A 115,343-nucleotide genomic window follows, 5' to 3' on the forward strand; every position below is an offset into this window, starting at 1 on the left:
GGCCGTAGCCGTTATGATGATGACGAAGATGATGATCGCGGTGGCCGTTCAGGTGGTCGAGGCCGTGGTCGCAGCCGCGATGACGACGATGAAGATGATGATCGTGGTCGTTCAGGTGGCCGAGGCCGTGGCCGCAGTCGTTATGATGATGACGAAGATGATGATCGTGGCCGTTCAGGTGGCCGAGGACGTGGTCGCAGCCGTGATGACGACGAAGATGATGATCGCGGTCGTTCAAGTAGTCGAGGCCGTAGTCGCTATGATGACGATGATGATCGCCGTGGTCGTTCAGATGGCCGTGGACAAAACTCTCGTAATCAAAAACGCGATGCCTCTGGACGTTTTACGTCTTAAGCAGACAGTTTTTGAGAATAAAGGAGGCATTATGCCTCCTTTATTTTATAATTTTTATAAACTTATGAATGAGTAAGAGGGTGTAGGCCTTTTACAATATCTGTAAATTCTGAGCCATTTAACCAAAAAGATTTCTTTAAAAATAGTGTCGTCATAATACTTTCGGCTGCTTCACTTTCCGGATTTTCACAGAAAATTCCGTAGCTTTCACCTAATACCGCATCATTTTCAATAAGACGGATAAAGTAAGCATGTTGCTCATTTGCATAACCTAAAACTGCATCACGTTGATTTTTCATTTCGCATGTCTCCATACCAAAAACTGAATCTAACTCATATTTAAGTGTCCAGAATTTCATTTGATAAAAATCAAAACAGTCAGTAACAAGGACTATTTCACAATAGGTTTTGATTTTCTTCAAATTGCCATTTTCGTTTTAGCATCCCTGTTAAAAGCAAAATGGATTAAAATCTGATCATGAGATTTATTGTTATGCAAAAAAAATATTTCGTCAACTTGAAAGTGTAACTTTTTCAAGTTACATTGTTTGTGTAGGATTTGAACGGTGAGATGGAGGCGGTATGCCAAAGAAAAAAGAATTCGAGCATGGCGGTGCACGGGAAAATGCTGGTCGTAAAGCACAGTTTAATGAACCCACCAAAGTGATTCGTGTTCCTGAATCTCAAGTCAACTTTATCAAAAATTGGTTACTGAATAATGTCAAAACCGATAACCAGACAGATTTTAGTTCAAAACTAAAAATACAACAGGTTCATCCAAACAACGATAAAATTTATCAGATTCCTTTGGCAACAGAGCGTGTTGCTGCAGGTTTTCCTTCGCCTGCGCAAGATGATATTGAGCAAGCGCTCGATTTAAATGAATATTTAATTAGAAATGAAAATGCTACCTTTATTGTTAAAGCCAATTCTTTATCCATGCTAGACGCTGGAATTGATATTAATGATCCGCTTATTGTGGACCGTAGTATTCCCGCTAAATCGGGTGATATTGTGATTGCACTCATCGACAATGATTTCACTGTGAAGCGCTTAATGATTGATAGTCAATTTAAGCCGCCTAAAGTTTGGCTAAAAGCAGAAAACCCTGATTATCAGAATATTTATATTGAAGAGGGGCAGGAACTGGTTATTTGGGGAGTGGTGACTTATAACCTCAAACGAATGAGATAAATTTTTCTTATATTTTACTATTCAAGTTACTGACCCGAAAAGTGAGTCAGTAACTTTTGCTAAATGACTTTTAAATTTGCCCGATCAATAAGCACGTTGCGATAACGACCATCAAACCACCTGAAAAACGGCCGACTAACTGTGCTGCTTGTGGTCTGGTTTTCAAAATAGCCTCTGAACCATAACCCACCATTAAGTAAATTATTGCGCAGCTAATCATGTGGACAACACCAAAGGCAAGAATTTGTGTTGTCACTGACCATGAAGCAGTAGTATCAATAAACTGAGGAAGCAGAGCTAAAAAGAGCAAAAAAACTTTCGGGTTTAACCCACTCACATAAACGCCTTTGGTTGCCCAGCTCAACCATGACTGAGCTTTTTCAGAACCTGACTCGTTCGGAGTAGGAGGGGTAAGTAATAAGTTTATTCCCATCCATAACAAATAAGCAGAACCTGCAATTGTTAGGATCATGAGTGCAGTTGGATTATTTGCTACAAGTAGACCGACACCAGCTGCTACCAATAAAATCGTAATAAAGTGCCCAAATAGCATACCTACAACAGCGGGTACGACGACTTTGCCTTTAATCCCTGCCGAAATGGCATAGGCCCAGTCTGCCCCTGGCGTAATAATAAAAAGCATGGAGACACTCCAAAATGCAATAAAAATGTTAAAAGCCATATGCTTATCTCGGCAAACTATTTTCCAAAGGTTTCGCTCGTGGTTTAGAAAAAATCCCTATTTATTCGAGCTTGTTGAAAATAATATGCTCATGTATTTAGAATGTGCTTTTAAATGTTTGCTCATATCACACTAATTTGGGGTAAATTTTTCTAAATGGATCGCACAGATAAAAAGATTCTTGCTGAATTGCAATTAAATGGCCGATTATCTATTACTGAATTGGCAGAAAAAGTTGGCTTGAGCATTTCTCCTTGTCATAGACGAGTGAAGGCTTTAGAAGAGTCGGGAGCAATCAAAGGCTATCGGGCAGAACTCGACCCAAATTTAGTGGGATTTGAATTTTCAGCGATTGTTTTTATTACGCTTAAAGAAGGAGATAAACAGGCCGTCGAGAAGTTTGAAAATGCAGTGATAGACATCCCGCAAATTATTCAGGCGCAGCGTTTGTTTGGTGAGCCAGATTATTTACTACATGTGGTGGCTAAAGATTTACCGGCTTTTCAGCGTTTATATGATGAAAAATTATCTGCTATTCCAAGTGTACAACGACTCATCTCAACCATTGTGATGAAAGATGTAGTACCTGAACGTTTATTTCCGATTGGCTAAGAATCATCAGATATAAAAAAGAAGCTTTAAAGCTTCTTTTTTAGTTTTAAGAATATTTAAGCATCGAGTGTTTTACACAAAGAACAGATCGTGCCGTTATGTTTGTGAGAGAACATAATATCTGGACGCTCATAACCTTGCTCACATACGCGGCAGTGGTAAACCGTTGCTACAGGTGTACCTTCAGCATCGTAACGTGGTTCTTTAATGCCGTCATCGTGTGACTTGATGTAGTATTTTCCTTTGGTTAATAAGCCCATGATTGGTGTTAATACAAAGGCAAGTACAAGTGCGATAAGCGGTGAGTAAGGCGCCAAGAAACTACCAAGCAAGCCGAAGAATGCTGCAATTGATAGGCCTGCTGATACAAGGAATGCAACCATACCGACAGGGTTTACGTTGTAGAGCATGTCACGGCGATATTCTGGTTCTTTCGGTGAAAGTTTTAAAACATATTTGTTGATTGAAATGTCTGTTGCAACAACTACAACCCAAGCAATCGCAAAGTTTGAATAAAACCCTAAGATCTTACCCAATACCGCAAACATATTGCCTTCCATTAAAGCAAGCGCAATTGCCAAGTTCACCATCACAAAGACAATACGACCCGGATAATGTTTGCTAATACGTGTGTAGGCACTTGTCCATGCAAGGGAACCAGAGTAAGCATTGGTCACATTAATTTTAATTTGAGAAATAACCACCAAAATCACTGCAAGTGTTAAAGCAGCCCAACCTGGAAGCATGTCATGAAACGCTGCATTAAACTGTTGAACAGGTTCAGTACTGTTTACGCCCGGTATTTTAGTAAGTAAATAGAAACCTAAAAATGCCCCAATAATTTGTTTGATTGCCCCTAAAATCACCCAACCCGGGCCCGCTGAAATAACGGCTGCCCACCATGCTTTGGTGTTTTCTTTTGTTTTAGCAGGCATGAAACGTAAGTAATCAATTTGCTCACCGATTTGCATGATTAGAGATAAACAAATACCAGCACCCAACATGATTGCTGCCATGTCTACGGTTGCAAAACCTTCTTTACCTGTAAAAGTAGCAAATTGGCTGACTAAAGTAGGTTCTTGATAAATCAGGTAGGCCACAGGACCAATCATCAGAATGAGCCAAAGTGGAGTGGTCCAAACTTGTAATTTACTCAAGGCTTTCATGCCGTAAATCACCAGTGGAATCACCATAATGGTTGAGATGAGATAGCCAGCCCAAAGCGGAATGCCTAAACCAAGCAATAACCCTTGCGCCATGATTGAACCTTCAAGGGCAAAGAAAATAAATGTGAAACTGGCGAAAATGATACTGGTCAGGACTGAGCCGATATAACCGAAACCTGCGCCGCGGGTAATCAAGTCAAGGTCAATGTTATAGCGCGCTGCGTAGTAGGCTAAAGGAATGCCAGTTAAGAAGATAATAATCGCTGCAAATAAAATGGAGAAAACAGCATTAGTTGTTCCGTAAGACATACCAATACTGGCACCAATAGAAAAGTCAGCAAGATAGGCAATACCACCAAGTGCAGTAATAGCGACAACTTTGGGACTCCAGCGCCGAAAGCTGTGTGGAGCATAACGTAAAGTATAATCTTCTAAGGTTTCATTCACTGCTTTTTGTGAATCTGTACCTTGCACAGTGTCCAGATTTGGATGTTCAGATACACTCATAACATCAATCTCCCAATCATTTTCGGTCAATCAACACAAATATTGATCATTGTTTTTTGATGGATTTGAGTGTGTGATTTTTGGGAAAAATTGAAAATACGTTATTTTGCGTATATGTGCGTATTTGAGAAAATCGCCATGATAAATGACTTTTGGCATAAGGATTGCTGGGTTTAATGCAGCCACATCCGAAATATGAGTGTTATGCCAGATTCTTCACGCCCCCAACAAGCGCCACAACGTGTGATCAAAACACGCCGTGAATATAATATTTGGGTGGCAGATGAAAGTATCGAAGATTATGCGCTCCGCTATGCACCCACCTCGGTACGAAAATGGTCACCTTGGACCGTTACCAATACCGCAATTTCAACCGTTAGTTTTCTGGCGATGGAAGCCATTGGGGCGACCATGCTTTGGCAGTATGGCTTTAGCAATGCAGTATGGGCAGCCATTGTTGTATGTACCATCATATTTTTAACCAGTTGGCCGATTAGTTACTACGCTGCAAAATATAATGTAGACGTCGATTTGCTTACTCGTGGTGCAGGTTTTGGCTACATTGGCTCGACCATTACATCTCTAATTTATGCCAGCTTTACCTTTATTTTACTTGCATTTGAAGCTGCCATTATGGCGATGGCACTTGAGCTTGCCTTAGGCATTCCGCAAGTTATTGGTTACTTAATTTCTGCCTTAGTGATTTTGCCTTTAGTGGTCAAAGGTATTGGTTTTATTAATAAAGTTCAGGCAATCACACAACCAATCTGGCTCTTATTGCTGTTATTACCGTGGTTTTTTGTACTTTGGAAACAACCACAAATTTTAAGTAGTAGTCTGCATTTTGTTGGGGCAGTTTCAAACTCGACCGATTTTAATCTGTATTACTTTGGTGCGGCGTGCACCCTTATTTTTTCATTTGTGATCCAAATTGGTGAGCAAGCCGACTATTTACGTTTCTTACCGCAAAAAGAACAAAACAGAACTGCATGGCGTTTTGCCGTTTTTTTAGGTGGTCCATCTTGGATAATTTTTGGATTTTTAAAAGTTTTGATGGGTATGCTGCTCATGGTGTTGGCTTTTCAACTGTTTATTCCTGTCTCTGAACTAGACAATCCGACTTATCTGTATTGGGTTGCCTATCAGCAATTTATTCCAAGCCCTCAGCTAGCGTTAATATTGACTCTAGCACTGGTTTGCTTGGCGCAAATTAAAATTAATATGACCAACGCCTACGCTGGATCATTGGCATGGTCAAACTTTTTTGCCCGTTTAACTCACAGCCATCCGGGGCGAATTGTCTGGCTTCTGTTTAACGTTTTTATTGCCATTGTTTTGATGGAAATGGGGATTAGCCATGCGGTTGAACGCATTTTGGGACTATATAGCAATATCGCTTTGGCATGGATTGGCGCCGTTGTTGCCGATTTAATTATCTGTAAACCTTTAGGCTTAAGCCCAAAGGGAATTGAATTCCGCCGTGCTTATTTATACGACATTAACCCCGTAGGTGTGGGTGCTTTACTGATTGCCTCAGTGTTATCGATGCTTAGCTATTTGGGCTTTTTTGGACTCATGGCAAAAGGATTGGCGAGTTTCATTGCTCTGGGGAGTGCGGTGTTATGTGTTCCTATTATTGCTTACTTAACCAAAGGCAAATATTACATCGCACGCCAGCCTGAAAAAATTCAGGCGACTTCGGTTGCTAACTGTGTAGTATGTGAAAGGGACTATGAACTTGCCGATATGGCGGGCTGTCCAGCCTATAACGGTATGATTTGCTCTCTATGCTGTTCACTTGAAGCACGCTGCCACGATTTATGTAAACCTGATGCACGTTGGTCAGTACAACTAAAAAAAGCCATTTGGCACTATTTACCTGAACGTTGGGCGAGTCGTTTAAATAGCAGGGTCAGTTTGTATCTATTGCTGACTCTAGGATTGTCTATTGTTTTGGCAGTGAGTTTGAGTCTGGTTTATATCCAAGAGAAAACCTACTTAGAAACAATTAATGCGGCAGCTGTTCCTCAGTTATTTACGCTGTTTGTCAAAATTTACACTATTTTATTTTTATTGATGAGTGTAGCTGCGTGGTGGCTCGTATTAAACGATGAAAGCCGTCGTAATGCCGAAATTGAAACACACCAACAAACAGCATTATTGATTGATGAAATTGCTGCCCATGAACTCACTTCAAAAGACCTGCAAGATGCCAGAATTTCAGCAGAGCGAGCAAATGATGCAAAAAGCCGTTATGTCATTGGCATTAGCCATGAACTAAGAACACCTCTAAATAGTATTTTGGGCTATAGCCAATTACTTCAAAAACAAGAGCAGCTCTCAGAACAAGGCAAAATGGCGCTCGGCGTGATTAGTCGTAGTGGGCAGCATTTAACTTCACTCATTGACGGCTTACTAGATTTAGCACGCATTGAAACAGGTAAAATTTCTTTAAATGTAGTAGATGTTCATTTCCCTAATTTTATAGAACAGATTATTCAAATGTTTCAGCCACAGTTTGAACAGAAGAATTTACAGTTTGTTTATGAAATTGGAGAGAACCTACCGCACTATGTGCGTACGGACAAAAAACGCTTAGAACAAGTGCTCATCAATTTACTGGGCAATGCTTTAAAATTTACGACGAGCGGCACAATTACTTTGAAAGTTGAGTATCGTTTTCAAACAGCTTATTTTGAAATTAGAGATACGGGCTGTGGTATTGCCGAGGCAGATTTAGAACGAATTTTTAACCCGTTTGAACGGGGCAGCAATGTTGTGCAAGGCGGATTTACTGGAACAGGGCTTGGGCTTCCAATTGTAAAATTATTGGTCGATTTACTCGGTGGACAGCTATCTGTGAGTAGTCAGCTCAATCAGGGTTCACAATTTAAGATTAAGTTTTATTTACCTTCAAAAGAAGTAGTTCATCCAATTTCTAATGTTTACTCCAACCAAATCACAGGCTATCAAGGCGAACGAAAACGAATTTTGGTTGTCGATAATGAAGCGGTGGACCGAGGCTTAGTTGCTAATTTTCTCAAACCTTTGGGATTTATGATTGAAGAAGCAGAGTCGGGCATTGACTGTTTAAGACGAGTACCTATTTTTCAACCTAACCTGATTTTGATGGATTTAAATATGCCTTTGATGGGCGGCTGGGAAACAGCACGATTATTGCGCCAGAATAATATTACCAATGTGCCGATCTTAATTATTTCGGCCAATGCAGGCGAGCGTGAAGTCAATCCACAAGATGCAGTCTTAAGTGAAGACTTTATGTTAAAACCAATCGATCTTAATTTGTTGCTGAGTAAAATTGGAGACAAGTTAGGTTTAGTTTGGATTGATTCCAAATCAGATGCAAACCTTGAAAATAATGAAGTTCAAGCATTGGATGTAAAAGTGTTTAAGCAAGAGCAAAGCGCTGTTCATACGCCAATCCAACGATCGGAAAATAATGATCTGTTTGATTTAACACAAAGCTTGCAGCAATTAAATGATTTAATTGGACAAGGCTACATTCGTGGAATTCAACAGACTTTAACGCAATGTCGTCAAAATTTTCCGGAGCATGATGAGTTATGGGAACAGCTTGAACAGGCTATTCAAAAGTTTGATTTAAAACACGCGCAACGATTGATTCAGGATAAGCAATGAGTACGCAACATGTTTCTTTTCAGCAAGCTTTGCCAAACGAGCAGGCTGTTATTCTGATTGTGGATGATGTGCCGGAAAATTTAGGCTTGTTACATGAAAGTCTAGATCAGGCAGGTTATCGCGTACTTGTCACAACTGATGGGTTGAGTGCAATTGAAATCGCCCACCGATGCTTACCAGATATGATTTTGCTCGATGGCAATATGCCACATATGAACGGTTTTGAAAGTTGTATACAGCTTAAAGCGAGTCCAATTACACAGTTTATTCCCGTTATTTTTATGACAGGTTTGTCTGAGACAGAGCATATTGTTCGTGGTTTTCAGGTTGGCGGGGTGGACTATGTAACCAAACCTTTGAATATTGAAGAAGTATTAGCAAGGGTAAAAACACATTTGGCACATGCCAAACTATTGCAACAGCAAAAACAGGTGATTGATGCAACGGAAACAGCCATTCTTGCGCTAGATGTTCAAGGTAAAATTGTTTGGAAAACTCAAAAAGCCAGTGATCTACTGAATCAATATTTACCTGAATTAGAAGGTTTTGAAGCAGGCTTAAAAGCTTGGTTTTCAGACTTGGAAAATGAAAAAGACTCTAAAAAATTAACCAGCTGTTCTTATTCAACTCCATCTCAGCAATTACAGCTTTTATTACTTACACCGTGGCAAACTGAACCAAGCGTGGCAAAAAATTATCTGATACAGATTAAGACTTCTACGCCGGCTTTGGAAATGGCTGATATTTTGAAATATTGCCCACAGTTGACTCAACGTGAGGCCGAAGTCATGCACTGGTTGTTGTTAGGCAAAACCAATAAAGATATTGCAGAAATTTTGGAGCTGAGCCCACGGACGGTGAACAAGCATTTAGAGCATGTTTTTGAAAAACTTTGCGTTGAAAACCGAACTGCTGCTGTGGCTCACATTAATAGTCTGGTACAAGAGTTTCATTAAAGTTAATTAAAAAGCTAGAGGCCCGTATTGAGCCTCTATCATCTGTATTACTTCAAGTTTTGTTTAAAGAAACTGGTTAATTTATTGAATGGAATGAGATCGACCCGATCATATAAATCAACATGTCCAGCGCCTTTAACGTAGTAAAGCTCTTTAGGTTGGCCTGCGAGTTTATAAGCTTCCTCACTAAACTCTTTTGAATGGGCCTGATCACCTGTAATAAATAGCATCGGACGTGGTGAAATCGTTTCAATGTCGTTAAATGGGTAGAAGTTTAAAAATTTGACATTACTGGTGAGAGTTGGGTGGGTTGTAAGCTCTCTCGATGAGCCTTTAGGCGTATATTCTCCGCGTGGAGTACGATAAAAGTCGTAAAATTCACGTTGAATAGGGTGTGTATCTGCTGTTAGCTCATGCGTAGTTCCGCTGGTATATTTGGTTTCACCACCTTTAAATTCAACGTAACGCTGTGCAGCGGCTTCTGCAATAATTTGCTTTCTCTGCTCTAGGGTTTGTGAGTGACGTAAGCCATTGCGGTTTGCTGCGCCCATATCATACATACTGACAGTTGCTATCGCTTTCATACGCGGATCAATTTTTGCTGCACTAATGACAAAACTCCCACTTCCACAAATACCCAGTACACCAATATTATTAGGATCAATGAAAGATTGTGTTCCCAAATAATCTACAGCGGCACTAAACGCTTCTGCATAAATGTCTGGTGCCACAACATTTCTTGGTTGGCCCGCGCTTTCACCCCAAAATGATTGATCAATTGCTAAGATCACAAAACCTTGTTCAGCCAGTTTTTGTGCATAAAGCATAGAGCTTTGCTCTTTTACAGCCCCCATAGGGTGACCAATTACAATTGCAGAGGCTTTAGTCTTTTTATTCAAATTTTTGGGAATAACCAGATTGCCGACAATATCCATGTTGTATTAATTTTTAAAAGTAACTTTTTGAATAGTCACTTGCTGACTTTGATAAAAGTTATTCGCACCATTAGACATATCGGCCGCCATAGCTGAATTTGAAGAAAATAGACCAATAGTTGCTGCACAAATTGCAGCCGCCGTATGGGTTTTAAGCTTTTTAAATAAGGGAGATGTACTCATAAATACCTCAATTTAAACAATGTGAATGGGTGAGTAGGTGCATGCTTATTTAATTTGTGAAATTGAAATTTTGATGGGTTGTTTTTGCTTGAATGCTTGGGGAATAGCATCTAGTTGTCCAAGAAAAATGAGGCCATTGGCATAACCAACATGAGAATCTTTATAGAAAAAAGCTAGATTACCCCAAGGAGCATAATAGGTAAGATCACCTGCTTTTCCGGCATATCCATGAGGCGCGTTTTGCGTAGTTAGCTTGGTGGGTAAATCAGCTATTTTTTCAGTGGAGTCATAATCTTTAAGTATTAATGTCAGTGGAAGCTGCTTGGCAAAATCTTCAACAGTAGGTGACATGGCTAATGTGGCAAATAGCGGTTGCTGTGTTCCATCAATATCAATACGGATTTTCATCATCGATCCCCTTTGTTGATTTTTACCTTGAGGCTTTATTGCATAAGAAGCGGAAGTCACTGAGAACAAAACACATAGGCTGACTAAGCCTTTAAAAAACTTATAACTAACCATATCAATTCACCTCGCTTCTTTAAGAAAAAGCACATAAAAGCAATGAAGCTATTTATTCTTTAACGTAAAGATATGAGTGGAATTTATTAATTTTTTACAATAATAAAATGACTCATAATAATCGCCTCAGTTTATTTAAATCTTCATATTTACTGCTTGAGATGGATTTTAACGAATCTTCTTTTTAATAATTAGTCTAAAAAACAAACATGGACTTATGAGTAATATTCATGAATAGTTTTATCCTTTATAATGAGGTTGACTCCCCAATAAGAGATAAAGCAGATGATAAATAAAGAAAACTATAATGATCTTTATGCTTTTTTAATGGTGGCAAGAGAGGGTAGTTTTACTAAAGCCGCAGGGAAAATGGGAATTTCACAATCTGCGCTAAGCCATACGATTCGGGGTTTAGAAGAACGTTTGGGAATGTTACTCCTGACCAGAACTACACGTAGTGTTTCACCTACAGCAGCAGGCGAAAGGTTGAAACAAACGATTAGTGCTAGTTTTGACCAAATCGATAATGAATTATCCCTTTTAACTTCATTTCGAGACCAACCCGCTGGTACGGTTCGGATTAATGCTAGTAGCCATGCGATACGGGAAGTGCTGATTCCAAAACTTAAAAAGATTGCGGGTGATTACCCAGATGTGCAAGTTGAACTAACTGCCAATAGTGGGATGGTCGATATTGTGGCAGAGCGCTTTGATGCAGGCGTTCGTTTCGGAAGCCGCGTAGCTGATGGCATGATTGCAGTACGTATTAGTCCAGATGTCAAAATGGCGGTAATAGCAACACCAGCATATTTTGAACAATATGGAATTCCTAATACTCCTAAAGATTTAATCAATCATCAATGTATTGGCTATCGTTTAACCACCCAAGGCAGCGTGTATGCGTGGGAATTTGTGAAAGATGGTCAAGAAACAAAAGTTAAAATTCAGGGGCAATGGATATTTAATGAAAGCTACGATATCGTCGAGGCGGTTAGAGCTGGATTTGGACTTGCTTATATTCCCGAAGATTTGATTCGAGAAGATTTAAAAGAGGGGAAGCTGATTCAAGTTTTGGAAGAGTACAGTATCCAGTTTCCTGGATACCATTTGTACTATCCACATCGAAGACAACTTTCACCTGCGTTACGGTTGGTTATTGATGTGCTACGTGAATAGCATTTCGCCATGTGAGAAATGCAGTAATTGCGCCTAATAGCAAAATAGTTGCGCTCATATAGAACGTGGCGCTATAGCCATGTGAGTCATATAATAATCCACCTATAGTTGCACCTAGAGTAATTGCAAATTGAATAATCGCAACCATCAAACCACCACCAATTTCGGCATCTTGATGTAGTGTTTGGGCAAGCCATGTATTCCATGCAACAGGTGCCGACGTTCCAATAAAGCCCCATAAACCCATCAATATGGCAACAAACCATAAATGCTCACCACCTAGCACAAAAGCTCCAGCAATCAATGCCATGATGAATGGAATAAGAATCAGATAACGATAAACATGTTGGTGGAGGATTAAACTAATTACAAATGTACCCACTAAACCTGCTAAACCCAATATTAATAATAAAATGGATAGCATTGTCGCATCGACATGAGTAACGGTTTCTAGAAATGGGCGTAGATAGGTAAATAGCGCAAATTGGCCCATAAAGAGTAATAAAATTCCGGTCATCCCATAAAGTACAATTGGGCGTTTTAGTAAACCAAATGGATTTTTAGATTTCTCAACTGACAATATTGCAGGAAGAGAAGGCATACTTTTAAATTGCCAAATAAGTGCAACAATCGCGATGGGGACAATACAGAAAAAAGCACCACGCCAGCCAATAATTGAACCCAAAAAACTTCCTAATGGTGCTGCAATTGTGGTGGCTAGAGCATTTCCGCCATTTAATAAACCGAGTGCTTTAGGTACTGAAAGCGGAGGAACGAGTCGCATGACAATTGATGTCGACATTGCCCAAAAACCACCAATAACTACGCCTAAGATTGCACGACCCAACATAAACAAAGCCGTAGAATGGGCAAATGTAATGACTATGCCAGAGACAATCATCAGTAGGGTGAGTAATAAAATGATATGACTTCGGTCCCATGCCTTAAATACACGGCTAATCGATAAGCTGGTCATCACAGCAAAAATACCAGAAATTGCGATTGCTTGGCCCACTTGGCCTTCACTCATATTTAAATCTATAGAGATGGGGGTGAGTAAACTTACGGGCATGAACTCAGATGCAATTAATACTGCGCAGCAGAGTGACATTACAAAGACGGCACCCCAGGCAGGTATTGAATGTTCATATGTGCTTTGCTCAATATGATGAAAAGAAGACATAAAAGTTCCAATCTCAAAACCATTGAATTTTCATAAATGAAATGAATAAAATCTGGTCGCAGAGCTTAACAACAATGATTTGAGAGGATTAGACGCTGAATTACGAATAGAATTATGAATTTTATGCATGAATTGTATTTAAAAAGCATACAGACTCGCTGCTAAAAACAGGCTATTTTTTTACACTTAGATTTGTTCTTATAGATAAAGATTATACAAAGTCATTTCTAAATAAATATGAGTCGTAATACGAGGAATTCATTGTGAATATTCAACAAAAAGATGATACAAAACACGGCAGCTTTAGCTTACTTGATGGTGAAACCGTTGCAGGCGAAATGACTTATACATGGGCAGGCGAAAGCATGCTAATTATTGATGCTACAGATGTGAATGAAAATTATCGTGGACAAGGCGTAGGTCGCCAATTACTTGATGCCTTGGTGGCTTTTGTTCGTGAAAAAGACGTAAAAGTAATTCCGCTTTGCCCATATGCTAAATCGGTTTTTGATAAAGACCCAAGCATTGGCGATGTACTTAGAAAGTAAGCAATAGATTAAAAATCATTTAATAAAAAATCGGGCATTGGTGTCCGATTTTTTATTGGCTATATCATTCATATTTATTTGAGTGAATATGTTTTGAGCGATTGTATTCAACTGATTCGAAGATTTTCGATTGCCAGATCGAATTTATCAAACTTATAGAAAAGCTTATCTAATAAAAATAGTTTTAGACCAATTGGGAAAAAAATAAACTCGTTGCACAAATATTTAATGGCTGATGAAAGCTAAATATTTATAACGTTTTAATATTATTTTTGGAATTTTCCTTGAACTGGCAGTATATCCATAGTGTGTTGCCGCAATTTTTCTCTGCAACTTTGACCACGCTGAAGATTTCAATTATCAGCATTATTTTGGCGATTATTGTAGGGCTAATTTGCAGCATTTTAATCACATATCGCGTGCGGGTGCTAAATAGAATTGCCCAGTTCTATATTGAGTTATCTCGAAATACCCCTTTATTAATTCAACTGTTCTTTTTGTATTACGGTTTGCCAAAGCTTGGCATCAAAATCGATGGTTTTGCTTGTGGTGTGATAGGACTGACCTTCTTAGGTGGAAGCTATATGGCTGAAGCCTTCCGAGCAGGTTTGCAGTCTGTTGCAAAAGGGCAGATTGACTCTGCAAAAAGTATTGGTCTACAACCGATTCAAATTTTTAGATATGTCATTTTCCCTCAAGCACTTGCTATTTCAATTCCAGCAATAGGGGCAAATTGTCTATTTCTAATTAAAGAAAGTTCTGTGGTCAGTGCAATTGCTGTCGTTGAATTGCTTTTTGTCACCAAAGACTTAATTGGCATGGACTATAAAACCACCGAAGCTTTGTTCTTACTCATCATGGCTTATCTCATTATTTTATTGCCCGTGTCTATTTTAACCAGCTATCTGGAGCACAGAAGTCGGAAGGTGAGCCATGGAACTTGATTATTTATTTCAAGCGAGTCACCTCGAACGTTTAATGTGGGGACTTTGGGCAACTGCAAAAATTGCATTTATTTCAGTGTTTTTCTCTGCAATTTTCGGCACAGTTTTCGGCGTCATTATGACCTCTAAAAATATAGTCGTTAAAGCGCTGTGCCGCCTGTACTTAGAAGCCATTCGAATCATTCCAATTTTAGTTTTGCTGTTTGTGTTTTATTTCGGCTTTGCGACATGGTTTAACTGGCAGTTTTCCGCAATGTGGGTGTGCGTTGTTGTGTTTGTTTTATGGGGTACGGCTGAAATGGGCGATTTGGTCCGTGCAGCCATTACTTCAATTGATCAGCATCAACGTGATTCGGCCTATGCGCTTGGACTAACTCATGTTCAAGCTTTGATCTATGTCATTTTTCCGCAAAGTCTAAAACGAGTAACACCAGGCGCGATTAATTTATTTACTCGAATGGTGAAAACCAGCTCTTTGGCAGTCCTGATTGGTGTGGTCGAGGTCATTAAAGTTGGCCAGCAAATTATTGAAAATTCGCTGTTGACCGTGCCGAGCGCGTCTCTTTGGATTTATGGCTTTATTTTTATTTTGTATTTTCTGATTTGCTATCCCTTATCTCGTTTGGCGGCACATTTAGAAAAGGTCTGGGAGTAATTATGCCTTTGTTATCGATACAACAATTACAGAAATCATTTGCACAAAGTCATATTTTACAGGGCATTGATCTGGATGTAGAACAAGGAGAGGTGGTTGTTATTTTAGGTCCATCGGGCTGTGGGAAAAGTACCTTATTGCGCTGTATTAACGGCTTAGAACCGATTCAGGGCGGTGAAATCCGTTTAACCGGTTCAGGTGTGCTTGGTAAAGATGTGGACTGGACTAATGCTCGTCAAAAAATTGGCATGGTTTTTCAAAACTATGAGCTGTTTGGGCATATGAACGTCATTGACAATATTTTGCTCGGACCACTCAAAGTACAAAAACGCCACCGCGATGAAGCTGAACAAGTCGCAGATGAGTTGTTAAAGCGAGTGGGTCTGTTTGAGCGAAAACTTGATTATCCACGCCAGCTTTCAGGTGGACAAAAACAGCGTATAGCCATTGTCCGTTCACTGGTCATGCAACCTAAAGTCATTTTACTTGATGAAATTACCGCTGCGCTTGATCCGGAAATGGTCAGAGAAGTGCTTGATGTGGTACTCAAGTTAGCGAATGAAGGAATGACCATGTTGATTGTGACACATGAGATGTCCTTTGCCCGTAAGGTTGCTGACCGCATTATTTTTATGGATAAGGGCAAGATTATTGAACAGGCTTCACCAGAAGAATTTTTTGAACAGCCAAAAACAGAACGAGCGAAAGCTTTCTTAAATATTTTGTCGTACTAAATTTTTATTATTTGAATCATGAGGAAGTGAATGTTTAAACGTAATTCAATAAAAATATTAAGCAGTCTTGCTGTTGCTGGGGTGTTGTTAACTGCATGTAATAAAACGCCAACAACTGAACAGGCAAGTAATGCTCAAGAAGACCATTCTTTAGAGCAAGTCAAAAAAAATGGAGTTCTACGAGTTGCTGTTTTTGCCGATGATCCGCCGTTTGGTTATGTAGATAGTGCGGGGAATAACCAGGGCTTTGATGTGGCTTTAGCAAAACGTGTGACTAAAGATTTGCTCGGTGATGAAAAGAAAGTTGAGTTTATTGTGACTGAAGCTTCAAATCGGGTGGAGTTTTTAAAATCGAATCGCGCCGATGTTGTATTTGCGACGTTTACGGTAACGCCTGAACGCAAGGAAGTTGTAGATTTTGCCGAGCCTTATTTAAAAGGTGCTTTTGGTATTGTCTCGCCTAAAGCCAAGCCGATTACTGACATTGCCCAATTAGAAGGTAAGACCTTAATTGTAAATAAAGGCACAAGTTCAGATACCTACTTTACCAAGCATTATCCAAAAGTAAATTTACTCAAGTTTGAAAGAAACTCGGATGCCTTTAAAGCCTTAACCGACGGTCGTGGTGACGCGATTTCACAAGATAGTACATATGCTTTGGCATGGGCCGCGAAGAACCCAAGTTATGTTGCTGGTATTCAGTCCATTGGTGATCAAGAGTTTATTGCACCAGCAGTTAAAAAGGGCAATACCCAATTATTGAATTGGTTCAATACTGAAATTAAGCAGCTCAGAACAAGTGGTGAAATTAATAAAATTTATGATGAAACCTTAAAACCAATTTACGGTGACTCGGTCAATCCGAATGTGTTTTTAGATGTAGGCCAATAATTTTCAATATCGCTAGAGCAGTGTCTGAAAGTAGGCGCTGTCTTTTTAAATAAGACTTTTACAAGAACGATAGGGTGAAATAATGACAACATTAACATTTCAAAACGTGAAGCATATTTTAGCTGCGTCTTTACTGAGTTTAGGTTTAGTTGCATGTGACAAAGGAACTCAGTCTACTGAAAAAACGGCAGATACCACACAAACTGTGTCGAGTATTGAACAGATTAAAAAGAATGGCGTGGTACGAATTGGCGTATTTAGTGATAAACCGCCGTTTGGATATTTAGATGCTCAAGGTAAAAATCAGGGCTTTGATGTAGAAATTGCCAAGCATGTCGCTAAAGATTTGCTGGGTGATGAAAACAAAGTGGAGTTTGTTTTAACTGAAGCGGCTAACCGTGTCGAATATTTGAAAGCCAATAAAGTGGATATTATTTTTGCCAACTTTACCGTTACACCAGAACGCAAAGAAGTGGTCGATTTTGCTAAACCTTATTTAAAAGTGGCACTAGGCGTGGTTTCTCCAAAAAGTCATCCGATTACCGATGTGGCTCAACTTAAAGATAAAACTTTATTGGTAAACAAAGGTACAACGGCTGATTCATTCTTCACCAAGACTCATCCTGAAATTAAATTACAAAAGTATGAGCAAAACACTGAAACTTTTGATGCTTTAAAAGATGGTCGTGGTGCTGCGCTAGCACATGATAACTTGCTGGTTCTAGCTTGGGCTAAAGAAAATCCAAATTATACTGTTGGCATTACCAATTTAGGTGAGCAGGACTTAATTGCACCAGCAGTGAAGAAGGGGGATAAAGAGTTATTAGACTGGTTGAACCAAGATTTAGAGAAACTGGCTAAGGAAGGCGTGATTCATCAGGCTTATGAAAAAACCTTAAAACCAGTCTATGGCGATACCATTAATCCAAAAGATCTATTGGTTGAATAGTCATACTCATAACTTCTAAAGATTAAGAACCTTCTAAATAGTATTTGCTCGAGCAAGGGTCATCTACAGCCTGTCCATAATTTATAAAGATAATGTTTTTGCAATATTTGTTATAGATGGAAACAGTGGTCAGGTTCTGTAGATGAGAAAGTTTCTCTTGCGTGACGTTGTCACTCATTTTTTAAAAAAAGTAACAGAATTAGCTGATTGCTTTAGAAGTTAAAAGTTAAGATTCCATCGTGCTAATTCCTTCACTTTATATTACTTTAACTTAAATAAAGTCGGCTCTGCTGCTAGTTTATCTGCCAAATATTGAATCAACACACTCAATTTAGGCGGAACATGTCGTGTCGGTGGGTAAAGTAACCACAGCCCACCACTGTAATAGGTTTTAAAATACCAATCTGGTAAAACCTGAACTAAGGTACCTTGTTGTAGAGCATGGCGTGCAACGAAGTATGGCAAGCTCGCAATACCTAAATGTTGTAATGCGGCACTCAAACGCACACCCGTATGGTTTGCTGCATAACGACCACGCACAGCCACACTGATCGATTTATTTCCTTGCTGAAATTTCCATTTTGAGTCACTGGCTTGTTCGCCCAAGTAAATACATTCATGCTGCTTTAAATCATGAGGGTGGTTCGGTGTGCCATGCTTTACCAAATATTCAGGTGTAGCACAAACCAAGTGATCAATATCAATCAGCTTTCGACCCATCAGCCCACCGGGTGGTTGCTCTGTAATCCGAAGCGCTAAATCGACTCCATCATCAATGAGATCTACATAACGATCTTCTAAAAGCATTTGAATATCAATTTTCGGGTAGCGTTCTAAAAAATCGGGTAAATGTGGGTGAATCATAAAATGTCCCACAGCTTTCGGAACACTCATGCGAATAACACCTTCGGGTTCGACATGAAATTGACCTGAACTTTCCATGACTGCTTGTGCAGCATTCACCATATCTAAACAACGTTGATAAACCTGTTGTCCGCTTTCACTTAAACGAAGTTTCCGTGTGGTCCGATAGAGTAAGCGGGTGCCTAAAGCACGTTCTAATCGAGCAATCGCGCGGCTGACAGCAGAAGGGGTTGTACCAAGCTGGCGGGCAGTTTCAGAAAAACTTTCCGACTCGACAACCTTAACGAAAGTCGCCATTTCATTTAACAGAACCAGACTTTGATTTGTGCTCATGAGGCAAAAGTTATTTGGATTTTGATTGGATTATCGCGTCTAAAAAATCGCAATACAATCTTTTAGGTGATTTTCAGGAAACTAAATTGTTATGTGGCAGTTGTATGGACATGAGTTTTTAACACTAGCGCTTATTCATTTTATGGCGGTGATTTTACCGGGACCAGATTTTGTGATTACGGTAAGACAAAGTGTACGTTATGGCTATTTGATTGGATGTCTAACTGCAATTGGTATTGGTGTCGGGATTTCAGTCCATGTGTTTTATACACTTGTTGGTATTGGCTTTTTGATTCAACAAAGTGAATGGCTGATGTCACTTATCAGAACAGCAGGGGCAGCTTACTTAGTGTATTTAGGGTGGCAGTGTTTACGTAGCCAGCCGAATACCAATATTGAGATTAATGGCCAAGCAGACAGTGATACACCGAGTTTATTTAAAGCTTTTACAATGGGTTTTCTTACCAATGCGTTAAACCCCAAAGCCACTATCTTTTTTCTGGCAATTTTTACGACAATTGTAAGTACAACCACACCAATGAAAGTTCAGGTTTTTTATGGGGTTTGGATGTGTATGGTTAATGCCATCTGGTTTATGGTGGTGAGTGTGCTGTTTGCTCAGCCTATTGTACGTAAACGGTTTCTGGAATTTGGGGTTTACTTTGAGCGGGTAATGGGAGTTTTATTAATTGGGATTGCATTGAGATTGATTTGGGGTTTGTTTAATTAAGTTGGTTTTATTTATAAGTGGATGGACTGTCGCGACGGAGTCTTACCGTTTATACATCAGAAGAACGTAGCTAATTCTGTTACTTTTTTTGGAAAAAGTAACCAAAAAACTTTGTCATCTACAGAACCTGTTCACTGTTTTCATCTATCATAAAATGTTACGAAAACATTATTTTTATAAATTATGGGCAGGCTGTAGATGACTCTTAGCTCGAGCCGAAGGTTAACCTAGAAATCGAATTTCAAATAACAAGACTCCGCTGTGATAACCACTAATAATTTTTAGCTCAACCTAAAGTCATCTTCGAACTATTGCATAGCACGACAGAGTATTATCGCTTAAAGTTTTAATTTCTTCAGTCGCCTTCGGCTGGACTTACTTTGGTTTCGCTCTGAGAAGCGTCTAAAGCTTCGTAAGAGCAAAAGCATTGTCATCTGCAAAACCTGTCGACTTATTTCATTTAACTAGTATTTCACAGAAACAGAATCTTTTTGATGCTACGCAGGTTGCAGACGACTTTTGCTCGAGTAAATGTAGTCCTAGGACTATTTGAGTTTTAATAGTTTCCTCATTGAAAAATTGAATTTTAATGATGGCAAATTAATTATAAAAAAAGACCGCTCAAAAGCAGTCTTTTTTAGTCTAGAAATAGATTTAATTGCTACGTCTATTATGCGTCAGTTGATGTAACACCGACACCAATAAATCAATTTCTTCAGTCGTATTATAAAAAGCCAAAGACGGACGCACGGTTTGTTCTACACCAAAACGGCGTAAAATTGGCTGTGCACAGTGGTGACCTGAACGTACGGCAATACCATGTTGATTTAAAGCTTTACCGACTTGTTCAGTTGAATAGCCTTGTAAGGTAAAGGACATAACACTGGCTTTGTGATGTGCCGTTCCGATCAAACGTAAACCTGACACACTACTCAGCGCATTTTGACCATATTCGAGTAGATCATGTTCATAGCGAGCAATGTTATGAATACCTAGACTTTCGACATATTCAAGTGCAGCACCTAAACCAACAGCATCGGCAATGTTTCCAGTTCCAGCTTCAAACTTGTTTGGGGCAGGTTGGTAAACTACTTGTTCGAAGGTAACATCCTGAATCATATTACCGCCACCTTCCCAAACAGGCATGCTTTCTAGCAACTCTGGTTTTGCATAGACCGCGCCAATGCCCGTTGGACCAAACACTTTATGTCCAGAAAACACAAAAAAGTCTGCATCGAGAGCTTGTACATTAGTAGGGATGTGCGAAACAGATTGCGCGCCATCAACTAAAACACGGACACCTTTAGCATGCGCAATTTTAATGACTTCAGCAACAGGTGTGACTGTACCTAAAGCATTCGAAACTTGAGTAATCGACAACAGTTTAGTACGTTCATTAATCAGTTTCGGTAACTCTTCTAAAATAATCTGGCCCGTGTCATCAACAGGAATGACTCGTAATTTTGCTCCAGTTTTTTTAGTGAGTTGATACCAAGGCACAATATTGGCATGGTGTTCTAAGTGAGAAACGATGATTTCATCGCCTTCACCAATATTTTGCTCACCCCATGTTTTTGCAATCAGGTTAATCCCTTCGGTGGTGCCTCGTACAAAGATAATCTCTTTGGAAGAGGGTGCACCAATAAATCGAGCAACCACATTTCGCGCATGTTCATAGGCATCGGTTGCACGAGCTGCTAACTCATGTGCAGCACGGTGAATATTTGAGTTTTCATGCTGATAAAAATAAGCAATCCGATCAATCACACGTTGCGGTTTTTGTGTAGTTGCGGCGTTATCAAACCAGACTAATGGACGGCCATTGACGCGTTCCTGTAAAATTGGAAAATCGCGACGTATGGCATGTACATCGAGTGGTTGAGCACTACTTGCTACAAAAGTGGGTTGCGACGGTTGATAGTGACTATAACTTTGTCCACTTTGAGGCAAGTCTAAAAAATAAAATCCAGAGCTTGTCGAACTTTGGGGAAGCGTGTTTGTTGCAAAACGATCTTCCGTCAGCAATGATTTCAGCTGGTCACCATGTGGCAATTGAAAAGACTGTGCAACCGAATAATTATCTTCAACACCTTTAACAGACGGTTCTGCTGTATTGGGAGCAGAAAAATCATTTAAAAAATAATAAGGTGATTCACCTGCACCAGTGGGTAAATTTGGTTCAATGCGTGGCACATTGGGTTCACTATGAGCAGCTTGTGGCAAATGTGGCTCAAATGGTGGGCGTGGCAAATTAGCTCCACCAACCACAGGCGCAGACGCTACAATTCGACGTTCAGGGTAGTCTGGCAAATTTGGAATATGCTCAGGAAATTCTGGATTGAGACTTTTCTGGAACGCGATATTGGGCGCACGACCACTGAGTGCAGAAAATGGTTCACCCGGTTGCGGTGGGTGAGGTGGTGCTCCGACAGGTAAGTCCAAGTTAAGGCCCGATGGAGAAGCTGAACTGCTTGAGCTTGGTAATGCTGAAAAAAACTCATTAGCAAGTCGAGCAATGGTGGACTCATCAGGGAAGTTGGCTGGTGGGTTAACACCAGTCACTTCAGGCCCCGTTGGACTACCTTGCAGATTACTTGTAGTTAACTGGGTAGTCATGATATTTGTCCACCTCCACATCATCTAACACTGCCAAAGCATCGTCTGTTAATACTGCAAGTGAGCAATATAACGAGATTAGATACGACGCAATCGCGTTACGGTTGATTCCCATAAAGCGTACTGAAAGCCCCGGTGACTGTTCACCCGCAAGACCCGGTTGGAACAAACCAACAATCCCTTGACGTTTTTCACCAACACGAAGCAACAATATTTTAGTTTTGCCATCTTCTACAGGGATTTTATTTGATGGAATAAGTGGAATTCCGCGCCATGTAATGAACTGTGAACCAAACAGACTAACCGTTGGAGGCGGTACACCACGGCGTGTACATTCACGGCCAAATGCTGCAATCGCATCAGGATGCGCTAAGAAAAACCCCGGTTCTTTCCAGACTTTACGTAATAAGTCATCAAGATCATCTGGAGTAGGTGGGCCATTTAAAGTCGAAATACGTTGGTCATCTGTCACACTTGCCAGTAAACCGTATTCAGGGTTATTGATAAGCTCACTTTCTTGACGTTCTTTAATGGTTTCAATGGTTAAGCGAAGCTGTTCTTTAATTTGGTCGTGTGGGCTGCTGTAAAGATCAGCAACACGCGTATGCACATCTAAAACAGTAGATACACCATTTAAAAAGTATTCGCGTGGCTCAGGGTCATAATCAACAAAAGTCTGAGGTAAAGTTGCTTCATCACGTTGTGTACAAGCCACCTGAATATCATCGGTATTATTGACACGGTTTAGGCGATAAATACCTGCTTCAACAGGAATCCACTGAAGTAAGTGAGTCAGCCAGCGGGGAGTAATTGTAGAAAGCTGGGGAGCTGTCTTGGTTGCATTGGCCAGTTGACGGGCCGCATGGTCCCCAAGTGCAAGTTGGGCTTTGTCAGTATTTTTCGCCATGAATCATTTTTCCTTATTACATTGGCTTTTTGAAAATAAAAATTCTAGGATGTATATAAACTAGAATTAGTTCTGGTTTTAAAATTAAAATAGCGTTGTATATTTTTTAAATTGAGGGCTTATTAATGAGTTATCTATTTTTTAAATAAAAATATATTTAAACTAGAAATAAGCATTTAATTAATACATAAGTTTTGTTTATTCATCTCCTTATCTATTTATTTCACATTTATAGTTTTTAACCGGCAATATGATTTTTTTGATAAGACTCATTCGGTGACTGTAAAATCTGGCTACCTGCAGCCACACTATGCGTAAGCCAGACATTTCCCCCAATAATGGAACCTCGACCAATGGTAATACGACCTAAAATAGTGGCGCCTGCATAGATCACCACGTCATCTTCAACAATTGGATGGCGTGTATAGTCTTTTTTCAAACCACCATCATCATTGGTTTCAAATCGTTTTGCCCCAAGGGTCACGGCCTGATAAATACGAACACGCTCCCCAATAACACTGGTTTCTCCAATCACTACACCCGTACCATGATCGATGAAAAAGCCTTTACCGATCTGCGCTCCCGGATGAATATCAATACCTGTTGCAGAATGCGCCAACTCAGAAATAATGCGAGACAATAAAGGCACTTGGGCATAGAGCTGATGCGCAATTCGATGATGAATAATCGCAAATATGCCTGGATAGCAAAGCAATACCTCATCTACACTATGCGCCGCCGGATCGCCTTCATAAGCGGCACGCACATCGCCGTCCAAAAGACGTCGTATAGAGGGCAGTGTATTGGCAAAATCCTGCACAATATTTTGAGCAAGTTTCTCGGGTTGTTGGACGGTGTTCGAATGACTCAAATGACGTTTCGCTTCATAATTTAAAGCCAGTTGTACTTGCGCATGTAAGGCGGTTAGCACCCGATTTAAAGTATAGGCAATATAAGAATCTTCAGTTTCTTGGCGTAAGTCGGCAGGGCCTAAACGCATTGGAAATAAAATCCCACATAGGTCATCTAAAATAGCCTTTAAAGCTTCTTTAGATGGAAGTTCACGGCCCCCAAATTCTTTGGTTCTGTGTTGCTGCTGACGCCAGTCATGCCTTACTTGTTGTAAACCTTGTACAACCGCATTAATGTTCCATTGAGTCACAAGCTTTCCTTGATTCACTGAAAATTGATTGAAGTATTAATCTTGTTGCCAAGGAAGTTGGTGGATGCGCCAGCCATTTTTCTGATTACGCTGTTGCTGATCATTTAGATCGCCTTCGAAGCCTTCAAGAACGTTATAAATGTGCTCAAAACCAGCATTAAATGCGGCCTCGGCTGCCTGTGCTGAGCGGTTGCCACTACGACATAACAAAAGAATGGTTTTGTCTTTACCAACTTTTGATTCAAGTTCTTTTAAAAAGCGTGGATTACGGTTAAACGATGTGCCTGTTGCCCAAGCGATATGAACACTTTCAGGGACATACCCTACAAATTTACGCTCTTCGTTGGTGCGTACATCAACTAAAACAGCTTCTCCTTGTTGTAAGAGTTGCCATGCATCAGTCGAAGATAAACTGCCACTAAAATTAAGTTCATGGTCTTGTGCGTATTGCTGTGCTTGAGAAAGAATTTCTTGGGCAGAAAAAGATGTATTTGAACCATTTGAGATAAAGCTTTGAGGGGCTTCTGTATTTAATTTAGCATTCATTGAATATATCCTTATCTTCGATTCAGATTGTTATTGTTCAATTTACGCGGTTTTAAATATAAGCAAAAATAAGGAATATCTATTTATATATATTATTTTGATAAATAAGAATGGGGGATATTCTTATAAAAAAGTATTAATTAAGCTTATATAGTTTTTTAATTAAAATTGATGGAATAATCATTTTAATAGTTAAGAAAACCGTATGAATTAAAAATAATCCACACGATTTAAAAATTAAGCAAATCCACCATTTACTCGAATGACTTGTGAATTTACCCAACGTCCATCTGGGCCAGCTAGCATGGTAACTACACTGGCAAATCCCGAAGATGTCAGTTTCTGCTTTATATCCGCAGCATCGGCAGCTCTCGCCACGCGTACGAGTTTTTGTCGCTTGGCTGAGTGAGTTATATACGAGTTATTTTGCTAACTTTGAATACCCGCAAAAATGAAATATCTTGCGGGTGAGTCAAAAACTGAATGATATTTTTAAGACTGATTCTGCAATTTATCTTGAGTCTTGGTCTCAAAATCACTCGCATCATGGCGTTCATGCAACTGCGTAGCTAAATCACCAAAAGTACGGTTGACCATACGGCCACGTTGAACTGCAGGGCGAGCTAAAATCGCATTTGCCCAGCGCTGAACATTTTTATATTGATCGACACCTAAAAACTCTGCGCCGTTATACACCCAGTTTTTAACAAGACCACCATACCAAGGGAATGCTGCAATATCGGCGATGCTATATTCAGATCCAGCTAAATATTCATGCTTTGCTAGATGTTGATCTAACACATCAAGTAAGCGCTTTGTTTCCAAGGCAAAGCGGTTAATTGCATATTCAACTTTAACGGGTGCATAAGCATAAAAATGTCCAAAACCGCCACCTAGGTAAGGTGCGCTGCCCATTTGCCAGAATAACCAATTAAGGCATTCAGTACGTGCAGCAATATCAGTTGGAATGAAAGCTTTAAACTTTTCAGCCAAGTAAAGCAAAATTGAGCCAGATTCAAATACTCTTAATGGCGGGTTTTGGCTATGGTCAACCAATGCTGGAATTTTAGAGTTGGGATTAATTTCTACAAAGCCACTGCCAAATTGCTGACCTTCACCAATTTTAATCAGCCATGCATCATATTCAGCATCTTGATGTCCTAATGCTAAAAGCTCTTCTAGCAAAATAGTGACTTTTTGACCATTAGGCGTTGCTAAAGAATAGAGCTGGAGCGGATGTTTCCCTACTGGAAGTGTATGCTCGTAACGCGCACCTGAGGTAGGTTGGTTTAAATCGGTTTTCTCTCCAGTCCATTGCCAAACTTGTGGAGGAATATAGTTTGAATCGCTCATTTTTTATCTCGTGTTTGGTGTAAATATAAGGATTTATTTATGTCGCAAGGCAAGCCATTTTTGTACGGTCGGACGTTGCCATTGCTGTAATGCATAGTTTTTTATACGTTCTGGTACAGCATCACCATTTTGAATAAGGCGTTGCAACATCAGGGCAAGTTCAGCATCCACAATGCTCCATGAACCAAAAAGATATTCAGCATGTGGCGCCAGAAGTTTTTCTGCAACAAAGAAAAGTTTCTCCGCAGCTTTTTTGCCTTCTTCTGAAAGTGGAGTGGACTTGGGCTGAATAAAAATAACATCGGTTGGTCGTTCAGTTCTTAATGCAACTAAGTCTGATCGGAGCCATGCCTGAATTTGTCTTGCTCTTGCACGTGCTTGAATATCTTTTGGATAAATAGATGTGTTTGGATAAAGCTCTTCTAAATATTCCAAAATGGCAGAAGATTCTGATAAGGCAAAATCGTTATGCTCAAGTACAGGCACTTTGGCAGTTAATGACTTTGCTACATAAGATTTTTCAAACTGGCCTTGCTGCCCTAAGTTGATGGTCGCTATTTCAAATGGAATTTGTTTTTCATGTAGCCCTACAAAAACTGTAAACGCATAGGGGCTTAGAAATTGTGAATCTGTGTATAGCTTAAAATGTTCATTATTCATTGTTATTGTCCATGTCATAAAACAATCGGATCTAGTCTAAGTGAGCTGATCCAAGATTGGGTAGCTTTTTTGTGGAAAAGCTTTATCGGTTTTTGAATTAAGCCATTTCAGTGTTCAACGTTAGGGCTTAATGTGCTGAAAATGCTGACGAACAATACTAAGCCATGCCTGTACCGCTGGTGAGACAGGAAGATTCTTTTTCCAAGCCATCACTAAGTGCCATTGAATATTTGGTTTTTCAAGCGGTACTGCTGCAAATAAACTAGGGTCAAGCATGTCAGTATAATATTGTGGTAAGAGAGCAATTCCCATGCGTTGTAACACCATATCTGCCAAAAGGTGCCATTGGCTGGTACGGCAAGCAATCGTTGGGTAGAAACCATGCTGCTTACAGGCATCGAGAATAATACTGTTTAAAGAGAAATTTTCTGGAAACATTAAAAATGATTGGTGTTGTAGCTCTTCTAGATTTATTTTTTTGCGTGTTGCCCAAGTGGCATCCCGACGTAAAAGAACCATTAAAGGGTAGTTACATAGCTCAATGCTATTGAAAATTTGCTCATCAAAAGGCTGCAATAAAACACCAACGTCTAACTCATTGTTAAGCAAGGCTTGTTCAATACCGCGTGAACCAACCTCCATAAAAGCCAATTCAATATCTGGCAATTGCTGATGATAATCAAACAGGGCAGTCGTTAAGAGCTGCGAGCCTAAAGGCGGAACGCCAAGTTTTAAAGTTCCTGTTTTTAATTGTTGATAATTTTCAATTTCAAGAAAGATGTTTTGTTCTGCCTGAACAAGCTCGATCGCATGTTGATAAATCCGCTCTCCAATTTCAGTTAATTCAATTTGTCTTTTACGGCCATGATCAGGTTTAACCAAAAGCTGTACCTGAAGCTGTTCTTCAAGCTGCTGTAATATTTTACTAATAGTGGGTTGAGTCAGATACAACTCTTCAGCAGTACGGGTAAAACTTTTAGTTTTGACCAGCGTAACGAAGCACTGTAGTGATTTTAGAGAAAGCATAATAAAGAATAAATTATTCAATTTTGGAATAATATTAACATGAATAATTCATATTTAGCAGCTTCAACCAAGATAGCATAATAGTGTAGTTAACCATTTAATTTCGCAAAATGAGTACTGAATCTGCTTCTGGCACACCCACACAACCTTCACTATTCGTGTTAGTTAAACAAATTTTGATTTTGGCTGGATTTTGGTGGGTCGGATATCTCTTACATCAAAAACTTGGCGTACCTGTCTCAGCAGGCATTTTAGGTATGTTTTTATTGCTTTTATGCCTGTTCTTTAAAATTATCAAAATGGATCAGGTAGCAATGGGAGCAACCGTTGTTTTAGGTGAGCTGTTACTGTTTTTTGTGCCCGTTGTAGTTGCCGTAGTTCAGTATAAAACCTTGTTTATGACCGAAGGATGGCAAATTGTCTTGAGCATTGCGGTTGGGACCATTTCGGTCATGCTCAGTACGTGCCTGACGATTCACTATTACAATCGTTTGAAAGCTTATTTACAGGCCCGAAAACGTCTTCAACATAAGCATATCTAAAGAGCAAACGACATGAATATTTGGTCAATTCTTTGTCTGATCTGGACTTTGGTCGCCTATGTTGTGGCAAAGAAAATCTATCAGAAAAATCCAAAACTTTGGTTATCGCCTGCGATTAGCGTGCCTGTACTCACCATTATTTTGATGACGATTTTTGGAATTTCATATCAAACTTATGCTGAAGATACGCAGTGGATTGTTAATTTATTAGGACCAGCAACGGTTGCTTTCGCTGTACCGATTTATCGTTATCGGGAAACGATTCGTAAAAACCTTGGGGTCCTTTCAATTGCGATTATTGTGGGGATGAGTGTAGGGGTGATGTCAGCCTATGAGATGGCACAGTGGTTCCATTTTAGCCCAGAAGTGACCAACAGTTTAATGGCACGTTCTATTTCAACTCCATTTGCTATGATTTTAGCGGAAGATATTCACGGTTCGGCAGCATTGGTTTCACTATTTACCGTTATTACTGGTTTGGTCGGTATGATTTGTGGCGATGCGATTTTAGCGATTACTAAAATCCGTTCTAATGTGGCAAATGGGGCAGCCTTTGGCAATGCAGCCCACGGTTTTGGTACAGTCAGAGCACAGCAACGCAATAGCGAAGAAGGTGTAATTGCCAGTTTAACTATGGTCATTGCTGGTATTTTAATGGTGCTGATTGGGCCATTTGCGATTCATCTATGGTTGTTATTGTAGGCTTTGTTTAAGTCGGCTTGTCATGTTGTTGAATAATTTTTGATAGTTTTTTGATGGCTTGTTTCATTAGTTCGGGTTCAAAATCGCTTAAGCCAACAATTAACCCCGGACGTTGTTGTTCTTTTGAAAATGTCGGTGAAATTGCTTTAATGGCAATGCCTGCATCGACTGCCGAGCTTGCAACGTCAATGTCATTAATATGATGAGCAAGCCATAACACCATATGCATGCCTTGATCGCCCGGTTGTAACCAAGCCAGTTCTTGAGGTATGTATTTTTCAATCAAGCCAATAATGAATTCACGGACTTCTGCATAGACATTTCGAGTCCGTCGAATATGTCGTTCTAAATAGCCTTCTTGAATAAAAGCAGCTAAAACATGCTGATCGGCAGCAGGTGGGTGTCGATCAATTAATACTCTGAGTCCACAAAAAGGTGCCACCAATTCTTTAGGCAATACTGCATAGCCTAGTCTAAGAGAGGGAAATAAGACCTTACTGAAAGTCCCAAGATAAATCACTTGGTCGGGCGCCATGCCTTGTAAAGATGGGAAGGGCTGACCGTTATAACGAAGTTCACTGTCATAGTCATCTTCAATGATCCATGCATTTTGCTGTTTTGCCCAAGCCAATAAAGCCGTACGTCTTGCTAGACTCATCGGCATGCCAAGTGGATATTGGTGAGATGGAGTCACAAAAGCAGCACGTGCATGTTTAGAAAGCTTAATTCCGGTTTCAACTTGAATACCTTCTTCATCGACAGGAACACGCACCATCCGAATGTTTTGTACAGCATGTTCAAAAATGGCTGTTGTACCGCGATAAGCTGGATCTTCAATCCAAACTTCATCTTTTGCTTCAAATAAAATCTGGCTACAAATATAAAGTGACTGTTGAATACCGGGTGTAATCACAATTTGGTCAGGTTCGCAGTGGACAGAGCGTGATCGGCGTACATAGTCTGCTATAGCAATTCTTAGTGATAGTACACCTTGAGGTTCACCATAACCTGAAGGAGCACCTGCACCTCTTGATCTAAATTTATTACCAAACTTACGCCAGATGTCGCTCGGTTGGGTGCGGGCAATGGGAACAGATACTGCAAAAGGGGCATGAGGAAGCGGTTTAAACTCTTTAAGCACTTGAGCATAGGAGAGTGCTGACTTCGTCAAAGGGATTGAGTTGGGTGGGGTCTCTTTTTGAGAATGTTGTGGTGTAGTTTTTTTAGCTAAAGCATGAGACACATAGGTGCCCGTTCGTGCTTGAGAGTCAAACACACCTTCGGCTAAAAGCTGATCGTAAGCTTCGATAATCGTTCCGCGAGCGACTCCGAGTGTTTGAGCTAGTTCTCGTGAAGAAGGCAACGGATCGCCAGGCTGTAAATCACCACTTTGTACAGCTTCACGCAAAGCTTGGGTTAGTTGAGCACTTATCTTTCCTTGGCTTTTATTAATCTTTGCAATCGACGGAAGTTCAACAACTTTTGCCATTCTTGCCATAATTCTGGTCTACTTAAAAAAATACAAAGTGGTTCTTTTTAATAAACCACAGAAACCAGAAAATTTACAACACAAAATATAAATAACCCTGATATTTACAGTGAGGTTTGAGCCATGTATGTCCCCGATGATTATGCAGAAAACCGTTTGGAGGTATTGCATTCTCTTATTACCGAATATCCGTTTGGTGTGCTTTTTACGCATGGAAGTAATGGCTTAGATGCAAATCATCTTCCATTCGAATTACAGGCAAGCGAAGGGGAATTGGGTGTACTACGTGCGCATGTGTCTAGAGTTAATCCAGTCTGGCAGGACATTAAAAATGGAGATGAGGTACTCATCGTGTTTCAAGCAGGCGATGCTTATATTTCACCAAACTGGTACCCATCCAAACATGAACAACACAGACAAGTACCGACATGGAACTATAGGGTTGTGCATGCTTATGGCAAAGTGACCATTCGAGATGATGAACGTTACGTCCGTGGTGTTGTGGCTCGTTTAACTCGTACCCACGAAGCATCTCAACCTGAACCATGGAAAATGTCGGATGCGCCAAAGGACTATCTTGAACCCATGTTAAAAGCCATTGTAGGTATTGAGATTGAAATTACTAAGTTGCAAGGCAAATCAAAACTTGGACAAAACAAAGAACAAAGTGACATTTTAGGCGCGGCAGATGGCCTATCGAAATCTGGTCATCAAACCTTAGCGGACGCTATGTATAGTGTGGCTGAGTTAAATAAATAATTTTGAAAATATAAAACTTTAGTATCAATTGAGGAGACAAAGATGTCTTTTACTACAGCTGTTGAGTTGGTAGGTGAGCACGTTATTTTAAAGCCATTAGACTTAACTCAAGCTGAGTCTTTGGCAGAGGCCGTTTGCGATGGGGAACTCTATAATCTTTGGTATACCCGTGTGCCAAGACCTGAACAAATGACTGCTGAAATTGAAAGACGTCTTGGTTTACAACATTCTGGGTCTATGTTGCCATTTTATATTGAAGACCGAAAAACAGGTCGGGCGCTGGGTATGACAACTCTCATGCATATTGAAGAAGCACATCGCCGTGTAGAAATTGGTTCGACGTGGTACAGAAAATCTGCACAGCGTTCACCTGTAAATACTGAGTGTAAAAAGCTATTGCTGGCCCACGCATTTGAGACTTTAAACTGTATTGCGGTTGAGTTACGCACATCTTCTTTAAATGTTCAAAGCCAAACTGCAATTCTTCGTTTGGGTGCAAAGTTGGACGGTGTACTCAGAAGTCATCAAATTGTAAAAGATGATATTTTGCGGGACACCCATGTTTATAGCATTTTGAAACATGAGTGGCCTGCGGTTCGCCAAAATCTGGAATGGATGTTGAACAAACCGCGTTAGGAATTAATGCATAAGTCTATATTCTTGCGGAGTATTACCCGTCCAGTTTTTAAATGCTCTGCTAAAAGAGTTGTGCTCTTGAAAGCCCAATAGAAATGAAATTTCACCCGTGCTCATTGATGATTTTTCTAAATAATGTTGGGCAAGAGATTGACGAGTCGCATCCAAAAGCGTTTTAAAATTAGTTTGCTCTTCTAAAAGTAGCCGTTGTAGCGTACGTTTGCTCATCGCGAGTCGTTGAGCAACATTTTCTATGGTACACAGCCCAGCAGGTAGGTTTTCTAAAAGTATTGCTTTAACTTTTTCACTAACTGTTGCATCTTCATCAAGCTGTATAAGACTACGTTGCAAGTTTGGCTCGAAAAAAGACCACATGGTCGGGTTGGCTGTTAAAAAAGGACGTTCAGCATCTTGGCGTGAAAAGACAATTGAAATGTGTTCACTTTTTTGTGGAAGTACGCCAAAAAATGTTTTGTACTCTGCCAGATGATTAGGTAAATCGGGCAGCGTAACTTTCAAAGGTATAACCTGATGTCTTGTACATATTCTTGCTAATTGAGCAAAAAAGACCAGTTCTGACATTGCAAGACTTTGCGGCGTTGGCGTAGATATATTATAAAATTTGAGTTCTAGCGTTGTTGTGTCGTTATCAATTGCTACTTGTAACTGCATTGGCCCAACGAGTCTTTTAAATTCAGATAGACGCTGTATCGCAATATTAAAGTTTGGACTACAAATACAGGCAAAAATCGCTGGGTCAAAAAGCTCAACTGTAATCATTTGACCAATTTTTAAAGGTAAGTCATTTATTCCAGCAAGTTGTTCAATTGCGTGCCAAAAATTGAAATATTGAACGGGCGTAAGACTTGCATCTTTACGGTTAAATAAATCAAGTGGCAGAGATGCCAAATGTAATGCATCTTCAACATTTATGCCAAGGTCATTCAGTAATAACTTCCAGTTGGTATTTAGGGCAAAATTTGAAGCATATTTCATTTGAGCATCTCAACATTAAGCTTGTGTTGGTCACTTCATTTATTTAATAACTGACATCACCATACGATCAAACACACGGTCGCCAAACCATTTACGTACAAATATCATCAGTTTGGCATATTTGCCACCCACATAACGTGTTTTTGGTGAGGATGCATGAACAGCTTTCATCAGCATATCAACGACAACTTGCACGTCTGAAAGCGCACCTTTTTCAACAGAGGTATGTGTTGCATTGGCAACTGCCGTCGCCATGTGGTTGTAGGCACTTTGCCCTGAACGTTCAAGCATAGGCTTGACCATTACATCTGCAAATTCAGTTGCGATAGCACCAGGTTCAATGACAACAACATCAATATTAAATGATTTTAACTCTAAACGTAGACAGTCAGACCAACCTTCAACTGCATGTTTGCTCGCATGATACCAACTACCAAGTGGGGTATAAATTTTCCCACCCATTGATGAAATATTGATAATTCGACCCTGCATTTTTTTACGCATACTAGGCAGAACCTTTTGGGTTAAATAGGCCATACCAAACAGATTCACTTCAAATTGATAGCGTGCATCGGCAAGTGTCGTATCCTCCATAGCACCATACATGCCGAAGCCTGCGCAGTTAACTAAAATATCAACACCATGGGTTTCTGTTTCAATAGTTTTCACAACTTGGTCGATATCATCCTGATTGGTAATATCCATTTTTAATGTATGCGCGCCGAGCACTGTTAGTTCTTGCATAGCATCAACGCGACGGGCAACGGCATAAACAGTTGCACCTTCTTTGAGTAATGCTTTGGTAAATGCTTTTCCCATACCAGATGATGCGCCTGTGATGAGAACGATTTTTTCTTTAACTGTGTTCATATTCTGTCTCTCAACTGAAGTTTTAAGGAACTTGCTTTTCGATAGAGACATCATAGAAATTTGAACGATATTTATCCAAATCGAATGGCGACAATGTTTAATCAAAGTGCGCCAAATTTTTAAAATATTATTTCCTCGAAATAAGAGCAGATACACAAAGTTAAATTAAAGCTTCTGGTCGTCTTTTGCTTAACCATAGTAATGAGCATGCTGCAATTACCAGCCACGGTATTAAAGCAATATTCATGGCTTCCCAACCAAATAAATCGAGTAAAGCACCTGCGCTAAAAGAACAAATTAAGCCGACAACAAAAACCGTCATGTCGTTAATGGCTTGGGCCTTGGCTTTTTCAGCCGCTGTATACGTTCCGGTAAGCAAAGACGTGCTACCAATAAATAAAAAGTTCCATCCCACACCTAATAAAATGAGTGAAATTGCAAAAGATGCGAACTGAATATCCGAGAGGGAAAAACCAATATAACTAGCAAATAATATAAGACCTACAAACATGATTTTAAGCACGCCAAATCGAGCGATTAAATGTCCAGTAAAGAATGAAGGTAGGAACATACCAAGCACATGAAGCTGAATGACAGTTGTAATCGTGCCTAGTTCATGGTGTGAATGTCGCATGGCAATGGGTGTTGCGGTCATACCTAAAATCATGATGCCGTAGCCTGTGACTGCACCAAACAGAGCAACTAGATAGGTAGGCTGAAAGACAATCTGTTGCCATGGGCGACCAGCAGTAAAGTCAGACTTTTGCTCAACTGTATTGGCAATATGTAGGCTAGATAAAATGCCCATTGCCACAAGTGAAATGATACTAATAATTAAAAATGAACCGATATATTCTAAATGTTGAAATAATGGGCCACCAAAGCGCGCCAAAGTCGGACCAATCAGTGCGGCAACAACTCCACCTGCCATAACCCAAGAAATGGCACGTGAACGAAACGCATCATCTGCTACTTCACTGGCAGCAAAACGATAAAACTGTGCAAAAGATTGATATGCCCCGACACATAATGTGCCTAAGGCTAAGAGAATAAGTGAACTATAAAAGATACCAATGGCGGCAATAATACCGCCAATTACACCTAAAAAAGCGCCGAAAAGAAAACCCTTACGCCGTCCCACATGTGCCATCAACATTGAGGCAGGGAACATCATTAAGGTTGTACCCAAAAACATAGATGCGATGGGTAAAGTTGCTAGTATCGGTGTATTCGAAATATTTGCCCCAGCCAAACCACCAATCGTCATTACTATGATCGATACGGTTTGGTAAAGTGACTGAGAACTCGCCAAAATAAGAACTTGGCGATGCATCGTATTTTGAAGCATGAGAGCCTTTAATTACATATGTTAATCGATGAGTCTGGGTGCTGCGTTTTTATATACGAAGAAAGTATCAACAGCTCAGCTTGAAAATGTTGAGGTGTTCTTGGTGGTAGTTATAACAATATTTCTTTGGCATAAACTATTTTTTATCAAGTAATTGCAGCTGAATAATCAGACTTAATATTCTATCATCTGATAATTTGATACAAAACAGTCGAAGCCCCAATTTTTCTAAATAAGTCTATTTATTTAAGACATTTAATATGTCTATTCTCTCAAATTCTTTTTCAGCCACCTTAAAATAAATCATTAACCTGAGGTTAATAACTATTGATGTAGGTTGATTGATCAAAATTCCATAAAGCGTTTTTATAGATACAGAACAAAACTGCGGTCTATATAGGTAAGCACATGGAAGGATCAGTTCAGAATAAAGAACGGCTATGGACAAAGCGGCGTCATGCCAAACAACTAAAACTAGAGATGGCAAACCAATATACCGAGGGTGTGGTGATTCCAACTCAAGACATTATTAAAGTTTTAGAAACCTTAATTACACCGGGTGACAAAGTTGTACTCGAAGGGAATAACCAAAAGCAGGCAGATTTCCTTTCGCGTTCTTTGGCACAAACCAATCCAGATGTTTTGCATGATTTACATATGATTATGCCAAGCGTTGGACGTTCGGAACATCTTGATCTGTTTGAAAAAGGCATTGCGCGTAAGCTCGATTTTTCTTTTGCTGGCCCACAAAGTTTGCGTATTAGTCAGTTAATTGAAGATGGTTTACTAGAGATTGGTGCGATTCATACCTATATCGAACTATATTCACGTTTGGTAGTCGACCTCATTCCAAATGTGGTGCTCTCAGCTGGTTTTATGGCCGACCGTCAAGGCAATATTTATACAGGCCCAAGTACCGAAGATTCTCCAGCACTTATTGAACCTGCCGCTTTTAGTGACGGTATTGTGATTGTTCAGGTGAATGAACTGGTTGATGACGTAACAGAGTTACCACGTGTCGATATTCCTGCTTCTTGGGTGGATTATGTAGTGGTTGCAGATCAGCCATTTTATATCGAACCCTTGTTTACCCGTGACCCGAAACATATCAAGCCTGTGCATATCCTCATGGCAATGATGGCAATTCGCGGAATTTATGAGAAGCATAATGTGCAATCGTTAAACCATGGGATTGGTTTTAACACTGCGGCAATTGAATTGATTTTACCGACCTATGGTGAATCTTTAGGTTTAAAAGGAAAAATCTGCCGAAACTGGACTCTGAATCCACATCCAACCTTAATTCCAGCGATTGAAACGGGATGGGTTGAAAGCGTGCATTGTTTTGGTACCGAACTCGGTATGGAAAAATATGTTGCAGCTCGTCCCGACGTGTTCTTTACAGGTCGTGATGGTGCTTTACGTTCCAACCGCATGATGTGTCAGCTTGCAGGTCAGTACGCTGTTGATCTATTTATTGGTGCAACTTTGCAAGTTGATGGCATGGGCCATTCTTCGACTGTTACCAAAGGCCGTTTAGCTGGTTTCGGTGGTGCACCAAACATGGGGCATGATCCGCGTGGCCGTCGTCACGATACGCCAGCATGGTTAGATATGCGTTTGCAAGGTGCCAATGAAACTGAAACCTATTTGGCACGTGGTAAAAAGCTAGTTGTACAAATGGTGGAAACCTTTCAAGAGGGTGGCAAGCCAACTTTTGTAGATCGTCTTGATGCGATTGATGTGGCTAAAACCGCAGGCTTACCTTTAGCGCCGATCATGATTTATGGAGATGACGTCACTCACTTACTGACCGAAGAAGGCATTGCTTATCTATATAAAGCAAGCAGCCAAGAAGAACGTCAAGCCATGATTGCTGCGGTGGCAGGTGTGACCAGTATTGGTTTAACTCAAGACCCTAAAACAACAGCACGTTTAAGAAGCGAAGGCTTGGTGGTATTCCCTGAAGATTTAGGTATTCGCCGCACCGATGCAACACGTGAGCTTTTAGCTGCAAAAAATATTGCCGACTTGGTGACATGGTCAGATGGTTTATATCAACCCCCTGCAAAATTTAGGAGTTGGTAATGATGGCACAATTTCAATATCAAACACTTAGCGATAGTCAGCTTTTAGCAGATATGGCGGTCGAGGCTTTAATTGATGAAGTTAATCTGACGCCTAAACCAGCCTTGGTAGATCGCCGTGGCAGTGGTGCACACAATGACCTGACTTTGGAATTAATGGAGCGTTCTGCGAAAAGTTTAGGACCCATGTTTGAAGCGATGGCCCAAGCTGCAAAGCATCATGGAAAAGTCTGTTTAGCCTTGCGTGAAGGTATTGGAGAAATTGGCCGCCAAGGTGAAAAGACCATGATGTTGGCAACAAATGGCGTAAATACACACCGCGGTGCAATTTGGGCCTTGGGTTTAATGGTTACGGCAGCAGCATTGTCGCGCACGAATCAACAGTACTTATCGGCTGTTGAGTTATGCCAGTTAGCGGGCCAGATTGCCCAGCTTGAAGATCGCTTTATTCCGAAGCAGGCTTTAAGCCATGGTCAACAAGTACAGAAAAAATTAGGCATCTTAGGTGCGAAAGAACAGGCACAACAAGGTTTTCCAACTATTGTGAATTTTGGTTTAAAGCAACTTTATCAAAGTCGTAGTAAACCTATGAAAGAAGAGTTCGCTCGCTTAGATACATTACTTGCCATGATGACTGACCTGACCGATACCTGCGTGCTTTATCGCTCGGGAACAAATGGCTTAAAGCGTATGCAACATGGTGCTCAGCAAGTACTCGATTTAGGTGGGAGTTCAAGCTTGGAAGGTCGACGTGCTTTACATCTTTTAGAGATTGATCTACTTCGGATGAAAGCTTCCGCTGGTGGTGCCGCAGATTTGTTGGCAGCAACACTATTTATAGATCGTGCTCAGCAGTCATCTTTAAAAAATAAAGAGGGATTTTGATTATGGAAACACTTCATTTTGAATTTGTGGCGACAGAGCCACCTGTAAAAAAAGCATTGGTAGGATGTGTTGGCTCGGGCGATTTAGAAATTTTGATGGAACCTGGTGAAACAGGAAAAACTTCTATTCAGGTAGTAACTTCGGTAGATGGCAGTGCAGCACGTTGGCACAATCTTTTTGAACGGATTTTTACCGCTCAAATACCACCAGCGGTCAATATTGATATTCATGACTTTGGTGCAACTCCCGGTGTCGTTCGCTTACGTCTGGAACAAGCATTGGAGGAGATTGCTCATGACTGATATCGAGAGCTTGTTAAATAAACAAGATTTTATTGAGCTGAGTGCAAGAGAGCGTGCTAAAGCATTATTAGATGAAGGGACTTTTCGAGAGTTACTCGACCCATTTGCCCGTGTTATGTCGCCTTGGCTCGTTAAACAGAATATTGTGCCGCAAGCAGATGATGGTGTAGTGATTGCAAAAGGATCTATTCAAGAACAGCCAGTAGTATTAATTTCTATTGAAGGTTTATTTCAAGGTGGCAGTTTAGGTGAGGTGGGTGGCGCCAAAATTGCGGGTGCCTTAGAACTTGCAGTTGAAGATAATCTGAAAGGTATTCCAACAGCGGCAATTTTACTATTAGAGACGGGCGGCGTTCGCTTACAAGAAGCAAATCTGGGTTTAGCTGCAATTGCTGAAATTCAGGCTGCAATTGTGAACTTACGTCAGTATCAACCCGTCATTGCTGTAGTTGCAGGCAGTGTAGGGTGCTTTGGCGGTATGTCAATTGCGGCTGGCCTATGTAGCTATATTGTAATGACACAAGAGGGACGTTTAGGCTTAAATGGCCCGCAAGTGATCGAACAAGAAGCTGGTGTGCAAGAATATAACTCCAAAGATCGTCCATTTATATGGAGTATTACTGGTGGTAATCAGCGTTTCGCTAGTGGTTTGGCAGATGCTTATGTTGACGATGATCGCCAGAAAATTCGTCAGCAAGTCATCGATTATTTAACTCAAGGGGTACCTCATCAGCATCGTAGTTCAAATTACACATTCTATTTAGAAAAGCTGCAACAAGTTGATACTGCTGAGCAGATTACCCCAGCACAGGTTCAAGCTTTGTATCAAGGAGAGCAAGCATGAATATCGCCGTTGATACATTAAAAGCATCTATTCGTGGTGCACATTGGTTTAAAGCACTCACGCAAGGCTTTAAGACAGTTGAAGGTTTTCCAGCTTCGGTTTGGGTAGCTGATGGTCAGATTGACCAGCAAGCGGTACGTGTGATTACAGTTGTGCAAGACAGCAATAATCTGTTCCCACGCGCGAGACAAGGTGAGGTTGGGCTACTGGAAGGCTGGAGTTTGGCAAAAGCAGTTGATGACGTGATTCAAGCCGATGCACAGGCTGAAACTAAACGCGCTATTTTGTGTTTGGTTGATGTTCCAAGTCAGGCCTATGGACGCCGTGAAGAATTATTAGGTATTCATCAAGCTTTAGCAGGTGCAGTAGATAGTTATGCCAGAGCCAGATTCGTAGGTCATCCTATTGTGAGTTTATTGGTTGGTAAGTCGATGTCAGGTGCTTTCTTAGCGCATGGATACCAAGCCAATCGTATTATTGCCTTAAAAGATTCAGGTGTTATGGTGCATGCAATGGGTAAGGAATCTGCTGCACGCGTTACCTTACGATCGGTTGATGAGTTAGAGCAATTGGCATCAACCATTCCTCCAATGGCCTATGACATTGAAAGTTATGCAACGCTGGGTTTGTTATCTGAACTGTTATCTGTTGAAAACCCTGAACAACCGACAAACGATGATCTTTTGTTAGCAAAACAGGCAATTGCTAAAGCGTTTAAAGAAATTAATGCTGATCAATCGAGAGGGTTGGAACAAAGACTTCACGGCCAAAACCGTCAAATGTCTAAAAAAGTCCGTGAATTATTGCGTGAGCAATGGTCATGAAACTTAAGCTTGAAGCCCATGATTTGTTGTGGGGCATGATGGTCGATTGCTTGGCCGATGATGCTCCACATTGGGTGAAAGAAGTATTGCAACGAGGTGATCCTGTTGTAGTTCGACGGGAAATTACTCCTGTAGATCAGGTGGCTGTGGGGGTAAGAGGGCAATTTCGTCATCAACGATATGCAGCTCAAATGCCACGATCAGCGATTAGCAGACAGCTCAAGCCAGAAGCGCTGACTCGCATAGATACGCAACAGTTTGAGCACTTGGCAGAACGTTTAAAGAGCATTTCTAGCATTATGAAAAACTTTTCAGGATGTTGGGGATATACAGGAAGTTTCGGGTTTGAACTGGCAACGGGCATTAAAACAGTAACCGAGCAAAGTGACATAGATTTATTGATTCGAACTGAACAACCTTTTCCCAAAAAGCAGGCGGTTGAGCTACTCGAATATTTTCAGCAAGCAGGACTTAATGTGGATGTACAGCTACAACTTTCACAAGGTGGGTTGGCTTTAAAAGAATGGGTCAGGAATAGCGGAAAAGTTCTATTGAAACGTCCTGACGGTGCTGTTTTAGTAGAAAACCCATGGAATTAGGGAAATAGATATCATGGCTTCAATTTGGGTATATCCGGGACAAGGTGTGCAACGAAGCAATATGCTGCACGACTTACCTCAAAACGCTCTAGTTAAAGAATACCTTGAGCGTGCATCGGATGCACTCAAAGAAGATGTCTTGATGCTAGATAGTCCGGCTGCATTGCAGTCGACACGTGCAGTACAGCTTTGTTTACTGATTTCAGGTGTGGTGAGTTCAGCTTTATTAACAGCGGAAAACTTAACACCTGATTATGTAGCGGGTCTATCAATTGGCGCATGGTCGGCTGCGGTTGTAGCAGGAGTTTTAGCCTTTGAGGATGCCGTTCGTTTGGTTGCCTATCGAGGTGAACTCATGCAAAACGCCTATCCAACAGGCTATGGCATGACGGCCCTAATTGGTACAGACCGTGCAGCTGTTGAAACATGGGTCAAACAAATTTATGAAATAACGCCAGAGGTGTTTGTCGCAAATATTAATGCACATAACCAGATCGTTATTTCAGGAGGCTTTGAAGCCATGAACCAAGTTGCTGTTTTGGCAAAGCAACAAGGCGTGGTGGCACAAAAATTAGATGTATCGGTACCATCGCACTGTGAATTATTAAGCCAGCAAGCAAAGCAACTTGCAGCATCTATGGAGGGAGTGACTTTAAAGCAGCCTAAAATACGTTATTTAAGTGGAACAACGGCTCGTACGCTTGGCAGGCCAGAACAAATTGGTGATGACTTGGCTTTTAATATGAGTCGAACTGTAGATTGGGAAAGCACCATCCAAGCTGCATGGGAGCGAGGTGTAAGGTTACAGATAGAAGCGTTGCCGGGAACGGTACTTACTACACTTGCACGTCGAACGTTTAAAGAAGGAACTGTATTGTCATTTCAGGGAACACGTTTAGACAGCATTCAATTGGCAATGCAAAACGAAAATAATGCTTCTTTGTAATTACAATGCAAATTAAAAATTGAGTAATAACCCAAGGATATGAGGGATTTACAATGATTATTTATGGAACAGCAATATTAGCAATCTGCCATTTATTAGGTGACTATCTTGGCAACACCTTAGGCATGGTATTAGGCGTTAAAGCCAATGTCGGTGGAGTGGCTATTTCGATGATTTTGTTAATCTTATCTAAAGAATTATTGGCAAAAAAAGGTTACTTACCTCAAGTCACACAATTTGGCGTCCTGTATTGGTCAGGTATGTATATTCCGATCGTAGTTGCGATGTCAGCAGGTCAAAATGTGGTTGCAGCATTATCGGGTGGCATGTTAGGGCTGATTGTCTCTATTGCATCGTTAATTGGCACGGTTTTAGTCATCCGTTATTTAAATAGAATTAGTGGTGACTACGAAACATATGAATGGACGATAGAACCCAAGGAAAAAATAGCCTAAGCAAACATAAACTACAAAAAAAGTTCAATCAAAAAGGATTTAAATGATGGACGCTATAATTGCTGTGTTATCAAAAAATGCATTAGTTACTGCTCTTGCAGTAACGGGTTTAATGATGTTCGTTTCCCATCTACTCTCAAAATATTTGACGAAGGGAAAATTACAAAGCTCTGCAATCGCGATTACTTTAGGTTTGGTCGTGGCTTACTTTGCAGGGGTTTATACGCAAGGAACCAAAGGTGTCTCTGACATCGCTATTTTTTCAGGTTTTGCGCTGTTGGGCGGAGCCATGATTCGTGATTTAGCGATTGCTTCAACTGCATTTGAAGTTGATGTGAAAGAAGTGAAGAAAGCAGGCAAAATTGGTCTAATTGCATTAATGCTTGGTTGTGTTGTGCCTTTTGCAATTGGGGTTATGGTTGCATGGGTTATGGGCTATCGAGATCCAATTTCGATGACAACAATCGGTGCAGGCGCAATGACTTATATTGTAGGTCCAATTACTGGCACTGCAATTGGCGCGAGTTCTGATGTCATCGCACTTTCTATTGCAATTGGTTTAATCAAGTCAGTTTTCTTTATGGTCGGTACGCCACTGCTTGCGAAATTTATGTATCTAAAAAGTCCACGCTCTGCCATGGTCTTTGGCGGTTTGGCAGGAACAACCAGTGGTACAGCTGCGGGATTGGCAGGTACAGATGTACGATTGGTACCTTATGGCGCTTTAGTTGCAACCTTCTATACAGGACTAGGGTGCTTACTTGGACCTTCTGTCTTTTTCCTAACGGTTAATGCGATTTTTGGATAATTTTTTGAAAATCCTATAACGGCAACTCATTATTCTTTAATAAGTTGCCGATATTTATCTTTTAAAATTAGTGGCGAACATACGACATTCAGCAATCAGAGCAAGTAAGTTTGGGTCGCGTTCTTTACTTTTTAAAAAGACCAGACCAATTTCTTGCTGCATATGATATTGCTGTTTTAGTGGAATAAGTTTTACTGAACTTTCATAAACTGCAGAAATACGGCCGGGTAGTAGAGCAAAACCGACACCTGAGCTGACCATACTAATTAAGGTAAAAATATCATTGACCTGTAAAGCAACTTTAGGTGAAAAACCAGCTTTTTTAAAAATGATGTCGCTGTCGTTATGAGTTGCAAAACCCTTAGTTAAAGTTAGAAAAGTTTCTTCTTTTAAAAGGCTTAAATCAATATCTTTAAAATCGGCATATTTTGAATCTTTATTGACTGCCAAAAAAATGTCGTCTGAAAACATCGGCAAAATTTCAAAGTCATCATCTTGAGTGGTTTCATTTAAAGCCACGATAATGGCATCCAGCTCAGTTGCTTTAAGCTTTTTCACCAAATCCTGATTCGAGCTCAGCAACAGCTGAATATCAAGCTCACTACGTCTGAGCTTAAGACCGCTAATCACATTTGGAATTGTGTTTACTGTCAAAGAATAAAGAGAACCTAAATGTAAAACCTTAGCTGCAAAACCAGCAGCTTCTCTAGTTTTATTTACGGTGATAAAGATGTCTTGTACGATTTTTTGCGCGCGTTCTTCAAAGACATAAGCACTTTTTAAAGGAATGAGGTTACGGCCTTCATTTTTAAAAAGAGGGCAACGCAAAGCGCTTTCTAAAGAGTGTAATGCTTTATGAACGCTGACATTACTCAGCTGCATTTCTGTGGCTGTTTTAGACAAATTTCCACAGCGCATAAAAGCTAAAAAAATCTGTATTTTTTTCAGGGTGAGTTCTTCATCAATTTCCATATTAAACCTTTGAACCTGTTTCCCTTAAAAATATAGATTTGAACTATCAAGTTACCACAAAATAAAGGCTATAAAATTGTGCTTAGGTCGAAGCATTTCTTTAGAAACTTGCTTCAACTCTTTGTTGAATGGTTTTGATAACCTGATCTAATGCACTTTGAATTTTAGTGTTCCATTCAAAAGAGCAATTGATTCGCAAATAATGCTGCTGTGCAGGTAAAACACTAAACAGTGGGCTTGGCGCAACGCCAATATCTTGCTGAATCAATTCTTCATAAACTTGCATACTGTCTAGCGTACTAGGAAGTTTGACCCATAGAAAATAGCCACTTGGGTAGTAATACACTTCGCAAGAGCTCGGTAAATGCTGCTTTAAATAGTGATAAAACTGCTTTTTATAACGCTCAAGTGAAAGTCTAAGTGTACGCAAGTGCTTTTCATAATGATGATGTGACAAAAATTCAACCAATGCATTTTGAATAAGTGCATTTACTGAAATGGTACTCATAAGCTGCAAGTGTTGAATATGGTCTGAAAATTTACCCGCATAGACCCAACCAACCCGAAAACCTGCACCTAATGTTTTAGAAAAAGACGAGCAGTGAAGCACCAGATTTTGTTGGTCAAAATACTTCATTGAAAGTGGTTTTTGGCCGCCATAAAAAAGCTCTTCATAGACATCATCTTCAATCAAATAAATTTGGTGTTCATGAAGCAATTTGGCAATTTTATATTTAATGTCATCACTAACAGTAAAACCAATCGGGTTCTGGGCATTCAGCATGAGCCAACATACCTTGATAGGATATGTTTGAATAACTTGTTCAAAAGCTTCTAGGTCAAAACCATGTTGAGGATGTTCAGGAATGGTAATGACTTTAAGTCCTAAGCGCTCTGCAGCTTGCCAAGCGCCGTAAAATACGGTTTGTTGCAATAGAATATAGTCGCCAGGTTGAGCAACAGCTTGTAGGGAAAGGTTCAGTGCATCTAAACCTCCTGATGTAATGACAATGTCATCTGGGTCAGTTTGTATCCCTTGCATACAATAGCGCTGAGCAATCAGTTTTCTTAAGGCTAAATTACCGGGAGGTAGACTTGCTGTTTGATCATAGCTTTGTCTTTGACGCGCAAGTTGCCCCATAATTTGAATGAGTTTGGGGGCAGCTAAAAGCTGACTATCTGGAAAAGCTGAACCAAAAGGTACAACAGATTCATGTTGAATCGATTTAAGATATTTAAAAACTAAGGAATTAATTTCAATTTTAGAATTGAGCGAAACGACCGAATATTGTTCCAGTGGTTTAAGTACAATTTGCTCCGCAACAAAATATCCCGATTTTTCTTTTGAATAGATTAAACCTTGTGATTCAAGTTCTTGGTAAGCATTCATGACCGTCATTAAGCTAAAACCAGAGCGTTGTACCTGATCTCTTAATGAAGGTAATTTTTCATGTGCATTTAAAGTACCGCTCTCAATGAGTTGGCGAATGCTATGGGCGAGTTGTTCTGATTTATACATGTATGAGCTGCACGAAATAAAAAAAGATGCACTGAATCAATAATAAATGCCGTTTGCAGAATCTACAAACGGCATTTGTTTAGAACGATAGATTTACTTTAAGTAAGGGGCTGCATAAATCAATATCACTTTAAACAATCCCGCAATTACAGCTAAGGCCAAGAAACCACCAAGCCATAACAGAATAAACCATTGGGTTTGATTAAGTTTAACGAATGACTTTTTCATAAAACCCTCCATACTTAATGATAGCCTTCATCACCTACACGGACTTTGTCTCTAAATACCCAATAAGACACAATGGTGTAAGCAATAATGATTGGAATCAAAATAAGCGCACCAACCAAAGCAAACATTTGGCTTGAATGTGGTGCTGCGGCCTGCCAGATGGTGACTGATGGCGGAATAATATAAGGCCATAAACTAATCACGAAACCAGTAAATGCAAGGAAAACGAGGGCCAATGTATATGCAAATGGTTTAAGGTCATGATTCTGCTTTTTACATGCTGATAAAATCAGGCCAACAAACAATAAGACCAAAATAGGTACAGGGCTAAAATAGAACAGATTTGGTAAGGAGAACCAGCGATCTGCAATTTCAGGATGAGTCAAAGGCGTATATAAACTTACGGCACCAAAAATAATGAGCAGTGCAATAATTAGCTTAGGCATAAGCTCATACATACGTTGCTGTAAGCCTTTTTCAGTTTTTAAGATGAGCCAGCCACAACCTAAAGTGGCATACATAGCCACTACGCCAATACCTGTAAAAATCGTAAATGGAGACAACCAATCCAGAGACCCACCAGCATAAATACCATTTTCGGTTTTGATCCCTTGAATATAAGCACCCAAAATAATCCCTTGAAGGAAGCTCGTTAAAACCGAACCCCAAATGAAAGCCAAGTCCCACAGATGCTTGGTTCGGTGGGCTTTGAAACGGAATTCAAAAGCAACCCCACGGAAAATTAGTGCGATCACCATGAAAATAATAGGTAGGTAGAGTGCTGATAAAACTGTTGAATAGACCAGTGGAAATGCTGCATATAGACCAGCACCTCCGAGTACCATCCACGTTTCGTTACCATCCCAGACAGGGGCAACGGTATTCATCATCACATCACGTTCTTGGCTGTTCTTAATGAAGGGGAACATGATCCCGATTCCTAAGTCAAAACCATCCATGACCACATAAATCATGACACCTAAACCGATAATACCGACCCATATTAAAGAAAGATCAATCATGACGGTTCTCCCCAGATTTTTGGTTGCTGTCAATATTTTCATCAACTGCACTGAGTGGGCGCATTGGTGTTTTAAAGTGTCCAACACCACCAGATTCGATATTTGGTGTATCGATAAATGATGGGCCTTTATTAATGAGTTTTAAGGTGTAATAAATACCGCTACCAAAAACGATGGTATACACCACTACAAAAATAAAGAGACTGAGGCCGACTTGATCTGCCGACACCGTATGAGATAAGCCATCTTTGGTTCGCATAATGCCGTACACTACCCAAGGTTGACGGCCTACTTCAGTGGTGACCCAGCCTGCAAGTAATGCAACATAACCTGCTGGGCCCATTAGTAAAGCAAATTTGTGGAACCATGATGTTTCATAAAGTTTTCCGCTTTTACGCAGCCAAAGGGCAATCAGTGATAAGGTAACCATAAGGACACCAAGGCCAACCATCACACGGAAGCTCCAGAAAATAATGGTTGAGTTTGGACGATCTTCAGGTGCGAAATCTTTTAAACCAGTGACTTGACCATCTAAACTGTGAGTCAAAATTAAGCTACCCAAATATGGAACCCCCACTTCAAAGTGGTTACGTTCTTCTTTCATATCTGGAATAGCAAATAACAGTAATGGCATTGGTTCGTTATGATTGGTTTCCCAGTGACCTTCCATTGCGGCAAGTTTGGCAGGTTGATGTTCACGAGTGTTTAAACCATGGTTATCACCAATCACCACTTGTAAACATGAAGTTACAAGTACCATCCAAAGACCCATCGAGAATGATTTTTTTACCAGTTCATCACGACGGCCTTTTACTAAATGCCATGCAGATGTTCCTACGACCAATAAAGATGAAACCAAGAAGGCAGCAGCACCCATATGGGCAAAGCGATAAGGGAAGGATGGGTTAAAGACAATAGCTAACCAGTCTTTAGGCACAATAATGCCATTTTCGATGGCAAAACCTTGCGGGGTTTGCATCCAGCTATTGGAAGATAAAATCCAGAACATGGAAATACATGTTCCGATAGCAACCATAAGCGTCGCAAAGAAATGGGCTCGAGGGCCAACACGTCCCCAGCCAAACAACATAATGCCTAAGAAACCTGCTTCTAAGAAGAAGGCACTTAACACTTCATAGGTAAGTAAAGGACCAGTAATACTTCCGGCGACTCGTGAAAATTCACTCCAGTTGGTACCAAACTGGTAGCTCATTACGACACCGGAAACAACTCCCATACCAAACGCAACAGCAAAGATCTTAATCCAGTATTTAAATAGATCTTTATAAATTGGGTTTTGCGTTCTTAACCATTTCCATTCTAAAACTGCCAAAAAGCAGGCAAGACCGATGGAAGTGGCCGGAAAAATAATATGGAAGGATACTGTGAAAGCAAATTGTATTCGCGCTAATTCTAGAGCGGTTAGACCGAGGCTCATAAACTTTCCCCCTGTGAACTAGCTGATGATGATTAAATGAGTTAAATACTTATTTTCAGGCAAAAAAGTACTCTGGCGATTAAACTTACTTCTGTGATAAATGTTCTTAGCAAGTAAAATGCCAACAGGGTAAAGCAATATAATTGCTTGATATTTCAATAGAATAGGGTGATTGATTGTTTTCAATCTGTTAGCAAAGTTTATGCTTGATGTTGCATTTGTAAAAATGCATGTTGCATTGAAACATTGATGAAATATCTGGCGATATGCAATAGATCGTCTCATGAAAACTACCTACCTTAAGAAGTTTTCTTAATCATGCACTCGCTCTATTTGTATATGTAGATACAGAAATTTTTTATAAAACTATAACAGTTCAGTATGGTTTCGAAGGTGTGCTATAGTTTTTTTTCAATCATCTGTAGCTATATATTCAGTCCTCTAAAGTTCAAAATAAAAATGAACAGGATTTACCGTCGACCTAAACCAACTTTCAAGACTCAATGTGAACGCTGCTTTAGATTTTATTTAAGCACATGATTATGTTCTTCTTTTCTATTTCCATTGTTGTTTTGCGTAGGGTCCGGTTGCTGCGTGTTTCTTAAAGACCTAAGTGTAAGTGTAGCGCTTCTAAAATAGCTTGGATGTTAAAAAATGTTTATCACGTCTCAACTGAATATCATTCATAAAATTATTAAAAATCAGTCTATTTCCTCTTTGGTAGTAGATCAGTTGGAACAGTCTTATGTGAATCTTGAAGCAACTTTACTTAGAGCGAAAGTACTCAGAGACTTTTCTAAAACTCAAACGGTTTATTTAATTCAGTCGCATATTGAGCCACAGCAAAGCAGTTTGGCTTATCTATTCTCACCATTTATTTTTGCGAACCTAAACAAAGCTGCTATTTATACAACACCTGCAACACCACCTGTGCTTACTATTTTTAATAAATACTATCAAGCTGACAAGAAGGTCGTATTTAAGATAGATGAAGTTTTAGAAAGCCTAAAAATATATCTAGATTTAGAATTAATAGAGATGGGAGAAGCTGACTTTATTTATTTAAAATTAATCAAAGCATTGTGTCGAAGTGATATCTCTACAGTTTTTTTGATCACCCATTTAGAGCTTGATTTAGAAGCTTTAAAACAACTTGAACAGTTCTTAAAAATAAAAATTCATTGGGTCAAAGTCGTAAAAGATGAAAGTCTAAAAGGCTTAGATCAGCTAGATATGCGTAAATTATTATTTAAAAATAAAGATGAAGCATATGTACAGTTATGTGCTCATTTTGCGCAAATGAATGCAGCACTGGTCGGGTTATGCGATACCTTTACTGCTAGTCAAATGACGCACTTAATTGATGACATGTTTTATTCAGAACATATTTTTGAAAAGTTATCTGTCTATTCAGAATATATGCAAACCTTATTGCAAAGTCAGCATAGTCTTACCAAGAAAGAGATCGCTTAGAGCGGTCAGGCTTTTGATTGGTGTTATATCAAGATTGAATACTGTTATAAAAAAATAATCGTTTTCATGTGAAATAAATATTTTATGGTAAAAGCAAAGCAATATTGGTTTTACTTACATGACAAATTTAAATTTTGAGCATCATCTCGGTTCCTTAACACATGCTGCACTAAGTCAGGCCTCAATTATTTCTCGCGTGTGGGGTGAAGGACCAACTGAGCGTTATGATGAATTGGCAAAAAATTTCAGACCAACTTTTGCCTGTATTAAAGAAGGGGCTTTAATCCGTGAGCAACAGCATATTTTGCCTTATGAACAACTTCAGTGGCTCAAAGATATTGGTTTTACACGGTTAAGACTTCCCAAAGCTCATGGTGGCTTTGATGCAACCATTCCTGAACTATTTGCATTGCTCATTGAACTTGCAGAAGCCGATTCAAACTTACCCCAAGCTTTACGTGTGCATTTTGGTTTTACTGAAGATGTCTTGGTAAGTAAAGATAAGTCGTTTCAACAGCGTTGGCTTAACCGAATTTCCAATGGCGAAACAGTGGGTAGTGCATGGTCTGAAGGCGGGAAAGAGTCAATCGATCAGTTCGAAACATATTTGTATCGAGACAGTGACGGAAAAATTCGCGTTAAGGGTAAAAAATATTACACCACAGGGAGTCTATATGCAGACTGGGTGGATGTTGGTGTAACTGACTTAAAGGGTGAGTCTGGCTCGGTCGTTGTGCGCCGTGAAGATGAGGGTGTTGAAATTGTTGATGACTGGAATGGCTTTGGACAGCAACTCACCGCAAGCGGTACAGCATATTTCCATGATGTATTGGTGGATGAAACTGAAATCTTACCTGATGATGACCGCTTTAAATATTCGGCTGCTTACTATCAACTGGTCCAACTGGCAATCATTACAGGTCTAGGGCGTGCTGCAACCTATGATGTTTCTCAAGCTGTAGCAAAACGTACCCGAAACTACACGCATGCCAATGCTCAATTTGTAAAACAGGATCCGCAAATTTTACAAGTGGTAGGCCAAATCCGTGGCGCAGCTTACAGTGCAGGGGCGATTGTTGAAAAAGTTGCACAAAGCTTACAACGTGCTTACTTGGCTGTATTTCAAAATAATGAGCAACTTGAAGAGGAGCAAAATGCGCTTGCCGAACTTGAAAGTGCGCAGTCTCAAACGGTCATTACCGATTTGATTTTAAATGCTTCTACAATTTTATTTGATACTTTAGGTGCTTCTGCAACAGACAAAGATTTAGGCCTAGATCGATACTGGCGTAGTGTACGAACTTTATCTTCACATAACCCGAGAGTATTTAAAAACCGAATTGTCGGTGATTTTAGTGTAAATGGCACATTACCTCCTTATCAATGGCGAATAGGGAATGTTGCTAAAAAATAAATTATACTTTTAGATATTAAGCTGCTATTTTTAGTGGCTTAATATTATTTATGTTTTTAGAAATAAATTATAAAAATCTATTAGAATAAAATCATATTTTGTTTGGGGTTTATATTATAAAGAAACCCTGAAAATTGCTTTAGTATAAAAATAAATAAAATGCTGGCGAATATTTTATGACTAAGAAAATTAGTTTTAATGCTTTTGAAATGAATTGTATTGCCCACCAATCTCCTGGATTATGGCGACATCCTCAAGACCGATCTGTTGAATATAAAGATTTAGAATATTGGACAGATTTAGCAAAAATTCTTGAGCGTGGTTTTTTTGACGGTATTTTTATTGCAGATGTGCTTGGTATTTATGACGTTTATCATCAAAGTGCTGAACATGCCTTAACAGGTGCAGTACAAGTTCCAGTCAATGATCCACTACAGATTGTGCCAGCGATGGCAGCGGTCACAAAACACTTGGGTTTTGGTGTCACAACTTCGATTTCCTTTGAACATCCTTATCCTTTTGCTAGGCGTATTAGCACGCTAGACCATTTAACCAAAGGGCGAGTTGGCTGGAATATCGTGACGTCTTATTTAGAAAGTGGTTCGAAAAACTTGGGCCTAAAAACTCAGGTTAATCATGATAATCGTTATGATATTGCTGATGAATACTTAGAAGTCCTTTACAAACTTTGGGAAGGTTCTTGGGAAGAAGGTTCGGTACTTCGTGATCGTGAAAGCGGTATTTTTGCTGACCATAAAAAAGTGCATCCAATTCAGCACGAAGGTAAATACTTTACTGTACCGGGCATCCATATTTGTGAACCATCACCACAGCGAACACCCGTACTTTATCAAGCAGGCGCGTCCTCACGCGGGCAGAAGTTTGCTAGTCAAAATGCCGAGTGCGTATTTATTGCAGCGCCGTCTAAAATTGCCACTAAAAAAGTGGTACAAGGCATTCGCCAGAAATTGGCTCAAGAAGGCCGCGACCCGTACTCAGTTAAAATTTATGCACTTTTATCGATTGTCAGTGATGAAACCGATGCAAAAGCACAGGCTAAGTTTAAAGAATATCAAAGCTATGGAAGCTATGATGGCGCTTTAACATTGCTGTCTGGCTGGTCGGGTGTTGATTTTTCACAATATCAACCGACAGACAAAGTTGAATATATTCAAACCAATGCCATTCAATCTTTATTAGATTCTTATGTGAATGCGGACCCAGAACGTGTTTGGACCATTGAAGAAATTGCAAACTGGAACAGCTTAGGTGGTAATGGGCCTGTGTTAGTGGGTTCGGCGGAAACCGTTTCAGATGCTCTACAGCAATGGGTTGAAGATACAGATGTCGATGGCTTTAACCTTGCCTATATTTTGGCTCATCAAACCTTTGCTGATGTAGTTGAGTTTATTGTTCCAGAGTTGCAAAAACGAGGGGTATATCAAACCTCATATACACAAGGAACATTAAGAGAAAAGTTATTTGGTGCTGGGCCATATTTACCTGAAAATCACCGCGGTGCAAAATATCGTAATCTAAAAAAGTTAAAACTTGCTGAGGCGAGTTAATATTTTGCAAAGCTATTAAATAAATGGCTGGTTAAATACCAGCTTTTATTTTGCCTTTTTATATCGATTTTACTGCTGAGTTAATAATGAAAAGATAATTCTATAATTTAGATTAAAACATCAGATTAATTTGTTTTTGTATTATGTGAATAATCATTATTTTGTTTCTGTTATTAAAATTCAGGAATTATTAAGTGAGCACACAAGAACTCGATCATAACCATCGTTATGAAATTAAATCTCCCGATGATGTTTCACAATTAATTTCCAAATTTGCAGGGAAGGGTAAATCGAATAAAGTTATTTGGTTGGCACTCATTGGCGTGTTTATTGATGCCTATGATTTAACAACGCTGTCGTTTGGTATTGAGCAAGTCATCTCAGAGTTTTCTTTAAGCCCTGTGATGACTGGGGTGGTGGCCTCAGCAATTGTCTGCGGAACCATTGTGGGTAACCTGATTGGTGGTTGGCTGACAGATAAAATCGGCCGTTATCGGGTCTTTATGGCGGACATGGTGCTCTTCGTCATTGCGGCAATTGTCGCAGGCTTTGCACCGAATGTATGGGTTTTGATTTTAGCCCGATTTATTATGGGAATTAGTGTCGGTATTGATTTGCCTGTCGCAATGTCATACTTATCTGAGTTTTCTAAATTTAACGGGAGTAGCAACAAGGCAGCGCGTTTAGCAGCATGGTGCCCAATGTGGTATGCCGCTTCTTCTGTCTGTTTTGGTCTAGTTCTGGCGCTTTATTTTCTTTTACCCCCTGAGCATAGCAACTGGTTATGGCGAGCATCTTTAATTTTCGGAGCAGTGCCAGCATTACTCATTATTTTTATTCGTGGTAAATATTTAACTGAATCACCCATTTGGCTTGCCAACCAAGGCGATTTAAAAGGGGCAGCTAAGGTTCTACAAGAATCCTATGCAATTAATGCAGTCGCTACAGTTGAAAAAGTAGAAAGAACTGCTGAAAAGAAAAAGCGCGAGGGTTTTGCAGTTTTATTTAATAAAACCTATTTGCCAAGAACTATTGTGGCAATTGTGATTCACATTTCGGTGGCATTTCAGTACACGACGATTGCCTTCTTTTTACCTTCTATTTTAACGCGTTTCTTCCATACAGATGTCTTGACGACGATTACTACAACACTCGGGCTTAATTTATTGTTTGCATTCACGGGCGGGCTGTTGGGCGTATTTGTTGCTAGCAGATTTAAATCTCGACATGTGTTGCTTACAGGCTTTTTACTCCAGTTTATAGCCCTCATTGCTTTGGCATTAATTGGTGAACCCGGTAATAGCTTTCTAATCTACACCGCAATTGTAATGCTAGGTTTATGGCTTTTTGCCGAAGGCTTTGGGCCTGGGGCACAAATGATGGTTTATCCAACTATGGCTTATCCGGCTTCGATTCGTGGCGTTGGTGTCGGCTTTAACCGTGCGGTAACAGGTGTTGCTCAAGCAATTGCTTTGTTTGTTTTACCGATCTGGATGGCGGGATATAAAACCGATGTTTATCTGATTATTTCTATCTTTGCTTTTATTCCTTTAATTGTGATTGGACTACTGATTAAGTTTGAGCCTACCGCTCAAGATGTCGATGTTATTGACGAATCTGGCCCAGGACTTCCTCTCAATAATTCACCAGTAATCGACTAGAGTAAAAATAGATATCTAAATGAAAATAAAGGCCAACAATTGTTGGCCTTTATTTTGGGAGTTAGAAGTAATAAGCAAAAATTACAAATGCTTTTTTATTCCATTTATCATTGCTTCCACCAGCTGCAAGGCCTTCACTGTCTCCTAGATATGGATCATGTTTACCCATCAACAACTCGGCTTGTACTGTCAATTTTTGATAGTTAAAGGCAATGCCGGGAATAAAACGGGTGGAGTCTTTAAAACCATCTTGCTCTTTTCGATAAGAGCTGTAGTTTAAATACGGGCGAACAGAGGTAATTGGGCCAAATTGCTGAGGAAATAAATAGCTCAGTTCGGCTGAGTAAATCTGACCTTTGGTTGCAGAGTTAAATGAATAATCGAAACCGCCTAAAGTCAGATGGTCTTTATATTGAGTGTCGGCATTATCAATGTCTTGATAACCAGCCAAAAGCTGTAAATTCCATTGGTTATAATTGGTGTTGCTAAAAACCGAATAGACTTGGCGATCGCCATCTTGCCCTGAGCGTTTGTTTTCAATGGTGGAATACCATGCAGAGGCGCCAAGTTGGGTAGAGAAATTTTCTTGGCCTAAGACGTTCTTAAAGGTGTGAGCACCGCGAACAACAATGGAGTTCTTTTCTTTGGTATTGGTACCTTGTGGTACTGAGTCATCCGCATTGACAGGATTGATACTAAATCGACTCGAGTCTTTGCTTTTACCTCTATAGGTGCCACCATCGGTAGGATAAAAGGCGAGTTGTGCTTCATTGATTCCATCATTGAAATCATATTTCACCCCAAGGTTATGTACATCTTCCCAACCCGCACTATTGGCAATGCCTAAATAATAAGTATTTCCCCAAAAGCGACCCAAGCCAAAAGGAACTGGGTTTAAGCCAGCAATAATTTTACTATTGTCATTAATTTTATAACCCAACCATGCATCGGTGAGCCAATTTGCATCACCTAAACGCCCGTAATATTCATAAACCCGATAATCTAGGCGGCCAATCCATTTCGGGGAGTTGTAGTCCAACCATAATACCGCGTCATTAAAGGAAAATTTACTTGTAGAAGGTTCAGAGTCAAAATCATAAACATATTTAGCCCGAACAGTACCACTCACTTTAAGTTGGCCTTCTTCAGCATTACCAAAGGTAAGCGCTGCATGGCTTGAAAGACTAAAGGTAGTCAAAGTCGTAGCGATGAATATTTTTTTTAAATTTTGGGGATGTTTAAACAAAATATATTTTCTCCTCTTAAAAATAAAAAATTAAACTTGCGTCATGTATAAACCAGAAAAAGATTTGTCTAAATCTCAATATTTGCAGAGGTTTTAAGTTAAAAAGATAATAAAATCTGATCTTTATAAAAAATGGCGAAAATTGATTAGACGTAAAACGTCTAATGCGATAGGCCAAAAGAAAAAATGATTAAAGGCGAGTAGGATAAAATACTAGAGAGCATATGTCAGGCTTTCCCAATCATATGTTTTGGGAATAACGTTTTTAATTATTGATATATAAGTATTTTAATTTTGTATCTATTCTATAAGATTACTTAAAATTTGCTTTTTACTAAAAGATAAAAACTTATGAAGAAAAGTTATTTATAAAAACTAGATAAGCAACTCACATTTTTTTATTTTTCATTATAAAGCCGGCTGCATACCATAAGCTTATATTATTGAAAGATCATGAAATTATGAGCACGAAGACCAAACCGCTGATTGTCACGGCAATTGTGATCGTCGCAATTGTTGCATTTATCGTATGGCAAAATAAAAAAGACAATAATACAAGTGCTTCAGTTCGTGACAACAAACCTGTCGTGATTGCCTATCAAACTGGGGTGGACCCAAGTAAAGTTGCACAGGCCAATGGTGATTACGAAAAACAAAGTCAACGTAACATTCAATGGAAAAAATTTGATGCAGGCTCAGACGTTGTTAATGCTCTGGCTTCAGGCGATGTCGTACTTGGCAATATTGGTTCAAGCCCACTTGCTGCTGCGGCAAGCCGTGATTTACCGATTGAAGTATTCTTAATTACATCAAAACTTGGTGCGTCTGAAGCGCTAGTAGTAAGTAATAAATCAGGTATTAAAACTCCTCAAGATTTAATTGGCAAAACCATTGCTGTACCCTTTGTTTCAACTACGCATTACAGCCTTTTGTCTGCACTTAAACACTGGAACATTCCAGAAGACAAAGTAAAAATTATTAACTTGCGTCCACCTGAAATTTCAGCTGCTTGGGAACGTGGTGATATTGATGCTGCCTATGTGTGGGAACCTGCTTTAAGTAAAGCTAAAGCATCTGGTACGGTTTTAACTGACTCAAAACAAGTCGGTGAATGGGGTGCTCCAACTTATGATTTATGGGTGGTACGTAAAGATTTTGCAGAGAAAAATCCTGACTTCTTAAAAGCTTTTGTCAAAACCACGCTTGAGCAACTCGAAAAATATAACCAAGACCCAGCTGCTTACGTTAAAGATGCCGATAACGTACAAAAAATTGCGCAGCTCACAGGTTCTGATCCAAAAGATATCCCGCTTTTATTAAGTGGAAACATTTACCTTGACCACGCTCAGCAAAAACAAACGTTAGATGGTGAATTCGCGCAAAATATTTTTGATACAGCGAAGTTCTTAAAAGGTCAGGGCAAGGTCGATCAACTTAAAGCCGATTATAAAGGCAATGTGAATTCTTCATTTTTGCAGCCTTAAGGAGTTGTCATGAGTGTACTAGAAGCCAAACATATTCATCTGACTTTTCCTAAACAGCAAAAGCCAGTTTTACAAGACATTAACCTAACCATTGAAGAAGGTTCTTTAACCGTGATTTTAGGCGAGTCAGGTTGCGGCAAAACAACTTTGCTTAATATCTTGGCAGGGTTTCAAAAGCCGAGTTCAGGTGATGTGCTTGTAAATCATGAAGTAGTAAATGGACCAGATGTAACCCGCGCTGTCGTGTTTCAGGATCATGCATTACTTCCTTGGTTGAATGTTGCAGATAATGTTGGCTTCGCTTTGCAGTTAAAAGGTTTAAAGCGCGCGGATATCGAAGCACAAGTGAACGCAATTTTAAAAATTGTAGGTTTAAGTCACGTTGAAAAAGCCAATATTTGGGAACTTTCCGGTGGTATGAAACAACGTGTTGGTATTGCTAGAGCTTTGATTAGTCACGCGCCGTTTATTTTATTAGATGAACCTTTTGCGGCATTAGATGCTTTTACGCGTGAAAACATGCAGGAGTTAGTGCTCGATTTATGGATTCAACAAAATAAAAGCTTCTTTTTAATTACTCATGACATTGAAGAAGCATTATTGCTCAGCAATCAGTTAGTTCTGATGACAGCGCATCCAGGCAAAATTGTAGAAACTCTACATCTGGATTTTGCTCAACGATATCGTCAGGGCGAGTCTATTCGCTCAATTAAATCGGACCCTCAATTTATTCAGCTCAGAGAGCAGCTATTTGAAAGTTTAAGGGCACAAAAACAAAGCGGTAAGGAGGCGTTACCTACATGAACACTAAAGATAACGTCTATGAGTATGACAAAGCAGAGCTAAAACTTAAGCCAGATGTGCAAACAGAAAATGCTTCATTTCTATCGTCATTTTTTGAGAAGCATCGCACTTTGGCAGTCAGCATAATTAGTGTGGGAAGTGTGGTTGCACTCTGGTTCCTCATTACTGCTTTGCATGTTGTGCCTGAACTGTTTTTACCAAGCCCACAGGCAGTCTGGCAAAAATTTATATCGGTTAGCCAAGAAGGCTTTATGAAAGCAACTTTGTGGCAACACTTGGCAGCCAGTATTTCTCGTGTGTTTTTAGCTTTAATTGCTGCTGTAGTCATTGGTGTACCACTGGGTTTATGGATGGGCCTGAACAAATGGGTTCGTGCTGTTCTAGATCCTTTGGTTGAATTATTACGTCCAATTCCACCATTAGCTTATTTACCGTTACTTGTTATTTGGTTCGGTATTGGTGAAACCACAAAAGTACTTTTGATTTTCTTCTCGATATTGGCGCCTGTCATTATTAGTAGTGCACACGGTGTATTAAGTCATCAGCTTAATCGTGAACGTGCGGCATTGTCGTTGGGTGCGAGTCAGTCACAAGTCTTTTGGCATGTCATTTTACCAACGGCTTTACCTCATATTATTACCGGGATTCGTATTGGTCTTGGGGTGGGCTGGTCAACCTTAGTTGCAGCAGAGTTGGTTGCAGCGGACCGTGGTATTGGTTTTATGGTGCAATCGGCAGCGCAGTTCTTAATTACCGATACGGTGATTCTAGGCATTATTGTGATTGCGATTGTCGCAGTTAGTTTTGAGCTGTTTTTACGTTGGTTACAAAAACAGTTTTCTCCTTGGTATGGTCAGCAGTTGTAGTAAAGAAGATGAATACAGTAGTAGCAAACTTAAATATTGAAGTGATCAAGCCTACCATTGGCGCAATTATTCACGATATCGATTTGAATGCGTTAAATGAACAGACAACGCAACAAATCCAGCAGGCTTTGCTTGATCATCAGGTCATTTTTTTTCGAAAGCAACAATTAGCACCGCAAGCACAAGCAGACTTGGCACGCAGTTTTGGCAGCTTACATGTGCACCCGATTTATCCTTCAATTGAAGATGTACCTGAGGTGATGGTGCTCGATAGCTGGAAACAAGATTTGCGTGACAATGAACTTTGGCACACAGATGTGACTTTTAGTAAAACTCCACCTTTGGGTTGTGTGTTGCAAGCCATTAAAATTCCACCTGTAGGCGGTGACACGTTGTGGTCGAGCAACATAGCAGCTTTTAAAGGGCTTCCGCTTGAGTTACAGCAAAAATTACGTGGCTTAACTGCAACACACGACATTCGTAAGTCTTTTCCACTTGAACGTTTTGCCCATAACGAAGAAGAACGTGAAAAGCTTTTACAAACCTTTAAGCGTAACCCGCCAGTGGTTCACCCAGTGGTGCGTACTCATCCAGTTACAGGTGAGCCTTTGCTGTTTGTAAGTGAGGGCTTTACCACTCGCATTAATGAGTTACCTGAACAAGAAAGTGAGCAATTACTTGATTTCTTGTTTGAACATGCGACCCAAGAGCAATTTCATTTGCGCTGGAAGTGGCAAGATGGTGATATCGCGATTTGGGATAACCGTTGTACGCAACATAAAGCATTATTTGATTATGGCGATGCTCATCGCATCATGCACCGTGCAACTATTAATGGCGATGTGCCATTTTATAAAAATGAACAACAGTCAGAGTTAGCAGAGGCTTAATTCCTTTAATTATTCTTTGTTTCAATTCCAACGTAGCGTTTTGAGTTGGAATTGAAACAGTAATTTATTTCTAATATGCTCCAAATCCTGACAATATGCCTGTGTAACTCTTTACAGGAGGTGAGGCCCAATCACCAACTTTGCTGGTTTTTAAATTTAACTGAACTAACATTTCAGCTTGTTTGACTGCTGCTGTAACGCCGTCAATAACAATCACTCCCAACTCTTTTTGTAACTTTAGACATAAATCGCTCATACCTGCACAGCCCAAAACAATTGCATCGCTTTTATCTTCTACTAGTGCTTTCTTGCATTCATCTCGTACAGTCCGATAGGCATTTGAGTCAGGAAGCTCCAACTCTTCAACTGCAATATCACAAGCTCGAATATTTTTGCAAAATGGCGTAGAGCCATAGCGATGAGCCAGATGCCAACTCATATTCACTGTGCGTTGTAAGGTTGTGACTACACTAAACCCAGTACTGACATAACTTGCAGTTCGCATAGCTGCTTCGGCAATCCCAATCACAGGTGCCGAAGTGATTTCACGGGCGGCATAAAGCGTAGGGTCCCCAAAACATGCAATAACATAAGCATCTACATTTAGCTGTTCACCTTGGCGAATTTCCTCTAGCACACCTATTGCACTTAGGGCTTCATCATAATAACTTTCAATTGTTGCAGGTCCCATTTGAGGACTCACTGCAATAATTTGAGTATCAGAATTTGCGACTATCTTTGCTGATGCAGCAATTTTGTCTGTCATGCTTTGGGTGGTATTGGGATTAATAATTTTTATTTTCATTATACTTTTACCTTAGTCATTGCCGATTTAGCATGGGCAAGCGGTTGGTTAAGAAATCGGTAAATGATAAAACCGAATCCCATCCCAATAAACCATGTGAAATTAGCAAGTGCAGAGAGTTGTGGTAAAAGTACGCAGAGAATAGGAATTAATGAAGCTGGAATTAAGGCATAAAAGGCAGAGTGGTTATAACCATTTTTGTACCAATACGAACCTTTGGGATCTAAGGTATATAAATCATCTACTTCGATTTTTTGTTTTTTAACGAGGTAAAAATCGGCGAGCAATACACCAAAAAGTGGACCGATAAATGCGCCTAAAATATCAATGGTGTAATGGATCACTTGAGGGTTATTAAACAAATTCCATGGGGTAATGAAAATCGAACCAACTGCTGCAATCATTCCACCCATGCGCCAGCTAATTTTGCTCGGTGAAACGTTGGAAAAATCAAAGGCAGGTGAAACAAAGTTAGCGACAATATTAATCCCGATGGTGGCAATCATTAAGGTTAAACTGCCTAAAATCACCACAAAGGTATTATCAAGTTTTCCAACCATCTCGACAGGGTCTGTAATCAGCTTGCCGTAGACTGGAAGCGTTGCCGCAATACAAACTACAGTAAGTAAGGAAAAGCCTAAGAAGTTAATCGGTAGCCCAAGAAAGTTCCCCATTTTAATAGCATTAAAGCTTTTGCCATAACGAGAAAAGTCACCAAAGTTCAGCATAGGCCCTGAAAAATATGAAACAACAAGCGCAATAGCACCAATCATGACAGGTACAACCGTAAAACCGCCGTATTGAACACCGCTCAAGTTTAAATCAATATTTTGCCAGCCAGCTTTCCAGATGAGCCATACTGCCATCGCAAACATCACAACGTAGACAGCCGGACCCGCCCAGTCAATAAACTTCCGAATGCTGTCCATGCCAGACCAAAAAACAATCGCTTGAAGTAGCCAAAGCAGCATGAAGCCAACCCATCCTAAATAGGAAAGTCCAAGAAAGCCATAAGTTGAAACATCGGCATACACCGACCATTCTGGAAAGAACTTTAAAATGACCAATAAGAAAGCACTTGATGCCAAATAGGTTTGAATGCCATACCATGCGACAGCAATAAGCCCACGAATAACAGCAGGAATATTGGCACCAAGTACACCAAAAGTTGCGCGGCAAATCACAGGATAGGGCGTACCCGTTTGTTGGCTAGACTTGGCAATGAGGTTTGTAAAAAACTGAACTATGGCAATGCCGATCAGTAACGATAAAAGTACCTGCCAGCTATTGAGCCCTAGTGCAAAAAGGCTCCCAGCCATAACATAACCGCCGACACTATGAACATCAGACATCCAGAAAGCAAAAATATTATAAGCGCCCCATGTTTGCTTTTTTAAAGGAGCTAAATCTTGATTTGTCAGTTTTGCATCATAAGAAGGTTTAATTATTGCTTCGGTATTATTCATCTTGAACACTCACTTCCCTAAGATGGAGGCACTTTCAGCAGCATTGTTTTTCTGTCTAAAAGAATGAAATTAAAATTGTGTACAATGTGATATTTAGATTGTGCACAATTTTAATTGAGCAAAAGTTATGCCAAATTTAGGAAGTAGTGTTTATGAGTCATTAAAACTGGTATGGATTTTGGATATGAAGAGACAAATTTATAAAATGAGAAGTGCTTAATTTTTTATAAAAAGTAAGTAAATTTAGGTGTATAAGTGGATATTTAGATGTCTAATATTGGATTGTTTAGCTCATCATAAGTGGTTTGGGAATGAGAGCGATATTCCAAAACGCTTAAGTTAAACTTACACTACTGTCATGAGATAAAGTTTTAAAAAGAGGGAGCATCAATAAAAAATGGAAAAATCAATGCCATCGAATGCACCAAAAAAAGCCGTAGAAATGAGCAATGATGAAATTGATGACCATATATATAACGCTATTGTAGATGCTATTTTAAATCGACAACTTGCCCCTGGCGCACGTTTAGTTGAAGCACCTTTGTGTGAAGCATTCGGTGTAACGCGAGGAATGTTAAGACGTGTTTTTGTCAAACTTGCACATGATAAGGTCATCGAAATTCAGCCCAATCGTGGAGCACTCATCGCAAAACATAGTGCTTATGAAACAAAAGAGGTCTTTGAAGCACGCAGCATGCTTGAAATCGCTACTGTAAAAAAGCTAGCTCAAAAGTCACATAGCCTAGATTTTAGTGAGCTTCGAGGTTTAGTAGATCAAGAGTCTCATGAGCGTTTAGCTGGCAATTGGGCCGAGTGGATTAAGCTATCAGGACAATTTCATTTAAAGCTGATTGAAGCAAATCAAAATACGATTATAACCAGTTATTTGCAGACGCTTATTGCAAGGACTTCGTTATTAATTGGGTTATATGAAATTCCAAAACATAATAATTGTTCGGCAGATGAACATCGTGCAATTTTAAATGCCATTGAGCAAGGCGATGAAAAGCGAGCCACTCAATTGATGGAAGAGCATTTAGAACACTACGCGACGACATTTATTGAAGAAGACCGCACAGCAACAGCAGATCAAAATTTATTAAATTTATTTAAAAATAAAAAAATTGAAACTATTTCAAATAACTAAAAAATAACGGGCCAATTCCTATGGAAAAGGCCCAGATTGGTTATTTTATAGGAACGATTTGACGCGTTAGAAAATCAATAAATAGTTTGACCTTCTTCGATAAAATCTTACGGTTTGGCCATGTGACATATAAGTGAAGCGGCTGACTGGTGTAGTCCTCCAAACATTTCTGTAATTTGCCTTCTTTGTAATAAGGCTCTGCAATAAACTCTGGAAGAAAAACGATACCGTGATCTTTCAAGCACATATCTAATAATAATTCCCCATTATTACACGTCATCACAGGGAAGCAATTAAAGGACACTTCTTTTTGATCTTTTTGGAAAATCAATTTTTTATGTCGGCTATCTTGATAGTAAATCAGAAATTTATGTTCTTTAAGTTCTTCTAAAGAGGTTGGCAGGCCATGCTGATTAAAATATTCAGGTGTTGCATATAAATATCGTTGATAGGTATTTAATATTTTACTATTTGCTAAATTTGGAGGTGAACCATCTACACGAATGGTTAAATCAAATTTATTATTATTCGTGTCTAATAGCTGATCAGTCATGAATAAATCAATTTTGATACTGGGATATTTCTCTATAAAGTCTGAAATGATATGTTGAAGAAAAATATTGCTAAAAGACATGGGGGTATTGAGCTTAAGTTCGCCTTCAGGGTACTGCTGATTGTAGCTAATTTCATAAGCAGCCCATTCAAACTCACTTAAAATGACTTTACTATGTTGATAAAATTTTTCCCCACAAGAGGTGAGGTTCATCTGTCTTGTTGTTCGAGTTAAAAGTGTGGTTCTGAGATCGTTTTCGAGGTAGCAAACACGTTTGGCAACTAAGTCACGAGAGATGTCGAGTGCTCTGGCTGCGCTACTAAAATTCCCATGCTCTACGACACTTACAAAAGTGGAAATACAGTCTAATCGATCCATGGATAAGCAAAAGTTAAAAAAATATATACCAATGATTAAACTATAAAAATTAAAAAGCAATCATTGATTTTATTGTATTCGTACAGCATACAGATTCGAGCTGATTTACTGTCTATTTTTTTACACTTTTATCTGTTTTGATAATAAACATTAGATTATTTACTTAAACACAAAACTTATCAGTAATAACGGAGTTATTCATGAATAAATCACTTTTAGAACAATTATCACCAACGAATTGTCAGGTTATTTTTATTGATCATCAGCCACAAATGGCTTTTGGGGTACAGTCAATAGATCGCCAAGTATTAAAGAATAATACTGTAGGGTTAGCCAAAGCAGCTAAAACATTCAATATTCCTGTCACCATTACTACGGTTGAAACTGAAAGCTTCTCTGGTCATACCTATCCAGAACTTTTAGATGTATTTCCAGATGCTCCATTACTAGAACGTACTTCTATGAACTCATGGGATGACCAAAAAGTACGTGATTCTCTTGCAAAAAATAATCGTAAAAAAGTGATTGTTTCAGGCTTATGGACTGAAGTGTGCAATAACACTTTTGCTTTTGGCGCTATGCTTGAAGGTGATTATGAAATTTATATGGTTGCCGATGCGTCAGGTGGTACATCGAAAGAAGCTCACGATTATTCTATGCAGCGCATGATTCAAGCAGGTGTTATTCCAGTAACTTGGCAACAAGTATTACTTGAATGGCAACGTGATTGGGCACACCGTGATACGTATGATGCAGTTATGGCAATTGTACGCGAGCATTCTGGTGCTTATGGTATGGGTGTGGATTATGCTTATACGATGGTACATAAGGCACCTGAACGTACAACTTCAAAACACGAAGTACTTGCACCAGTTCCTGCAAAATAAAACAGTACTGATTTAGGTAAAGGCATGTCTAGTATTCAATATTTAAGTGATATTAATACAGATATGCCTTTATTTTTTAGAACGATAATTCACAAGAATGGAGTTCAGAATGACCGAAATAAACCTCATACTCATAAACGGTAAAATCACAACACTAGATCCTCACAATCCAGAAGTACAAGCAATTGCCATTGCAGATGGTAAAGTCGTACGTACGGGTACAAATGATGAGGTTATGAAGCTCGCAACACCTACAAGCAAAGTCGTAGACTTAAATGGTCGTCGCGTTATACCGGGTCTAAATGACAGTCATCTGCATATTATTCGTGGTGGCCTAAATTACAATATGGAACTGCGCTGGGAAGGTGTGCCATCTGTTGCAGATGCACTACGCTTACTTAAAGAGCAAGCAGATAATACGCCAGCTCCACAATGGGTCCGTGTAGTAGGCGGTTGGACTGAGTTCCAGTTTGCTGAAAAGCGGTTACCAACTTTAGAAGAAATTAATAAAGCTGCGCCAGATACTCCTGTCTTTGTTTTACATTTATATGCCAGTGCTTTGTTGAACCGGGCAGCGCTTGATGTATTAGGCTTTAATAAAGACACTCCAGATCCACCCGGAGGCAAAATTGTACGAGATGCAAAGGGTGAACCAACAGGTCTGTTGCTCGCAACTCCATCCGCTATGATTTTATATTCGACCTTAGGTAAAGCGCCGAAATTGCCAGTTGAAGATCAAGTCAATTCAACTCGTCATTTCATGCGCGAACTAAATCGATTAGGCATTACTTCGGCAATTGATGCAGGTGGTGGTGGTCAAAACTACCCTGAAGATTATGATGTGATTAAGCAATTACACGATCAAAATCAAATGACAGTTCGAATTGCTTATAACCTATTTGCTCAGAAGGCAGGCCAAGAGCTTGATGATTATCGCCGCTGGACAGAAATGACATTTCCGGGCGATGGTGATGAATTATTTAGAATGAATGGAGCTGGTGAGAACCTGACGTGGTCGGCCGGTGACTTTGAAGATTTCTATGAACCACGTCCAGATTTACCAGAAAAAATGGAAGGTGAACTCGAAGCCATCGTAGAACACTTGGCTGAAAAGAAATGGCCATTCCGTATTCATGCAACTTACGATGAAAGCATTAATCGTTTGCTCAATGTATTTGAGCGCGTCAACTCAAAACAGCCATTCGCAACTCGATTTATTATTGACCACGCCGAAACCGTATCTGAGCGTAATATTGAACGTATTGGTGCGTTGGGCGGTGGTATTGCCATTCAACACCGTATGGCATATCAAGGTGAGATTTTCGTAAAACGCTATGGTGCCGAGGCTGCTCAGGCAACGCCACCAGTTAAGAAAATGTTAGAGCTTGGTGTTCCTGTGGGTGCGGGGACAGATGCGACTCGTGTTGCCTCTTATAATCCTTGGGTGTGTTTGTATTGGCTGACTACAGGTAAAACAGTGGGTGGTTTGCCACTCTATGATGAAAAAAATCTATTAGACCGTCAGATTGCACTCAAACTCTGGACTAAAGGTTCGGCTTGGTTCTCAGGTGAAAAAGATGTCAAAGGTTCACTCACAACCGGGGAACTTGCTGACTTGGTCGTGTTGTCTGATGACTACTTCAAAGTTGAAGCAGAAGATATCCAGTGGATTGAGTCTGTACTCACTGTTTTAGGTGGAAAAGTGGTATATGCAGGGGCTGAGTTTAAGCAAGACGATCCGCCGTTGCCGCCAGCATCTCCAACATGGTCGCCGGTAAAACGCTTTGGTGGTCAGTGGCGTTTATCTGAAAATCGTAATGCGCCCTCGAATCAATCATTACAGTCACAAAGTGCATTGTGTGAATGTGCTAGCAGCTGTGGCATGCATGGACACAGCCACGCTTGGATGCTTGATGTTCCTGTAAATGATAAGGACAAAAAATCTTTCTGGGGCGCACTAGGGTGCTCGTGTTTCGCATTTTAAATAAAACAGTATGGGAACCTGCTGATTAAATGGCTGGATTCTCTAAGGTATGTACGATGAAAATGTACTTGTTATCTTTGGCTGTAGGGTTGCTTGTTGGTGTCTTATATTACGTTTTAAATGTTAAGTCACCAGCTCCACCTCTTGTTGCATTAGTCGGATTATTGGGCATGGTGATAGGAGAGCAACTTCTTCCTTTTATTAAGTCCTATTTTTAATCCGTTTCATTCAAAAAAGCTAAATGGTGTCGTGCCATTTAGCTTTTTATATTAATAAGTATCTTCAATTATTTTATACGACGACCTTGTTCATCAATAATCACTTCACCATCTTCTTTTGCAAAATAGCCTAAGTTTTTTGAATCTAAAATGTCGAGCACGATTTCAGAAGGACGGCAAAGTCGTGTGCCTTTTGGTGTAACCACAAATGGGCGATTAATTAAAATTGGATACTCCACCATAAAATCAATTAATTGCTCGTCTGTCCAATGGTTTTGTTCTAACTCTAAATCTTTGTAGGGATCAACATTTTTACGAATTGATTCACGTACAGTTAAGCCTGAATCCTTAATGAGTTGAATCAATTCATCTTTACTTGGTGGTGTTTGCAAATATTCAATAACAATAGGCTCAAGTCCTGCATGACGAATAAGCGCCAATGTATTGCGCGAGGTTCCGCAAGCAGGGTTATGGTAAATCTTCACTAGCTCAGTCATGGTAAATTTATTGTCAAATTAAGATATTGCATTTATATATGGATATCCGTATATTTGCAATAACGAATATATTCTGTTGAAGATATGATCAACCAAGTCGATTTCTTTAAATGTCTATCTGACCAAACTCGGTTAAATATTCTTAAATTAGTTCTAAATAAACAAAATATTTGTGTTTGTGAGCTAACAGAGCAGCTTGAATTGAGCCAACCGAAAATTTCTCGTCACTTGGCCTTATTAAGAACTCATGGCGTATTACTTGATGAAAGAAAAGGTCAGTGGGTCTATTACAGCTTAAATCCTGATTTACCTGTATGGGCTTTAGATATTTTAAAGGTGATAGAAAATGATGAGAGTGAGACAAGAGTAAAACAACAATATCAGCCTTTCATCACTACAACGTGCTGCGATTAATCTTCCTAGATTTCTATCTTAAAAATTCGGATTTCTAGCATAGGTGTATCAATCATTTGTGTATTGAACAAAATTAATCAATTCTTTCTTCGAGTAGAACATGACCAGACAAGGGCTTTCATTTTTAGATCGAAACCTGACGCTATGGATTTTCATTGCAATGGCTTTAGGTTTAGCCATTGGAGTTTTCTTTCCTCAGGCCTCTATGTCTTTAAATGAACTAAGTGTAGATAACGTTAATATCCCGATTGCAATCGGCTTAATTTTGATGATGTATCCACCGTTGGCAAAGGTTGATTACGCTGCGTTACCAGAAGTATTTAAAGATAAGAAAACCTTAACTCTATCGTTGGTACAAAACTGGATTATTGCTCCAGTTTTAATGTTTATCCTTGCGATTATTTTCTTACATCACTATCCAGAGTATATGACCGGCCTTATTTTAATTGGCTTGGCACGTTGTATTGCCATGGTATTGGTTTGGAATGGTTTAGCCTGCGGTGATAACCAATACGTTGCAGCGTTGGTTGCTTTTAACAGTATTTTCCAAATCTTATTTTTCAGTACGTATGCTTGGCTATTTTTGACCTTTTTGCCGCCGTATTTTGGTGTGGCAGGGCAAGTCATTGATGTGAATTTCTGGACGATTACACACGCGGTTTTGGTGTACTTAGGTATTCCATTTTTAATGGGATTCTTGACGCGTTTGATTTTAGTCAAGTCGAAAGGGTTGGAATGGTATCAAAGTAAATTTTTACCAAAGATCAGCCCGATTAGTTTAATTGCTTTACTTTTTACTATTGTGGCGATGTTTAGTCTAAAAGGTGGGGATGTAGTGAGCTTACCTTTAGATGTATTACGTATTGCGATTCCACTTACAATTTACTTTGTCGTAATGTTCTTCATTAGCTTCTTTATGAGTAAACGGATGGGGAATAACTACCCACGTACTACTGCTATTTCATTTACCGCGGCAGGTAATAACTTTGAGTTGGCATTGGCTGTAGCTATTGCAACCTTTGGTTTGGCATCACCTGTGGCATTTACCACAGTGATTGGGCCGTTGGTTGAAGTGCCAGTTTTAATTTCACTCGTTACAGTTTCTCTTTGGCTCAAGAAAAAGTATTTCTTACATGAACAGTCCTAATAATGATTTATCAAATGTAGCATTAGATCTTCTAGATAAACCTACATTTGAGCAAGTGCAAGCGCAGCAGCTTGAGCATCCACCTCGGATTTTATTGTTATATGGTTCTAATCGTGAACGCTCTTATAGTCGTTTTGCTGTGCTGACTGCTGGCCGAATCCTTGAATATTTAGGTGCTGAAGTCAAAATCTTTCATCCGAAAGGTTTACCTTTGCCTGAGGATGCAGGAACAGATCATCCTAAAGTCCAAGAATTACATACACTATTAGCTTGGGCAGAAGGCATGGTATGGTGTTCGCCTGAACGTCATGGTGCGATGAGTTCTATTTTAAAAGCTCAAATTGACTGGATTCCTTTAGCAGCTGGAGCAATCCGTGCAACTCAGGGTAAAACCCTAGCAGTCATGCAAGTTAGTGGTGGTTCGCAATCTTTTAATGCAGTCAATCAAATGCGTATTTTAGGTCGTTGGATGCGTATGATTACCATCCCAAATCAGTCTTCAGTTGCTAAAGCTTTTTTAGAGTTTGAAGAAGATGGCAGTATGAAACCTTCTTCTTACTATGATCGAATAGTTGATGTGATGGAGGAACTGTATAAGTTCACATTATTAACGCGTGGGCAAAAAGAATATTTGACAGATCGCTATTCTGAGCGCAAAGAATCGGCAGAAGAGCTGTCAAAACGAGTAAATCAAAAATAAATAGTTTCATAAAAAAGTGCTCCACTTGGGGCACTTTTTATTGCTTGGTTTTTACACTCAGGTGATTGTGGGCAAAAGTTTTTGCATAAGTTCAATAAAGTTTGAAACTTTAGCCGAGTTTTCATTTTCTCGTGTAATCAAGTAAATAGGCGCATTCAGTTTTATTGAATCATCAAATTCTCGATAGACAATTCCATGTTCCCAAAAGTTATGCATTGATGCTGGTACAATCGTTATACCAATTCCGGCAGCGACTAAATTTAATGTTGCGGTAGGTCGAGGTGCTTCCTGAACAATGCGCGGACTAAAACCTGCTTGATAGCAACTATATAAGATATTGTCATATAAGCCCTGTCCTGAAGAACGACGGTATAAAACAAAATTCTCATCAGATAAGTCAACTAAACGAATTTTCTCTCTTTTTGTAAGTGGATGGTCTATAGGCAATGCTACTACCATTGACTCATCTAATATATGCAGATGTTTCAAACCAATATCACGACTAATCGGCGCTCTTAAAAACGCAATATCAAGCTTTTCTGAAATTAACCAATCTAATTGCTTTTGGCTGCCTGCTTCTTCAAGTTTAGTCTGTACAGCTGGGTACATTTCACGATATGAGCGCAATACCAGCGAAATAAGCGGATGTAAACCTGCGGAACTTGTAAAACCAATATTGAGTTGTCCAGTTTTGCCTTGGCTAACATCTTGGACAAGTTGGGGTATATGTTTAGCATGCTCTAATAAAAGCTGTGCTTCTTTAAATAAAGCTAGACCTGCCTCAGTTGGTTCAATCCCGCGCGGTTGACGAATAAGTAATTGTGTACCGAGTTCTTCTTCAAGTTTTTTGAGTAAACGCGTTAGAGGCGGCTGTTGTATAAACAATCGATTTGCTGCATGCGTAATATTTCTTTCTTCAACCACTACTACAAAGGCGTGAAGCTTATGTAAATCGAGCATAGAAATACCTTTAGGGTATGCTTAGTGAAAATAAAAGCATTTGTAGATATATCACAAAAGTATCATTCTATCTTGGTCAGATAAAGTGAAAAGTAACGAAAATGAACCATGTTGAGATTGCCGTGCGGAAGGAGAGTGTACCCACATGCACAGAGTTATTTTTAGGTTTTTTAACATTAGGTTTAATTGGATTTGGTGGTGTTTTACCTTTAGCAAGAAAAGTCATTGTAGAGCAGAGACAATGGTTAAGTCCTGAAAAATTCACTGAGTTACTTGGTCTGTGTCAATTCTTACCAGGAGGCAACATCATTAATCTCTCAGTTGCGATTGGCATGGAGTTTCGGGGTGTTCGTGGTGCAGTGAGCTCTCTCATTGGTCTGATCCTTGCACCTACTGTTATTGTTGTACTTTTACATTATGTTTATGAGCAGTTCCAAAATAATTTAATGGTTAAGCATCTTTTTGAAGGGTTAGGAGCAGCAGCAGCAGGGCTTCTGGTAGCAACTGGCTTAAAAATGTTGAAACCATTATTACGTAACCCGATAGCGATGTGTGTTGTCGTGGCTGCAATTATCAGTATTGCTTTTCTAAAAATTTCTTTGCTTTTGACCATGTTGATTCTATTGGCACTTTATTCATCTATTATTTGGAGACGTGTGTAATGGGAGCAGTTCTACTTGCTTTAGCGATCATTTTTACTCAGTTGTCTCTTATAGCTTTTGGTGGCGGAAACACGATTTTGCCCGAAATGCAGCGTCAAGTGGTTGATATTCATCATTGGATGACTGCACAAGAATTTAGTGCTTTGTTTGCTATGGCTCAAGCAGCTCCCGGTCCGAACATGATGATTGTACCATTGGTGGGATGGCATGTAGCAGGGCTGTCAGGTTTACTTGTGGCCTCTACCGCTAAATTTCTACCTTCATCTCTTATTACGGTATTTGTAATGAGAGGCTGGTCTAAGTTCAAAGATAAAAAATGGCGCCGTGTTTTACAGCTTGCTTTACAACCCGTCACAGTGGGGACGGTGCTTGCCAGTGCTTGGATTATTTCTGAGGCAGCTGCCATAAATACTTTACTTATTATTATGGTAGTCATTGCAACTTTATTATCTTTAATTAAAAAAGTTCATCCTTTACATGTCTTAATTGCTGGGGCTGTATTTGGTGTGGTGTTACTTTAGTTTAACCAGTTTGCCGACCTGCGCTGGGATAAGTTCAGGTTGTTTTTTTTTTGAATGAAAAGAATAAAATCTAAAAAACCGATTAAATCTATAAAAACATACTGTTTCACCTATTTTGTGTTTTAACGTACTATGCATCTATTGAAAGAATTTGGATGAATTGGAGTAAAACAGATGTTAGATCAAAACATTAAAACTCAATTAAAAGCTTACTTAGAACGTTTAGAAAGTCCAATCGAATTAGTGGCTGCTTTAGATGAGTCAGATAAAGCTGCTCAAATTAAAGAACTGGTGACAGAAATCGCTGAGCTTTCTGACAAGGTGACTGCCCGTTTTGATGGTAACAATACACGTCGTCCAAGCTTTGGTGTGGCTAAAGTAGGTGAACAGCCTCGTGTATTCTTTGCCGGCTTACCAATGGGTCATGAGTTTACGTCTTTGATCTTGGCTCTGTTACAAGTCTCTGGTTATGCACCGAAGGTTTCTGATGAAGTGCTCAACCAAATTAAAGGCCTAAACCTCAAAGCCAACTTTGATGTGTTTGTATCATTAAGCTGTCATAACTGTCCGGACGTGGTACAGGCGCTTAACCTGATCGCGATTTATAACCCGAACACCACAGCAACCATGATTGACGGTTCATTCTTCCAAGATGAAGTGGAACAACGCAAAATCATGGCTGTACCAATGGTGTTCCAAGACAACGAGCACATTGGTCAAGGTCGTATGACCCTTGAAGAGATTGTGGCAAAACTCGACACCAACTCAGCTGAAAAAGATGCAGCAACACTCAATGCTAAAGATGCTTTTGATGTATTGGTGATTGGTGGTGGGCCTGCGGGTGCAACAGCAGCCATCTATGCAGCACGTAAAGGTATTAACACTGGTATCGTAGCTGAACGCTTTGGTGGTCAGGTGATGGATACCATGGACATTGAAAACTTCACGTCTGTGCAAAAGACTCAAGGTCCTAAGTTTGCTGCCGAGATGGAAGCACACGTTCGTGAATACGATGTCGATATCATGAACCTGCAACGTGTTAGCAAAATCACGGGTGCCAACCAAACAGCAAATGGTCTGGTTGCAGTTGAACTTGAAAACGGTGCGAAACTTGAATCGAAAACTGTGATCCTTTCAACAGGTGCACGTTGGAGAGAAATGAATGTACCAGGTGAGGCTGAATACCGCACCCGTGGTGTGGCGTATTGCCCACACTGTGATGGTCCATTGTTCAAAGGCAAACGTGTCGCGGTGATTGGTGGTGGTAACTCAGGTGTTGAAGCTGCGATTGACCTTGCAGGGATCGTGGAGCATGTAACTTTGGTTGAGTTCGACACAAAACTTCGTGCTGACCAAGTCTTACAAAACAAACTGCATAGCTTGCCGAACACCACTGTAATTATGAATGCCTTAAGTACAGAAGTGTTAGGCGACGGCTCACAAGTAACCGGTCTTAAATATAAAGACCGTGCGACTGATGAAGAGCATGTGGTAGAGCTTGCAGGGATCTTTGTACAGATTGGTTTATTACCAAACACTGACTTCTTGAAAGGCAGTGAGGTTGAGTTAACCAACCGTGGTGAGATCATTGTGAATGACCGCAACGAAACCAATGTACAAGGTGTATTTGCTGCGGGTGACTGTACCACAGTGCCTTACAAGCAAATCATTATTGCTACAGGTGAAGGTGCTAAAGCATCACTCTCTGCGTTTGATTACATCATTCGTTCTGGGCAGTAAAATCTAGTCTAAAACAAAAGAGCCAAAGGATCACCTTTGGCTCTTTTTTATTTTTATGGTTTATATAAATCGTGTTCGACTAAATGCTCTCGTAAAATACGTCGTAGTTCTAATACTGCTTGTGGTGTGAGCTGGATTGAATGACCGCCCGGAAGGACTTTCTCAGACTTTGCACCGTCTAAGTGAGCACTTTTGTACGGAACGATGCCATCGGTAATCACATTAGGATCATCGCTCTTGGTAATGTTACCCATAATTGAGTGGAAGACTAATCCTTGATGTGGATTAATATTTTCCGTGAGTTCCATAAATTTAGATTGATGGCTTAAGTCACTTGGTCCATTTTGAATCAGACCATTATCAATGTTATTCAAGAAGTCTTTAACATCTAAATTTTCAGTGGTTAACGATGTTGTTACAGCAGATAAAAAAGCTCCCGGCAAACGAATAATTTTACGAGCAGCTAACGTAAACCATCTATCTGCATAATCTGTACCTCTGTGAGGTGATGCCAAGAAAATTGCGCGATCAAAGTTTCCAATTGAATGCATTTGCAATCGCTCAGTTACCATAGGGTGTTTCTTGAAACGGTTCTGTTGGCGTACAGTCATGAGTTTTAAAGCTGGTTGAGTAATATCTCCATCACTGACCAGCAAACGGCTAATAATACCACCCATACTATGGCCTACAAGCACAGCATCGTGTGCAGCAGGGTCACTTGGGTTTAGCGAACCAAACGCTTGTTTAAGCAGAGCGTAAATCTGGAAGCGACTTTCTAAAATTGGCATGTTAGTCGAGTAAAAAACTTGCCAAACTTGATAGTTATCTCTTAAAACAGTATCACCCATCACATCGTTGGTGAGCGCAATCCATGCCTCGGGGCTACTTGCTAAACCATGCACCAACACAATAATTTTTTTGTTTGGATTATAAGGTTCGAGCATATATAAATGTGGCATAGTTAAATGCTGATCACGATCAATTAGGCTTAAATAAGCCGCTACGCCTAAGTTATTTTCAGCTAGCCATAAACCGTAAGGTGCAGAGAAGTTCGCAGCTAGAGGGTATTGCTTACCTGCGACATTAATATTATCGGTGCGATAAGGATCATAAACTCGAATTACAAATTCTGGGTTATTTATAATGTCTTGAACAGTTTTGGCATTTTTAGGCTCAGCCACAATCGTTGCAGCTAAATAACGTGCATGGTGAATATTCGGATTCACACCATTTTTATAGCTGTAATTAAGTGGATCTAAAATATATTCATTAATATCTTCTTTTCCTGAGCTCGGAAAAACGGCGACAAACTCAGAACCGAAACCATCACGACGGTTAATTGTTCTTAAACCCGAGAAATTTAAGTTATAGCTTGAAATTAATTTCTCTAATTTTTGGCCAGTTAATTGTCTATGAAATTCAAAGTCTATTGAATAAACACTCTTACCAATATGGATTTGTGGCTCTACCACATTTTTTTGCGGGTATCTCAAATCATACACACTGACCATTTTGGCAATGGCTTGATTATAAAAGTCGCGTATTTGAACTTGTCTGTTATCAAAAATACGGTCGGTCGGCTGACGTTTTGTTGAAAACAGATAGGCATAGCTATAACGAATGCTCTTATCGAGAAAGGTTAATTGTTGGTCTAAGCAATCGTCATATTTATTCTGAATCGCTTTTTGTTCATCAGTCGCTTTGTGTTTAGTGAATCGACTAATTTTACACTCGGAAGAATCTGATAAAGCCATCGTTTTTGCGAGATACATTTCGCTCGCAGTAGATAAAAGCTGTTCGTCTAAAATTTGAGGAAGGTTTTTGAGTTGATTTACGCAGGTGTCAGGGGAATCTGTACAGGTTTTGGCTTCTTGCCCTGACATAGACAAAACGTTAAGACTTGCTTCACTCAGTTTATCTTGCGTAAGAATACTATTACGTTCATTTGCAATAGTAACGTTGAGAGCTTGTTGCTTAACATTGACGACCTGACATCCACCGAGAATTGAACCGAGGATTATGACCGTGAAGAGCGCTGAATTTCTTTTTCTAACAAACATTATGGTCAAATATGTGGATCAGTAATATGCCGATCATACAAATTTTAAAGTTTTTTTCAATTGATCAAATTTAAAAAAGGGCTGTCAAATCAGCCCTTTTTTAAATTTTAAACTTATTTTTTTGCAGGTTTTGCAGGCGTAGCTGGTGCCATGGCTGGGTTTGTTAAAACTTGCCATACATTCCAACGACCTTGTTTTTCAATTTCTTGAATTAAACGGTCAGCCACTTCAGCTTCATCAGGGTATTTAACTTTATAATTTTTTAAAGTCTGAATCGCATTTTTCTTTTGTTCCATTGCAATATAGTTATTTGCAGCGGCTAAATATGCTTCTTGAACATTGCCTTTAATGGCTTTGTCTAAATATGGAATGGCTTCACGCTGACCACCACCTTCAGATAAACCAAAACCAAACCAGAAATTCGTTTCTGGATCGTCTGGGCTAATTTTTAAAAGTCTTTGAGCATATTCTAAAGATTTAGTTGTGTGAACAGTACCTAAATCTAAATTACGTGCAAGTACGCTTGCTTTGAATGCTCGAATTAAAATATCAAATGAAGCATTTGGATTAGCAGCTAAAGTATCTAAGCGCTGAGTCACTTCTTTAAGTTTGCTTTCAAAACCTTTACGTTCCTGACGGTCTGTAAAGCGAGGCGGGTAGTGACGAGCTTTACCTTCTACAAGCTGTAAGAAGTCGTCAATTTCTGTCACATCAATTTCATTATCGCCAGCTAAAACTGCGTACTTCACTGAACGTTGTGAACTATTAATTGTGGGTACAATCAGTTTGTTTGTATCTAAAGTAAGCGATTTAGTTGGATCATCCTGACGAGTTACCACCATTTTTGTTACAGGCTGAGCAGCAGCATCTTTTAAAGCAACTTCAAATGCTGGCGGAGCATCATAATTAAATGGGTTTAAAGCATAAAATGGAGGAGTAAGGTCAGGTTCCTTGAAAACAAAAGGTTCATTTTTTTGTTCTTTTACAGGCGCCATTGTACACGCTGTTAAACTAGAAGTTGCAAGGAGTAAATACGCCAATGGCTTTAAATTCATAGGATCTTCCGTTCATTTTAGTAAAGTCAGATTTGGTACAGCTAAGTCTAGAAAAACCTAAACCGACATGCAAGGGTAAGCGTGTTACATTATGAATCAAGAATATTACGTTTTTGATGTCTTGTTTTGCGCACCGCATTCACGACGAACTTCTTCAAGAATTTTTAGCTCTTCATCGCTAAAAGGTTGTTCATCTTGGCTTTCTTTTTTGAAAGTTGGGTCAAGTTCGGATAAGCGCTGACACAAATTATTCATACGTGTTTCGTTGTGTTGAATACGATCAAGTAAAACTCGCATTCCTTCTAAAATCGGATCAGATTGATCAGCAGTAGTCGCATACGGAGCAAAACCAATACTCTGAGCATAATCACGGCGGCGTGCTTCATCTTGATCTTTGGTTTTATCGGCATCTTTATAAATATAGCGCGCAGGATTACCAACGGCTGTTACACCAGCGGGAACAGCTTTTGTCACCACAGCATTTGAACCCACTTTAGCGCCTTTACCAACTGTAAAAGGCCCTAAAATTTTTGCACCAGCACCAACGACTACACCATCTTCTAGAGTTGGGTGACGTTTACCTTTTTTCCATGTCGTACCGCCTAGGGTAACTCCATGATATAGCGTAACGTCATCACCAATTTCAGCAGTTTCACCAATCACAACACCCATACCATGATCGATAAAAAAACGTTTGCCGATCTTTGCACCAGGGTGAATCTCAATTCCTGTTGCAAAACGACTAAATGTTGATACAAAGCGGGCAGTTCCTTTGCAATCTTTTTTCCAAAGTTCATGTGCAAGTCTATGCAACACTAGGGCATGAATACCGGGATAATTGGTAAGTACTTCGAGCGTATTTCGTGCAGCAGGATCTCGCGCGAAGACAGCCTGTATATCTTCTTTAAGCTGTTTAAGCATTGGATTGATCCTCCTTGTCCGATGATGCTTTTTTCCATTTGCCGCTTGTGAGGGCTTGAACTCGACTAAAAATACCGCGAAGTAAATGATATTCCATACGATCTAATTGTATACGACCAAATAAACGACGCAAGCGTAAAGGTAATAAACGTGGATTTTCTGGATCTAAAAATTCAATTTCAGTCAGCATTTTTTCCAAATGAGGATAAAACTCTTCCATTTGCTGCTGAGTCACTAAAGGTTCATCCCATTGCATGCTTTGACCTTGTGCAAGTGGCATTTGTCCATCATCAGAAACAGATTCTTTTTGCTCTAATACCGACATGCGAAGTTCATAACATACGACTTGAATCGCTTGAGCAACGTTCAGTACACCATAGTCCGAATTTACAGGAATAGTAAGGTGATAGTTTGCTAAAGCTAATTCTTCATTGGTTAAGCCGCGGTCTTCGCGTCCAAAAACAATTGCAATTTGTTGGCCTTGCGAAGCAGCCTTAATTGCTTCTTTTGAAGCAGGGCGTACATCAAGCAATGGCCATGGAATAGTACGACTTCGAGCACTGGTTCCAAAAACTAAATGACAATCTTTAATCGCGTCTTCGAGCGTTTCAACAATTTCGACTTGTTCTAATAAATCTTGTGCACCAGCAGCAAGCGCTTGAATATCTGGATGTGGATAGGTCTTTGGTGAAACAAGAACCAACTTACTCAAGCCCATTGTTTTCATTGCGCGTAAAGCACTGCCAATATTAGCAGGTAAAGTGGTATTGACCATCACAATACGCACTTGTGCTAATTGTTTTGACACAGCGGTGTCGTCAAACAAACTCATAAGATTTCCAGAAATTACGAATATTGAGAAACTTCGCTTTGGTATGAATCCAATGCATCATCAATAGTCATGTCCACAGGAGGTGAGGCAACAGGTTGCGGACGAACAGGGTCTGCTGCTTTAGCTGCCTTAGATTTTACCTGATATTCAACATGAATATTATCTTTACCAAAGTAATCTCTTAGCTTGGCTAGAAGTTCATCTAAAGGAGCGACTTTCCATTGTGGGCCAAGTTGAAGCTCGGCCTGAGCATATGGTTGGTCAATGTGTAAATTTAGTGCAATATGCTGATGCATATCAACATTGCAATAAGGCAATAAGATATTTTGTAGATCTTTTGCCAAACTTGGTTGCATTAAATCATGGGTTAACTTGATTTGAATGCTATTGGCACGTTTTTGTCTAATCTCATTTAAGTTAAAAGCTTTGTTTAAACGGCCCATTGGACGATCAAAGCCTTCACGCTCATAAATCTCGCCTTCAAAGACAACTACATGTTCAACTTGTATGATATCTTTAAAGCGTTGGAAGCGTTCATGATTACAACTGACTTCAATACGTGCTGTACCATCGTCTAGCACAATAACCACGCGATTTGGAAAGTTGGCTACGTCCAAAACCAGACCCGCATAAACAGTTGTTACACCACGACGAGTCGCAGTAATTTCATTAAGTTTTGCTGGAATAAAGGCTTTGAGTTCTTGACGGTAAACATCAATAGGGTGGCCTGTTAAATACAAACCAAGCGTATCTTTTTCGCCTTTAAGACGAACTTCATCACTCCATGGTTTAACTGGCTTAGCGGGTTTACGTTGAACTTCTTCAACTTCACCAAATAAGTCCATAATCCCGCTTTCACGGTTACTACGTGCTTGTTCGGCTGCTTGTACTGCTTCTGGCAGTTGAGCCATTAAACTAGAACGTTCAATACCTAAACAATCTAGTGCACCAGCACGGATAAGCGCTTCTAAGGTTCGTTTATTGATTTTTTTCAAATCAATACGGTGGCAGAAGTCGAATAGGTCTGTATAAGGCCCTTGCTGACGGCGTGAGTCAATAACAGACTGCATTGCCTGTTCACCAACACCTTTAATTGCACCTAAACCATAAACGATGGTTTTATCATCACTGGCATGGAAATGATAAGTCGACATGTTAACTGACGGAGGTAGAACTTCGAGTCCATTATTTCGACAGTCATCAATCAAAAATACGACGCTGTCAGTGTTCTGCATTTCCGATGACATTACCGCTGCCATAAATTCGGCAGGGTAATGAGCTTTTAACCATGCTGTATGATATGCAACAAGAGCATAAGCAGCCGCGTGTGATTTGTTGAAACCATAGCCCGCGAACTTTTCCATATAGTCAAAGATATGGTTGGCGGTGCTTTCATCAATACCTTTTTGTCCAGCACCTTCAAGGAAGATTTGGCGTTGTTTCACCATTTCTTCAGGTTTCTTTTTACCCATTGCACGGCGAAGTAAGTCAGCGCCACCAAGCGTATAACCCGCACAAATCTGTGCAGTTTGCATTACCTGTTCCTGATAAACCATAATCCCGTAGGTTGGCTCTAATACGCCTTCAAGCAAAGGATGAAGATATTCAAAATCCCCACCATGCATACGATGAATAAAGTCAGGAATCAGATCCATTGGGCCCGGACGATACAAAGATACGAACGCAATAATTTCTTCGAATTTGCTTGGACGTGCCTCTTTAAGCATTCGTTTCATGCCGACGGATTCAAACTGGAATACCGCTGTTGTATTTGCATCGGCAAACACTGAATATGCTTTAGCGTCGTCGAGTGGGACGTGAGATATGTTTAGAGGGTCATTGCTATCGCGATTTTTATTAATATTTTGAATAGCATCTTCAATAACGGTTAAGTTACGTAAACCCAAGAAGTCAAATTTTACCAGACCAGCAGCTTCTACATCGTCTTTATCGTATTGTGCAACACGGCTGGTTCCGTCTTCGTCACATAGTACAGCAGAGAAATCGGTAATCTTACCGGGTGCAATAACAACACCACCAGCATGTTTACCGGTATTTCGAGTGATACCTTCAAGTTTTAATGCCATTTCCCAGATTTCACTGGCATCATCATTATCTGGGTTAGATGGGTTAGTGACGATATCTTTAAGCTGAGGTTCCATCTCAATAGCAGTTGCCAAATCTACACCAAGTGGCTTAGTAGGCACCATTTTTGAAATACGATCAGCTAAACCGTAAGATTTACCTAAAACACGTGCAACGTCACGAATCGCACCTTTTGCAGCCATTGTACCGAAAGTTGCAATTTGCGAAACTGCTTCACGACCATAGGTACGTGATACATAATCGATAACACGGTCACGACCAGCAATACAGAAATCGACGTCAAAGTCGGGCATCGATACACGTTCTGGGTTTAAGAAACGTTCGAAAAGCAAGTCATAACGAAGTGGGTCAAGGTCAGTAATTTTTAAGCTATAGGCTACTAATGAACCTGCACCTGAACCACGGCCAGGCCCAACAGGAACGCCATTATTTTTAGCCCACTGGATAAAGTCCATTACGATCAAGAAGTAACCAGGGAATCCCATCTTAAGGATAATTCCAACTTCATAATCAATTCGTTCATCATAAGGTTTACGAATTTCTGGCCAGTCTTCGCCACGTTTTTCAACAGGATATAGATAATCTAAGCGTTCTTCTAAACCTACTTTTGACAAGTGCTCAAAGTAAGTGTCGATGGTAAATCCATCTGGAATTGGGTAATCAGGCAAAAAGTAGGTGCCAAGTTGTAGGCTAACATTACAGCGTTTTGCAATATTGTAGGTGTTTTCGATAGCACTTGGGATATCAGAAAACAATTCGATCATTTCATCGGAAGTTTTAAAATGCTGTTCAGGACTATATAAGCGTGGACGACGATCATCTGCTAATACATAACCATCAGCAATACAAACACGTGCTTCATGTGCCTCAAAATCTTCTTTTTCTACAAAGTGCACATCATTATGCGCCACTACACCAACATTATATTTGGCAGCAAGTTTTGCTGCTTCTTGAATAAAGTCTTCTTCACCAGGGCGATCAGTACGTGTTAAAGCAAGATAAACACGATTACCAAACTTTTCAATCCACTCTTCAAGTAAAGGTTCAGCTTTTTGTGGGTTAGATGAGCAAAGCATTTGACCAACATCACTGTGTTGACCTAGCAGAACAATAATATCTTGATGCTGTTCAAGTACCCATTCTTTTTGTACACAAGGGATACTAAGTTGTTGTCCTTCAATAAAACCACGTGAAACGATTTCGGTCAGGCTTTTCCAGCCAACATTACTCATTGCAAGTAAAGTTACACGATGCTGAGCATCATTAAGACGTATGGTACTACCTAAAATAGGTTTAATACCTTTTTTAAGGCAAGAATTATAAAACTTTACGGCAGCGTGAAGGTTAGATAAGTCTGTAAGAGCCAGTGCAGGCATTTCATCCTTTACAGCAGCCTTGACCAAGTCGGGTATGCGAACAATCGACTCTGTAATCGAAAATTCTGTATAAATACCGAGATGAACAAACTGCATAAACCAATCCTTAATACGACCGCAGCATAGTTTAGCATGCAAAGTTCAAAGGAAATGCTTAATATTTTGGCAAACTGTTTAGGATTTTAGTATTTAAGCAAATGTTTAGAATATTAAAATGAAAGATTGATCAAAGATTTTAGTTATTTTATCGAGTGAAAATACAAGAAAACAAAAGAACCAGCCCAAACGGATTTGGACTGGTTGAAAAACTTAGTACTGCCAGAACATACGTTGAATTTCTTTAGCATCATTCGTCTTAGTAAGAGCTAAAGCTGCAAGAAGACGTGCTTTTTGTGGGTTTAAGTCATGAGCAGCTACCCAACCATATTTATCGTCAGGTTGTTCAGCATTACGTAATACGAAACCTTGTGGTACACGTGATGAACGGATAATTTGAATACCGTCTTTATCATGAAGTTTTTGTAAAGTTGGAACGATATAGTTCGCAACAGAACCGTTACCTGTACCCGCATGGATAATCGCTTTAGCGCCAGCTTTTGCATATGCTTCATAAGCATCAGGAAGCATAGAGTCTGAACCGTAAACGATTTGTACCATTGGAAGTGCATCACCTTTAATATTTTCAATATTAAATTCTGAAGCATTTGTAAAACGTTTAACAGACTGTCTGAACCAGTATGGTTTACCTTCAACTAATGTACCTAAAGCACCCCATTGGCTAACAAAAGCATTTGTATGGATGTTAATGCCTTTAGTTACATCACGTGCAGCAAAAATAGAGTCGTTCATAAGAACCATAACGCCTTTATTTTTTGCTTCGTCAGAAGCTGCTAAAGCAACTGCGCTATAAAGGTTAAGTGGTCCATCTGCTGAAAGTGCAGTTGAAGGACGCATTGAACCAACAACAACGATTGGTTTGTCAGTATGAACAACAAGATTTAAGAAAAATGCTGTTTCTTCTAAAGTATCTGTACCGTGAGTGATTACGACACCATTCACAGATGGCTTTTTAACAAGTTCATTTACTTGACGAGCAATTTGTAATAATTCCTTGTCAGTAATACTTTCAGAAGCTACTTGTAATGCTTGAATACCGCTTACATTTGCCAAATCTTTGATTTGTGGAACTGCATTGATTAGAGCATCAACTGGAACTTTCGCTGCTGTGTAAGTTGCACTGTTTGCTGAGCTTGCACCAGCACCAGCGATTGTACCGCCAGTAGCAACGACAACAACATTATTTTTTGCGTAAAGTGGGAGAGAGCAGGCCAATAAGCCCATAGCTAAACCGAAAGATTTAACAGTTTTAGTCAACATCGAAAATATCCTTATGAAGTGACGAAGTAGAAGTTTGCCGAATATGCCTGCTTGTCCTAAGCAAAATACATACCATATAAAACATATTCGTAACTTGTCTGAATAAAAAGCATCCCTGAATATCATTTTGTTTCGACAACAATCATTTAGTCATTGCTTTTATTCAGTGCTAATAAATATCATGAAAAAAATAAAAAATCTATTAAGTTTTTCTAATTTATCTCTATTTTTTTAATTTTTATATAAAGAATACAAATGAAATTTTTGATGATATAAAAATAAAAAATAATAGAATAATTCAAAGACTTATTTAACAGATGATAATTTTATGTTGTTGTTTTTTATTGATAACTTTAATTGTTTTAATAGTATTGAAAGTTATATAGTCAAACTCAATAATAAATTCAGTTGTTTAATGAAAATAATGAATTTAAAAGTGTATTAAAAAATAAGCATTTGATCTGTGTTTTTTAAAAAATAAAATTTGATTGATTGGTTTGTATTCTATTTTTAAGGTTTGTTCTTAATAAATTTAATAGTGATTGGAATCTAATGTTTCTACCTTTATTTAATATGAAAATACTCGTAAGTTTCTACTGTTAAATTTTAGAGCAAAAAAAAGAGCAATTTTATAAGGTCATATAAAATTGCTCTGAAATTGGGAGAGTGGGAGAAAATATAGACTTAAGCAGTCGTTTGTTCTTGAGTTGATTTAATTAATACTGTCTCTGGTAATTCTTCAGTATCAGCTACTTTTTCACCTTCAAGTTTAGCCACTACAGCTGTTGCAATACTATTACCGACTACATTTGTTGCAGTACGGCCCATATCAAGGAATTGGTCAATTCCGAGCAGTAATAAAATGCCGGCTTCAGGTAAATGGAACATGGTTAGTGTTGCAGAAATTACAACAATAGAAGCTCTTGAAACACCAGCAATACCTTTACTTGTCACCATAAGAGTCAACAAAATCAAGATTTGTTGAGTAAAGCTAAGGTCAATATGGTAGGCCTGTGCAATAAAGAGTACTGCAAAGGTGGTGTACATCATTGAACCATCTAGGTTAAATGAATAACCCAAAGGTAAAACGAAGCTTGTCACTTTCTTTGGTACACCAAATTTATTTAGGGCATCCATAACTTTTGGATAAGCTGATTCGCTCGAAGCTGTAGCAAAAGCAAGGGTTACAGGTTCACGAATTAATTTGCCTAAACGGAAGATATCCTTTTTGAGTACGATCGCACCTACCGAGAATAAAATAACCCACAGTAATAAAAGGCCGAAGTAGAACTCTGCAATTAAAATACCGTAGTCAACAATTAAGCCTAAACCTTGTACAGTAATTGCAGATGCAATTGCTGCAAAAACTGCGACAGGTGCAAACTTCATGACGTAATCAGTGATACGGAACATGATTTTGCTAAGTTCTTCGGTCAAGCGAACAATAACCGAGTCTTGTTCTTTGCCTTGATTAACAAAAGCTAAAGCTGAGCCAAAGAAAATTGCAAAGACTAGGACTTGTAAAATGTCATTATTAGCCATCGCCTCAGCAATACTGCGCGGGAATACGTGGCTTATAAATGACTGCAGTGTAAAGCCAGTAGTCGCTGGGAGAGAAGCGCTACTGAGTTCTTGAGCTGTCGGTAATACTAAATTTAGTGCTGCGCCAGGTTGGAAAAAATTGGCTAAGCCCATACCGATGGCTAGTGAGACAAAGGAAGCAGTAATGAACCAAGTCATTGACTTGAGTGTAATGCTACCAATTGAAGTTGATTTACCCATTGAAACAATGCCAGAAACAATTGTGGCAAATACCAATGGAGCAATAATCATTTTGATAAGACGTAAAAATATATCTGTGATGATATTAAAATAAGAAGCGATTTGCTTCAGTTGATCACCTTCATTAAAGAAGTGGTGACAGATCCAACCCGTCAATACTCCGAATAAAATGGCAACCACAATATACTTGAGCAATTTCTTTTGCTTCATATGAACCTCTATCCTTTGTGTTCAATCATCTTTTAGATGGGCTAGAGATGATTGAAAAGCTTTCCTTGTAAGTTCAGTTCGATCCTTTAACTGATTTCATCTTCCTAAATCTGCATCAGTGTTAACCGAATCGAATATGATGATGTTGTTATGGAAAGGGATTGTTGCTCTATTTTGAAGTAGTGTGAAATGCAAAAAAATATCAACTCATGCATTTTTTGCATAATACCTAAAATAGAAAATGAGGAAAATTATAATAATTTAATCGAATGGTAAAAAATCTAAGTTTATTTTTAATTGGGAACTAATATAAATTAAATTTATTAAAAATCAAAATATTATGTCAGTTTTTAATGGTATTTAAATTGGCTCTTATGTATTTTTAAATATACGTGTGGATCATATAAAAATGAAAAAGGCATCTAATTTAAGATGCCTTTTTGATTATGCATTTTTTTAACGGCGATTGGCTAAGAAACGACCTAAACGACCAATTGCTTCACGTAATTCATTTTCTGCTGGTAAGAAAACAACACGGAAATGGTCTGGAGTTGGCCAGTTAAATCCAGTTCCTTGCACTAAAAGTACTTTTTCGGCACGAAGTAAATCTAACATTAACTTTTCATCGTCTTCGATTGGGTAAATATTAGGATCAAGTCGTGGGAAGCAATACATTGCACCTTCTGGTTTAACACAGCTTACACCTGGGATTTCATTTAACATTTCCCAAGCGATATTGCGCTGTTCGTATAGGCGCCCACCCGGACGGATTAAGTCATTAATAGACTGATAACCACCAAGCGCAGTTTGGATTGCATACTGAGCTTGTACGTTTGCGCATAGACGCATAGACGCCAACATATCTAAGCCTTCAATATAGTCTGCTGCACGGCTTTTATCGCCTGTAATTGCCATCCATCCTGAACGGAAACCCGCAATACGATAAGCTTTTGATAAACCATTGAATGAAATACAAAGCTGATCGCCAGCTAAAGAGGCAACTGAAACGTGCTCAATTCCGTCATAAACAATTTTGTCGTAAATTTCATCAGCAAATAAAATGAGATCGTATTTCTTGGCAAGTGCCACAATTTGTTCAAGCACGTGGCGCGGATATACTGAACCAGTTGGATTATTTGGGTTAATAATCACAATACCACGTGTATTTGAAGTAATTTTACTTTCAATGTCAGCAATATCTGGATACCAGCTATTTTCTTCATCACATTTATAGTGAATGGCAGTACCACCCGAAAGATTAACGGCTGCTGTCCAAAGCGGATAATCTGGCATTGGAATGAGCATTTCATCGCCATCATCAAGTAAGCCTTGCATCGCCATTACAATAAGTTCAGATACGCCGTTACCAATATACACGTCATTTACGTGCATATTTAGGATACCTTTTTGTTGGTAGTACTGACAGATCGCTTTACGTGCTGGAAAAATACCTTTCGAATCAACATAGCCAATTGCATTTGGTAGGTTTAAAGCAACGTCATTAATAATTTCTTGTGGTGCTTCAAAACCAAATGGAGCAGGGTTGCCGATATTTAGCTTAATGATTTTATGTCCTTGCTCTTCCATTTCATTGGCGGCTCGTAATACAGGTCCGCGAATGTCATAGCAAACATGCTCAAGCTTCGATGATTTCTTAATTTCCCGAGAAGTTGGCATGGATTGGAGAGTAGCAGTATTTTTAGACATAGCTGGATTCACTTTTGCATATCGGTATAAATAACTTTTAAATGTTTTAACTGTTACCAAATTTAGATCATGTTGATCTTTTAGTAATTCAACAATTCTTTCGTGGGTAAAACCCGATTGCTGATACTGTTTGATAACTGGTAATAGTTGCTGGAAAAGCACACTTTTTTTCTGAGACATGTTTTGTCCTATACAACCGTGCCAAACAAGAATAGCACCATCTTTGCTTCCTGGGAAGGAAATAAAACATAATTTTGCTTACTTTTGTTTTTGTGATTTGCTTACTTTTTGCTTACTGTTGCTTAGATGATTAAATTCCAACAAATTTTACGTTCAGAGACTAGTGTTTTTTTGACGAATGGCGTAAATATAAAACACGATTATCAATTTATGTTTACATCAGAATAAAAGGTGCATGTCATGGGAAAAGTTAATAAAACAGACCGGGAATGGCAAAGAGAGTTATCACCAGAAGAATATCGGATAACACGACAAAAGGGCACTGAACCAGCTTTTACGGGGCAATACTGGAACACTAAGCAACATGGTACCTATGTTTGTCGTTGCTGTGGCGCTGAATTGTTCTCGTCAGATGCAAAATATGATAGTGGTTGCGGTTGGCCAAGTTTCTTTCGGCCAGTGAATGGAACAGTAATTGAAGAACATGAAGATTTAACGCATGGTATGGTCAGAACAGAAATTGTTTGTCATGATTGCGAAGCTCATCTTGGGCATGTTTTTGAAGATGGACCACAGCCGACAGGTTTGCGCTATTGTGTGAACTCGGCATCATTACAACTTAAAACACAAGAAAAAAATGACGAGGAAACTTATCCATGAGTAACATTTATCAGTTTGAAGCTGAATTGTTAGAAGGTGATATTAAGCAATTTGCTGATTACAAAGGTAAAGTTTTATTAATTGTAAATACCGCCAGTAAATGTGGTTTTACTCCACAGTTTGCCGGTCTCGAAAAACTTTATGAAAAATATAAAGATCAAGGTTTAGAAGTTTTAGGTTTTCCCTGCAACCAGTTTGGTGGGCAAGATCCAGGAAATAATAAAGAGATTGGGGCTTTCTGCCAGCGAAACTATGGGGTTAAGTTCCCTATGTTTGCGAAAGTCGATGTAAAAGGGCCTGAAGCGCATGTAATTTTTAGATATTTAACACGTGAAGCTAAAGGGATTTTAGGCAGTAGTACGATTAAATGGAACTTTACCAAGTTTCTGGTTGGTAAAGATGGTTCAGTTTTGAATCGTTATGCACCTACGACTAAACCTGAAGCTTTAGAAGCTGATATTGAAAAAGCTTTAGCAGGCTAATTAATTTAATGAATGCTATTCCTCAAACTTTTGAGTTTTGGCAAGATCGGCGAATGCCTTATGTTGAAACTCGAAAGTCTTGTCGTAGCCGGACATGTTATAAGTCTCATAGCCATCCAACATTTTCAATTGGTGCTGTAGACGAGGGGAATAGCATTTTTCAAAGTTCTTTTGGCACTGCTCAAGAGATCTCGGCGGGTACTTTAGTTATTGTACCTGCCCATATTGAACATTCTTGTAACCCTAAGCCAAATGAGGCTTGGAGTTATCAAATGCTGCATCTGGATATAATGTGGTTAAGTCAGTTGTATTCTGAATTTCAACAGCAAGGTTTTGATTTGCATCTACCTCAACATAAGCCTCTCATTATAAGGGATGAAACTTTCTATAAAGCTTTTACTGAAATGAATGATGCGCTTTTTGATGAACAAAAGCTAATTCTTGAAAAGGAACAATCACTTCTTGATTGTCTTATGGGCTTGTTGTTGCCGCATTTTATTTTAGAAGAAATACAAAAACCGCAGTACCTATATAAAGATTTTCTACATTTAGTTGAGGTCGTTACTTCTTCTGAGAATTTTATTTCTCTTGAAGAACTTGCACAGCAGGTTGGCCTGAGTCGTTATGCAATCATTCGGCTATTTAAAGCAAATGTCGGTCTAACTCCACATGCATTTCAAATTAATTTAAAGATTAACCAAGCTCGGGAATTGCTTAAACAGGGGATTTCACTCGTAGAGTTGGCTGTTAATTTAGGCTTTAGTGATCAAAGTCATTTTCATAAAGCATTTAAAGCCTATACAGGAGTTACTCCTCGACAGTTTCAACTTGCAGTCGCGCAATAATTTACAAGAAATAATAAGTTCCTATTTTTAAGATTTTCCATACTGTTTTATAGATGAAGCTGTTATGGACGTTTTTTTAGTTATTGCATTTACTCATTTTTTAGCACTCTTATCACCAGGACCAGATTTCTTTCTTATTCTCACGAGCCTTTTGCAAAAAGGACGCAATTATACTTATGGGGTTATTTTAGGAATCACTTTAGGGAATGCATTAATTTTAGCCGCGTGTTTGTTTGGTTTTATGTTGCTTGGAGATTTGAGTAGTGGCCTCCTTAGACTTTTTAAATGGCTTGGTGCGGCTTATCTGGCATATTTGAGTTTTCTTTGCTTTAACGCTGCTAGAGCAAGTGATTTATCATTCTCGACTGAAGAAAACAATTTAATTGATCAAGCCAATATTAAGCAGAACAAAATTAAAAGTTTAATGTTAGGTGTGCAGTCTAGTCTTCTAAATCCAAAAAATATTATGTTTTATAGTAGTTTGATGCTGCTTATTCAATATAAGTTCAGTTTAATTCAAAAATTGCTCATGAGTACATGGATGGTTGGTGTTGTTCTTGTTTGGAATATTTTGCTGGTTGGATTGCTTGCTCAGGGGCGGGTTTTAGACAAAATCAAGCGTTCTGCGACAGGTTTATACTATTGTTCTAGTATAGCTTTTATTATTTTTGCTGTGCTCTTAATTACATATAAATAGTGTATAGCCCAGTTGTATAGTCTTAATCGTTAAAAGACTATACAACTGGTAAGAAGATACTTAAAGAATCGCTTTTAAGCGTTTAACCACTTCTTCACATTGTGCTAAATCTGCCACTAAAGCCATGCGTACATGGTTGGCTCCTGGGTTGCCTTGCTCAGTATCACGAGATAAATAGCGACCCGGTAAAACTTTAATGTGTGCTTTTTCCATCAGCATTTTGGCAAAAGTTTCATCATTATCTACTTTTAACCAGTAGTAAAAACCAGCATCCGGTTTTTGTAATGGCAATAAATGGCCTAGCTCAGATTGGAATAAGTCAAATTTTGCACGATACTGCTTACGGTTTTCTTCAACATGGTCTTCATCATTCCATGCTGCAATTGAAGCAAGCTGGTGTTGTACTGGCATTGCTGCACCGTGATAGGTACGATATTGCAAATATGGTTTTAATAAATCAGCATCACCAGCTACAAAACCTGAGCGTAGACCCGGTAAGTTAGAACGCTTTGAAAGTGAGTGGAATACGATACAGTTTTTGTAGTCATCTCGTCCAAGTTCAGCACAAACTTCTAATAAACCTGTAGGCGCTTGGTCAAACCAAAGTTCTGAGTAGCATTCATCAGAAGCAATCACAAAATTATATTGATCTGATAAAGCAATCAGCTTTTTAAATTGCTCTTTAGAAAGCACCGTACCTGTTGGATTACCCGGAGTACATACAAAAAGAAGGGCTGTCTTTTCCCACACTTCGGCTGGCACAGCATCAAAATCGCCTAAGTAACCGTTTTCTTCTGTGCAATTAATGAAATATGGCTTTGCACCTGCAAGTAACGCTGCACCTTCATAAATTTGATAAAACGGGTTAGGCATTACCACATATGGTGCATCTTCACGATTAATCAAAGCTTGAACAAAAGAGAAAATCCCTTCACGCGTACCAGACACTGGCAAAATGTGGTTTTCAGCACTAATGCTGTTAAGTTTAAAACGCTGAGTTAACCAGTTTGCAATGCTTTGGCGAAGTTCAGGTAAACCTTTGCTGTTTGGATAAGTTGATAGATGGTTGAAGTTATCAATAATAGCCTGTTTAACAAACTCTGGTGCTGGGTGCTTAGGTTCTCCAATTGATAGAGGAATCAAAGGGAGATTAGCAGGACTAGTATCCTTAAAAAGCTGGTTTAACTTTTCAAATGGATACGGATGTAATAACGACAAGCTAGAGTTCATTAAACAGTTACCAAGTAGTTGAGTTTCAGTGCTGACAAATTTGATTAGATGCTTCATCTAATGCAGCTTTCAGTTTTTCCGAGAAGAGTTTGACCTCTTCATGATTTAGCGGTTTTCCATCTTTTTTGGTGACAAAGAAAATATCTTCTGCACGTTCACCTAAAGTTGCAATTCGAGCTGAATGGATGTCTAAACCTTGCATCATAAATAAACCACCTACACGTGCAAGTAGGCCAGGATGGTCAAGTGTTGAAATTTCGACCATGTTCTGCTGTAAAGCTTCATTTAATGTTACGTCGACTGTATTTTCAATATCAAAGTGACGCAATTGACGCGGGATACGGCGTTGCATGAGTCCCGGATATTGATCTGGTTGGCTAAGTGCCTTCACTAATGCTGTTTTAACGGTTTCTTCACGTTCAGGATCAGTCAGCAATGTACCAAAACGATCAAGTACAACATAGGTATCTAAACTAAATGCGGTAATTGCTGTGATAATTTTTGCATCTTGAACGTCTAAATTCATGCGATCTAACACTGCAACTGTAGTCGCAAACAGGTTTGGCTGATCACGTGTATAAATAAAGATTTGAACGGCATCTTGAGCAGCTTTACGATGAGCTCGTAAAAGTACTAATGGTTCAGGATTATCACCGTGTTTTAAAATTGCTTGTGTATGCCATGCAATTTCATCGGCAGATTCTTTAATGAAGTATTCATCACCAAGTTCTTGCCATACCTTTTCGACATCTGCCAATGCGAAGTTATTTACCAGTAATTCACTTGCTGCAAATTTGGTATCTTCAATCAGCATTTGGTAGTCAACAGGGCGGCCTAAGCCAGTACGAATTACATCACGAGCATGCGTATAAAGTTGACGCATGAGGGACGCTCGCCATGTGTTCCAAAGTTTTGGATTTGTCGCATTAATATCCGCCACCGTTAAAGTGTACAGATAATCGAGATGTTCCATATCGCCAAGTTTTTCTGCAAAATCTTTTACCACATCAGGATCAGAAATATCTTTTTTCTGCGCTGTCAAAGACATGAGTAAATGGTTTTGAATAAGCCATGCGATTAATTTACATTCACGCTCTGTAAATCCGTGTGCACGGCCAAACTCAATCGCATCTTCGGCACCAAGTTCACTATGGTCACCACCACGACCTTTGGCGATGTCATGGAATAATGCCGCTATAAAGACAATATCTTGGCGAGCAAGACGCTGAAAAACTGAACTGACCACAGGGAACTCTTTAGCGAATTCAGGTTCTCTAAATCGGTTTAAGTTACGCAGTAATAATAACGTGTGGGCATCGACTGTATAGATATGGAACAGGTCATATTGCATAAGCCCCATAATTTGCCCAAAAGCAGGAATATAGTTTCCTAAAACACCATAACGCTTCATCGCAACCAATGTATCGTATAGGCGATATGGTGAGCGAATAATTGACATAAACAGCGCTTGGTTTTCTGGGTTATTACGGTAACTTTGGTTAATTCTTTTCGCTGCAAGAATCAGTAAACGCAAAGTACGAGCACGAATACCTTCGATATCTGGTCGATTCGCTAAAATATAGAACAACTCTAAAATAGCGCTTGGATGTTCTGCGAATATTTTATGATGTTGTACGGCAAGTTTGTTATCGACAATTTTAAAATGATCATTAATCACTTCAATTTTGCGTTCGTAGTTGGGGAGTCGAGGTGTAATGACAGACTCACTAAAATACGCGAGTAACATTTCATTGAGTGTCGAAACCTGTTGCGCAGTACGGTAGTAGCGTTTCATGAACTGCTCAACACCATAATTTACAGGTTGGCCTTCTTGACGGACATATCCAAACTTTGCTGCAATTTCCCTTTGGTGGTCAAAGAGTAGACGGTTTTCATCACGTTTGGCTAAACGGTGTAAATGGTGACGAATTTCCCAAAGGAAACTTTCAGCTTCTTCTAGAACGGCTAATTCAAATTCTGAAATGAATCCTAAATGTACTAAATCATAGATACGGTTTACGCGGAAATGACGTTTAGCAATCCAACCGATCTGATTAATATCACGAATACCACCCGGAGCATTTTTTATATCAGGCTCTAAGTTACTTTCTGTGTTGTTATGTTGATGGTAGCGCTTGGCTTGTTCTGCCATTTTCGCGTCATAAAAGGTTTTATCTGTCCAAGTCTGAGAGACGATACGACGAGGCCATTTTGCAAGCTGAGTATTACCCGTAATTAAACGGGCTTCAATGAGTGTGGTTGCAACCGTTAAATCAGTAGCGGCCTGCTCAACACAGCTTTGAATAGTTCGAACACTAATACCAGGTTTAAAGTTTCCGACATCCCATAATGAAGAAATAAAGGTAGAAATTCGCTTTTCGTTTTCTTCAGTAATTTCATGTTCTGACAAAATCATGATATCGACGTCGGAATAGGGCAACATTTCACGGCGTCCATAACCACCTACAGCGAAAAGGCCTAGACCTGTCTGATCCAGTTCAGCATGTTTCCATAAAAAGATCAGCGCTTCATCAACTAAATCTGAACGTGCTTTAATGATGTCACGAATAGATTGCCCATTTTCATATGAATCCTGTAACTGCTTTTCTACATCCGTTCGCCATTGATTAATGACTTTAATATCATGATGACTTGAGACGTAGTTCAACAGTGGCGATGTATTGATCATGAAAATGGGTCTACCAATAAATAAAAATTAAGAGTTTGTTTGAACGATTACTTGATCAGCGGTTTCTTTCGCTAAAGTACGGGCAAGATCAGTATTTTCAGCACGAGCAGTTGCAACACCCATGCGACGTCGTTTGAAGCCTTCTGGTTTACCAAACAAACGTAAGTCTGTGTCTGGATGAGCTAAAGCTACATTCAGATTGCTATAACTTAAATTGTTGGCATCTACTCCAGCATAAATTACGGCACTTGCAGCAACACTGTGGCGTGCTGTGTTTACAGGTAAACCTAAGATTGCACGTGCATGTAATTCAAATTCACTTTGATACTGAGATGCTAAAGTCACAAGACCAGTATCGTGTGGGCGAGGTGAGACTTCACTGAACCAAACTTTGTCACCTTTAATAAATAGTTCTACACCAAAAATACCACAGCCACCAAGTGCTGTTGTCACTTTATTTGCAATACGTTTTGCTTCTTCAAGGGCTGCAGGAGTCATGGGTTGAGGCTGCCAGCTTTCTACATAATCGCCTGCATCTTGACGGTGACCAATCGGGTCACAGTAGTGAGTTTCAATTTCACCAGTTTCAGGGTTTTTAGCACGCACCGTGAGTAACGTAATTTCAAAATCAAAATCAATTTGAGATTCAATAATTACTGTGCCTTGGTTAACACGGCCACCTTGCATCGCATATTCCCAAGCCGCATCAACTTCATCAAAACTTTTTACACGAGACTGGCCTTTGCCAGAAGAAGACATGACTGGTTTTACAAAATTAGGATAACCAATGTCATCACAAGCAGCACGGAAGCTTTCTAAAGAGTCAGCAAAGCGATAAGCAGAAGTAGGCAAACCAAGCTCTTCAGCCGCAAGACGGCGAATACCTTCACGGTTCATGGTCAGGTTTACTGCTTTAGCAGAAGGAATGACAGTAGCGGTTTGATTTGCTTCAATTTCAAGCAAAACCTCGGTTGCAATTGCTTCAATTTCTGGAACAATTAAATTCGGTTTAACTTTTTCAATGAGTTGTTTTAATTGAGTTGGATCAGCCATGTTTAACACATAAGAAAAATGTGCAACTTGCATAGCTGGTGCGTGATCATAACGGTCGGCTGCATGTACTTCAACACCAAGGCGTTGTAAGGAAATTACAACTTCTTTGCCAAGCTCTCCTGAACCTAACAATAAAACTTTAAATGCAGAAGATTGAAGTGGGGTACCGAGTGTCACGCTCATGCGAATCATCCTGACAAAATTATTTTTTTAAGCATAGCAGAACTTATGGTGGAGTTAAGCCTTATCACACATAAAAAAATGAATTTTGTCAGACAATGATGCAGATAATTTTTAAACGTTAACCTGATAGTTTAGACGCATTTCATCTGCATTTTGACCACGGATGCCCCAATTCTCTTTAGGTGTTTCAAAAATAGTGATTTCAATATCTTGTGGGGTAATTTTGCAATACTGTTCAATATTACGAAATAAAGTTTGAATGAGTCTTTTCTTCGCTTCAGTACTTCTGCCAGCAAACATTGAAAGTTCAATAATGATGTAGTGTTGGCTTCGATCTGAAGGATAGATAAAGTTTTCCGGTTTGAGACTCATAAAGCGTTGAAATCTTTTCTCGACAGGATATTTCAACTCTTCAATAAGAGCCTGATGAATAGCATGAGAAAGCAATTCTCGATACTGCATGATGGTTTGTTCATTTGCATAAATTTTAACTTGTGACATTTTTATCTCTAATCGCTAGATGGTGTTATCTTTTAATAAATTTAAAAAAATGAGTTTTTCATGCTAGAAGCTATTACTATTAATCACTTCTAACCTTTATATATTATATAAGGTTGATCAGTTTATCTATTTATAAAGGTAAATAAGTGTAGATCAAACCATAAACGAGTGCAGCAGTTAAAGTCGCTGGAACAATTTTCTTAAATTTAAAATAAAGAGCTGCTAAAACTATAAAACCCATAAACATTGCGAAGCTCTTATTGGGAGTTTCAAGTAAAGGGGGTAGAGTTGCTACGACAAGCATAGCGCTAATGGCAGAGATACCAATACTCCCTAAAGCAATTTTTATCCAGACAGAGCCACGTTTTTGATGAGTACCTTGTAGTTTTTGTATAACGAAGAACGGGCCAAAACGTGAAGCAAAATTGGCAATACCGACAATAATACCGACCAATATAATTTCTAAGTTCATATTAGGCTTCAACCTCTTCATGCTGTTTCAGCACATAGTGTTTAAATAAACCAGCTAAAATGCCTGAAAAAATACCAATAAAAATAGCTGCCGATAAGTTAATCCAATAACATGCCAAGGCTGAAACGACTAAAGATACTGCAACGACTAAAGTATGTTTGCGCTCAAAGGCTGCGAGCAAAAAGCTTAAAAATAAAGCGGGTAGCAAAAAGTCTAAAGCTGCTTGTAAAAATTTTGGAAGATGGGCGACTTGATCTGCAAATAAGCCACCTAACAATGAACCAGTTGCCCAAGACATCCAGCTGAACAGACTTAAGCCTAACATCCAAGATTCAGACCACTGCTGTTTACGTTGTGAAAGTTGAATCATTCCACTGGCAAAAACTTCATCTGTAAGCCCCCAAGCCCAAACAGCCGTCTTTTTTAGATTTAATTTATTGGGAATTAAGTTATACAGTGCTGGACCATAGAGTACATGGCGAATATCTAGTGCAATGACTGTTAGCGCCGTTAACCAAATAGATGAACCACTAGCCAAAAGCGCAACCACAAGAAATTGGCTTGCACCAGCATACATTGAACAAGAAAGAAAAAATGCTTCCCAAGGACTGAAACCAAATTGAGATGCAGAAACGCCAAAGGCAAAAGAAACAGGTAAATAGGTGAGTACGATGGCTTGGCTATCTTTGGCACCTTGCCAAAAAGTTGCTTTTTGAGCAGCCATCTGTTGTTGATTCGACACGATACACCTTGGCTGTAAAACAATTATAAAAACTTGAAAGATTGAGTATTGTAGCCGAATTTAATAGCATAGTGCCGAAATGTTTAATTCGGCAGTTTGATATGTTCAAATCAAAGACTCGTTTAGTTTATATCGCCATCCTGAGTGCAAGCGCATTTATATTGCAGGGTTGTGATGATGGACATAACCCAGATAAAAAAGTTGAAATTAAACCAGCGCCGAAATTAACCAATGATGCAACAGTCTATGCGAAAAAGGCATGGACATTAATTAACTCTGTTGACCCTTTAGTTTATGGAAAACAGCTTAATCAGATAAATGATAAGGTTCGCAAACCACTACGTCAGCTGAGTACGGACTGGCGTATTAACGTAAAAATGACAGATTCGGTAACTGAAGGAAAATATGCACTTTGCCGAAAAGCCTTAACTAGTCTAGATGTATGGGCACGAGAAACACTGGAAAATGAAAAAACAGTTGCTCAAAAACAAACAGACTACGAACGTGATAAACAGCAGTGTAAGGAAGCAATTGATAACCCAAATTTGGGAAATACATCTCCGAAATAATGGTAATAATAAAAAAAGCGAGATTTAAAATCTCGCTTTTTTAACACATAAATTAATATTAATTATGGTTTCTTAGCAGTGTTTGCAGTTTTTACAGCATCTTGTTTCATTTGATGAGTAGCTTGATTTGCTTCTTGTTTAGCGTTAGTCGCGCTAGTCATAGCAGCATGTTTCTTCTCATTCATATCTTTCTTAGCTTCTTTTTTAGCAGTCGTTTTGCCGCTCATAGCAACACATTTACCGCCTTTATGATGTGGTCCAGTTCCTCCTTGGAGTTGAGTTCCTTTTGGACATGCAAATGCCGAAACACTTAACATTGCCAATACGCCAGCTGTAAGAATTGTTGATAATTTTTTCATGTTAATCAGCGCCTTGTTGAGTATTATTGCTCAGTTCGAGTGTAAGATGAAAAATTCTGTTTTGGAATATTTATTTTGTGAAATAGAGTTTGAACAATGTTTTATTTTGCAGTGTTATCTAATTTTTTAATTTAATTTTAAGTTTTTATTATATAGATTTTTTTAATCTATTTAACTAGTAGATTTTGCAATTAAATTTAACTTTTCAATGTCTAAAATTTCAATTTTTCTGAACGCAATTTTAATAATATTCTGCTTTTCTAATAAGTTTAACTCATGATTAACAGTCTGTCTTGAGGTAGTGAGCATATTTGCTAATTGTTCTTGAGAAATATGAATTTGTCTTTCTTGTATAAGAATGTGATTACCATAACCTTCCAAAATAAACAAAAGACGTTGAGCAAGTCTTTGAGAAATACTGCGTGTTTGTATAGCAATCTGTTCTAAAAAAACATATCTGAGTTTTTGGCTGGTTAAACGAGCAAAGTAGTACCAATAATACGGATTGTCTTTGAGTAATTGATTTAATGGTTTGGCAGGAATATGTAGAACGGTACTTTTTTTCAAGGCAATGGCATCATGTGAGCGCGGTTCATGATCAATCAGCGATATTTCACCAAACCACATAATTGGCTCAGCAATTGCAGAAAGAGCTTCATTACCATTTACATCGACATAACCCAAACTAATTGAGCCTTCAAGCACAGTGTAAATGCCATCAAAGATATCTTGAGCGCGGAACACATAACTATTTTTTTCAAAAGTAATTTGCTTACCATGTTCTAAAATAAAATTTTGGAATGCTTCTGGAAGCACACTAAACCATGTATTTTCCTTAAGTCGATTAATATAAATAAGATCCAATATCAGTCCATCCATGAAAAAAATCATTACTTTGTCAAATAGCTGACAACTTTAAATTTTCCTTATTTGTACAGTATGACTATATGTAGATGAATAGGGAATCACTAATGACAAATCTGGAGCAACAGCTTAGCAAATATGCGGCTTATCATTTAAACCATCAAAATATTTTGACGCATTTTGTTGGTATTCCACTTATTGTATTTTCAATTTTATGTTTAACAGTGAGAGCTGGAGTTGATATTGGCAGTTTTAAACTGACTTTAGCTATGGTGTTGATTGCAGTTAGTACGATCTATTATTTTATTTTAGATAAAGTTTTTGGCGTAATTATGCTGATTCTTTTAGCCGCTGTGTATCCACTGGCGAGCCAAATTGCCGAGCTTTCTTTAGGACAATGGTTAGCTGCAAGTATTGGATTCTTTGTGGTGGGTTGGGTCTTTCAGTTTGTTGGGCATTATTTTGAAAAGAAAAAACCTGCCTTTGTTGATGATGTAATAGGACTTGCGATAGGGCCATTATTTGTATTGGCAGAATTTATATTTATGCTAGGTTTTAGAAAGCCTTTGCATGCGCGTATTTTACAAGAGGCGCGTAGTAAACGAGAGGCGATGGATTTAAGTCATTAACAATAAAAAAAGCCCCAACACATTGGGGCTTTTTTTTCTTAAGCTTTAACTTATACGTTAAAACGGAAGTGCATTACATCGCCGTCTTGAACAACGTAAGTTTTGCCTTCTAAACGCCATTTACCAGCTTCTTTAGCGCCGTTTTCACCGTTGTATTGTACGAAGTCATCATATGCAACAACTTCAGCACGGATAAAGCCTTTTTCGAAGTCAGTATGAATCACACCAGCTGCTTGAGGAGCGGTTGCGCCAACTTTTACTGTCCATGCACGAACTTCTTGTACACCAGCAGTGAAATAAGTCTGTAAACCTAAAAGCGCATAACCGGCACGAATAACCACGTTTAAGCCTGGTTCTTCCATGCCCATTGCTTCTAAGAACTCAGCACGATCTTCATCTTCTAATAATGAAATTTCAGCTTCAATCTGGTTGCAAAGAGGAACAACAATTGCGTTTTCTTCAGCCGCAAGTTTTTTAACTGCGTCTAAGTGTGGGTTGTTTTCAAAACCATCTTCTGCAACGTTTGCAATATACATAGTTGGTTTTAAAGTCATTAAACCAAAACCACGAACTAATTTACGTTCGTCATCAGACAAATCAGCCGCGCGAGCTGGTTTACCTTCGTCAAGTAAAGGTTGGATTTTTTCTAAAACTGCTTTAGTTGCTACAGCTTCTTTGTCACCGCCTTTAGCAACTTTAGTTAAACGTAAAATTGCTTTAGCAACAGTTTCAAGGTCTGCAAGCGCAAGTTCAGTATTAATCGTTGCGATGTCGTCTAATGGATCAATTTTACCATTTACGTGAATGACGTTTTCGTCTTCGAAACAACGTACAACATGAGCAATCGCATCAGTTTCACGGATGTTAGCAAGGAATTGGTTACCTAAGCCTTCACCTTTTGATGCACCAGCAACAAGACCTGCAATGTCCACAAATTCCATTGTAGTTGGCAAAATACGCTGTGGTTTAACAATCGCAGCAAGTTTGTCTAAACGTGGATCTGGTACAGGAACAATACCTGTGTTTGGTTCAATGGTACAGAAAGGGAAGTTTTCCGCTGCAATCGCTGCTTTCGTTAATGCATTGAAAAGGGTAGATTTCCCTACGTTTGGCAGACCAACAATACCGCAATTAAAACCCATGAAAACCACTCACAAATGTGTAAATTAAAAATTGTCGCTGATTTTACATGAAAGCCATGACAAAGTCATGGCTAGAGCAGGGTTGTATTGCTTTTAAACTTTACGTTTATCAAGTTGCTGGGCTAATGCATCGCCAGTTGCTTGTACTAACATGACTAAAACAATGAGCACAAAAATTACAGCCAACATAATTTGCATATCAAAACGTTGATAACCATAACGATATGCGATGTCTCCTAGACCACCTGCACCAATAGCACCAGCAATCGCAGAGGAGTTAATCATAGTCACAATAGTCACGGTAAAGCCTGCCACAATACCTGGCAAAGCCTCTGGTAAAAGCACATGCCAAATAATTTGTTTACGGTTACAACCCATGGCTTGTGCAGCTTCAATTAAGCCTTGGTCGACTTCACGTAAGCTGACTTCTGCAATACGCGCAAAAAACGGAATCGCCGCAATCGTTAAGGGAACAACGGCTGCCCAAACACCATAACTTGTACCCACAATCCAGCGAGTAAGCGGAATAAGTGCAACCATTAAAATTAGAAAGGGTACAGAACGAGTAATATTAATTACCCAGCCCAAAGCTTGGTTAATCTTTTGTGACGGGTGAATGCCGTGCTCAGAAGTACTGACTAAAACAACAGCAATCGGTAAGCCAATTAAAAAAGCAATAAATGCAGATGCACCTACCATGAGTAAGGTATCTACAGTTCCAGTAATTAATAAATCAATGAGCTGGTCGTGCATAGCCAAGTACCTCAAATTGTACAATTGCAGTTGATGCATCTTGTCGTATAGATGAAAGATCAATTTCTACGTTAGGAATACCGACTAAAAGTGAACCAATAATGTGCCCTTGAATGGTATCGACCTGACTTTGATATAAATTGACGGGTGCTTTAAATCTAGCAAGTAGCTCTTGAATATCTGGAACCTGATGTGCTTCAGTTTCATATTTCAGTTTTACAATAATATGAGTTGAATCTTCATCGGGTAGAGGACTGATTTTAAAAGGCAGAGTGATCTGCTCAAGGTTTAACAATTCCTGAGTAATTTGTTGCTCTGGTCGTGAAAATACGGACCAAACTTGCCCAGCCTCTACAATTTCACCTTGGTCAATCACAACGACCTGATCACAAATTTCTCGAATAACCTGCATTTCATGAGTAATGAGTACAATGGTTAGGCCAAGTTCCTGATTAATCTTTTTAAGTAAAGCCAAAATAGTGGCAGTACTTTCAGGGTCAAGTGCTGAGGTGGCTTCATCGCAAAGTAAAATTTCTGGATGGTGAACAAGTGCGCGTGCAATACCGACACGTTGCTTTTGTCCGCCTGAAAGTTGCGACGGATAATGACCAGACTTATCTGCAAGACCTACGAGTGCCAGAACTTCATTTACACGTTGATCGATATCTGCTTTGTTGTAATTGGAAACTTTTAAGGGCAATGCCACATTTTCCCAGACCGTTTTTGCAGACATCAAATTGAAATGTTGAAAAATCATTCCAATGCGTTGGCGAGTTTGAATAAGCTCTGAATGACTCAATTCAGCAATGTTTTGTTGATGAATATGAATGCTGCCAGTATTTACTTGTTCTAAGCCATTTAATGTGCGGAGTAGGGAAGATTTTCCCGCACCACTTTTACCAATAATGCCTAAAATCTTACCTTGAGGAATATCAAGGTTAATCTCTTTTAAAGCATGCAGTTTTTGACCCTGCGATTGGTAAAACTTATTTAAACCAAGAATTTTGATATGGGGTAGAGAAAAATCAACTTGTGATCCAAAACTCACCATTGTCATTCTCCTTATTTCCAGCCTTGAAACCACATACCTTGGCCAAAGTCTTTATCCAGAATGTCTTGTGCTTGTTTTGAGTTCTGGAATGCTTTAACAAAGGTTGCAAGTTTTTGGTTTTTATCTTGGTAATCGCGACGGGTCACAAACAAAATTGCATATTTTTTATCGATTGGATCTAAAAATAATGCGCTATGTGGGTCGGTTACCTTTGCCATTTTTAAGTAGTGAGGGAAGCCGAAAATTAAATCGACATCGTTATATGCATGTGCGGTTTGAGGGCCCTCAACTTCAACAAAGCTCAGCTGTTTGGGATTAGCGATAATGTCTTGGGTGGTTGAAAGTTCATTATTAATGTCTTTAAGCTGAATTAAACCTGCACGGTGCAATAAAATTAAAGCACGGGCTAAATTGACCGGATCGTTTGGAATAGCAACACGTGCATTTGAAGGTAAGTCTTTAAGTGATTTATATTTTTTTGAATATAAACCCACATGACTTCCTGAACCCACACCAAATGCATGTAAGTCATAACCCGTTTCTTTAACAGCATTACGTAGAAATACGCTTTGCTGGAAAAAGTTTGCATCAATATCACCGTTTTGTACGGCAACATTTGGTGCTCGCCAATCAGAAAATTCAACAAGCTTGACATGAACGCCTTGCTTTTCTAATTCATTGGCAACGCTTTGTAATAATTCAGCATACGGTGGACTAATGCCAATCGTTAAAACATCATCAGCTTGTTTATTTTTAATATAACGGTAACCGACGAGGCCCAGAACTACGATAACAATCGTAATTCCGAGTAACCAAGGCTTATGCTGTTTGAACTGAATCGCCATAATCTTTCCGCTATTACTTCCAGCCAGGGAACCAAAGTTTTGGCCCAATCTCAGCATCTAACACAGCTTTAACTTTTGGCGAGTTTTGATAGATCTCAACAAATTTCTTTAATTTGTCGCCCTTGTCCTGATAGTCGTCACGTACTACAAACAAAATGGCATAGCGTTTATTGGTATTGTCATCAAGTAAAAGTGCACTATTAGGGTCAGCTGTTTTTGCTAAGCGTAAGTAATGTGGATAGCCAAAAGCCAAGTCAACATCATCAATTGCACGAGCAGTTTGTGGTCCTTCAACCTCGATGAATTGCAAGTTTTTAGGGTTTGAAACAACATCTTTGAGTGCAGATAAATGATTGTTTGAATCTTTAAGCGTAATTAATTTAGCTTGCTGTAAAAGGAGTAGGGCACGACCTTGATTCACTGGATCATTTGGGATGACTACACGTGCGTTTTGTGGCAATTCATCAAGGCTTTTATATTTCTTTGAATAAAGTCCCACATGTGATGCTGCCCCTACTGCAAATGCTTTTAATTTAAAGCCAGTTTCTTTAATTGCATTGTCTAAGAAAGGTTGATGCTGGAAAAAGTTGGCATCAATATCCCCATGATTTAAGGTAATGTTTGGTGTGTTCCAGTCAGAAAACTCAACCAGTTTCACATTTAAACCTTGTTTCTTTGCTTCATCGGCAGCAGCTTGTAAAGGTTTTGCAAATGGTGGACTAATACCAATCACAAGTTCATTTGAGCCACTTTGACGATGTTTATTCCAAAAGAATAAAGCAACAAAAAGGACTACAACGACTAAGCCTACGCCTAGCCATTTTTTAGAGGCTGTTTGAGCCATGTCTATCTCCAAATTTAAGCGGTTATTTCTTCAATTTTTGTTAGGTTTTTGCTGTTGTTATAGGGACTACATCGGAACGCTTGAACAGGGTGCTGTTCTGGTAATTGATCACCCCGATTAAAAATTTTGTTCCGTAGTGAACCCGCTTTATATGCGGTTTTATAGCGACCACGTTGCTGTAGTTCAGGAATAACCAAGCGAATAAAGTCGTGGTGAGACTCAGGTGCAACTGTACGGGTCAAATTAAAGCCATCAATATCGGTCTCATCTAAAAGATGAATTAAGTATTCAGCAACTTCTTCGCCACTACCTACGATGAGGGGATAACGGCCACCTAAAACATGTTGAGCTTTTAAGTCATTTTTTGTGATTTGCTGTTCTTTAAACTTTTCGGTAATCGAAACAATACTGTTACTTTTTTGGTAAGGAATCGCTTCATCTTCAGCAAACTTACTTAAGTCAATGCCTGTTGAACTCGCATAATGCGCTAAGCCTGCCTCAGGGCTTGCGTACTGACGATATTCATTAAGTTTTTGTACAGCCAGATCATGTGTTTCGGCAACAACAACAGTTATACCGACAAAGACTTTAATGTCATCCGCTGAACGGCCTTGCTGTTCTGCAAGAGCACGAATCTTTTTCACTTGTTCGCGTATTTTTTCGGGTTTGTCGCCACCAATAAATACACACTCAGCATGACGCGTCGCAAACTGCATACCTTTTGGTGAAGCACCTGCTTGAAATAGTGTTGGGGTGCGTTGCACAGAAGGAGACACCTGAAACACACCTTCACTTTGGTAATATTTTCCCTGGTGGTGAATGGTATGAACTTTAGATGGATCTGTAAAAACACGCTGTACTTTATCTTTTTTAACGGCGTCGTTTTCCCATGAACCCTCCCAATATTTGTAGCAAAGCTCTAAAAATTCTTCGGCTTGCTCATAGCGGGCATCGTGGTCTTTTAAACCTTTTTGGCCGATTAGACGTTCCGCACTATCTAAATAACCCGTCACGATATTCCAGCCAATACGACCTTGAGTTAAATGGTCGAGACTCGCAAAGCGGCGGGCAAATTGATAAGGATGCTCATAGCTTAAGTTCACAGTGACCCCAAAACTTAGGTTTTGAGTAACTGCCGCCATAGCTGAAATAAGTGTAGATGGGTCATGGCTCGGAAGCTGAATGGACTCTTTTAAAGTCAGATCAATACCATTTTGATAGACGTCATACACACCTGTAATGTCTGCAATAAACAAACCATCAAATAAACCACTTTCTAAGGTCTTAGCTTGTTCTGTCCAGTAGCTCAGTTCATTAAAACGATGTGATTCATCACGTGGATGTGTCCATAAGCCATGATTAATATGCCCAACACAGTTCATATCGAATGCATTGATTAAAATTTCTTTCGCTTTAAAATCTGCCATTACAATGTCCCCCGACGAGGCGGTAGCACACCGTTAAGAACATAGTTCCCAATAAAATAATATTTCCATCGTGCGGCATCATGCAAGGTATGCACACGGGCATTACGCCAAAAACGGTCTAGACCATCCTGTGACTGACTGCCACGACTTCCTGCAAGTTCAATGAGCTTAGAGGATGCTTTGAGTGCAATATCGCTACTATGAGCACGTACTTTAGCCACATCGATGGATGCTTTAGCAATGTTTTCAGGTGTAGTTTCAATTTTTGCGGCATCAATTGATTGAGCTGCCTGTTTTAATAACACTTCACTAGCTCGTACATCGACAGCAATGCGTCCTAGCTCATAAATTGTCAAAGGATCTTGATTTGCAGTTTCTACATTTGAATCAATCCATGGGCGCGCTTGATGTACTCTTTGCAAACTTTCTTCAAAGGCTGCACGTGCAATGCCTACCTCAATTGATGCATGCATAATTTGCGCAAAAGGGCCCACTAAGGTTGGTTGTAAAAATGCAGTATCAAAAGGAATAACATCATCTGCATCGACAAAAACCTGATCAAATTTAACCGTGCCGCTACCTGTAGTTTTCTGACCAAAGCCAGACCAGTCATCAACGAGTTTCAATCCTTGTGAACCACTTTTTACAAACGCCAGATACTCTCGACCGGCATCATCTAAAACTAATGTTGGAATACGGTGAGCAAATAAACTTCCTGTGCAGTAAAACTTTTCACCCTGAATGAGATATCCATTTTCGTGAGGACGGATATTGGTTTGTTTGTGGGTTGAAGTTTTGGTTTTAAACTCAGCAAGTGCATTACCAAAGCGAGTGCCATTTAAAACTTCGCCGTATAAACGTTGTTTTTGAGCTTCTGTGCCTGTATTGCGTAAGACTTCTAAGGCATAGAAATGGTTTTGTGGAATTTGTCCAATTGAACCATCTGCACCACTCAAAAGTGCAATCACTTTAGCAACGGTATGACTTGAAACTTCGGCACCACCATATTGCTTTGGCACTGTAATTGCCCAAAGACCAGATTGGCTCAAAGCATCGATTTCGGTATAGGGTAAAATTCGCTTAGTGTCTCGTTCTACTGCGGTTTTTTTAAATTGCTCTGCAAATTGTTTGGCAATTTCTAAAGCTTCAGCATCATTTTGAATAATGTGTGCTTTGCCAGATGCCGATGTTTGTTTTGTTTGAACCGATTGATATGAAGTCATGACAATTTCTCCTTAAATCCAGGCGTGGCGGGCAGGGAAATGACCATTAAGGTAATAATTGCCAATGGCATGTATTTTCCAGCGAACAGGGTCGTGTAAGGTATGTACACGGGCATTTCGCCAATGTTGATCTAAATTATGTTGGCTTAAGCTTGAACGACTACCGCCTAGCTCTAGTAGTTTTTCAGAGATTTGTAGAGCAGCATCATTGGCATAGACTTTTGCTTCAGCAACCAAAATTGAAGCTTTAGCTACTTGTTCATCAGTCACAGTTTGAAGTTGGTCAAGTTCATCTAAATATTCAGCAGCTTCATCAAGCAGTAAAATTGCAGCATCGAGCAAAATATTTAACTTACCTACTTCTTGTAAGGTGTAATGTTCAAAGCTGGCTTTTTCTACATTTGCATCAATAATTGGACGTGCTTTATGAATAGTCGATAAAGTATCGTCAAATGCAGCTTCCGCAATCCCAACATCAATGGCTACTTGTAATAACTGAGAATAGGCACCGCGATAAGTAGGAGTTTGAGTCAATAAGCGTTCATCAAGAATAAGTTCAGGATTGACTTCAACATGATTTAATTTAACCGTACCACTCGCTGTCGTACGCTGACCAAAGCCATTCCAGTCATTAATGACTTCAATACCTTGAGCATCTCGATTCACAATCACTAAAACCACATGACCTTCGGGATGAACCGCTTTAATTGCGAGCCAATGCGCAAAACTTGTTCCAGTCGAATAAAATTTTTCACCGTTTAAAATGTATTTACCGTTTTCAATGGTAAGCGTGGTTTTTAGTGTTTTTGAGTCATGTGTATTACGTTCTGGTCCACCATTAGCAAGACGTTTGCCTGCCAATATTTCTGAAAAAATAAATTGTTTTTGTTGTTCTGTGCCCAAGATCTCGACGAGGTTTAACAGACTAATTTGATTTTGTGGAATTTGACCAACATTGGCATCGCCTTTACTTAAAATACGAAAGACTTGAGCCAAAGTTTTATTAGACACAAAAGCACCGCCATATTTTTTTGCAATGCGAATTCCACCTAAACCTTTTTGACTAAAGCTTTCGATTTGCTCAAAAGGAAGTTGGCGTTGTTGATCACGTGTATTACGACCCTCTAAAGCAAAATCAGCCACTTGATAAGCAGCATTAATGGCTTGTTGATCATTTTGAATGACTTGGACGTATGCCGTCGTTTTAGATAGAGAATTAGACATAATGACACCTTGTATTGCTGTCATTACCTTACAAAAGAAATATTTTTCCACTAAACGAGGACTTATGCTCAGCTTATGAATAAAAATGCAAAGCACTTTTTTTGATTTTTAATGGATAAATATAGATATAGAAATTTATTATAAATCAATTGATTATAAAATTTATTGGCTGGAAAAATTACTAAACTGGTTTTAATATGAAAAAGAGCTATAAGTACGGTAAAAAAAGATATAAAAAATATAGACCTAACTGTCAGTGAAAAATGAGCACAATATCCATTGTTTTCATTAAAAATAGCTTCTAAAGTATCTACTTAACGACGACGATTTTTGTACGAATAGTCAAATAAAAATAAACGTGGAGATTTTATGCGGGTTTTGTATCAGTTTCCTTTGTCTCATTATTGTGAAAAAGCTCGCTGGTTGTTAGACCATAAAGAACTTGATTACGTTGCACATAATTTGATTCCAGGCTTCCATCGTGCATTTGCACAACTCAAAACCGGGCAAAATTTATTGCCAATTTTGAAAGATGACCAACGTTGGATTGCTGAATCAACTAAAATTGCACTTTATCTGGATGATACTTATCCAGAGCATGCACTTTTGCGCCGTGATGAACAACTTCGACAACAAACGCTCAAGATAGATAGCTTGGCAGATGAACTTGGTGTACATGTACGTCGTTGGGCACTTGCTCATACTTTAGCCCATGGAGACCATGCTCTAGAAATTATGATGGGTGAGCAAGGTTACTTGCGCCAGTTTGAAAAAATATCAAAACCTTTCCTCAAAACTTTAGTAAAGAAGAACTATAAACTTGAAGAGGAGCTAGTAAGTCAGTCAAAAGAGCGTATGGATGAACTTATAAATGAGTTGAATCAGTACCTCATTGAAAACCAAGCACGTTATATGGTTGGAGACCGCTTAAGTCTCGCCGATATTTCAGTATGTTCTATGCTTGCACCTTTACTTGAAATAAAAGGTACACCATGGGAGCCTGAAGAGGATGAAGAGGTGTCACCAGAGTGGAGCACTTATCAGAAAGCTTTACTTGATTTGCCGCTTGGACAATATGTTTTAAGAATATATCAAACAGAAAGAAATGCACGCGTTGATTGGCGAGGCATTTAATCTATAGGTTTTATAAAAAGGCTCGAAATAAATCGGGCTTTTTTTATATTTGTAGAAATATTTTAATTGTAAAAAACATGACTATAAGTTTTATAAATGAATTTTATTAAAACATTTTTATTTATTATTTTGAGGTTTGTTTTGTTTTTTTAATTACAAACTTAGACTTTTAGTCTAAATGCCTAATAAAGTTAATTTTTCTTTTTATTAATAAAATAGTTTTTCTAAAAACAGTTTTTAGAAAAAATTAAGCCACTTTATTGTGCATGTGTTTACAATGTAATCAAAAATTGCCACATTTAAGTGTAATTAGATGAGCTTAATAATAGACAGAAGATTAAAATATAGATTAAAGTAAGAAACATGTGAGCAGTTTTAAAGGTATTAACTCTGCGAAACAGATAAATAATAAGTGAAGCAAATGGATGAAGTCCTACTTGGAAAAGTTGGCTCGATAATTGCAATTTAATAATAAATCACTCTATTTCTCTATAAGAATGATTCTGTAGACAAATAGAGGAATGATCATCAAGGAGTTCTTATGAAACGTTCTGCAACCTCTCTCATTGTTTCAACAATTATGCTTTGTACGGTTGGTGCTACTTCTCAAATACAGGCAGCAGACACATTAGCAAAAATCAAAAGTACTGGAAAAATCGTTATTGGTCATCGAGAATCATCCGACCCAATTTCATACGTTGTTGGAGGTAAACCAGTAGGTTATGCAGTCGACATTTGTAACCAGTTCGCAAATGATATTAAGAAAGAATTGAAAATGCCTGGTTTAAAAGTTGAATACAAGGCAGTCACTTCATCAACACGTATTCCTGAGCTTTTAGCAGGAAATATTGATATGGAATGTGGTACGACTACAAACTCTAAACAGCGTCAGCAACAAGTTGGTTTTTCAACGAACTACTATGCAACAGAAGTGCGCATGGCTGTTAAAGCAAACTCTGGTATTAAGAGTCTAGCTGATTTAAATGGTAAAGCAGTTGTTACGACTCAAGGTACAACATCTGACAAGTACATTAAAATGAATGAAAAAGGTCAGTCACTTAATGTACAAAACATTTATGGTAAAGACCATTCTGACTCATTTGCCATGATGGCATCTGGCCGTGCCGCAGCATTTGTAATGGATGACAATATCTTAGCTGGTCTAATTGCTAAGTCATCTACACCAAAAGCATTCGCAATTGTAGGGCCAGTACTTTCGTCAGAACCTTATGGCATCATGATTGCTAAAGATGATCCAAAATTTAAAGCAGTTGCCGACCGTACCGTAAATAATTTATGGAAAACTGGTCAAATGGACGCTTTATATAAGAAATGGTTCTTATCTCCAATTCCACCAAAAAATACTAATTTAAATATGCAGCCAAGTGCATCTTACAAAAAGCTTAAAGCCCACCCAACAGATGCAGGAATCTAACTCGTTCCTTTTGTCCTAAATTTACTTGTGCAAGTGTAAAACCTCATTTGCACAAGTGGTCTATTTTCTAAGATATTCATTTAAGGGGCAAACATGTCAGTCGGCTCGCTAAACTGGACTATATTCTGTGCGGAGTCTAATGAATATGGTGTCGATAAAGCCGCATGGGCAGAATCAGTTTGTAAAGTCATTGGTAGCTCTAGCTACAATGCTTATTCTGAGGCGCCCACATGGTTACAAATGTTAGGTTCTGGTGTCTTTACTATGGTATGGACTGCTGTTGTAGCCTTTCTTATCGCATTTTTATTAGGTTCTCTCCTCGGGGTAATTCGTACTTTACCCAACAAACCGTTTGCATTTATCGGCAACTGTTATGTCGAAATATTCCGTAATATTCCTTTAATTGTACAGTTATTCTTCTGGGCTTTTGTATTCCCAGAGTTCTTACCAGATAGTTTAAGTGCTGGAAGTGGAGACGTTGTAGCAGGTGGATGGTGGAAAAACCTTCTAAATCATCATCCTGCTGTTATTGGTGTTTTTGCTTTGGGACTATATACCGCAGCACGTGTTTCTGAGCATGTAAGAGCGGGGATTAACACAGTTTCTCGCGGACAAAAGTTCGCAGCTTCTGCAATGGGTTTTACAACGGCGCAAAGTTATCGTTATGTGATTTTACCAGTTGCATACCGTACTGTATGGCCAACCATTACTTCCGAAGCAATGAACGTTTTTAAGAACTCAGCAGTTCTATATGCGTTAAGTGTTTTGAACTTCTTCGCTTATACCAAAACCATGCGAGAAGAGACTTCTCAGGACATTATCATTCTTATTCTGTCTACACCGGTTTATTTAATCATTACCTACACCATTAAATTTGTGATGGCATGGATTGAAAAACGTATGGCTGTACCAGGTTTAGGTTCGGGAGGAAAATAATTATGGATTTTTCTCTATTACATAATCCTGATGTTATTGCTGCACTCAAAGAAGGTTTTATCTTCACGCTTACGGTAACGGTACTTGCGATGATGGGAGGAATCCTGATTGGAACTCCATTGGCAATGATGCGTTTATCTAACAGCGCAATCGCAAGTAACTTTGCGAAGTTCTATGTTGATCTATTTCGTGGTATTCCATTAATTCAGGTCATCTTTATTTTCTATTTTTTGTTGCCGAAAATATTTGAATTTCAATCAGATACTTATTGGGGGCCATTATTTTCGAGTGTTGTGACCTTTGCGATTTTTGAAGCTGCATTTTTCTCGGAAATTGTACGTTCCGGTATTCAGTCTATTTCAAAAGGTCAGGTCAATGCAGGCTACGCTTTAGGTTTCACCTATGGTCAATCTATGCGTTATGTGGTGTTACCACAGGCCTTCCGTAATATGCTCCCAGTATTACTTACTCAAACCATTATTCTCTTTCAGGATGTGTCATTAGTCTATGTGATTAGTGCACCAGACTTCTTAGGTCGTGCAGATACATTGGCTAATACCTATGGTCCTGAAACAAAAGCAACATTCTACTTAATCGTCGCTGTGGTGTATTTCTGTAGCTCGTTTGTGCTATCGCAATTAGTCAAACGCTTACAGAAAAAAATTGCCATCATTCGCTAATTGGAGATTTTAAATGCCAATGATAGACATCCAACATATCTCTAAATGGTATGGTGATTTTCAGGTTTTAACAGATTGCACGACGAGTATTGAAAAAGGTGATGTCGTTGTTGTTTGCGGGCCATCTGGTTCAGGAAAATCAACGCTCATTAAAACCGTAAATGCTTTAGAACCATTTCAGCAAGGTGACATTATTGTTGACGGGGTTTCATTAAAAGATCCGAAAACTGATCTTGCAAAGTTCCGTTCTCGTGTAGGAATGGTGTTCCAGCACTTTGAGCTTTTTCCGCACATGACTGTTTTGGAAAATTTAACGATTGCTCAAGTGAAGGTGTTAAAACGTTCAGTTGCCGAAGCGCGTGAAAAGGGGCTTAAGTATTTAGAACGAGTTGGGTTACTTGCGCATAAAGATAAATTTCCAGGACAACTTTCTGGTGGACAACAACAACGTGTTGCAATTGCTCGCGGATTATCGATGGACCCAGTCTGTATGTTGTTTGATGAACCTACTTCGGCACTCGATCCTGAAATGGTAGGAGAAGTGCTTGAAGTGATGGTACAACTTGCAAATGAAGGTATGACCATGATGTGTGTTACTCATGAAATGGGTTTTGCTAAACGAGTATCGAACCGTTTAATTTTCATGGATGAAGGCAAAATTCTTGAAGATTGTCCAACCAATGAATTTTTTGATAATTTAGAGGCTCGTCACGAGCGCGCTAAACTTTTCTTAGAGAAAATTCAGGCAATGCATTAATTGTGACAATAAAAAAAAGAGCCTTTAAAGGCTCTTTTTTTATATCTAGCTTTTAGAAATTATATTTAGCAAGTAAATTTATACGTGAGTAATCGCCTTTATCACCTGCAAATGTTTCACGCTGGCCGTAAGTGTATTCTGCACCTAAGTCAATGTTCTTAACTGGGTTCCAGATTAAATTAACCAGCGCATTATAAATTTCTTTGTTATAGCTGGTGTTATTTAAATTAGTATTGGCATATGTGCTGTCATCTTTATACTGAACTCCACCAATTGCGAAAGTAGAACGTAATATTGGATTCCATTTGCGTTGATAGCCAATAACAGCGCTATCAAATTCTCCTAAGTTGATATCTTGACTAATTGTGTCATATGCATAAGCAGAGTTGCTATAAGATAAATATCGACCATCGCCTTTAACATGATAGTAATTCGCCATAACGCTATCTTGAGGGGTAATATCATACTTTCCGCCTATGCCGACACCCCAACCAAATTTTTCTTCAGATGAACTATCTTTAGGTGCGACACGGTTTTCGTGAGCAAGCCCATGAAGTTGTAATAAGCCTTTATTATCGGCAGTTTTAAAATCATAACGCGTTGTTAGAGCAGGGAAACGGCTTCCACCCGCAACATTTCCTACTTTTTCAACATCGCCACCTTCTAAAGCAAATAAGATTTTTTGTTGCGCATCAATCGGCTGGGTATAGCGGACTTGTACGGTACGCGTTGTTCCTGTGCCCACTGCACCTGTAAAGTCTAATGTTTCTGGAGATGTATCGGTATTTACGAAAGGTGAAGTCGTTTGACCTGCTAACCATTTACCTAAAGACATATAAGCATGGCGTACACGGAAAGTTCCACTGCCATTGTCGCCATTACCCCCCATAAAGTCGGCTTCAATTTTTCCGGTTAAATCACCATATTGGGTAGGTCGAAGAATATCTAAGCCAATACGTGTAGTTGCAGCAGATACATTTAAAGAATCTTGTCTTGGATCATCTTTATTTAATGGGTAATTGGCTGCATTTGAAATGCTTCCATTTGAACCTTTAAAGTCATAAGTTGCATCTACTCGTACGTTTCCATAGAGCTTAACTTGAGTTTGTCCATCAGGCATTTGCATCCATCCAGGCTTGCCTTGTGGAGCAGGTGGATTTGCTACAGTTGCAATTTGTGGAGCTGCTGGAGTATTAGCTGCAAGTGCTGTTTTTTGCTGACTTGATAGTTGCTGAACCAGTTGTTTTAATTCACCGACCTCTTTGCGTAAAGCATCTACTTCTGCATCAGTAGCAGCATGGGCTGGCACCATTATACCTGTTAGGCTAACAGCACTCATGGCAAGAACTAAACTTTTGATTTTTTTCACAGGTATTCCCCACATCGGATATAAAATTTTTCCAATATCTGCATATCAAAAACAGTGCCAACTTTTTGAAATTCTGAAAAGTTACTGATTTTATTTAGAAAATACTCATTATTCTTAAATAACATATTGTTTTACTAATGTGTTAAATGAAAAACTGAAAGGATATAAGGCTATGAACCATTGCAAATGCGCTATAAACGTCATACTACTGCACAGTTAACAGGCACAGATTTGAGTCAATATATTGAAGTAAAGCTTAATTCTTTTTTTAATCGTGTTTGATTTTTAACGTAGACTTGGCTTTAGGATATACTGTTCACTTATAAAGAGTACTGATTGGAGAAAAGAATGGAGTTAGACCGTTTTGATAAACAAATTCTGGAAATTTTGTCTCATGAAGACCTGAATTTGAATGAGCTCTCAGAACGGATTAATCTTTCAGTTAGCTCTGTTCATCGCCGCATTAAGCACTTAATTGAAGCTAATATCATGGGACAGCTTAAAAGAGAAATTAACTTTAGCAAATTGGGTTTTACCTTGCATATTTTGCTACAAGTCTCTTTAAGTAAACATGATAGCGAGACCTTCGATAAATTCCTTTCTGAAATTGAAGCTATTCCTGAAGTTACAAATGCATTTTTAGTCACTGGTCAAAGTGCCGACTTTATTCTTGAATTGGTCGCACGTAATATGGATGACTACAGCGAAATTTTATTAAGACGGATTGGTAAAATTGACAATGTCGTCGCTCTACATTCGAGCTTTGTGATTAAAGAGTACAATGTGTTTAACTGTTATAACTTATTAAATAAGCTATAAAAAAAACGCACCAATCGGTGCGTTTTTTAATTTCAATGTTTGGTTTAAGCATCTAATTGAGCTAAAACTTCATCTGAGAATTCAACGTTTGTATAAACGTTTTGTACATCATCAAGATCTTCAAACATATCGATCATTTTGAGAATTTGTTTTGCTTGGTCAACATCTGTAATTTCAGCTTTAGTTGAAGGGCTCATTACAACTTCAGCGTTATCAGATTTTAAGCCTGCAGCAGCGAGAGCATCTTGAACATCACCAAAAGTTTCTGGTGAAGTAATGACTAAAATTTCATCTTCTGAAACTTCAATATCTTCTGCAC

General features: G+C 39.2%; 110 protein-coding genes and 6 pseudogenes (1 of these 116 running past the window's edge). 58 read left to right on the plus strand and 58 right to left on the minus strand.

Annotated elements, in window-relative coordinates; translation table 11 throughout:
• A pseudogene (locus B554_RS0116060) lies at positions 1-354 on the plus strand (stress-induced protein); the annotation flags it as partial.
• 62 nt (positions 355-416) lie between these two features.
• Here B554_RS0116060 and B554_RS0116065 read toward each other — a convergent pair.
• Entirely contained in the window at positions 417-653 is a 237-nt protein-coding gene (locus tag B554_RS0116065) for a hypothetical protein (RefSeq protein WP_004702323.1), read from the minus strand.
• Positions 654-936: 283 nt separating this feature from the next.
• On the opposite strand from B554_RS0116065, the gene B554_RS0116070 reads away from it, so the two are divergent.
• A complete protein-coding gene (locus tag B554_RS0116070) occupies positions 937-1,548 on the plus strand; it encodes a LexA family protein (protein ID WP_019458855.1) in 612 nt (203 codons plus the stop codon).
• Positions 1,549-1,618: 70 nt separating this feature from the next.
• Here the strand turns inward: B554_RS0116070 and B554_RS0116075 are convergent, their stop codons facing one another.
• Positions 1,619-2,230, minus strand: coding sequence for a LysE family translocator (locus B554_RS0116075; protein ID WP_019458856.1), 612 nt, complete (start codon positions 2,228-2,230; stop codon positions 1,619-1,621).
• A gap of 156 nt (positions 2,231-2,386) precedes the next feature.
• On the opposite strand from B554_RS0116075, the gene B554_RS0116080 reads away from it, so the two are divergent.
• The gene (locus B554_RS0116080) at positions 2,387-2,842 is read left to right on the plus strand and encodes an Lrp/AsnC family transcriptional regulator (protein ID WP_000376211.1); all 456 of its coding nucleotides are present in this window, start codon (positions 2,387-2,389) and stop codon (positions 2,840-2,842) included.
• A 56-nt stretch (positions 2,843-2,898) separates the two neighbouring features.
• Here B554_RS0116080 and B554_RS0116085 read toward each other — a convergent pair whose 3' ends face one another.
• Entirely contained in the window at positions 2,899-4,515 is a 1,617-nt protein-coding gene (locus tag B554_RS0116085; protein ID WP_019458857.1) for a purine-cytosine permease family protein, read from the minus strand.
• A gap of 195 nt (positions 4,516-4,710) precedes the next feature.
• Here B554_RS0116085 and B554_RS0116090 point away from each other — a divergent pair, with 195 nt between their 5' ends.
• Positions 4,711-8,175: an ATP-binding protein gene (locus tag B554_RS0116090; protein ID WP_019458858.1), complete on the plus strand. Its 3,465-nt coding sequence runs from the start codon at positions 4,711-4,713 to the stop codon at positions 8,173-8,175.
• Positions 8,172-9,131 (plus strand): response regulator transcription factor, encoded by a 960-nt coding sequence (locus tag B554_RS0116095; protein ID WP_019458859.1) that lies wholly within the window; start codon positions 8,172-8,174, stop codon positions 9,129-9,131. Before B554_RS0116090 ends, B554_RS0116095 begins: the two co-directional genes overlap by 4 nt.
• Positions 9,132-9,178: 47 nt before the next feature.
• Here the strand turns inward: B554_RS0116095 and B554_RS0116100 are convergent.
• Positions 9,179-10,249, minus strand: a pseudogene (locus B554_RS0116100) (alpha/beta hydrolase).
• Positions 10,250-10,294: 45 nt separating this feature from the next.
• Positions 10,295-10,771 (minus strand): cyclophilin-like fold protein, encoded by a 477-nt coding sequence (locus B554_RS0116105; protein WP_025465250.1) that lies wholly within the window; start codon positions 10,769-10,771, stop codon positions 10,295-10,297.
• 285 nt (positions 10,772-11,056) lie between these two features.
• Between B554_RS0116105 and B554_RS0116110 the strand changes: the two genes are divergently transcribed.
• Entirely contained in the window at positions 11,057-11,947 is an 891-nt protein-coding gene (locus B554_RS0116110; RefSeq protein ID WP_019458863.1) for a LysR family transcriptional regulator, read from the plus strand.
• Here the strand turns inward: B554_RS0116110 and B554_RS0116115 are convergent.
• Positions 11,925-13,130 (minus strand): MFS transporter, encoded by a 1,206-nt coding sequence (locus B554_RS0116115; RefSeq protein ID WP_019458864.1) that lies wholly within the window; start codon positions 13,128-13,130, stop codon positions 11,925-11,927. The two genes, B554_RS0116110 and B554_RS0116115, sit on opposite strands and share 23 nt — an antisense overlap.
• 263 nt (positions 13,131-13,393) lie before the next feature.
• On the opposite strand from B554_RS0116115, the gene B554_RS0116120 reads away from it, so the two are divergent.
• Positions 13,394-13,678, plus strand: a complete 285-nt coding sequence (locus B554_RS0116120; protein WP_001025680.1) for a GNAT family N-acetyltransferase — start codon at positions 13,394-13,396, stop codon at positions 13,676-13,678.
• Positions 13,679-13,785: 107 nt separating this feature from the next.
• On the opposite strand, the gene B554_RS18790 is transcribed toward B554_RS0116120, so the two are convergent.
• A complete protein-coding gene (locus B554_RS18790; protein WP_078225548.1) occupies positions 13,786-13,899 on the minus strand; it encodes a hypothetical protein in 114 nt (37 codons plus the stop codon).
• A gap of 63 nt (positions 13,900-13,962) precedes the next feature.
• Here B554_RS18790 and B554_RS0116125 point away from each other — a divergent pair, with 63 nt between their 5' ends.
• From B554_RS0116125 to B554_RS0116145, 5 genes are all read left to right on the plus strand, one after another.
• A complete protein-coding gene (locus tag B554_RS0116125; protein WP_002114214.1) occupies positions 13,963-14,622 on the plus strand; it encodes an amino acid ABC transporter permease in 660 nt (219 codons plus the stop codon).
• Complete coding sequence (locus tag B554_RS0116130) at positions 14,612-15,277, plus strand: amino acid ABC transporter permease (protein ID WP_000418066.1); 666 nt, start codon at positions 14,612-14,614, stop codon at positions 15,275-15,277. Before B554_RS0116125 ends, B554_RS0116130 begins: the two co-directional genes overlap by 11 nt.
• Positions 15,278-15,279: 2 nt before the next feature.
• Entirely contained in the window at positions 15,280-16,011 is a 732-nt protein-coding gene (locus tag B554_RS0116135; RefSeq protein WP_001130360.1) for an amino acid ABC transporter ATP-binding protein, read from the plus strand.
• A 30-nt stretch (positions 16,012-16,041) separates the two neighbouring features.
• Positions 16,042-16,902 (plus strand): transporter substrate-binding domain-containing protein, encoded by an 861-nt coding sequence (locus tag B554_RS0116140; protein ID WP_019458865.1) that lies wholly within the window; start codon positions 16,042-16,044, stop codon positions 16,900-16,902.
• 82 nt (positions 16,903-16,984) lie between these two features.
• Positions 16,985-17,851: a cysteine ABC transporter substrate-binding protein gene (locus B554_RS0116145; protein WP_000209985.1), complete on the plus strand. Its 867-nt coding sequence runs from the start codon at positions 16,985-16,987 to the stop codon at positions 17,849-17,851.
• 58 nt (positions 17,852-17,909) lie between these two features.
• Here the strand turns inward: B554_RS0116145 and B554_RS18915 are convergent.
• Positions 17,910-18,029: pseudogene (locus tag B554_RS18915) on the minus strand (hypothetical protein); the annotation flags it as partial.
• Between the two features lie 83 nt (positions 18,030-18,112).
• Positions 18,113-19,048: a LysR family transcriptional regulator gene (locus B554_RS0116150; protein ID WP_019458866.1), complete on the minus strand. Its 936-nt coding sequence runs from the start codon at positions 19,046-19,048 to the stop codon at positions 18,113-18,115.
• 91 nt (positions 19,049-19,139) lie between these two features.
• Between B554_RS0116150 and B554_RS0116155 the strand changes: the two genes are divergently transcribed.
• Entirely contained in the window at positions 19,140-19,778 is a 639-nt protein-coding gene (locus tag B554_RS0116155) for a LysE family translocator (protein ID WP_004709347.1), read from the plus strand.
• Positions 19,779-19,866: 88 nt separating this feature from the next.
• Positions 19,867-19,987 (plus strand): annotated as a pseudogene (locus B554_RS19195) (hypothetical protein).
• Positions 19,988-20,432: 445 nt separating this feature from the next.
• Here the strand turns inward: B554_RS19195 and B554_RS0116160 are convergent.
• From B554_RS0116160 to B554_RS18920, 5 genes and pseudogenes are all read right to left on the minus strand, one after another.
• A complete protein-coding gene (locus tag B554_RS0116160; protein WP_019458867.1) occupies positions 20,433-22,394 on the minus strand; it encodes a family 2A encapsulin nanocompartment cargo protein cysteine desulfurase in 1,962 nt (653 codons plus the stop codon).
• Positions 22,369-23,301, minus strand: a complete 933-nt coding sequence (locus B554_RS0116165) for a family 2A encapsulin nanocompartment shell protein (RefSeq protein ID WP_001107594.1) — start codon at positions 23,299-23,301, stop codon at positions 22,369-22,371. The genes B554_RS0116160 and B554_RS0116165 overlap by 26 nt, the downstream gene beginning before the upstream one ends.
• Positions 23,302-23,539: 238 nt before the next feature.
• Positions 23,540-24,481 carry a serine O-acetyltransferase EpsC gene (epsC, locus tag B554_RS0116170; RefSeq protein WP_081400432.1) on the minus strand — a complete coding sequence of 314 codons (942 nt, stop codon included), beginning with the start codon at positions 24,479-24,481 and terminating at the stop codon, positions 23,540-23,542.
• An 18-nt stretch (positions 24,482-24,499) separates the two neighbouring features.
• Entirely contained in the window at positions 24,500-25,009 is a 510-nt protein-coding gene (locus tag B554_RS0116175) for a rhodanese-like domain-containing protein (RefSeq protein ID WP_019458869.1), read from the minus strand.
• A 237-nt stretch (positions 25,010-25,246) separates the two neighbouring features.
• Positions 25,247-25,324: pseudogene (locus B554_RS18920) on the minus strand (3-ketoacyl-ACP reductase); the annotation flags it as partial.
• Between the two features lie 2 nt (positions 25,325-25,326).
• Between B554_RS18920 and B554_RS18800 the strand changes: the two are divergent.
• Positions 25,327-25,464 (plus strand): annotated as a pseudogene (locus B554_RS18800) (LysR family transcriptional regulator); the annotation flags it as partial.
• A 37-nt stretch (positions 25,465-25,501) separates the two neighbouring features.
• Here B554_RS18800 and yghU read toward each other — a convergent pair.
• From yghU to B554_RS0116190, 3 genes are all read right to left on the minus strand, one after another.
• Positions 25,502-26,362: a glutathione-dependent disulfide-bond oxidoreductase gene (gene yghU, locus B554_RS0116180; RefSeq protein ID WP_019458870.1), complete on the minus strand. Its 861-nt coding sequence runs from the start codon at positions 26,360-26,362 to the stop codon at positions 25,502-25,504.
• Between the two features lie 33 nt (positions 26,363-26,395).
• Complete coding sequence (gene yfcF / locus B554_RS0116185) at positions 26,396-27,022, minus strand: glutathione transferase (RefSeq protein ID WP_019458871.1); 627 nt, start codon at positions 27,020-27,022, stop codon at positions 26,396-26,398.
• A gap of 120 nt (positions 27,023-27,142) precedes the next feature.
• Positions 27,143-28,048 (minus strand): LysR family transcriptional regulator, encoded by a 906-nt coding sequence (locus tag B554_RS0116190; protein ID WP_019458872.1) that lies wholly within the window; start codon positions 28,046-28,048, stop codon positions 27,143-27,145.
• 110 nt (positions 28,049-28,158) lie between these two features.
• Between B554_RS0116190 and B554_RS0116195 the strand changes: the two genes are divergently transcribed.
• Positions 28,159-28,590: a CidA/LrgA family protein gene (locus tag B554_RS0116195; RefSeq protein WP_019458873.1), complete on the plus strand. Its 432-nt coding sequence runs from the start codon at positions 28,159-28,161 to the stop codon at positions 28,588-28,590.
• Between the two features lie 12 nt (positions 28,591-28,602).
• On the plus strand, positions 28,603-29,292 hold the full coding sequence (locus B554_RS0116200; protein ID WP_005304352.1) for an LrgB family protein: 690 nt from the start codon (positions 28,603-28,605) through the stop codon (positions 29,290-29,292).
• A gap of 7 nt (positions 29,293-29,299) precedes the next feature.
• Here B554_RS0116200 and B554_RS0116205 read toward each other — a convergent pair whose 3' ends face one another.
• The gene (locus B554_RS0116205; RefSeq protein WP_019458874.1) at positions 29,300-30,790 is read right to left on the minus strand and encodes a PLP-dependent aminotransferase family protein; all 1,491 of its coding nucleotides are present in this window, start codon (positions 30,788-30,790) and stop codon (positions 29,300-29,302) included.
• A gap of 114 nt (positions 30,791-30,904) precedes the next feature.
• On the opposite strand from B554_RS0116205, the gene B554_RS0116210 reads away from it, so the two are divergent.
• Positions 30,905-31,540 carry an FMN-binding negative transcriptional regulator gene (locus B554_RS0116210; RefSeq protein WP_019458875.1) on the plus strand — a complete coding sequence of 212 codons (636 nt, stop codon included), beginning with the start codon at positions 30,905-30,907 and terminating at the stop codon, positions 31,538-31,540.
• 42 nt (positions 31,541-31,582) lie between these two features.
• Complete coding sequence (locus B554_RS0116215) at positions 31,583-32,176, plus strand: GNAT family N-acetyltransferase (protein ID WP_019458876.1); 594 nt, start codon at positions 31,583-31,585, stop codon at positions 32,174-32,176.
• A gap of 3 nt (positions 32,177-32,179) precedes the next feature.
• Here B554_RS0116215 and B554_RS0116220 read toward each other — a convergent pair whose 3' ends face one another.
• The 3 genes from B554_RS0116220 to B554_RS0116230 all read right to left on the minus strand — a co-directional run bounded on the left by B554_RS0116220 (position 32,180) and on the right by B554_RS0116230 (position 35,390).
• A complete protein-coding gene (locus B554_RS0116220; protein ID WP_019458877.1) occupies positions 32,180-33,172 on the minus strand; it encodes an AraC family transcriptional regulator in 993 nt (330 codons plus the stop codon).
• A gap of 39 nt (positions 33,173-33,211) precedes the next feature.
• A complete protein-coding gene (locus B554_RS0116225) occupies positions 33,212-34,042 on the minus strand; it encodes an oxidoreductase (RefSeq protein ID WP_019458878.1) in 831 nt (276 codons plus the stop codon).
• A gap of 160 nt (positions 34,043-34,202) precedes the next feature.
• Positions 34,203-35,390, minus strand: coding sequence for an MFS transporter (locus B554_RS0116230; RefSeq protein ID WP_019458879.1), 1,188 nt, complete (start codon positions 35,388-35,390; stop codon positions 34,203-34,205).
• Between the two features lie 408 nt (positions 35,391-35,798).
• Between B554_RS0116230 and mdcA the strand changes: the two genes are divergently transcribed.
• Genes mdcA through madM form a run of 9 tightly spaced genes read left to right on the plus strand, consistent with a single transcriptional unit; the run spans position 35,799 to position 43,140 of the window.
• Positions 35,799-37,478: a malonate decarboxylase subunit alpha gene (gene mdcA, locus B554_RS0116235; RefSeq protein ID WP_019458880.1), complete on the plus strand. Its 1,680-nt coding sequence runs from the start codon at positions 35,799-35,801 to the stop codon at positions 37,476-37,478.
• A complete protein-coding gene (locus tag B554_RS0116240) occupies positions 37,478-38,362 on the plus strand; it encodes a triphosphoribosyl-dephospho-CoA synthase (RefSeq protein ID WP_019458881.1) in 885 nt (294 codons plus the stop codon). Before mdcA ends, B554_RS0116240 begins: the two co-directional genes overlap by 1 nt.
• 2 nt (positions 38,363-38,364) lie before the next feature.
• Complete coding sequence (locus B554_RS0116245; RefSeq protein ID WP_019458882.1) at positions 38,365-38,664, plus strand: malonate decarboxylase subunit delta; 300 nt, start codon at positions 38,365-38,367, stop codon at positions 38,662-38,664.
• The gene (locus B554_RS0116250; RefSeq protein WP_019458883.1) at positions 38,657-39,508 is read left to right on the plus strand and encodes a biotin-independent malonate decarboxylase subunit beta; all 852 of its coding nucleotides are present in this window, start codon (positions 38,657-38,659) and stop codon (positions 39,506-39,508) included. Before B554_RS0116245 ends, B554_RS0116250 begins: the two co-directional genes overlap by 8 nt.
• The gene (gene mdcE, locus B554_RS0116255; RefSeq protein WP_019458884.1) at positions 39,505-40,332 is read left to right on the plus strand and encodes a biotin-independent malonate decarboxylase subunit gamma; all 828 of its coding nucleotides are present in this window, start codon (positions 39,505-39,507) and stop codon (positions 40,330-40,332) included. The genes B554_RS0116250 and mdcE overlap by 4 nt, the downstream gene beginning before the upstream one ends.
• A complete protein-coding gene (locus B554_RS0116260; protein ID WP_019458885.1) occupies positions 40,323-40,931 on the plus strand; it encodes a malonate decarboxylase holo-ACP synthase in 609 nt (202 codons plus the stop codon). The genes mdcE and B554_RS0116260 overlap by 10 nt, the downstream gene beginning before the upstream one ends.
• A 13-nt stretch (positions 40,932-40,944) precedes the next feature.
• Positions 40,945-41,877, plus strand: a complete 933-nt coding sequence (gene mdcH, locus B554_RS0116265; RefSeq protein WP_019458886.1) for a malonate decarboxylase subunit epsilon — start codon at positions 40,945-40,947, stop codon at positions 41,875-41,877.
• A gap of 53 nt (positions 41,878-41,930) precedes the next feature.
• Entirely contained in the window at positions 41,931-42,332 is a 402-nt protein-coding gene (gene madL / locus B554_RS0116270; RefSeq protein WP_019458887.1) for a malonate transporter subunit MadL, read from the plus strand.
• Between the two features lie 46 nt (positions 42,333-42,378).
• Positions 42,379-43,140 carry a malonate transporter subunit MadM gene (gene madM / locus B554_RS0116275; RefSeq protein ID WP_002114328.1) on the plus strand — a complete coding sequence of 254 codons (762 nt, stop codon included), beginning with the start codon at positions 42,379-42,381 and terminating at the stop codon, positions 43,138-43,140.
• Positions 43,141-43,194: 54 nt separating this feature from the next.
• On the opposite strand, the gene B554_RS0116280 is transcribed toward madM, so the two are convergent.
• The 5 genes from B554_RS0116280 to B554_RS0116300 form a co-directional block, all read right to left on the minus strand.
• The gene (locus B554_RS0116280; RefSeq protein WP_019458888.1) at positions 43,195-44,112 is read right to left on the minus strand and encodes a LysR family transcriptional regulator; all 918 of its coding nucleotides are present in this window, start codon (positions 44,110-44,112) and stop codon (positions 43,195-43,197) included.
• Positions 44,113-44,212: 100 nt separating this feature from the next.
• Positions 44,213-45,631, minus strand: a complete 1,419-nt coding sequence (locus B554_RS0116285; RefSeq protein ID WP_019458889.1) for a PLP-dependent aminotransferase family protein — start codon at positions 45,629-45,631, stop codon at positions 44,213-44,215.
• A gap of 93 nt (positions 45,632-45,724) precedes the next feature.
• Positions 45,725-45,859 carry a hypothetical protein gene (locus tag B554_RS0116290; RefSeq protein WP_019458890.1) on the minus strand — a complete coding sequence of 45 codons (135 nt, stop codon included), beginning with the start codon at positions 45,857-45,859 and terminating at the stop codon, positions 45,725-45,727.
• A gap of 14 nt (positions 45,860-45,873) precedes the next feature.
• The gene (gene cydB / locus B554_RS0116295) at positions 45,874-46,881 is read right to left on the minus strand and encodes a cytochrome d ubiquinol oxidase subunit II (protein WP_019458891.1); all 1,008 of its coding nucleotides are present in this window, start codon (positions 46,879-46,881) and stop codon (positions 45,874-45,876) included.
• On the minus strand, positions 46,874-48,319 hold the full coding sequence (locus B554_RS0116300; protein WP_019458892.1) for a cytochrome ubiquinol oxidase subunit I: 1,446 nt from the start codon (positions 48,317-48,319) through the stop codon (positions 46,874-46,876). The genes cydB and B554_RS0116300 overlap by 8 nt, the downstream gene beginning before the upstream one ends.
• Before the next feature lie 654 nt (positions 48,320-48,973).
• On the opposite strand from B554_RS0116300, the gene B554_RS0116305 reads away from it, so the two are divergent.
• The 4 genes from B554_RS0116305 (at position 48,974) to B554_RS0116320 (ending at position 54,435) form a co-directional block, all read left to right on the plus strand.
• On the plus strand, positions 48,974-49,792 hold the full coding sequence (locus B554_RS0116305) for a hypothetical protein (RefSeq protein ID WP_019458893.1): 819 nt from the start codon (positions 48,974-48,976) through the stop codon (positions 49,790-49,792).
• A gap of 118 nt (positions 49,793-49,910) precedes the next feature.
• The gene (locus B554_RS0116310) at positions 49,911-51,206 is read left to right on the plus strand and encodes an acyl-CoA dehydrogenase family protein (RefSeq protein ID WP_019458894.1); all 1,296 of its coding nucleotides are present in this window, start codon (positions 49,911-49,913) and stop codon (positions 51,204-51,206) included.
• Positions 51,207-51,382: 176 nt separating this feature from the next.
• Entirely contained in the window at positions 51,383-52,774 is a 1,392-nt protein-coding gene (locus B554_RS0116315) for an LLM class flavin-dependent oxidoreductase (RefSeq protein ID WP_019458895.1), read from the plus strand.
• A gap of 194 nt (positions 52,775-52,968) precedes the next feature.
• Positions 52,969-54,435, plus strand: coding sequence for an MFS transporter (locus tag B554_RS0116320; RefSeq protein WP_019458896.1), 1,467 nt, complete (start codon positions 52,969-52,971; stop codon positions 54,433-54,435).
• Between the two features lie 61 nt (positions 54,436-54,496).
• Here the strand turns inward: B554_RS0116320 and B554_RS0116325 are convergent, their stop codons facing one another.
• Entirely contained in the window at positions 54,497-55,681 is a 1,185-nt protein-coding gene (locus B554_RS0116325) for a hypothetical protein (RefSeq protein WP_019458897.1), read from the minus strand.
• 443 nt (positions 55,682-56,124) lie between these two features.
• Here B554_RS0116325 and tauA point away from each other — a divergent pair, with 443 nt between their 5' ends.
• The 4 genes from tauA to tauD are packed head-to-tail and all read left to right on the plus strand — an operon-like array spanning position 56,125 to position 59,725.
• Entirely contained in the window at positions 56,125-57,165 is a 1,041-nt protein-coding gene (gene tauA / locus B554_RS0116330) for a taurine ABC transporter substrate-binding protein (RefSeq protein WP_025465251.1), read from the plus strand.
• A 9-nt stretch (positions 57,166-57,174) separates the two neighbouring features.
• Positions 57,175-57,969 (plus strand): taurine ABC transporter ATP-binding protein, encoded by a 795-nt coding sequence (locus tag B554_RS0116335; protein WP_019458899.1) that lies wholly within the window; start codon positions 57,175-57,177, stop codon positions 57,967-57,969.
• Positions 57,966-58,835 carry a taurine ABC transporter permease TauC gene (gene tauC, locus B554_RS0116340; protein WP_019458900.1) on the plus strand — a complete coding sequence of 290 codons (870 nt, stop codon included), beginning with the start codon at positions 57,966-57,968 and terminating at the stop codon, positions 58,833-58,835. Before B554_RS0116335 ends, tauC begins: the two co-directional genes overlap by 4 nt.
• An 8-nt stretch (positions 58,836-58,843) precedes the next feature.
• A complete protein-coding gene (tauD, locus tag B554_RS0116345; RefSeq protein ID WP_019458901.1) occupies positions 58,844-59,725 on the plus strand; it encodes a taurine dioxygenase in 882 nt (293 codons plus the stop codon).
• 70 nt (positions 59,726-59,795) lie between these two features.
• On the opposite strand, the gene B554_RS0116350 is transcribed toward tauD, so the two are convergent.
• Both B554_RS0116350 and B554_RS0116355 read right to left on the minus strand, forming a co-directional pair.
• A complete protein-coding gene (locus B554_RS0116350; protein ID WP_019458902.1) occupies positions 59,796-60,530 on the minus strand; it encodes an aspartate/glutamate racemase family protein in 735 nt (244 codons plus the stop codon).
• Positions 60,530-61,996, minus strand: a complete 1,467-nt coding sequence (locus tag B554_RS0116355; protein WP_019458903.1) for an NCS1 family nucleobase:cation symporter-1 — start codon at positions 61,994-61,996, stop codon at positions 60,530-60,532. Before B554_RS0116355 ends, B554_RS0116350 begins: the two co-directional genes overlap by 1 nt.
• A 397-nt stretch (positions 61,997-62,393) precedes the next feature.
• On the opposite strand from B554_RS0116355, the gene B554_RS0116360 reads away from it, so the two are divergent.
• Positions 62,394-63,143, plus strand: coding sequence for a GntR family transcriptional regulator (locus B554_RS0116360; RefSeq protein WP_019458904.1), 750 nt, complete (start codon positions 62,394-62,396; stop codon positions 63,141-63,143).
• A gap of 40 nt (positions 63,144-63,183) precedes the next feature.
• On the opposite strand, the gene B554_RS0116365 is transcribed toward B554_RS0116360, so the two are convergent.
• Complete coding sequence (locus B554_RS0116365; protein WP_019458905.1) at positions 63,184-64,074, minus strand: LysR family transcriptional regulator; 891 nt, start codon at positions 64,072-64,074, stop codon at positions 63,184-63,186.
• 200 nt (positions 64,075-64,274) lie between these two features.
• Between B554_RS0116365 and B554_RS0116370 the strand changes: the two genes are divergently transcribed.
• The 3 genes from B554_RS0116370 (at position 64,275) to B554_RS0116380 (ending at position 67,163) form a co-directional block, all read left to right on the plus strand.
• Entirely contained in the window at positions 64,275-64,961 is a 687-nt protein-coding gene (locus B554_RS0116370) for a hydrolase (protein ID WP_019458906.1), read from the plus strand.
• A gap of 109 nt (positions 64,962-65,070) precedes the next feature.
• The gene (locus B554_RS0116375) at positions 65,071-66,945 is read left to right on the plus strand and encodes an amidohydrolase (RefSeq protein ID WP_019458907.1); all 1,875 of its coding nucleotides are present in this window, start codon (positions 65,071-65,073) and stop codon (positions 66,943-66,945) included.
• A gap of 56 nt (positions 66,946-67,001) precedes the next feature.
• Positions 67,002-67,163 (plus strand): DUF1427 family protein, encoded by a 162-nt coding sequence (locus tag B554_RS0116380; protein ID WP_000784879.1) that lies wholly within the window; start codon positions 67,002-67,004, stop codon positions 67,161-67,163.
• A 68-nt stretch (positions 67,164-67,231) separates the two neighbouring features.
• Here the strand turns inward: B554_RS0116380 and arsC are convergent, their stop codons facing one another.
• Positions 67,232-67,660: an arsenate reductase (glutaredoxin) gene (gene arsC / locus B554_RS0116385; protein WP_019458908.1), complete on the minus strand. Its 429-nt coding sequence runs from the start codon at positions 67,658-67,660 to the stop codon at positions 67,232-67,234.
• An 84-nt stretch (positions 67,661-67,744) separates the two neighbouring features.
• Between arsC and B554_RS0116390 the strand changes: the two genes are divergently transcribed.
• From B554_RS0116390 to arsH, 3 genes are all read left to right on the plus strand, one after another.
• The gene (locus B554_RS0116390; RefSeq protein ID WP_019458909.1) at positions 67,745-68,074 is read left to right on the plus strand and encodes an ArsR/SmtB family transcription factor; all 330 of its coding nucleotides are present in this window, start codon (positions 67,745-67,747) and stop codon (positions 68,072-68,074) included.
• A gap of 100 nt (positions 68,075-68,174) precedes the next feature.
• Entirely contained in the window at positions 68,175-69,221 is a 1,047-nt protein-coding gene (gene arsB / locus B554_RS0116395; RefSeq protein ID WP_019458910.1) for an ACR3 family arsenite efflux transporter, read from the plus strand.
• Positions 69,208-69,921: an arsenical resistance protein ArsH gene (gene arsH / locus B554_RS0116400; RefSeq protein WP_019458911.1), complete on the plus strand. Its 714-nt coding sequence runs from the start codon at positions 69,208-69,210 to the stop codon at positions 69,919-69,921. The genes arsB and arsH overlap by 14 nt, the downstream gene beginning before the upstream one ends.
• Positions 69,922-69,978: 57 nt before the next feature.
• Here arsH and B554_RS0116405 read toward each other — a convergent pair whose 3' ends face one another.
• On the minus strand, positions 69,979-70,881 hold the full coding sequence (locus B554_RS0116405; protein ID WP_019458912.1) for a LysR family transcriptional regulator: 903 nt from the start codon (positions 70,879-70,881) through the stop codon (positions 69,979-69,981).
• A 101-nt stretch (positions 70,882-70,982) separates the two neighbouring features.
• On the opposite strand from B554_RS0116405, the gene B554_RS0116410 reads away from it, so the two are divergent.
• The 3 genes from B554_RS0116410 to ahpF all read left to right on the plus strand — a co-directional run bounded on the left by B554_RS0116410 (position 70,983) and on the right by ahpF (position 73,804).
• Positions 70,983-71,543: a chromate transporter gene (locus B554_RS0116410; protein WP_019458913.1), complete on the plus strand. Its 561-nt coding sequence runs from the start codon at positions 70,983-70,985 to the stop codon at positions 71,541-71,543.
• Entirely contained in the window at positions 71,543-72,064 is a 522-nt protein-coding gene (locus tag B554_RS0116415; protein ID WP_004702206.1) for a chromate transporter, read from the plus strand. The genes B554_RS0116410 and B554_RS0116415 overlap by 1 nt, the downstream gene beginning before the upstream one ends.
• A gap of 174 nt (positions 72,065-72,238) precedes the next feature.
• Positions 72,239-73,804, plus strand: coding sequence for an alkyl hydroperoxide reductase subunit F (gene ahpF, locus B554_RS0116420; protein WP_019458914.1), 1,566 nt, complete (start codon positions 72,239-72,241; stop codon positions 73,802-73,804).
• Between the two features lie 53 nt (positions 73,805-73,857).
• Here the strand turns inward: ahpF and B554_RS0116425 are convergent, their stop codons facing one another.
• The 8 genes from B554_RS0116425 to B554_RS0116460 all read right to left on the minus strand — a co-directional run bounded on the left by B554_RS0116425 (position 73,858) and on the right by B554_RS0116460 (position 87,410).
• Positions 73,858-75,864, minus strand: a complete 2,007-nt coding sequence (locus B554_RS0116425; protein ID WP_019458915.1) for an esterase/lipase family protein — start codon at positions 75,862-75,864, stop codon at positions 73,858-73,860.
• 113 nt (positions 75,865-75,977) lie between these two features.
• Entirely contained in the window at positions 75,978-76,919 is a 942-nt protein-coding gene (locus B554_RS0116430) for an ABUW_2363 family tetratricopeptide repeat lipoprotein (protein WP_019458916.1), read from the minus strand.
• A 105-nt stretch (positions 76,920-77,024) separates the two neighbouring features.
• The gene (gene cysE / locus B554_RS0116435; RefSeq protein WP_004702199.1) at positions 77,025-77,840 is read right to left on the minus strand and encodes a serine O-acetyltransferase; all 816 of its coding nucleotides are present in this window, start codon (positions 77,838-77,840) and stop codon (positions 77,025-77,027) included.
• Positions 77,833-78,672 carry an RNA methyltransferase gene (locus B554_RS0116440; protein ID WP_004887591.1) on the minus strand — a complete coding sequence of 280 codons (840 nt, stop codon included), beginning with the start codon at positions 78,670-78,672 and terminating at the stop codon, positions 77,833-77,835. Before B554_RS0116440 ends, cysE begins: the two co-directional genes overlap by 8 nt.
• A 14-nt stretch (positions 78,673-78,686) precedes the next feature.
• Positions 78,687-82,250 (minus strand): DNA polymerase III subunit alpha, encoded by a 3,564-nt coding sequence (gene dnaE, locus B554_RS0116445; protein ID WP_019458917.1) that lies wholly within the window; start codon positions 82,248-82,250, stop codon positions 78,687-78,689.
• 213 nt (positions 82,251-82,463) lie between these two features.
• Entirely contained in the window at positions 82,464-83,531 is a 1,068-nt protein-coding gene (locus B554_RS0116450) for a type II asparaginase (RefSeq protein ID WP_019458918.1), read from the minus strand.
• A gap of 684 nt (positions 83,532-84,215) precedes the next feature.
• Positions 84,216-85,523, minus strand: a complete 1,308-nt coding sequence (locus B554_RS0116455; RefSeq protein ID WP_019458919.1) for a dicarboxylate/amino acid:cation symporter — start codon at positions 85,521-85,523, stop codon at positions 84,216-84,218.
• A 456-nt stretch (positions 85,524-85,979) separates the two neighbouring features.
• Positions 85,980-87,410, minus strand: a complete 1,431-nt coding sequence (locus tag B554_RS0116460) for a pyridoxal phosphate-dependent aminotransferase (protein WP_004702188.1) — start codon at positions 87,408-87,410, stop codon at positions 85,980-85,982.
• A gap of 240 nt (positions 87,411-87,650) precedes the next feature.
• On the opposite strand from B554_RS0116460, the gene msrB reads away from it, so the two are divergent.
• The 4 genes from msrB (at position 87,651) to B554_RS0116480 (ending at position 90,094) form a co-directional block, all read left to right on the plus strand.
• Entirely contained in the window at positions 87,651-88,070 is a 420-nt protein-coding gene (gene msrB / locus B554_RS0116465) for a peptide-methionine (R)-S-oxide reductase MsrB (RefSeq protein ID WP_004702186.1), read from the plus strand.
• Positions 88,067-88,552: a glutathione peroxidase gene (locus B554_RS0116470; protein WP_004702185.1), complete on the plus strand. Its 486-nt coding sequence runs from the start codon at positions 88,067-88,069 to the stop codon at positions 88,550-88,552. The genes msrB and B554_RS0116470 overlap by 4 nt, the downstream gene beginning before the upstream one ends.
• Positions 88,552-89,397, plus strand: a complete 846-nt coding sequence (locus B554_RS0116475; RefSeq protein ID WP_025465254.1) for an AraC family transcriptional regulator — start codon at positions 88,552-88,554, stop codon at positions 89,395-89,397. The genes B554_RS0116470 and B554_RS0116475 overlap by 1 nt, the downstream gene beginning before the upstream one ends.
• 64 nt (positions 89,398-89,461) lie before the next feature.
• Positions 89,462-90,094 carry a LysE family translocator gene (locus B554_RS0116480; protein WP_019458921.1) on the plus strand — a complete coding sequence of 211 codons (633 nt, stop codon included), beginning with the start codon at positions 89,462-89,464 and terminating at the stop codon, positions 90,092-90,094.
• A gap of 60 nt (positions 90,095-90,154) precedes the next feature.
• Here B554_RS0116480 and dapC read toward each other — a convergent pair whose 3' ends face one another.
• The 6 genes from dapC to B554_RS0116510 form a co-directional block, all read right to left on the minus strand.
• Positions 90,155-91,324 (minus strand): succinyldiaminopimelate transaminase, encoded by a 1,170-nt coding sequence (gene dapC / locus B554_RS0116485; protein ID WP_025465255.1) that lies wholly within the window; start codon positions 91,322-91,324, stop codon positions 90,155-90,157.
• Positions 91,325-91,349: 25 nt separating this feature from the next.
• The gene (gene glnD, locus B554_RS0116490) at positions 91,350-94,013 is read right to left on the minus strand and encodes a [protein-PII] uridylyltransferase (RefSeq protein ID WP_019458923.1); all 2,664 of its coding nucleotides are present in this window, start codon (positions 94,011-94,013) and stop codon (positions 91,350-91,352) included.
• 27 nt (positions 94,014-94,040) lie between these two features.
• Positions 94,041-95,258: a formate-dependent phosphoribosylglycinamide formyltransferase gene (gene purT / locus B554_RS0116495; RefSeq protein ID WP_077168466.1), complete on the minus strand. Its 1,218-nt coding sequence runs from the start codon at positions 95,256-95,258 to the stop codon at positions 94,041-94,043.
• A 102-nt stretch (positions 95,259-95,360) separates the two neighbouring features.
• The gene (locus B554_RS0116500) at positions 95,361-95,750 is read right to left on the minus strand and encodes a tautomerase family protein (RefSeq protein WP_004702172.1); all 390 of its coding nucleotides are present in this window, start codon (positions 95,748-95,750) and stop codon (positions 95,361-95,363) included.
• A 130-nt stretch (positions 95,751-95,880) separates the two neighbouring features.
• Complete coding sequence (gene ygaH / locus B554_RS0116505) at positions 95,881-96,222, minus strand: L-valine transporter subunit YgaH (protein WP_004702171.1); 342 nt, start codon at positions 96,220-96,222, stop codon at positions 95,881-95,883.
• A gap of 1 nt (position 96,223) precedes the next feature.
• Positions 96,224-96,946, minus strand: coding sequence for an AzlC family ABC transporter permease (locus B554_RS0116510; RefSeq protein ID WP_019458924.1), 723 nt, complete (start codon positions 96,944-96,946; stop codon positions 96,224-96,226).
• A 119-nt stretch (positions 96,947-97,065) separates the two neighbouring features.
• On the opposite strand from B554_RS0116510, the gene B554_RS0116515 reads away from it, so the two are divergent.
• Complete coding sequence (locus B554_RS0116515) at positions 97,066-97,533, plus strand: hypothetical protein (RefSeq protein ID WP_025465257.1); 468 nt, start codon at positions 97,066-97,068, stop codon at positions 97,531-97,533.
• Positions 97,534-97,595: 62 nt separating this feature from the next.
• On the opposite strand, the gene B554_RS0116520 is transcribed toward B554_RS0116515, so the two are convergent.
• Positions 97,596-97,892 carry a hypothetical protein gene (locus B554_RS0116520; RefSeq protein WP_004702158.1) on the minus strand — a complete coding sequence of 99 codons (297 nt, stop codon included), beginning with the start codon at positions 97,890-97,892 and terminating at the stop codon, positions 97,596-97,598.
• A gap of 171 nt (positions 97,893-98,063) precedes the next feature.
• On the minus strand, positions 98,064-98,771 hold the full coding sequence (locus B554_RS0116525; protein ID WP_019458926.1) for a Crp/Fnr family transcriptional regulator: 708 nt from the start codon (positions 98,769-98,771) through the stop codon (positions 98,064-98,066).
• A gap of 92 nt (positions 98,772-98,863) precedes the next feature.
• Here B554_RS0116525 and B554_RS0116530 point away from each other — a divergent pair, with 92 nt between their 5' ends.
• Positions 98,864-99,385: a DUF962 domain-containing protein gene (locus B554_RS0116530; protein WP_019458927.1), complete on the plus strand. Its 522-nt coding sequence runs from the start codon at positions 98,864-98,866 to the stop codon at positions 99,383-99,385.
• Positions 99,386-99,435: 50 nt separating this feature from the next.
• Here B554_RS0116530 and ychF read toward each other — a convergent pair whose 3' ends face one another.
• The 8 genes from ychF to B554_RS0116570 all read right to left on the minus strand — a co-directional run bounded on the left by ychF (position 99,436) and on the right by B554_RS0116570 (position 107,918).
• On the minus strand, positions 99,436-100,527 hold the full coding sequence (ychF, locus tag B554_RS0116535) for a redox-regulated ATPase YchF (protein WP_004642544.1): 1,092 nt from the start codon (positions 100,525-100,527) through the stop codon (positions 99,436-99,438).
• A gap of 93 nt (positions 100,528-100,620) precedes the next feature.
• A complete protein-coding gene (locus B554_RS0116540; RefSeq protein ID WP_004792864.1) occupies positions 100,621-101,280 on the minus strand; it encodes a methionine ABC transporter permease in 660 nt (219 codons plus the stop codon).
• Positions 101,261-102,337, minus strand: coding sequence for a methionine ABC transporter ATP-binding protein (locus tag B554_RS0116545; protein WP_081400435.1), 1,077 nt, complete (start codon positions 102,335-102,337; stop codon positions 101,261-101,263). Before B554_RS0116545 ends, B554_RS0116540 begins: the two co-directional genes overlap by 20 nt.
• 5 nt (positions 102,338-102,342) lie before the next feature.
• Positions 102,343-103,176 carry a MetQ/NlpA family ABC transporter substrate-binding protein gene (locus B554_RS0116550; RefSeq protein WP_019458929.1) on the minus strand — a complete coding sequence of 278 codons (834 nt, stop codon included), beginning with the start codon at positions 103,174-103,176 and terminating at the stop codon, positions 102,343-102,345.
• Positions 103,177-103,189: 13 nt separating this feature from the next.
• Entirely contained in the window at positions 103,190-104,020 is an 831-nt protein-coding gene (locus B554_RS0116555; RefSeq protein ID WP_019458930.1) for a MetQ/NlpA family ABC transporter substrate-binding protein, read from the minus strand.
• Between the two features lie 14 nt (positions 104,021-104,034).
• Positions 104,035-105,447 (minus strand): LLM class flavin-dependent oxidoreductase, encoded by a 1,413-nt coding sequence (locus B554_RS0116560; protein WP_019458931.1) that lies wholly within the window; start codon positions 105,445-105,447, stop codon positions 104,035-104,037.
• On the minus strand, positions 105,447-106,670 hold the full coding sequence (locus B554_RS0116565) for an SfnB family sulfur acquisition oxidoreductase (protein WP_019458932.1): 1,224 nt from the start codon (positions 106,668-106,670) through the stop codon (positions 105,447-105,449). The genes B554_RS0116560 and B554_RS0116565 overlap by 1 nt, the downstream gene beginning before the upstream one ends.
• A 12-nt stretch (positions 106,671-106,682) precedes the next feature.
• Complete coding sequence (locus B554_RS0116570) at positions 106,683-107,918, minus strand: SfnB family sulfur acquisition oxidoreductase (protein ID WP_019458933.1); 1,236 nt, start codon at positions 107,916-107,918, stop codon at positions 106,683-106,685.
• 345 nt (positions 107,919-108,263) lie between these two features.
• On the opposite strand from B554_RS0116570, the gene B554_RS0116575 reads away from it, so the two are divergent.
• The 5 genes from B554_RS0116575 (at position 108,264) to B554_RS0116595 (ending at position 112,836) form a co-directional block, all read left to right on the plus strand.
• The gene (locus B554_RS0116575) at positions 108,264-109,028 is read left to right on the plus strand and encodes a glutathione S-transferase family protein (protein WP_019458934.1); all 765 of its coding nucleotides are present in this window, start codon (positions 108,264-108,266) and stop codon (positions 109,026-109,028) included.
• 541 nt (positions 109,029-109,569) lie between these two features.
• Complete coding sequence (locus B554_RS0116580) at positions 109,570-110,463, plus strand: amino acid ABC transporter substrate-binding protein (protein WP_004702139.1); 894 nt, start codon at positions 109,570-109,572, stop codon at positions 110,461-110,463.
• A 93-nt stretch (positions 110,464-110,556) separates the two neighbouring features.
• On the plus strand, positions 110,557-111,399 hold the full coding sequence (locus B554_RS0116585) for an amino acid ABC transporter permease (RefSeq protein ID WP_019458935.1): 843 nt from the start codon (positions 110,557-110,559) through the stop codon (positions 111,397-111,399).
• A gap of 2 nt (positions 111,400-111,401) precedes the next feature.
• A complete protein-coding gene (locus B554_RS0116590; protein WP_004702135.1) occupies positions 111,402-112,079 on the plus strand; it encodes an amino acid ABC transporter permease in 678 nt (225 codons plus the stop codon).
• Positions 112,080-112,092: 13 nt separating this feature from the next.
• Entirely contained in the window at positions 112,093-112,836 is a 744-nt protein-coding gene (locus tag B554_RS0116595) for an amino acid ABC transporter ATP-binding protein (RefSeq protein ID WP_019458936.1), read from the plus strand.
• A 52-nt stretch (positions 112,837-112,888) separates the two neighbouring features.
• Here the strand turns inward: B554_RS0116595 and B554_RS0116600 are convergent, their stop codons facing one another.
• Complete coding sequence (locus B554_RS0116600; protein WP_193760139.1) at positions 112,889-114,205, minus strand: DcaP family trimeric outer membrane transporter; 1,317 nt, start codon at positions 114,203-114,205, stop codon at positions 112,889-112,891.
• Between the two features lie 348 nt (positions 114,206-114,553).
• Between B554_RS0116600 and B554_RS0116610 the strand changes: the two genes are divergently transcribed.
• The gene (locus B554_RS0116610) at positions 114,554-115,024 is read left to right on the plus strand and encodes an Lrp/AsnC family transcriptional regulator (RefSeq protein ID WP_002050132.1); all 471 of its coding nucleotides are present in this window, start codon (positions 114,554-114,556) and stop codon (positions 115,022-115,024) included.
• 44 nt (positions 115,025-115,068) lie between these two features.
• Here B554_RS0116610 and B554_RS0116615 read toward each other — a convergent pair whose 3' ends face one another.
• Positions 115,069-115,343 carry the end of a YebC/PmpR family DNA-binding transcriptional regulator gene (locus tag B554_RS0116615; protein ID WP_004702129.1) on the minus strand. 475 nt of this gene lie beyond the right edge of the window, so only the last 275 of its 750 coding nucleotides appear in the window; the start codon falls outside the window, past its right edge; the stop codon is at positions 115,069-115,071.

Origin of the sequence: Acinetobacter sp. GG2, from assembly GCF_000292385.1 — a bacterium.
Classification (GTDB): domain Bacteria; phylum Pseudomonadota; class Gammaproteobacteria; order Pseudomonadales; family Moraxellaceae; genus Acinetobacter; species Acinetobacter seifertii.

Bases quoted from the DNA above. Each gene is read 5' to 3' on its own strand.
- B554_RS0116065 (WP_004702323.1), bottom strand. From the start codon at position 653: ATGAAAAATCAACGTGATGCAGTTTTAGGTTATGCAAATGAGCAACAT.
- B554_RS0116070 (WP_019458855.1), top strand. From the start codon at position 937: ATGCCAAAGAAAAAAGAATTCGAGCATGGCGGTGCACGGGAAAATGCT.
- B554_RS0116075 (WP_019458856.1), bottom strand. From the start codon at position 2,230: ATGGCTTTTAACATTTTTATTGCATTTTGGAGTGTCTCCATGCTTTTT.
- B554_RS0116080 (WP_000376211.1), top strand. From the start codon at position 2,387: ATGGATCGCACAGATAAAAAGATTCTTGCTGAATTGCAATTAAATGGC.
- B554_RS0116085 (WP_019458857.1), bottom strand. From the start codon at position 4,515: ATGAGTGTATCTGAACATCCAAATCTGGACACTGTGCAAGGTACAGAT.
- B554_RS0116090 (WP_019458858.1), top strand. From the start codon at position 4,711: ATGAGTGTTATGCCAGATTCTTCACGCCCCCAACAAGCGCCACAACGT.
- B554_RS0116095 (WP_019458859.1), top strand. From the start codon at position 8,172: ATGAGTACGCAACATGTTTCTTTTCAGCAAGCTTTGCCAAACGAGCAG.
- B554_RS0116105 (WP_025465250.1), bottom strand. From the start codon at position 10,771: ATGGTTAGTTATAAGTTTTTTAAAGGCTTAGTCAGCCTATGTGTTTTG.
- B554_RS0116110 (WP_019458863.1), top strand. From the start codon at position 11,057: ATGATAAATAAAGAAAACTATAATGATCTTTATGCTTTTTTAATGGTG.
- B554_RS0116115 (WP_019458864.1), bottom strand. From the start codon at position 13,130: ATGTCTTCTTTTCATCATATTGAGCAAAGCACATATGAACATTCAATA.
- B554_RS0116130 (WP_000418066.1), top strand. From the start codon at position 14,612: ATGGAACTTGATTATTTATTTCAAGCGAGTCACCTCGAACGTTTAATG.
- B554_RS0116135 (WP_001130360.1), top strand. From the start codon at position 15,280: ATGCCTTTGTTATCGATACAACAATTACAGAAATCATTTGCACAAAGT.
- B554_RS0116140 (WP_019458865.1), top strand. From the start codon at position 16,042: ATGTTTAAACGTAATTCAATAAAAATATTAAGCAGTCTTGCTGTTGCT.
- B554_RS0116145 (WP_000209985.1), top strand. From the start codon at position 16,985: ATGACAACATTAACATTTCAAAACGTGAAGCATATTTTAGCTGCGTCT.
- B554_RS0116150 (WP_019458866.1), bottom strand. From the start codon at position 19,048: ATGAGCACAAATCAAAGTCTGGTTCTGTTAAATGAAATGGCGACTTTC.
- B554_RS0116155 (WP_004709347.1), top strand. From the start codon at position 19,140: ATGTGGCAGTTGTATGGACATGAGTTTTTAACACTAGCGCTTATTCAT.
- B554_RS0116160 (WP_019458867.1), bottom strand. From the start codon at position 22,394: ATGACTACCCAGTTAACTACAAGTAATCTGCAAGGTAGTCCAACGGGG.
- B554_RS0116165 (WP_001107594.1), bottom strand. From the start codon at position 23,301: ATGGCGAAAAATACTGACAAAGCCCAACTTGCACTTGGGGACCATGCG.
- B554_RS0116175 (WP_019458869.1), bottom strand. From the start codon at position 25,009: ATGAATGCTAAATTAAATACAGAAGCCCCTCAAAGCTTTATCTCAAAT.
- yghU (WP_019458870.1), bottom strand. From the start codon at position 26,362: ATGAGCGATTCAAACTATATTCCTCCACAAGTTTGGCAATGGACTGGA.
- yfcF (WP_019458871.1), bottom strand. From the start codon at position 27,022: ATGAATAATGAACATTTTAAGCTATACACAGATTCACAATTTCTAAGC.
- B554_RS0116190 (WP_019458872.1), bottom strand. From the start codon at position 28,048: ATGCTTTCTCTAAAATCACTACAGTGCTTCGTTACGCTGGTCAAAACT.
- B554_RS0116195 (WP_019458873.1), top strand. From the start codon at position 28,159: ATGAGTACTGAATCTGCTTCTGGCACACCCACACAACCTTCACTATTC.
- B554_RS0116200 (WP_005304352.1), top strand. From the start codon at position 28,603: ATGAATATTTGGTCAATTCTTTGTCTGATCTGGACTTTGGTCGCCTAT.
- B554_RS0116205 (WP_019458874.1), bottom strand. From the start codon at position 30,790: ATGGCAAGAATGGCAAAAGTTGTTGAACTTCCGTCGATTGCAAAGATT.
- B554_RS0116210 (WP_019458875.1), top strand. From the start codon at position 30,905: ATGTATGTCCCCGATGATTATGCAGAAAACCGTTTGGAGGTATTGCAT.
- B554_RS0116215 (WP_019458876.1), top strand. From the start codon at position 31,583: ATGTCTTTTACTACAGCTGTTGAGTTGGTAGGTGAGCACGTTATTTTA.
- B554_RS0116220 (WP_019458877.1), bottom strand. From the start codon at position 33,172: ATGAAATATGCTTCAAATTTTGCCCTAAATACCAACTGGAAGTTATTA.
- B554_RS0116225 (WP_019458878.1), bottom strand. From the start codon at position 34,042: ATGAACACAGTTAAAGAAAAAATCGTTCTCATCACAGGCGCATCATCT.
- B554_RS0116230 (WP_019458879.1), bottom strand. From the start codon at position 35,390: ATGCTTCAAAATACGATGCATCGCCAAGTTCTTATTTTGGCGAGTTCT.
- mdcA (WP_019458880.1), top strand. From the start codon at position 35,799: ATGGAAGGATCAGTTCAGAATAAAGAACGGCTATGGACAAAGCGGCGT.
- B554_RS0116240 (WP_019458881.1), top strand. From the start codon at position 37,478: ATGATGGCACAATTTCAATATCAAACACTTAGCGATAGTCAGCTTTTA.
- B554_RS0116245 (WP_019458882.1), top strand. From the start codon at position 38,365: ATGGAAACACTTCATTTTGAATTTGTGGCGACAGAGCCACCTGTAAAA.
- B554_RS0116250 (WP_019458883.1), top strand. From the start codon at position 38,657: ATGACTGATATCGAGAGCTTGTTAAATAAACAAGATTTTATTGAGCTG.
- mdcE (WP_019458884.1), top strand. From the start codon at position 39,505: ATGAATATCGCCGTTGATACATTAAAAGCATCTATTCGTGGTGCACAT.
- B554_RS0116260 (WP_019458885.1), top strand. From the start codon at position 40,323: ATGGTCATGAAACTTAAGCTTGAAGCCCATGATTTGTTGTGGGGCATG.
- mdcH (WP_019458886.1), top strand. From the start codon at position 40,945: ATGGCTTCAATTTGGGTATATCCGGGACAAGGTGTGCAACGAAGCAAT.
- madL (WP_019458887.1), top strand. From the start codon at position 41,931: ATGATTATTTATGGAACAGCAATATTAGCAATCTGCCATTTATTAGGT.
- madM (WP_002114328.1), top strand. From the start codon at position 42,379: ATGGACGCTATAATTGCTGTGTTATCAAAAAATGCATTAGTTACTGCT.
- B554_RS0116280 (WP_019458888.1), bottom strand. From the start codon at position 44,112: ATGGAAATTGATGAAGAACTCACCCTGAAAAAAATACAGATTTTTTTA.
- B554_RS0116285 (WP_019458889.1), bottom strand. From the start codon at position 45,631: ATGTATAAATCAGAACAACTCGCCCATAGCATTCGCCAACTCATTGAG.
- B554_RS0116290 (WP_019458890.1), bottom strand. From the start codon at position 45,859: ATGAAAAAGTCATTCGTTAAACTTAATCAAACCCAATGGTTTATTCTG.
- cydB (WP_019458891.1), bottom strand. From the start codon at position 46,881: ATGATTGATCTTTCTTTAATATGGGTCGGTATTATCGGTTTAGGTGTC.
- B554_RS0116300 (WP_019458892.1), bottom strand. From the start codon at position 48,319: ATGAGCCTCGGTCTAACCGCTCTAGAATTAGCGCGAATACAATTTGCT.
- B554_RS0116305 (WP_019458893.1), top strand. From the start codon at position 48,974: ATGTTTATCACGTCTCAACTGAATATCATTCATAAAATTATTAAAAAT.
- B554_RS0116310 (WP_019458894.1), top strand. From the start codon at position 49,911: ATGACAAATTTAAATTTTGAGCATCATCTCGGTTCCTTAACACATGCT.
- B554_RS0116315 (WP_019458895.1), top strand. From the start codon at position 51,383: ATGACTAAGAAAATTAGTTTTAATGCTTTTGAAATGAATTGTATTGCC.
- B554_RS0116335 (WP_019458899.1), top strand. From the start codon at position 57,175: ATGAGTGTACTAGAAGCCAAACATATTCATCTGACTTTTCCTAAACAG.
- tauC (WP_019458900.1), top strand. From the start codon at position 57,966: ATGAACACTAAAGATAACGTCTATGAGTATGACAAAGCAGAGCTAAAA.
- tauD (WP_019458901.1), top strand. From the start codon at position 58,844: ATGAATACAGTAGTAGCAAACTTAAATATTGAAGTGATCAAGCCTACC.
- B554_RS0116350 (WP_019458902.1), bottom strand. From the start codon at position 60,530: ATGAAAATAAAAATTATTAATCCCAATACCACCCAAAGCATGACAGAC.
- B554_RS0116355 (WP_019458903.1), bottom strand. From the start codon at position 61,996: ATGAATAATACCGAAGCAATAATTAAACCTTCTTATGATGCAAAACTG.
- B554_RS0116360 (WP_019458904.1), top strand. From the start codon at position 62,394: ATGGAAAAATCAATGCCATCGAATGCACCAAAAAAAGCCGTAGAAATG.
- B554_RS0116365 (WP_019458905.1), bottom strand. From the start codon at position 64,074: ATGGATCGATTAGACTGTATTTCCACTTTTGTAAGTGTCGTAGAGCAT.
- B554_RS0116370 (WP_019458906.1), top strand. From the start codon at position 64,275: ATGAATAAATCACTTTTAGAACAATTATCACCAACGAATTGTCAGGTT.
- B554_RS0116375 (WP_019458907.1), top strand. From the start codon at position 65,071: ATGACCGAAATAAACCTCATACTCATAAACGGTAAAATCACAACACTA.
- B554_RS0116380 (WP_000784879.1), top strand. From the start codon at position 67,002: ATGAAAATGTACTTGTTATCTTTGGCTGTAGGGTTGCTTGTTGGTGTC.
- arsC (WP_019458908.1), bottom strand. From the start codon at position 67,660: ATGACTGAGCTAGTGAAGATTTACCATAACCCTGCTTGCGGAACCTCG.
- B554_RS0116390 (WP_019458909.1), top strand. From the start codon at position 67,745: ATGATCAACCAAGTCGATTTCTTTAAATGTCTATCTGACCAAACTCGG.
- arsB (WP_019458910.1), top strand. From the start codon at position 68,175: ATGACCAGACAAGGGCTTTCATTTTTAGATCGAAACCTGACGCTATGG.
- arsH (WP_019458911.1), top strand. From the start codon at position 69,208: ATGAACAGTCCTAATAATGATTTATCAAATGTAGCATTAGATCTTCTA.
- B554_RS0116405 (WP_019458912.1), bottom strand. From the start codon at position 70,881: ATGCTCGATTTACATAAGCTTCACGCCTTTGTAGTAGTGGTTGAAGAA.
- B554_RS0116410 (WP_019458913.1), top strand. From the start codon at position 70,983: ATGAACCATGTTGAGATTGCCGTGCGGAAGGAGAGTGTACCCACATGC.
- B554_RS0116415 (WP_004702206.1), top strand. From the start codon at position 71,543: ATGGGAGCAGTTCTACTTGCTTTAGCGATCATTTTTACTCAGTTGTCT.
- ahpF (WP_019458914.1), top strand. From the start codon at position 72,239: ATGTTAGATCAAAACATTAAAACTCAATTAAAAGCTTACTTAGAACGT.
- B554_RS0116425 (WP_019458915.1), bottom strand. From the start codon at position 75,864: ATGTTTGTTAGAAAAAGAAATTCAGCGCTCTTCACGGTCATAATCCTC.
- B554_RS0116430 (WP_019458916.1), bottom strand. From the start codon at position 76,919: ATGAATTTAAAGCCATTGGCGTATTTACTCCTTGCAACTTCTAGTTTA.
- cysE (WP_004702199.1), bottom strand. From the start codon at position 77,840: ATGCTTAAACAGCTTAAAGAAGATATACAGGCTGTCTTCGCGCGAGAT.
- B554_RS0116440 (WP_004887591.1), bottom strand. From the start codon at position 78,672: ATGAGTTTGTTTGACGACACCGCTGTGTCAAAACAATTAGCACAAGTG.
- dnaE (WP_019458917.1), bottom strand. From the start codon at position 82,250: ATGCAGTTTGTTCATCTCGGTATTTATACAGAATTTTCGATTACAGAG.
- B554_RS0116450 (WP_019458918.1), bottom strand. From the start codon at position 83,531: ATGTTGACTAAAACTGTTAAATCTTTCGGTTTAGCTATGGGCTTATTG.
- B554_RS0116455 (WP_019458919.1), bottom strand. From the start codon at position 85,523: ATGAAGCAAAAGAAATTGCTCAAGTATATTGTGGTTGCCATTTTATTC.
- B554_RS0116460 (WP_004702188.1), bottom strand. From the start codon at position 87,410: ATGTCTCAGAAAAAAAGTGTGCTTTTCCAGCAACTATTACCAGTTATC.
- msrB (WP_004702186.1), top strand. From the start codon at position 87,651: ATGGGAAAAGTTAATAAAACAGACCGGGAATGGCAAAGAGAGTTATCA.
- B554_RS0116470 (WP_004702185.1), top strand. From the start codon at position 88,067: ATGAGTAACATTTATCAGTTTGAAGCTGAATTGTTAGAAGGTGATATT.
- B554_RS0116480 (WP_019458921.1), top strand. From the start codon at position 89,462: ATGGACGTTTTTTTAGTTATTGCATTTACTCATTTTTTAGCACTCTTA.
- dapC (WP_025465255.1), bottom strand. From the start codon at position 91,324: ATGAACTCTAGCTTGTCGTTATTACATCCGTATCCATTTGAAAAGTTA.
- glnD (WP_019458923.1), bottom strand. From the start codon at position 94,013: ATGATCAATACATCGCCACTGTTGAACTACGTCTCAAGTCATCATGAT.
- purT (WP_077168466.1), bottom strand. From the start codon at position 95,258: ATGATTCGCATGAGCGTGACACTCGGTACCCCACTTCAATCTTCTGCA.
- B554_RS0116500 (WP_004702172.1), bottom strand. From the start codon at position 95,750: ATGTCACAAGTTAAAATTTATGCAAATGAACAAACCATCATGCAGTAT.
- ygaH (WP_004702171.1), bottom strand. From the start codon at position 96,222: ATGAACTTAGAAATTATATTGGTCGGTATTATTGTCGGTATTGCCAAT.
- B554_RS0116510 (WP_019458924.1), bottom strand. From the start codon at position 96,946: ATGGCTGCTCAAAAAGCAACTTTTTGGCAAGGTGCCAAAGATAGCCAA.
- B554_RS0116515 (WP_025465257.1), top strand. From the start codon at position 97,066: ATGTTCAAATCAAAGACTCGTTTAGTTTATATCGCCATCCTGAGTGCA.
- B554_RS0116520 (WP_004702158.1), bottom strand. From the start codon at position 97,892: ATGAAAAAATTATCAACAATTCTTACAGCTGGCGTATTGGCAATGTTA.
- B554_RS0116525 (WP_019458926.1), bottom strand. From the start codon at position 98,771: ATGGATGGACTGATATTGGATCTTATTTATATTAATCGACTTAAGGAA.
- B554_RS0116530 (WP_019458927.1), top strand. From the start codon at position 98,864: ATGACAAATCTGGAGCAACAGCTTAGCAAATATGCGGCTTATCATTTA.
- ychF (WP_004642544.1), bottom strand. From the start codon at position 100,527: ATGGGTTTTAATTGCGGTATTGTTGGTCTGCCAAACGTAGGGAAATCT.
- B554_RS0116540 (WP_004792864.1), bottom strand. From the start codon at position 101,280: ATGCACGACCAGCTCATTGATTTATTAATTACTGGAACTGTAGATACC.
- B554_RS0116545 (WP_081400435.1), bottom strand. From the start codon at position 102,337: ATGACAATGGTGAGTTTTGGATCACAAGTTGATTTTTCTCTACCCCAT.
- B554_RS0116550 (WP_019458929.1), bottom strand. From the start codon at position 103,176: ATGGCGATTCAGTTCAAACAGCATAAGCCTTGGTTACTCGGAATTACG.
- B554_RS0116555 (WP_019458930.1), bottom strand. From the start codon at position 104,020: ATGGCTCAAACAGCCTCTAAAAAATGGCTAGGCGTAGGCTTAGTCGTT.
- B554_RS0116560 (WP_019458931.1), bottom strand. From the start codon at position 105,447: ATGGCAGATTTTAAAGCGAAAGAAATTTTAATCAATGCATTCGATATG.
- B554_RS0116565 (WP_019458932.1), bottom strand. From the start codon at position 106,670: ATGACTTCATATCAATCGGTTCAAACAAAACAAACATCGGCATCTGGC.
- B554_RS0116570 (WP_019458933.1), bottom strand. From the start codon at position 107,918: ATGACAGCAATACAAGGTGTCATTATGTCTAATTCTCTATCTAAAACG.
- B554_RS0116575 (WP_019458934.1), top strand. From the start codon at position 108,264: ATGCGGGTTTTGTATCAGTTTCCTTTGTCTCATTATTGTGAAAAAGCT.
- B554_RS0116580 (WP_004702139.1), top strand. From the start codon at position 109,570: ATGAAACGTTCTGCAACCTCTCTCATTGTTTCAACAATTATGCTTTGT.
- B554_RS0116585 (WP_019458935.1), top strand. From the start codon at position 110,557: ATGTCAGTCGGCTCGCTAAACTGGACTATATTCTGTGCGGAGTCTAAT.
- B554_RS0116590 (WP_004702135.1), top strand. From the start codon at position 111,402: ATGGATTTTTCTCTATTACATAATCCTGATGTTATTGCTGCACTCAAA.
- B554_RS0116595 (WP_019458936.1), top strand. From the start codon at position 112,093: ATGCCAATGATAGACATCCAACATATCTCTAAATGGTATGGTGATTTT.
- B554_RS0116610 (WP_002050132.1), top strand. From the start codon at position 114,554: ATGGAGTTAGACCGTTTTGATAAACAAATTCTGGAAATTTTGTCTCAT.